Origin of the sequence: Rossellomorea sp. GAMAL-10_SWC (assembly GCF_049568075.1) — a bacterium.
Lineage (GTDB): Bacteria > Bacillota > Bacilli > Bacillales > Bacillaceae_G > Gottfriedia.
On record NZ_CP144911.1, the window covers coordinates 2421226 to 2536568 of the forward strand.

The 115343-nt window shown below is 32.8% G+C and carries 130 protein-coding genes, 1 pseudogene, 2 riboswitches and 1 other annotated feature (2 of these 134 only partly in view); of the genes and pseudogenes, 33 read left to right on the forward strand and 98 right to left on the reverse strand.

The window, feature by feature from the left end; all coding sequences use genetic code 11:
• Both V5E38_RS11905 and V5E38_RS11910 read right to left on the reverse strand, forming a co-directional pair.
• Positions 1-1325: the 5' portion of a RecQ family ATP-dependent DNA helicase gene (locus V5E38_RS11905; RefSeq protein WP_499213435.1), read on the reverse strand. It extends 193 nt beyond the left edge of the window; 1325 of the gene's 1518 nt are visible here — the first part of the coding sequence; its start codon is at positions 1323-1325; its stop codon lies off the left edge, out of view.
• A complete protein-coding gene (locus V5E38_RS11910) occupies positions 1312-2385 on the reverse strand; it encodes a YpbB family protein (protein WP_499213436.1) in 1074 nt (357 codons plus the stop codon). The genes V5E38_RS11905 and V5E38_RS11910 overlap by 14 nt, the downstream gene beginning before the upstream one ends.
• Before the next feature lie 320 nt (positions 2386-2705).
• Between V5E38_RS11910 and V5E38_RS11915 the strand changes: the two genes are divergently transcribed.
• Positions 2706-2954, forward strand: coding sequence for a ferredoxin (locus V5E38_RS11915; RefSeq protein ID WP_025672247.1), 249 nt, complete (start codon positions 2706-2708; stop codon positions 2952-2954).
• A 463-nt stretch (positions 2955-3417) separates the two neighbouring features.
• Positions 3418-3957: a YpiB family protein gene (locus V5E38_RS11920; protein WP_499213437.1), complete on the forward strand. Its 540-nt coding sequence runs from the start codon at positions 3418-3420 to the stop codon at positions 3955-3957.
• 120 nt (positions 3958-4077) lie between these two features.
• Here V5E38_RS11920 and V5E38_RS11925 read toward each other — a convergent pair whose 3' ends face one another.
• The 13 genes from V5E38_RS11925 to rluB all read right to left on the reverse strand — a co-directional run bounded on the left by V5E38_RS11925 (position 4078) and on the right by rluB (position 17418).
• The gene (locus tag V5E38_RS11925) at positions 4078-4647 is read right to left on the reverse strand and encodes an ECF transporter S component (RefSeq protein ID WP_025672334.1); all 570 of its coding nucleotides are present in this window, start codon (positions 4645-4647) and stop codon (positions 4078-4080) included.
• Positions 4648-4864: 217 nt separating this feature from the next.
• Positions 4865-5001: riboswitch (FMN riboswitch) on the reverse strand.
• 63 nt (positions 5002-5064) lie between these two features.
• Positions 5065-5973 carry a protein kinase family protein gene (locus V5E38_RS11930; protein WP_499213438.1) on the reverse strand — a complete coding sequence of 303 codons (909 nt, stop codon included), beginning with the start codon at positions 5971-5973 and terminating at the stop codon, positions 5065-5067.
• 105 nt (positions 5974-6078) lie between these two features.
• Entirely contained in the window at positions 6079-6225 is a 147-nt protein-coding gene (locus tag V5E38_RS11935) for a hypothetical protein (RefSeq protein ID WP_176522614.1), read from the reverse strand.
• Between the two features lie 286 nt (positions 6226-6511).
• Complete coding sequence (locus V5E38_RS11940) at positions 6512-7081, reverse strand: cob(I)yrinic acid a,c-diamide adenosyltransferase (RefSeq protein ID WP_097977985.1); 570 nt, start codon at positions 7079-7081, stop codon at positions 6512-6514.
• A gap of 29 nt (positions 7082-7110) precedes the next feature.
• Entirely contained in the window at positions 7111-7896 is a 786-nt protein-coding gene (locus V5E38_RS11945) for an ABC transporter ATP-binding protein (protein ID WP_499213439.1), read from the reverse strand.
• Entirely contained in the window at positions 7893-8945 is a 1053-nt protein-coding gene (locus tag V5E38_RS11950) for a FecCD family ABC transporter permease (protein ID WP_499213440.1), read from the reverse strand. Before V5E38_RS11950 ends, V5E38_RS11945 begins: the two co-directional genes overlap by 4 nt.
• Positions 8911-9870 (reverse strand): ABC transporter substrate-binding protein, encoded by a 960-nt coding sequence (locus V5E38_RS11955; protein ID WP_335447934.1) that lies wholly within the window; start codon positions 9868-9870, stop codon positions 8911-8913. The genes V5E38_RS11950 and V5E38_RS11955 overlap by 35 nt, the downstream gene beginning before the upstream one ends.
• 122 nt (positions 9871-9992) lie before the next feature.
• Positions 9993-10165: riboswitch (cobalamin riboswitch) on the reverse strand.
• Positions 10166-10310: 145 nt separating this feature from the next.
• Positions 10311-12095 (reverse strand): ATP-binding protein, encoded by a 1785-nt coding sequence (locus tag V5E38_RS11960; protein ID WP_499213441.1) that lies wholly within the window; start codon positions 12093-12095, stop codon positions 10311-10313.
• On the reverse strand, positions 12095-12814 hold the full coding sequence (locus tag V5E38_RS11965) for a response regulator transcription factor (RefSeq protein ID WP_025672290.1): 720 nt from the start codon (positions 12812-12814) through the stop codon (positions 12095-12097). Before V5E38_RS11965 ends, V5E38_RS11960 begins: the two co-directional genes overlap by 1 nt.
• Positions 12815-13049: 235 nt before the next feature.
• Positions 13050-14216, reverse strand: coding sequence for a cytochrome C assembly family protein (gene ccsB, locus V5E38_RS11970; protein ID WP_499213442.1), 1167 nt, complete (start codon positions 14214-14216; stop codon positions 13050-13052).
• A gap of 20 nt (positions 14217-14236) precedes the next feature.
• The gene (gene resB, locus V5E38_RS11975; RefSeq protein ID WP_335447938.1) at positions 14237-15853 is read right to left on the reverse strand and encodes a cytochrome c biogenesis protein ResB; all 1617 of its coding nucleotides are present in this window, start codon (positions 15851-15853) and stop codon (positions 14237-14239) included.
• Positions 15854-15881: 28 nt separating this feature from the next.
• On the reverse strand, positions 15882-16409 hold the full coding sequence (gene resA / locus V5E38_RS11980; RefSeq protein WP_499213443.1) for a thioredoxin domain-containing protein: 528 nt from the start codon (positions 16407-16409) through the stop codon (positions 15882-15884).
• Positions 16410-16689: 280 nt separating this feature from the next.
• Positions 16690-17418, reverse strand: coding sequence for a pseudouridine synthase (gene rluB, locus V5E38_RS11985; RefSeq protein WP_499213444.1), 729 nt, complete (start codon positions 17416-17418; stop codon positions 16690-16692).
• Positions 17419-17660: 242 nt separating this feature from the next.
• On the opposite strand from rluB, the gene V5E38_RS11990 reads away from it, so the two are divergent.
• Positions 17661-17939: a hypothetical protein gene (locus tag V5E38_RS11990; RefSeq protein WP_097977997.1), complete on the forward strand. Its 279-nt coding sequence runs from the start codon at positions 17661-17663 to the stop codon at positions 17937-17939.
• A 67-nt stretch (positions 17940-18006) separates the two neighbouring features.
• Entirely contained in the window at positions 18007-18279 is a 273-nt protein-coding gene (locus V5E38_RS11995; protein ID WP_088010721.1) for a hypothetical protein, read from the forward strand.
• Positions 18280-18681: 402 nt separating this feature from the next.
• Here the strand turns inward: V5E38_RS11995 and V5E38_RS12000 are convergent, their stop codons facing one another.
• The 13 genes from V5E38_RS12000 to V5E38_RS12060 all read right to left on the reverse strand — a co-directional run bounded on the left by V5E38_RS12000 (position 18682) and on the right by V5E38_RS12060 (position 29324).
• Positions 18682-19155, reverse strand: coding sequence for an S-ribosylhomocysteine lyase (locus V5E38_RS12000; protein ID WP_056466815.1), 474 nt, complete (start codon positions 19153-19155; stop codon positions 18682-18684).
• Positions 19156-19183: 28 nt separating this feature from the next.
• Positions 19184-19825 (reverse strand): class I SAM-dependent DNA methyltransferase, encoded by a 642-nt coding sequence (locus tag V5E38_RS12005; RefSeq protein WP_499213445.1) that lies wholly within the window; start codon positions 19823-19825, stop codon positions 19184-19186.
• The gene (locus V5E38_RS12010; protein WP_499213446.1) at positions 19826-20980 is read right to left on the reverse strand and encodes a PLP-dependent aminotransferase family protein; all 1155 of its coding nucleotides are present in this window, start codon (positions 20978-20980) and stop codon (positions 19826-19828) included.
• A 3-nt stretch (positions 20981-20983) separates the two neighbouring features.
• Entirely contained in the window at positions 20984-21904 is a 921-nt protein-coding gene (locus V5E38_RS12015) for a PLP-dependent cysteine synthase family protein (RefSeq protein ID WP_499213447.1), read from the reverse strand.
• A 453-nt stretch (positions 21905-22357) separates the two neighbouring features.
• A complete protein-coding gene (locus tag V5E38_RS12020; protein ID WP_056466828.1) occupies positions 22358-22888 on the reverse strand; it encodes a spore maturation protein in 531 nt (176 codons plus the stop codon).
• On the reverse strand, positions 22889-23482 hold the full coding sequence (locus tag V5E38_RS12025; protein ID WP_069031825.1) for a nucleoside recognition domain-containing protein: 594 nt from the start codon (positions 23480-23482) through the stop codon (positions 22889-22891).
• Positions 23475-24620: a D-alanyl-D-alanine carboxypeptidase family protein gene (locus V5E38_RS12030; RefSeq protein ID WP_420488136.1), complete on the reverse strand. Its 1146-nt coding sequence runs from the start codon at positions 24618-24620 to the stop codon at positions 23475-23477. The genes V5E38_RS12025 and V5E38_RS12030 overlap by 8 nt, the downstream gene beginning before the upstream one ends.
• 145 nt (positions 24621-24765) lie before the next feature.
• Entirely contained in the window at positions 24766-25689 is a 924-nt protein-coding gene (locus tag V5E38_RS12035; RefSeq protein WP_499213448.1) for a superoxide dismutase, read from the reverse strand.
• A 149-nt stretch (positions 25690-25838) separates the two neighbouring features.
• Positions 25839-26825 (reverse strand): aromatic acid exporter family protein, encoded by a 987-nt coding sequence (locus V5E38_RS12040; protein WP_499213449.1) that lies wholly within the window; start codon positions 26823-26825, stop codon positions 25839-25841.
• A gap of 166 nt (positions 26826-26991) precedes the next feature.
• Entirely contained in the window at positions 26992-27486 is a 495-nt protein-coding gene (locus V5E38_RS12045) for a DUF3907 family protein (RefSeq protein WP_097978004.1), read from the reverse strand.
• Between the two features lie 18 nt (positions 27487-27504).
• On the reverse strand, positions 27505-27900 hold the full coding sequence (locus V5E38_RS12050) for a hypothetical protein (protein WP_499213450.1): 396 nt from the start codon (positions 27898-27900) through the stop codon (positions 27505-27507).
• 72 nt (positions 27901-27972) lie between these two features.
• Positions 27973-28554, reverse strand: coding sequence for an SMC-Scp complex subunit ScpB (gene scpB / locus V5E38_RS12055; protein WP_499213451.1), 582 nt, complete (start codon positions 28552-28554; stop codon positions 27973-27975).
• Entirely contained in the window at positions 28554-29324 is a 771-nt protein-coding gene (locus V5E38_RS12060; protein WP_499213452.1) for a segregation/condensation protein A, read from the reverse strand. Before V5E38_RS12060 ends, scpB begins: the two co-directional genes overlap by 1 nt.
• A gap of 208 nt (positions 29325-29532) precedes the next feature.
• Here V5E38_RS12060 and V5E38_RS12065 point away from each other — a divergent pair, with 208 nt between their 5' ends.
• Both V5E38_RS12065 and V5E38_RS12070 read left to right on the forward strand, forming a co-directional pair.
• Complete coding sequence (locus V5E38_RS12065; RefSeq protein WP_084006686.1) at positions 29533-29649, forward strand: YjcZ family sporulation protein; 117 nt, start codon at positions 29533-29535, stop codon at positions 29647-29649.
• 110 nt (positions 29650-29759) lie between these two features.
• Positions 29760-30263: a DUF309 domain-containing protein gene (locus V5E38_RS12070; RefSeq protein ID WP_499213453.1), complete on the forward strand. Its 504-nt coding sequence runs from the start codon at positions 29760-29762 to the stop codon at positions 30261-30263.
• A 462-nt stretch (positions 30264-30725) separates the two neighbouring features.
• On the opposite strand, the gene V5E38_RS12075 is transcribed toward V5E38_RS12070, so the two are convergent.
• Complete coding sequence (locus tag V5E38_RS12075) at positions 30726-31085, reverse strand: GNAT family N-acetyltransferase (RefSeq protein ID WP_025672354.1); 360 nt, start codon at positions 31083-31085, stop codon at positions 30726-30728.
• A gap of 329 nt (positions 31086-31414) precedes the next feature.
• Here V5E38_RS12075 and V5E38_RS12080 point away from each other — a divergent pair, with 329 nt between their 5' ends.
• A complete protein-coding gene (locus tag V5E38_RS12080) occupies positions 31415-32041 on the forward strand; it encodes a cupin domain-containing protein (RefSeq protein WP_387327716.1) in 627 nt (208 codons plus the stop codon).
• A 413-nt stretch (positions 32042-32454) separates the two neighbouring features.
• Here V5E38_RS12080 and V5E38_RS12085 read toward each other — a convergent pair whose 3' ends face one another.
• A complete protein-coding gene (locus tag V5E38_RS12085) occupies positions 32455-32892 on the reverse strand; it encodes a peptidylprolyl isomerase (protein ID WP_069031815.1) in 438 nt (145 codons plus the stop codon).
• Positions 32893-33115: 223 nt separating this feature from the next.
• On the opposite strand from V5E38_RS12085, the gene V5E38_RS12090 reads away from it, so the two are divergent.
• Entirely contained in the window at positions 33116-33949 is an 834-nt protein-coding gene (locus tag V5E38_RS12090) for a DUF1002 domain-containing protein (protein ID WP_499213569.1), read from the forward strand.
• Positions 33950-34430: 481 nt separating this feature from the next.
• On the opposite strand, the gene V5E38_RS12095 is transcribed toward V5E38_RS12090, so the two are convergent.
• From V5E38_RS12095 to V5E38_RS12145, 11 genes are all read right to left on the reverse strand, one after another.
• On the reverse strand, positions 34431-35891 hold the full coding sequence (locus V5E38_RS12095; RefSeq protein WP_499213454.1) for a spore germination protein: 1461 nt from the start codon (positions 35889-35891) through the stop codon (positions 34431-34433).
• On the reverse strand, positions 35888-36451 hold the full coding sequence (spoVAEA, locus tag V5E38_RS12100) for a stage V sporulation protein SpoVABEA (RefSeq protein WP_499213455.1): 564 nt from the start codon (positions 36449-36451) through the stop codon (positions 35888-35890). Before spoVAEA ends, V5E38_RS12095 begins: the two co-directional genes overlap by 4 nt.
• Positions 36452-36454: 3 nt before the next feature.
• On the reverse strand, positions 36455-36805 hold the full coding sequence (gene spoVAE, locus V5E38_RS12105) for a stage V sporulation protein AE (protein ID WP_097979052.1): 351 nt from the start codon (positions 36803-36805) through the stop codon (positions 36455-36457).
• A gap of 11 nt (positions 36806-36816) precedes the next feature.
• Positions 36817-37824, reverse strand: a complete 1008-nt coding sequence (spoVAD, locus tag V5E38_RS12110) for a stage V sporulation protein AD (RefSeq protein WP_097979051.1) — start codon at positions 37822-37824, stop codon at positions 36817-36819.
• A gap of 13 nt (positions 37825-37837) precedes the next feature.
• The gene (gene spoVAC / locus V5E38_RS12115; RefSeq protein WP_499213456.1) at positions 37838-38290 is read right to left on the reverse strand and encodes a stage V sporulation protein AC; all 453 of its coding nucleotides are present in this window, start codon (positions 38288-38290) and stop codon (positions 37838-37840) included.
• 12 nt (positions 38291-38302) lie between these two features.
• Positions 38303-38719, reverse strand: a complete 417-nt coding sequence (locus tag V5E38_RS12120) for a stage V sporulation protein AB (protein WP_097979049.1) — start codon at positions 38717-38719, stop codon at positions 38303-38305.
• Entirely contained in the window at positions 38712-39335 is a 624-nt protein-coding gene (locus V5E38_RS12125) for a stage V sporulation protein AA (RefSeq protein WP_499213457.1), read from the reverse strand. The genes V5E38_RS12120 and V5E38_RS12125 overlap by 8 nt, the downstream gene beginning before the upstream one ends.
• Before the next feature lie 287 nt (positions 39336-39622).
• A complete protein-coding gene (gene sigF, locus V5E38_RS12130) occupies positions 39623-40378 on the reverse strand; it encodes an RNA polymerase sporulation sigma factor SigF (protein ID WP_056466881.1) in 756 nt (251 codons plus the stop codon).
• 12 nt (positions 40379-40390) lie between these two features.
• Positions 40391-40831: an anti-sigma F factor gene (gene spoIIAB / locus V5E38_RS12135; protein WP_097979047.1), complete on the reverse strand. Its 441-nt coding sequence runs from the start codon at positions 40829-40831 to the stop codon at positions 40391-40393.
• Positions 40831-41181, reverse strand: coding sequence for an anti-sigma F factor antagonist (spoIIAA, locus tag V5E38_RS12140; protein WP_069031806.1), 351 nt, complete (start codon positions 41179-41181; stop codon positions 40831-40833). Before spoIIAA ends, spoIIAB begins: the two co-directional genes overlap by 1 nt.
• 129 nt (positions 41182-41310) lie before the next feature.
• Positions 41311-42474 carry a D-alanyl-D-alanine carboxypeptidase family protein gene (locus V5E38_RS12145; RefSeq protein ID WP_097979046.1) on the reverse strand — a complete coding sequence of 388 codons (1164 nt, stop codon included), beginning with the start codon at positions 42472-42474 and terminating at the stop codon, positions 41311-41313.
• Between the two features lie 192 nt (positions 42475-42666).
• On the opposite strand from V5E38_RS12145, the gene V5E38_RS12150 reads away from it, so the two are divergent.
• From V5E38_RS12150 to V5E38_RS12160, 3 genes are read left to right on the forward strand one after another with little or no spacing between them, the layout of a single operon-like run.
• The gene (locus V5E38_RS12150; RefSeq protein WP_499213458.1) at positions 42667-43050 is read left to right on the forward strand and encodes a GntR family transcriptional regulator; all 384 of its coding nucleotides are present in this window, start codon (positions 42667-42669) and stop codon (positions 43048-43050) included.
• Position 43051: 1 nt separating this feature from the next.
• Entirely contained in the window at positions 43052-43930 is an 879-nt protein-coding gene (locus tag V5E38_RS12155; RefSeq protein ID WP_499213459.1) for an ABC transporter ATP-binding protein, read from the forward strand.
• Positions 43923-44924, forward strand: coding sequence for an ABC-2 transporter permease (locus tag V5E38_RS12160; RefSeq protein WP_499213460.1), 1002 nt, complete (start codon positions 43923-43925; stop codon positions 44922-44924). Before V5E38_RS12155 ends, V5E38_RS12160 begins: the two co-directional genes overlap by 8 nt.
• Before the next feature lie 78 nt (positions 44925-45002).
• Here V5E38_RS12160 and V5E38_RS12165 read toward each other — a convergent pair whose 3' ends face one another.
• Positions 45003-46301: an NCS2 family permease gene (locus tag V5E38_RS12165; protein ID WP_499213461.1), complete on the reverse strand. Its 1299-nt coding sequence runs from the start codon at positions 46299-46301 to the stop codon at positions 45003-45005.
• Positions 46302-46593: 292 nt separating this feature from the next.
• On the reverse strand, positions 46594-46881 hold the full coding sequence (locus V5E38_RS12170; RefSeq protein WP_499213462.1) for a YjcN family protein: 288 nt from the start codon (positions 46879-46881) through the stop codon (positions 46594-46596).
• A 291-nt stretch (positions 46882-47172) separates the two neighbouring features.
• On the opposite strand from V5E38_RS12170, the gene V5E38_RS12175 reads away from it, so the two are divergent.
• Positions 47173-47646: a hypothetical protein gene (locus V5E38_RS12175; RefSeq protein WP_499213463.1), complete on the forward strand. Its 474-nt coding sequence runs from the start codon at positions 47173-47175 to the stop codon at positions 47644-47646.
• Between the two features lie 125 nt (positions 47647-47771).
• Here the strand turns inward: V5E38_RS12175 and V5E38_RS12180 are convergent, their stop codons facing one another.
• The 13 genes from V5E38_RS12180 to V5E38_RS12240 form a co-directional block, all read right to left on the reverse strand.
• Complete coding sequence (locus V5E38_RS12180; protein ID WP_499213464.1) at positions 47772-48716, reverse strand: nucleoside hydrolase; 945 nt, start codon at positions 48714-48716, stop codon at positions 47772-47774.
• 190 nt (positions 48717-48906) lie between these two features.
• Entirely contained in the window at positions 48907-50214 is a 1308-nt protein-coding gene (locus V5E38_RS12185; protein ID WP_097979038.1) for a pyrimidine-nucleoside phosphorylase, read from the reverse strand.
• A 96-nt stretch (positions 50215-50310) separates the two neighbouring features.
• Entirely contained in the window at positions 50311-51129 is an 819-nt protein-coding gene (locus V5E38_RS12190; protein ID WP_387327682.1) for a purine-nucleoside phosphorylase, read from the reverse strand.
• A gap of 13 nt (positions 51130-51142) precedes the next feature.
• Positions 51143-52324: a phosphopentomutase gene (gene deoB, locus V5E38_RS12195; RefSeq protein ID WP_499213465.1), complete on the reverse strand. Its 1182-nt coding sequence runs from the start codon at positions 52322-52324 to the stop codon at positions 51143-51145.
• 284 nt (positions 52325-52608) lie between these two features.
• Positions 52609-53310 (reverse strand): TerC family protein, encoded by a 702-nt coding sequence (locus tag V5E38_RS12200; RefSeq protein ID WP_097979035.1) that lies wholly within the window; start codon positions 53308-53310, stop codon positions 52609-52611.
• Between the two features lie 324 nt (positions 53311-53634).
• Complete coding sequence (gene map, locus V5E38_RS12205) at positions 53635-54381, reverse strand: type I methionyl aminopeptidase (protein ID WP_499213466.1); 747 nt, start codon at positions 54379-54381, stop codon at positions 53635-53637.
• 280 nt (positions 54382-54661) lie between these two features.
• Positions 54662-55588, reverse strand: coding sequence for a site-specific tyrosine recombinase XerD (gene xerD, locus V5E38_RS12210; RefSeq protein ID WP_098565937.1), 927 nt, complete (start codon positions 55586-55588; stop codon positions 54662-54664).
• Positions 55589-55594: 6 nt separating this feature from the next.
• On the reverse strand, positions 55595-55813 hold the full coding sequence (locus tag V5E38_RS12215; protein ID WP_056466929.1) for a YqzK family protein: 219 nt from the start codon (positions 55811-55813) through the stop codon (positions 55595-55597).
• 202 nt (positions 55814-56015) lie between these two features.
• Positions 56016-56465: a ferric iron uptake transcriptional regulator gene (gene fur / locus V5E38_RS12220; RefSeq protein WP_056466931.1), complete on the reverse strand. Its 450-nt coding sequence runs from the start codon at positions 56463-56465 to the stop codon at positions 56016-56018.
• Between the two features lie 67 nt (positions 56466-56532).
• Positions 56533-57183 (reverse strand): stage II sporulation protein M, encoded by a 651-nt coding sequence (spoIIM, locus tag V5E38_RS12225; protein WP_069031790.1) that lies wholly within the window; start codon positions 57181-57183, stop codon positions 56533-56535.
• Positions 57184-57391: 208 nt separating this feature from the next.
• Positions 57392-58258, reverse strand: a complete 867-nt coding sequence (locus V5E38_RS12230; RefSeq protein ID WP_499213467.1) for an alpha/beta fold hydrolase — start codon at positions 58256-58258, stop codon at positions 57392-57394.
• Between the two features lie 174 nt (positions 58259-58432).
• Positions 58433-59122, reverse strand: a complete 690-nt coding sequence (locus V5E38_RS12235; RefSeq protein WP_499213468.1) for a DUF975 family protein — start codon at positions 59120-59122, stop codon at positions 58433-58435.
• A 78-nt stretch (positions 59123-59200) separates the two neighbouring features.
• Positions 59201-59746: an NUDIX hydrolase gene (locus tag V5E38_RS12240; protein WP_499213469.1), complete on the reverse strand. Its 546-nt coding sequence runs from the start codon at positions 59744-59746 to the stop codon at positions 59201-59203.
• Positions 59747-59848: 102 nt separating this feature from the next.
• Here V5E38_RS12240 and mciZ point away from each other — a divergent pair, with 102 nt between their 5' ends.
• Both mciZ and V5E38_RS12250 read left to right on the forward strand, forming a co-directional pair.
• Complete coding sequence (gene mciZ / locus V5E38_RS12245; RefSeq protein WP_368072856.1) at positions 59849-59986, forward strand: Z-ring formation inhibitor MciZ; 138 nt, start codon at positions 59849-59851, stop codon at positions 59984-59986.
• Between the two features lie 37 nt (positions 59987-60023).
• Positions 60024-60935, forward strand: a complete 912-nt coding sequence (locus tag V5E38_RS12250; protein ID WP_499213470.1) for an aldo/keto reductase — start codon at positions 60024-60026, stop codon at positions 60933-60935.
• A 28-nt stretch (positions 60936-60963) separates the two neighbouring features.
• Here V5E38_RS12250 and V5E38_RS12255 read toward each other — a convergent pair whose 3' ends face one another.
• Complete coding sequence (locus tag V5E38_RS12255; protein WP_499213471.1) at positions 60964-61461, reverse strand: GrpB family protein; 498 nt, start codon at positions 61459-61461, stop codon at positions 60964-60966.
• A gap of 365 nt (positions 61462-61826) precedes the next feature.
• Between V5E38_RS12255 and V5E38_RS12260 the strand changes: the two genes are divergently transcribed.
• From V5E38_RS12260 to hcp, 4 genes are all read left to right on the forward strand, one after another.
• Complete coding sequence (locus V5E38_RS12260; RefSeq protein WP_097974721.1) at positions 61827-62303, forward strand: MarR family winged helix-turn-helix transcriptional regulator; 477 nt, start codon at positions 61827-61829, stop codon at positions 62301-62303.
• A complete protein-coding gene (locus V5E38_RS12265) occupies positions 62303-63820 on the forward strand; it encodes an MDR family MFS transporter (RefSeq protein WP_097974719.1) in 1518 nt (505 codons plus the stop codon). The genes V5E38_RS12260 and V5E38_RS12265 overlap by 1 nt, the downstream gene beginning before the upstream one ends.
• A 217-nt stretch (positions 63821-64037) precedes the next feature.
• Positions 64038-65075, forward strand: a complete 1038-nt coding sequence (locus V5E38_RS12270; protein WP_499213472.1) for a glycerophosphodiester phosphodiesterase — start codon at positions 64038-64040, stop codon at positions 65073-65075.
• A gap of 289 nt (positions 65076-65364) precedes the next feature.
• Complete coding sequence (gene hcp / locus V5E38_RS12275) at positions 65365-66654, forward strand: hydroxylamine reductase (RefSeq protein WP_499213473.1); 1290 nt, start codon at positions 65365-65367, stop codon at positions 66652-66654.
• Between the two features lie 219 nt (positions 66655-66873).
• Here the strand turns inward: hcp and moaA are convergent, their stop codons facing one another.
• Positions 66874-67881, reverse strand: coding sequence for a GTP 3',8-cyclase MoaA (gene moaA / locus V5E38_RS12280; protein WP_499213474.1), 1008 nt, complete (start codon positions 67879-67881; stop codon positions 66874-66876).
• 309 nt (positions 67882-68190) lie between these two features.
• Between moaA and V5E38_RS12285 the strand changes: the two genes are divergently transcribed.
• The 4 genes from V5E38_RS12285 to V5E38_RS12300 all read left to right on the forward strand — a co-directional run bounded on the left by V5E38_RS12285 (position 68191) and on the right by V5E38_RS12300 (position 72052).
• Positions 68191-68907, forward strand: a complete 717-nt coding sequence (locus V5E38_RS12285; RefSeq protein WP_499213475.1) for a Crp/Fnr family transcriptional regulator — start codon at positions 68191-68193, stop codon at positions 68905-68907.
• Positions 68908-69191: 284 nt separating this feature from the next.
• Positions 69192-69635 carry a cyclic nucleotide-binding domain-containing protein gene (locus V5E38_RS12290; protein ID WP_499213476.1) on the forward strand — a complete coding sequence of 148 codons (444 nt, stop codon included), beginning with the start codon at positions 69192-69194 and terminating at the stop codon, positions 69633-69635.
• A gap of 129 nt (positions 69636-69764) precedes the next feature.
• The gene (locus tag V5E38_RS12295; RefSeq protein WP_499213477.1) at positions 69765-71273 is read left to right on the forward strand and encodes a nitrate/nitrite transporter; all 1509 of its coding nucleotides are present in this window, start codon (positions 69765-69767) and stop codon (positions 71271-71273) included.
• 242 nt (positions 71274-71515) lie between these two features.
• A complete protein-coding gene (locus V5E38_RS12300) occupies positions 71516-72052 on the forward strand; it encodes a hypothetical protein (protein WP_499213478.1) in 537 nt (178 codons plus the stop codon).
• A gap of 335 nt (positions 72053-72387) precedes the next feature.
• On the opposite strand, the gene V5E38_RS12305 is transcribed toward V5E38_RS12300, so the two are convergent.
• The 4 genes from V5E38_RS12305 to V5E38_RS12320 are packed head-to-tail and all read right to left on the reverse strand — an operon-like array spanning position 72388 to position 76815.
• The gene (locus tag V5E38_RS12305) at positions 72388-72921 is read right to left on the reverse strand and encodes a QcrA and Rieske domain-containing protein (RefSeq protein ID WP_499213479.1); all 534 of its coding nucleotides are present in this window, start codon (positions 72919-72921) and stop codon (positions 72388-72390) included.
• A 27-nt stretch (positions 72922-72948) separates the two neighbouring features.
• Positions 72949-73491 carry a 4Fe-4S dicluster domain-containing protein gene (locus V5E38_RS12310; RefSeq protein WP_098809554.1) on the reverse strand — a complete coding sequence of 181 codons (543 nt, stop codon included), beginning with the start codon at positions 73489-73491 and terminating at the stop codon, positions 72949-72951.
• A gap of 22 nt (positions 73492-73513) precedes the next feature.
• Entirely contained in the window at positions 73514-75640 is a 2127-nt protein-coding gene (gene fdhF / locus V5E38_RS12315; protein ID WP_499213480.1) for a molybdopterin oxidoreductase family protein, read from the reverse strand.
• The gene (locus tag V5E38_RS12320) at positions 75637-76815 is read right to left on the reverse strand and encodes an MFS transporter (protein WP_499213481.1); all 1179 of its coding nucleotides are present in this window, start codon (positions 76813-76815) and stop codon (positions 75637-75639) included. The genes fdhF and V5E38_RS12320 overlap by 4 nt, the downstream gene beginning before the upstream one ends.
• Positions 76816-76986: 171 nt before the next feature.
• Here V5E38_RS12320 and V5E38_RS12325 point away from each other — a divergent pair, with 171 nt between their 5' ends.
• Positions 76987-77727: an Mrp/NBP35 family ATP-binding protein gene (locus tag V5E38_RS12325; protein ID WP_499210245.1), complete on the forward strand. Its 741-nt coding sequence runs from the start codon at positions 76987-76989 to the stop codon at positions 77725-77727.
• Positions 77728-77940: 213 nt separating this feature from the next.
• Here V5E38_RS12325 and V5E38_RS12330 read toward each other — a convergent pair.
• The 14 genes and pseudogenes from V5E38_RS12330 to asnS all read right to left on the reverse strand — a co-directional run bounded on the left by V5E38_RS12330 (position 77941) and on the right by asnS (position 90437).
• A pseudogene (locus V5E38_RS12330) lies at positions 77941-78486 on the reverse strand (YwiC-like family protein).
• Positions 78487-78728: 242 nt separating this feature from the next.
• A complete protein-coding gene (locus V5E38_RS12335) occupies positions 78729-78911 on the reverse strand; it encodes a tautomerase family protein (protein WP_499210246.1) in 183 nt (60 codons plus the stop codon).
• Between the two features lie 6 nt (positions 78912-78917).
• The gene (locus tag V5E38_RS12340) at positions 78918-79688 is read right to left on the reverse strand and encodes a 2-keto-4-pentenoate hydratase (RefSeq protein WP_499210247.1); all 771 of its coding nucleotides are present in this window, start codon (positions 79686-79688) and stop codon (positions 78918-78920) included.
• Between the two features lie 16 nt (positions 79689-79704).
• Positions 79705-80724, reverse strand: a complete 1020-nt coding sequence (gene dmpG / locus V5E38_RS12345) for a 4-hydroxy-2-oxovalerate aldolase (protein WP_499210248.1) — start codon at positions 80722-80724, stop codon at positions 79705-79707.
• 30 nt (positions 80725-80754) lie between these two features.
• Positions 80755-81636: an acetylating acetaldehyde dehydrogenase gene (locus tag V5E38_RS12350; protein WP_499210249.1), complete on the reverse strand. Its 882-nt coding sequence runs from the start codon at positions 81634-81636 to the stop codon at positions 80755-80757.
• Positions 81637-81650: 14 nt separating this feature from the next.
• Positions 81651-82427: a 2-keto-4-pentenoate hydratase gene (locus tag V5E38_RS12355; protein WP_499213570.1), complete on the reverse strand. Its 777-nt coding sequence runs from the start codon at positions 82425-82427 to the stop codon at positions 81651-81653.
• 30 nt (positions 82428-82457) lie between these two features.
• The gene (locus tag V5E38_RS12360) at positions 82458-83930 is read right to left on the reverse strand and encodes an aldehyde dehydrogenase (RefSeq protein WP_499210250.1); all 1473 of its coding nucleotides are present in this window, start codon (positions 83928-83930) and stop codon (positions 82458-82460) included.
• 56 nt (positions 83931-83986) lie between these two features.
• A complete protein-coding gene (locus tag V5E38_RS12365) occupies positions 83987-84448 on the reverse strand; it encodes a RidA family protein (RefSeq protein WP_097974701.1) in 462 nt (153 codons plus the stop codon).
• On the reverse strand, positions 84417-85454 hold the full coding sequence (locus tag V5E38_RS12370) for an amidohydrolase family protein (protein WP_499210251.1): 1038 nt from the start codon (positions 85452-85454) through the stop codon (positions 84417-84419). Before V5E38_RS12370 ends, V5E38_RS12365 begins: the two co-directional genes overlap by 32 nt.
• Positions 85439-85978, reverse strand: a complete 540-nt coding sequence (locus V5E38_RS12375; RefSeq protein ID WP_499210252.1) for a cupin domain-containing protein — start codon at positions 85976-85978, stop codon at positions 85439-85441. Before V5E38_RS12375 ends, V5E38_RS12370 begins: the two co-directional genes overlap by 16 nt.
• 53 nt (positions 85979-86031) lie before the next feature.
• Positions 86032-86778 carry an IclR family transcriptional regulator gene (locus tag V5E38_RS12380; protein ID WP_387327626.1) on the reverse strand — a complete coding sequence of 249 codons (747 nt, stop codon included), beginning with the start codon at positions 86776-86778 and terminating at the stop codon, positions 86032-86034.
• Between the two features lie 59 nt (positions 86779-86837).
• Entirely contained in the window at positions 86838-88337 is a 1500-nt protein-coding gene (locus V5E38_RS12385; protein ID WP_499210253.1) for a 4-hydroxyphenylacetate 3-hydroxylase family protein, read from the reverse strand.
• Positions 88338-88607: 270 nt separating this feature from the next.
• Complete coding sequence (locus tag V5E38_RS12390) at positions 88608-88862, reverse strand: YqkE family protein (protein WP_056475570.1); 255 nt, start codon at positions 88860-88862, stop codon at positions 88608-88610.
• 183 nt (positions 88863-89045) lie between these two features.
• Complete coding sequence (gene asnS, locus V5E38_RS12395) at positions 89046-90437, reverse strand: asparagine--tRNA ligase (protein ID WP_097974696.1); 1392 nt, start codon at positions 90435-90437, stop codon at positions 89046-89048.
• Positions 90438-90488: 51 nt separating this feature from the next.
• Positions 90489-90727 (reverse strand) — a binding site (T-box leader).
• Between the two features lie 373 nt (positions 90728-91100).
• Between asnS and V5E38_RS12400 the strand changes: the two genes are divergently transcribed.
• Both V5E38_RS12400 and V5E38_RS12405 read left to right on the forward strand, forming a co-directional pair.
• A complete protein-coding gene (locus tag V5E38_RS12400; protein WP_335491992.1) occupies positions 91101-91346 on the forward strand; it encodes a zinc ribbon domain-containing protein in 246 nt (81 codons plus the stop codon).
• Positions 91347-91369: 23 nt separating this feature from the next.
• The gene (locus tag V5E38_RS12405) at positions 91370-92284 is read left to right on the forward strand and encodes an alpha/beta hydrolase (RefSeq protein ID WP_499213571.1); all 915 of its coding nucleotides are present in this window, start codon (positions 91370-91372) and stop codon (positions 92282-92284) included.
• A gap of 35 nt (positions 92285-92319) precedes the next feature.
• Here V5E38_RS12405 and V5E38_RS12410 read toward each other — a convergent pair whose 3' ends face one another.
• A complete protein-coding gene (locus V5E38_RS12410) occupies positions 92320-93483 on the reverse strand; it encodes an iron-containing alcohol dehydrogenase (protein ID WP_499210254.1) in 1164 nt (387 codons plus the stop codon).
• A gap of 58 nt (positions 93484-93541) precedes the next feature.
• Entirely contained in the window at positions 93542-94129 is a 588-nt protein-coding gene (locus V5E38_RS12415; protein WP_499210255.1) for a GNAT family N-acetyltransferase, read from the reverse strand.
• Positions 94130-94318: 189 nt separating this feature from the next.
• Between V5E38_RS12415 and V5E38_RS12420 the strand changes: the two genes are divergently transcribed.
• The 3 genes from V5E38_RS12420 (at position 94319) to srtD (ending at position 96348) form a co-directional block, all read left to right on the forward strand.
• The gene (locus V5E38_RS12420) at positions 94319-94528 is read left to right on the forward strand and encodes a CDGSH iron-sulfur domain-containing protein (protein WP_069033382.1); all 210 of its coding nucleotides are present in this window, start codon (positions 94319-94321) and stop codon (positions 94526-94528) included.
• Between the two features lie 137 nt (positions 94529-94665).
• On the forward strand, positions 94666-95724 hold the full coding sequence (locus tag V5E38_RS12425; RefSeq protein WP_499210256.1) for a processed acidic surface protein: 1059 nt from the start codon (positions 94666-94668) through the stop codon (positions 95722-95724).
• Positions 95725-95727: 3 nt separating this feature from the next.
• Positions 95728-96348, forward strand: a complete 621-nt coding sequence (gene srtD / locus V5E38_RS12430; RefSeq protein ID WP_499210257.1) for a class D sortase — start codon at positions 95728-95730, stop codon at positions 96346-96348.
• Positions 96349-96409: 61 nt separating this feature from the next.
• On the opposite strand, the gene V5E38_RS12435 is transcribed toward srtD, so the two are convergent.
• The 9 genes from V5E38_RS12435 to V5E38_RS12475 form a co-directional block, all read right to left on the reverse strand.
• On the reverse strand, positions 96410-97309 hold the full coding sequence (locus V5E38_RS12435) for a phosphotransferase (protein ID WP_499210258.1): 900 nt from the start codon (positions 97307-97309) through the stop codon (positions 96410-96412).
• A 166-nt stretch (positions 97310-97475) separates the two neighbouring features.
• Positions 97476-97970 carry a DinB family protein gene (locus V5E38_RS12440; protein WP_499210259.1) on the reverse strand — a complete coding sequence of 165 codons (495 nt, stop codon included), beginning with the start codon at positions 97968-97970 and terminating at the stop codon, positions 97476-97478.
• 178 nt (positions 97971-98148) lie between these two features.
• The gene (locus tag V5E38_RS12445; RefSeq protein ID WP_387327591.1) at positions 98149-98595 is read right to left on the reverse strand and encodes a BclA C-terminal domain-containing protein; all 447 of its coding nucleotides are present in this window, start codon (positions 98593-98595) and stop codon (positions 98149-98151) included.
• Positions 98596-98812: 217 nt separating this feature from the next.
• A complete protein-coding gene (locus tag V5E38_RS12450) occupies positions 98813-98989 on the reverse strand; it encodes a hypothetical protein (protein WP_176522473.1) in 177 nt (58 codons plus the stop codon).
• Positions 98990-99170: 181 nt separating this feature from the next.
• Positions 99171-100010, reverse strand: coding sequence for a Cof-type HAD-IIB family hydrolase (locus V5E38_RS12455; RefSeq protein ID WP_499210260.1), 840 nt, complete (start codon positions 100008-100010; stop codon positions 99171-99173).
• Between the two features lie 474 nt (positions 100011-100484).
• Entirely contained in the window at positions 100485-100700 is a 216-nt protein-coding gene (locus V5E38_RS12460; RefSeq protein WP_335491322.1) for a DUF2922 domain-containing protein, read from the reverse strand.
• Between the two features lie 17 nt (positions 100701-100717).
• Positions 100718-100942, reverse strand: coding sequence for a DUF1659 domain-containing protein (locus tag V5E38_RS12465; RefSeq protein ID WP_098234305.1), 225 nt, complete (start codon positions 100940-100942; stop codon positions 100718-100720).
• Between the two features lie 78 nt (positions 100943-101020).
• Complete coding sequence (locus V5E38_RS12470; protein WP_499210261.1) at positions 101021-101353, reverse strand: YolD-like family protein; 333 nt, start codon at positions 101351-101353, stop codon at positions 101021-101023.
• 420 nt (positions 101354-101773) lie between these two features.
• Positions 101774-103036, reverse strand: a complete 1263-nt coding sequence (locus V5E38_RS12475) for a Y-family DNA polymerase (RefSeq protein WP_499210262.1) — start codon at positions 103034-103036, stop codon at positions 101774-101776.
• Between the two features lie 164 nt (positions 103037-103200).
• On the opposite strand from V5E38_RS12475, the gene V5E38_RS12480 reads away from it, so the two are divergent.
• Positions 103201-103395 (forward strand): YqzH family protein, encoded by a 195-nt coding sequence (locus V5E38_RS12480; RefSeq protein WP_499210263.1) that lies wholly within the window; start codon positions 103201-103203, stop codon positions 103393-103395.
• A 46-nt stretch (positions 103396-103441) separates the two neighbouring features.
• On the opposite strand, the gene V5E38_RS12485 is transcribed toward V5E38_RS12480, so the two are convergent.
• The 3 genes from V5E38_RS12485 to V5E38_RS12495 all read right to left on the reverse strand — a co-directional run bounded on the left by V5E38_RS12485 (position 103442) and on the right by V5E38_RS12495 (position 104872).
• Positions 103442-103741: a DUF2653 family protein gene (locus V5E38_RS12485; RefSeq protein WP_499210264.1), complete on the reverse strand. Its 300-nt coding sequence runs from the start codon at positions 103739-103741 to the stop codon at positions 103442-103444.
• A gap of 22 nt (positions 103742-103763) precedes the next feature.
• Positions 103764-104192 carry a hypothetical protein gene (locus tag V5E38_RS12490; protein ID WP_499210265.1) on the reverse strand — a complete coding sequence of 143 codons (429 nt, stop codon included), beginning with the start codon at positions 104190-104192 and terminating at the stop codon, positions 103764-103766.
• A gap of 77 nt (positions 104193-104269) precedes the next feature.
• Positions 104270-104872, reverse strand: coding sequence for a metal-dependent hydrolase (locus tag V5E38_RS12495; RefSeq protein ID WP_387327573.1), 603 nt, complete (start codon positions 104870-104872; stop codon positions 104270-104272).
• A 336-nt stretch (positions 104873-105208) separates the two neighbouring features.
• Here V5E38_RS12495 and tatC point away from each other — a divergent pair, with 336 nt between their 5' ends.
• Positions 105209-105937 carry a twin-arginine translocase subunit TatC gene (tatC, locus tag V5E38_RS12500; protein WP_069033400.1) on the forward strand — a complete coding sequence of 243 codons (729 nt, stop codon included), beginning with the start codon at positions 105209-105211 and terminating at the stop codon, positions 105935-105937.
• Positions 105938-105992: 55 nt separating this feature from the next.
• On the opposite strand, the gene V5E38_RS12505 is transcribed toward tatC, so the two are convergent.
• Together V5E38_RS12505 and V5E38_RS12510 are read right to left on the reverse strand one after the other, a co-directional pair.
• Complete coding sequence (locus V5E38_RS12505; RefSeq protein WP_056475504.1) at positions 105993-106310, reverse strand: hypothetical protein; 318 nt, start codon at positions 106308-106310, stop codon at positions 105993-105995.
• A 291-nt stretch (positions 106311-106601) separates the two neighbouring features.
• Positions 106602-106991, reverse strand: coding sequence for an FtsB family cell division protein (locus V5E38_RS12510; RefSeq protein ID WP_499210266.1), 390 nt, complete (start codon positions 106989-106991; stop codon positions 106602-106604).
• Between the two features lie 425 nt (positions 106992-107416).
• On the opposite strand from V5E38_RS12510, the gene V5E38_RS12515 reads away from it, so the two are divergent.
• The 3 genes from V5E38_RS12515 to V5E38_RS12525 all read left to right on the forward strand — a co-directional run bounded on the left by V5E38_RS12515 (position 107417) and on the right by V5E38_RS12525 (position 108918).
• The gene (locus V5E38_RS12515) at positions 107417-107761 is read left to right on the forward strand and encodes a YojF family protein (protein WP_056475499.1); all 345 of its coding nucleotides are present in this window, start codon (positions 107417-107419) and stop codon (positions 107759-107761) included.
• 16 nt (positions 107762-107777) lie between these two features.
• Positions 107778-108458 (forward strand): bacillithiol biosynthesis deacetylase BshB2, encoded by a 681-nt coding sequence (gene bshB2, locus V5E38_RS12520; RefSeq protein WP_097974658.1) that lies wholly within the window; start codon positions 107778-107780, stop codon positions 108456-108458.
• A 79-nt stretch (positions 108459-108537) separates the two neighbouring features.
• On the forward strand, positions 108538-108918 hold the full coding sequence (locus V5E38_RS12525; RefSeq protein WP_499210267.1) for a VOC family protein: 381 nt from the start codon (positions 108538-108540) through the stop codon (positions 108916-108918).
• Positions 108919-108971: 53 nt separating this feature from the next.
• Here the strand turns inward: V5E38_RS12525 and V5E38_RS12530 are convergent, their stop codons facing one another.
• The 6 genes from V5E38_RS12530 to V5E38_RS12555 all read right to left on the reverse strand — a co-directional run.
• Positions 108972-110117: an ABC transporter permease gene (locus V5E38_RS12530; protein WP_499210268.1), complete on the reverse strand. Its 1146-nt coding sequence runs from the start codon at positions 110115-110117 to the stop codon at positions 108972-108974.
• A gap of 1 nt (position 110118) precedes the next feature.
• Positions 110119-111243 (reverse strand): ABC transporter permease, encoded by a 1125-nt coding sequence (locus V5E38_RS12535; protein ID WP_499210269.1) that lies wholly within the window; start codon positions 111241-111243, stop codon positions 110119-110121.
• A 36-nt stretch (positions 111244-111279) separates the two neighbouring features.
• Positions 111280-112215: an ABC transporter ATP-binding protein gene (locus V5E38_RS12540; RefSeq protein WP_097974651.1), complete on the reverse strand. Its 936-nt coding sequence runs from the start codon at positions 112213-112215 to the stop codon at positions 111280-111282.
• Between the two features lie 156 nt (positions 112216-112371).
• Entirely contained in the window at positions 112372-113475 is a 1104-nt protein-coding gene (locus V5E38_RS12545) for a sensor histidine kinase (protein WP_499210270.1), read from the reverse strand.
• Positions 113476-113491: 16 nt separating this feature from the next.
• Positions 113492-114133 (reverse strand): response regulator, encoded by a 642-nt coding sequence (locus V5E38_RS12550; protein WP_499213572.1) that lies wholly within the window; start codon positions 114131-114133, stop codon positions 113492-113494.
• Between the two features lie 1017 nt (positions 114134-115150).
• A protein-coding gene (locus V5E38_RS12555) for a zinc-dependent alcohol dehydrogenase family protein (protein WP_499210271.1) crosses the window boundary here: on the reverse strand, positions 115151-115343 show its final stretch. The gene runs 794 nt beyond the window's last position; 193 of the gene's 987 nt are visible here — the last part of the coding sequence; the start codon falls outside the window, past its right edge; it ends in the stop codon at positions 115151-115153.

Consider the following 115343-nt stretch of genomic DNA (forward strand, 5'->3'; position numbering starts at 1 on the left):
AAATCCATCATCGCTTTAAGTTTTAAATATTTTACTTTTTTTCGCTCCGAAATTAACTCTTTAATCGATTCTAATAAGTCATTATTTATTTTTTCTAAATGCAAGTTTTCATCTACGATTACATTAAATTTAACCATTTCAGAATGAAGCGTTGTCCACTGTATTTCACTAAATTGAAAAACTGCTTTCCAATTAGATACGACCGTTTCAGTCAATTTGATCGGATTTTCTTCTAATCTATTTAAATACGCTAGAAAAGACTCAACTTGATTTACAGAAAGGATTTCGTCATCAATAAGCCTTAGTGGTAATTCATGATCTTCTTCACAAACAATTAGTATCGCAATACTTGGCTCACCATCTCGGCCGGCTCGTCCAATTTCTTGAAGATAATTCTCGATGTTTGAAGGATACTGATAATGAATAACAAACCTTACATTTGGCTTATTAATCCCCATACCAAAAGCACTTGTACAAACTATGATATCTATTTGATTTTGAATAAATTGTTGTTGAATTAAAATTCTTTGTTCATGTTCCATTCCACCATGATAATAAGCGACTTTGCAATTTAAATTTTCTCTTATGGTATGTGAAATTTTCTCGCAAGTAGCTCTTGTACCACAATAGACGATACCTGGACCAGTTAATTTAGAAAGATGATCAGTTAAAGACGTCAGCTTTTCCATTTCCGAATCTACTTTTTCAACTTGAATTGCTATGTTCTCCCTGTTAACTGAATTGATATATTTTTGAACATGTTTTAACTGTAAAGTTTCGATTATTTCTTCCCGTACATTTTTGCTAGCTGTAGCGGTTAAAGCTAAAACCGTCGGATTATTTAATTTCCGCTTTATTTCCCCTAAAGTTTTATATTCTGGTCTAAAATCATGCCCCCATTGTGAGATACAATGTGCCTCATCAACAACAAATAACGAGATTCTAGACGCAGAAAGCTTTTGTATTAAAAATTGATTTTGTAACATTTCAGGCGAAACAAAAATAAACTTATAGCTGCTTATATTATTAAATAAATATTTTTTTTGCTCAAAGCTTCTAAAGCTATTTAGCGCAATAACTCGTTTATCCCCAAATGCTTTAATCTGCTCTACTTGATCCTCCATAAGGGAAAGTAATGGTGAAACGATTACTACAACGCCTGGCAAAAGTAGCCCTGTTAATTGATATAATAATGATTTACCCCCACCTGTAGGGAGCATTGCTAAAACATCCTTCGAGTTTAACAAATCATTAATAATTTCTTTTTGGTTAATTCGAAAACTTGAATAACCGAATTTTTCGTATAGAAGTTTATTTAGGTCCATGTAGATCACCCATTCTTGCAAGAGTAATACGAATTTGAAAATATGTTACCTCATTTAATAAAGCTTCTTTAATAATTTTTAATTTCCTTGTATTTAGTTCAATAATTTTATTTTTTATTAAAGTAAATTGCTTTGTTGTAATAAATTGATTAATTGGCAATAACTTATCACCTAAAACACACTCAACTATATGATCCTCTATTGTACTAATCTTTAACTTGCGAATCTCAGCTATTTCTTGAATTGTTTTACCATCAGTAAATAATCGCTTCGTTTCAATAGAGGTATTCGTAATATTAGTACTCTTATCTCCATTTACAAATTTACTTAACAAAGGATAATTATTGCTTGGTACAACCAAAATAGTGATCATATGATGTAAAGTATTAATCGAATTGAGATAAATTTTTTCAACACTGACTTTGTGTTCTGATGCAATTTGCTCAAAAGTCATGCCATAAGCATTTGCTCCAGACAATCGTTTCACAAATAGTAATGCGTCTTCGTTACTTATATTTTCTAAAATTGTATGCAATTCTTTGTAAAATTGATTAACTAATTCGTTTTTATTCCCAGTATAATTAAGAATCTCATTTTTTACCCAATCTTGTATATCTTGATCTTGAATAACTGCCCTAAAATATTTTAAATTCATATTCAGATTGGAGACCGTTTGAAAAAATAATGAAAATCTTTTCCAAAATATCTTTTGAATACTAGAAAACCTTAGTCCGTTTATATATGTAAATTCCATAAACTGTATTTTTTGATTTGCTAGATAAGCTTGACCATTTTTATTTAACAAATAGATATTCTTATTTTCAGACTGACCTATATACCCCTTAACCTCTAACCCATTTATAATTTCTTGCATATTCTGATGTGTAAGGAAATGAAAAAGTCCGAAAAATGATGTCACTTGATAAAAATGAGAATCTTGAATAATTTGAGCACTTTGTTTACCTTTTAATAAATACATTATACCTTGGATCGTTCGTTCACCATTATATCGATGAAGTAAAAAAAGGATGATTTCCTCCAATATTGATAGCTTAAACATCATAAACCTCTCAATTAAAATTATTCCATTAATATATTTAAATATTTTTCCGAATAATAATTAGTAGTACTAAAATATTTGTGCATTTTTTCTAAATAGTTTTTATTTCTTCTAGCTTATCATATGTATCAATAACCAAACCATTTTAAACATATAAAAATCATTATTTATTTTATTTGAGATTTCATCATTTCTCGTTTTTTTCAAAACCTTGTACAATTATATTGAAAAGTTTTGGAAACCGTTTTAAAATGTTTACAGGTACATTACAAAAATAGTATCTGTAACAAAAACAGGGAATAATTTGGGAGGTCAATACAATGGCAAAATATACAATCGTTGATAAAGACACTTGTATCGCATGTGGCGCTTGTGGCGCAGCTGCACCTGATATCTATGACTATGATGATGAAGGGATCGCATACGTTACTCTAGATGATAACCAAGGAATCGTTGAAATTCCAGACGTTTTAGTTGATGACATGATGGATGCATTTGAAGGATGCCCAACAGACTCAATCAAAGTTGCTGACGAAGCATTCGATGGCGACGCTTTAAAATTCGAATAGTAAAAACTGCGGCGAAGTTATTTCGTCGCTTTTTTTATTTTTTCAAATGAAAACACGAGCTCAACATACCAGCTCGTGTTCTATAACGTTCAAAGATTATCCACTTATAAGCATTAGGTTTCTCCTTTTTGATACCAGCGTATAATTCATTGTGAATGAACCAGCTACTTGATTATCTTTATCTAATAAGTCAATCCTAGTTGATGATAAACCTTCTTTAACTTCGACTAACTTAAATCTCCTATTCTTCGCTTCTTGTATATTTCTGAATCACTTCTCGTATAAAATTCTGGACCTAATTCTTTTAATAAAATCGCCTTGAATTCGAACTTATAAAACCTTTTCCTAAAAAATGAAGACAGTGCACCCAAAGTCTTGATACAAATTATTTCCTTATTTTACATATTCAGAATTATCTAATAACTGGCTATAATAAATAAAACATCATGAGAGGATGAACAGCATGGAACAGATGACAATTACCGAGAAAAAGACGTTTTTAAACAAGTTATTAGAGAAAAAACAAGTAAAAAAAGACATCGAATTGATTTTACAATATCTCCTTGCTGTTGATGAAGTACTAGCAAACATCTCGTTTATCGAAGATGCAAAAAGTACACCAAATGGCATTGTCTTTAATTTTCGAAATGATAACTACTCATATCCTCAGTTTTCTTATTATGAAAAGAATAAAAAGGTCGATTTGTCATCAGAAACGATTTACCATAAACTTCGATTACATGGGAAGGAAACAAAGTTTTATATTGAGTTGTTATTTGATGTGATGCCGATCGAGTACGCTTTGATCTTAGATATTAATCCGTTTTCGACGACTACCTTTGAACCCAACGAGGAACTACAAACAGAAATCGATGAGTTTCTTTCATCTCTTATAGCTCAAACTATACACACACTTCTTCTTCATCAAATTGATAAAGCACTAGATGAGAGAGACGAACAACAATTTCTTTTGTTATCTTCTCAGCTAATAAACTTAAACTAACAAATAAACCATCTATCATTTGATAGATGGTTCTCTTTTTTTAGAAATTGATATCTCTCATCCAAGGTACTCAAAAAACAAAAAAGTGTCTACCAAAATTTAGTAGACACTTTCATTTATTTATACGTTATGGACATTCATTCTTTGAGTTAACCAAACCTTTAATTTTGGGTAGATAACTAAGAATAAGATCATGATTAATAAACCTTTAATTGCATTAAATGGCATAATTGATGCAACAATTACTTCATTTGGTAGCTTAAAATTCATGAAATGTGCATATGCAGGTAATAACACGAAATAATTTAAAAGACTTAATATCCCAGTCATCACAACTGTACCAACGATTAATCCAAGAGTTAGCCCTTTTACTGAACGGTATTTTCTAAAAAAATACGACGCAGGTAAAATGTATAATACTCCCGCACTAAAATTAGCAAATTCTCCAATTGGTACACCAGTCATACTACCATTAATCACATAATGTAGAATGTTTTTTATTAACTCTATTCCTATTCCTGCTACTGGACCAAAAACAATTGCTCCTATTAATGCAGGTACGTCACTAAAATCAATTGTAAGCCATACTGGAAATGCAGGAAGTGGAAAGTACAGCATCATGAGTACATAAGAAATACTGCTAAGCATTGCCACTATCACCATTTTATTTACTTTGTTGCGTTGTTGCATATTACCTCTCTCCTTTTTCCCGATCATATCAAGAAAAATGAAAGGTTCGCTTAAGTTGCGTTATTATTTGCACATATTATAATAAGTCCGAAATAAAAATGAAAAATAGTATAAAATTATGCAAAAAAATAAAATCCCCTATTTTTTCGAAATAGGGGAGAATTTTCAGCACGCCAAATAAGCGTTCAAAAAGAAATAATTTTTTGAACTTGCGAACCTCCATCTTCTCCCATCCAGACTATACTGTCGGCTCTAGAATCGCACTAGATCCTGCCCAAAAAATCAGGCTCGCGGGCTTATAAGCAATGCTTAATTACCGCCGGTGGGGAATTTCACCCCGCCCCGAAGATAGATCGTTTATTAAATTACAGTTTAATGTTACTAAATTAAATACAGTTTGTAAATAAAAATCTCTGGCTAATCATTTAAAGCATTACTTAGGTTTTCTTGACAAAAACTTACCAACGAATCATCCTTTTGATCATCCGCATATAACAACAGCATAACTGTTGTAAAGACGGCTCTAAACTGTGCTAGTTTCTTTGACACTTCCGATACATTACCATAAGTCTCAAAAAACTTCCCTCTCATATCGTTCGGAATTAGACTATAAATAATTGATAAATCTAATTCACGATGTCCGATATGAGCATCACCCCAATCAATAATTCCTTTAAGTTGGTTTTGTTCATTGACGATCATATTCTTAAAATGTAAATCACCATGAACAAGTACTAATGGTGTCTCACTTTTTATTTCGACTAAGCTTTCAATATAATGATTAATTTTCTGTTTATCTTCAATTAGTTTCTTCTGTATTGCCTGTTGTATATATTTTTTAGCCTGAGGTTTACGGAAGTTTATATCTAATCTCTTCAACTCATCATACGGTAAATTAATATCCTTTAATTCATCGAAATTTATTGAATGTAAATTTTTCAAGAAATTCGCGATTGGTTCAATCATTAAAATTCTCTCAGTCCTATTTAAATTAGTTGGAGGCTTTCCTGCTATGAAATTATATCCTAAAAATGGCCAAGGAAATAATTCAGATGGTTTTCCATCGAGTATTGGTACTGTAGTCTTCAATTCAAAATGATTAAATATAATTGGGAGTAATTTTCTTTCAACGTTTAAAATTGCTACAGCTATTTCTCTTCGCGGAAATCTTAGTAAAATTTCATCATTTAAACAAAAAACAGTATTATCAAATCCTTCGCCAATTTTTTTTATTACGTTTATTTTTATTTTAGGAAATTGTATCTTTACTATTTCTTTCGCTAATTCCTCTTCCATTACAATTGCTGGATCCCATATATTAGTCATTTTTTTCTCCTTAAATCAAAAATAGAACTTCACATATAAATGTACTTTACCAAATTTATTAGTAAATTACATTTAAAATAGAAGTTCTAAGAACAAATACTATTATTAAGGATTTGAAACTATTTTTAATTCATGAAAATTTTTATCTGATATAATATCCTTTAATTTTTCTCGATTTCCTCCGATAAATAAAAGGCCAATCGTTAAAACAAACACCACAATCAACAAACATCTCCTAAGAAAATCAAACATTATTTACCTCCCACCTGAAAATGTAAAAAGTGTCTAATCTGCCCAATAACTCGTGGACTATCAACTGGTAATTCAAAAAAAAATTGGACAAAGCTACTTACTCATTTCAAACCTTTAACTCTTATGTATATTACTTAAGATGTATTGAGCAAATCGAAAATGTAAACGACAAGAAGTACTTTTACTAAACATACACTCAATCATTCTATGATGGAAAAATCTTATTTATACAAAAAAATAGCGATTGATTAGAAAAATTTAACTATTCAATCACTATTTTTCTTATTTATTTTTTATCAGTTCGAAATACGATTGCTCCTCGCTCGTATTCTACATCCTTAATATTTAAACGTGTGTTGATTAACCTTGCAAGTGCAAAGAAATAATCAGATAATCGATTCAAATATAAAAATACTGGAAGATGAATATTTTCTTGCTTCATTAATGTTACGACCGTTCTTTCGGCACGTCTTGTTACCGCTCTTGCTTGATGAATGATTGCAGCAGGCTTTGACCCACCTGGTAAAATAAAACGTTGTAATGGGGGAGTTGCTTCCATATATTCATCGATTAATGTTTCAAGCTCTTCAACCATTTTCTCTGTCGTTTTAAAAGGGATGCTATCCTTTACTACTGCCAAATCTCCACCACAGTCAAATAGTTCATGTTGGATCTTTTGAAGTGAATTGTAAATATCTCTCGTATCTTCATGATCTAAATATGTCATTGCGTAACCAACGATTGTATTTACTTCGTCAATTGTCCCGTATGACTCTACCCTTAAATCATCTTTGTCAACTCGTTTGCCTACTAAGCTAGTCTGACCTTTATCCCCAGTTTTTGTATAAATTTTCATGAAAAATCTCTCCTTTTTTCAATTTTAATTTACAATACATTACTTTTATAAATAATGACTTTTTTATTTGTTTCGGGATTATCTAAAATTTGAAAAGATGTGTCATATAAACCTTTTAATAAATCTTCACTTAAAACTGAGTCTGTTTTTCCTTCGATATAAATTTTTCCGTCCTTTAATCCTACTAATCGATCACAGTAAAGACTTGCTAAATTTAAGTCATGAAAAACAGTTACGATCGTTTTATTCTCATGTTTTTGTAATTCCTTTAAAACATCTAAAATTTTAATTGTATGCATTAAATCTAAATGGTTACTTGGTTCGTCTAAAAAAATATATGGTGTTTCCTGAGCAAAGCATTGAGCAAGAAATACTCTTTGACGCTCACCACCACTAATTTCATTTATGAGGCTTTTTTCCATCTTCTTAGTACCAGTCATCATCATTGCGTTATTGACTGCAGTTTCATCGATTGTGGACCAGCTAGGAAAAAAGGAAGACGAATGAGCAAGACGTCCAAGTTTAACTGTTTCTTTTACCTCATAAGAATATGTATAGGAATTTTGTTGTGATAAAACAGCAATTTTTTTTGCTATTTGTTTATTAGACATACTAGATACAAATTCTCCATCTAACATGACATTTCCTTTAGACGGTTTAAAAAGTCCACTAAGAATATTTAAAAACGTTGACTTTCCACTCCCATTTGGACCAATAATTCCTAGCCATTCTCCTTGATTAATAGAATAAGACAGTTCATCCAAATCAGTATGAATTCCATCATATGAATATGAGATATCTTGACATTTAATCATACTTTTCCCCTATTTCTTTTCAAAGATAGTAATATTAATGCAAATATTGGAGCACCAATTAATGAAGTAATTACCCCGATTGGTAACTCTCTTGGGGCTAATACAACTCTTGATAATATGTCCGACCCGATTAAAAATATTGCGCCATTGATCATTGATAATGGAAGTAATTTTTTATGTAATGGCCCTACCAAAGTTCTAGTAAAATGCGGAACAACTAATCCTACAAATCCAATTGTTCCAGAAACAGCTACTGCTGCACCAGACAAAATACTACCAGTTAACAAAATTAAATAAGTGGATTTTTTTACATCAATTCCAATATGTTTTGCATTTGTGCTACCAAATGTCATCGCATCTAGCTGCCTATTTTGACTAAATAAAATTAAGAAAGAAATGATTAAAAACGGTAATAAACTAAGAGAGTACTGAATGCCCCTCCCACCGATATTACCCATTAACCAGCCAATTACTGTACGTAATTCATTATTTGAAAAAGTTATAAATAATGATAATAATGCAGAACAAAACGAACTTATTATAATGCCACCTAGTATGATTGTCTCTACATTAAGAGATGGATCTAGTTTTCGAACAAATAGTAATAATAAGATGAGTGTTCCAAATCCAAATAATATACTAACAACTGGCAAAGTAAAATAAGTTACAAAAGGTAAGCTTATTTGAAAAAATAAAACAACCACTGCTCCTACAGAGGCACCTGAAGAGACACCTAATGTAAAAGGATCAGCTAATGGATTTTTAAGTATTCCTTGAAATGCAACACCTGCCAACGAAAGGCTAGCACCGACTAATCCAGCTAACATTACCCTTGGCACTCGTATATTCATGACAATTGTTTGAATATCAGCTGGAACATAATCAGTTTTAAATAGAGCATCTGAAAAGCTAGAAATAATAGAAGAAAAGGGAATCGATGTAGACCCAATCGAAACCCCTAAAATAAATAAAAAAATTAATAAGATAAATGGAATTAAAAAGATTAAATATGTATTATTTATAAAGCTCTGGGTAAACCGCCTTTGCAATTGCTTCGACTCCCTCTGCAAGTCTTGGACCAGGTCTAGATGTTGTATCTGAATTAACATCATATACACGGTGATTTTTAATTGCGTTTACTGTTTGCCAGTTTTTCCTAGCCATTACAGTTTTTTCTAAATTTGGAACATAATATCCATAAGTAGTTAAAATCACATCAGGATTCGCTTTAATAGCTGATTCCTCACTATACTTAACCCAACCTTTTTCACTTTCAGCTACGTTTTTAGCATGAACAATCGAAAGCATTTCATCTAAGAACGTACCTTTACCTGCTGTATATATTTCAGGTGGTCCTGATATTTCAAGCCAAACCTTTGGATTTGTATTTGCTTTAGCTGTTTTTTTGCTAATTTCATCTAATTTTGTTTTCATACCAGTTACTACTTTTTTCGATTGCTCAGTTTTTCCCGTTATTTCTCCAACTTGTTGAATTGTATCATACACGTCATTAATAGTTGCAGCATTTTTTACAACAAAAACATTAATCCCCGCTTGTTTGATCTGTTCTAAACCGTCAGCAGAAATTCCTAAACTTGATTCATGCGCTAAAACTAAATCAGGTTTTAATGAAATAATTTTTTCAACATTATAAGTCATATCGGCATTATTTCCGCCAACTTTATCAATTGATTTTACTTCTTTTGGATAATTGTCAAAATCTGTTACCCCTACTACATCCTTGCCATCACCAATAGAAAACAAGATTTCAGTATTACTTGGAATAAGTGATACGATTCTTTTAGGTGCCTCTTTAAAGCTAACTTCTTTGTTCGTTGCATCTTTTACAGTCATTGGAAAAGTTGCTTGTTCACTCTTACTTACATTCGATTTTTTTTGTGTGGTATCATTATTACAACCAAATAATCCTAAACACAATAACATAATGATAAAACTTGATAAAAACTTCTTCATTTAAATCCTCCTATTATTTTGGAAAGCATAAAAAAACCCATTCATTTTGAATGGGGCTGAAACAACATATAAATACAAGAATTCTTGCAACTGCTGCTTCAAATTCTTACTCCCCGAAGAATTGAACAAGGATGAATTTAGCAGGTCTACTGACTTTGTTTCAACCTACTCCGACCTTCCCATTCTTAAAGAACAGTGGCTATTCGTTTCGTTCACATTACAGTTGCGGGGACAGTTCTGGATTATACCAGATTCCCTTTTAAGCAATACTTGCACTAAACTCATCAATATTTCATTAATTCAATCGTAAGATAAATTTGGTAAGAATTCAATTATTTTCTTTATATGTTTATTATTTTACTAATTTTTTTTGTTTTTTGTTTGTTTTGCAGTGATATCGTCTCTAAACTTAAAGGTAATATGTTTTATATGAAACAAGATTACTCTACATCTTTTTCGTTCATTCGTAAATTATGCGGTATTTTAACTTTAAATGTCGTTCCCTGTCCTTCTTCACTATAGACCTGAATCGATCCACCATGTGCTGTTACAATATTTTTAACGATTGATAAACCTAAACCCGTGCCACTTCTACCTCTTGTACGAGCTTTATCCGCTTTATAAAAACGTTCAAATACAAATGGTAAATCTTCTTTTGAAATCCCTGCACCTGAATCAATAAAATTAAATGTAGTTGATCTTTCATTTTGATTTACTGAAACAATAATTCTTCCATTTTCATTTGTATGTCTTATTGCATTATCAATTAAATTTGTAAAAACCTGTTCCATCCGATCCTCATCTATGTAGATATTTAAATGCGGAATGTTGTCGATTTCTCCAAATAACTTAATATTTTTTTCCTTTGCTAAACCTTTAAACTTGCGTAAAATCCGATCAACAAATTGTACTAGAGGAACGAAGTCTCTATTTAATTCAGTAAATCCGTTCTCCATTCTTGCTAAATCTAACAAATCATTTACTAATCGACCCATTCTAAGTGACTCATCATAAATGATTTGTGACAATTCTTGCATCTCTTCCTTGGATTCTGCTACACCATCAACAATCGCTTCGCTATAACCTTGTAATAAGGAAATAGGCGTTCGTAGTTCATGAGAAACATGCGCTATAAAATCTTTTCTCATCTTTTCTAACCGTCTTTGTTCTGTAACATCACGAATCACCGCTACAACGCCTCTTATATTTGTTTGATTATAAAGAGGCGACATTAAAACTTGCCAATTGCCTTGATCGAAATTTAATTCTATAAATTGCTTTTTCTCACTTTCGACGACTAATACAAATAAATCTAATAGTTCCTTCGTTAAAACAAGTGAAGAAGGTTCTTCAAATTGATCATCATTAAGCATTTTCAAAAAGCGTTCAGCTGGTGGATTCGATGTCACGATTTGACCTTCTTTATCAATCGAAATTACACCATCTACCATACTTGTAATAATATTAGAAACCTTCTCCTTCTCTTGTTTTAATGCATTCATATTAAAATTTAATTGTTTACTCATCTTGTTAAATGAATACGCAAGTTCTCCAATTTCATCACTTGAATGGATTGGTACTTTCACATTAAAATTCCCTGAAGTCATACTACTTACAACTTCTTTCATCTTTCTAAGAGGAGCTGTAATTTTAGAAGAAAGAAAGAATGAGAAAAATGTTGTTAACACGATCCCAATCGATGCCGCGAGCAAGACAAAATTAGTCGTTTGGTGAATCATCACTTTTACAGGTTGTAATGTTTGGTATATAAATACAGCTCCATTTTTTGAGTTTGTATGTAATGGAACACCTACTACTAATTTTTCTCTCTCACTATTTTCACCATAAACAAGTCTTTTACTGACCTCTTTATGATCAGTTAACGTTTTATTTAAGATTTCATCATTTTTAATTTCTTTAAATGGTAGCTCCTGTATTCCATATGTATTATTTGAATACCATGGCTCTTGACCGTCAATAGAAATGATTACTCTTGAATATCTACTAACAATATTATTTGATAAATACTCAATATCGGAGAGTGGTTGACCATTTTCTATTAATTGTGCAATTTTTGTGGCATCATCCTTCATATTTTGTACTTGAAGGTCAATATAAAATTTTTCAAAAAATCCTATTAAGACAAAGGTCAAGAATGATAATACAAGAGAGACTAGTAAGATAATTGTCAGCCAAAGCTTTCCAACTAAACTTCTTACGATCATTACTCCTGACCTACTTCAAATTTATAACCGACACCCCAAACAGTGACGATCATTTTCGCAGCATCCTCAGAGCTTTTACTCAGTTTTTCTCGCAGACGTTTTACATGTGTGTCTACTGTACGTAAATCTCCGAAAAAATCATATTGCCAAACTGATTTTAATAATGTTTCACGATCAAATACTTTGTCAGGTGCCTTAGCTAAAAACAACAGTAGTTCGTATTCTTTTGGCGTTAAACTGATCTCTTCCCCTTCAACAATTACTTTATGCGCGTCATTATCAATCGTTAGATGCGGAAACACTACGATATCCTTCGCTGAAGAATTGTCGGAAGTAAATACTGGTACAGGGGAAGAACGTCTTAATAGAGCTTTAACTCGAAGAACGACTTCACGCGGACTAAATGGTTTAACGATATAATCATCTGTCCCTACTTCAAAACCTTGAACACGGTTTGTTTCTTCTCCTTTTGCCGTTAACATGATCACAGGAGTTGTTTTTGTTTTTCGTAATTCCCTACAAACTTCAATTCCATCAATTTTAGGCATCATCAAATCTAATACAATTAAGGAATATTCATTCTTCAATGCTAAATTTAAAGCATCCTCGCCGTTTTCAGCCTCATCAATACTATAACCATCACGTTCCAAATACATTTTTAATAATCGTCTAATACGATCTTCATCATCTGCTATTAATATTTTTATATTTTGATCCATAATTTCGACCCCCTCTTCATAATTCTACATAATAAAAATTGTATATTCTAGTATAATTTGTGAACATTTTTACATAATTCTTAGAATTTATTATTTCCATAAAATAGTGAAAAAAAACTAGGAAGTAAGTGTACCATTTCGAGGGAACCAAATTTTAATTCATGTAGATCGAAAATATAAATTAGAAAAAAAGCCCTGTAAAGGAAAGTTTATCCTTTACAGGGCTTTTTATTAATTACGCATAAGAGTGTAAGCCTGCAATGATTAAGTTAACAGCAATTAAGTTAAACATAATAATCGCAAATCCTAGTACGGCTAACCAAGCAGACTTTTCACCTTGCCAATTTCGTTTGAAACGCAGATGTAAGAATACTGCATAGAATAACCATGTTATTAATGCCCAATCTTCTTTTGGGTCCCAGCTCCAAAACTTTGTCCAAGCAATTTGAGCCCAAATCATAGCAAAGATTAGTCCACCAAGTGTAAATACCGGAAAGCCAATTGCTACAGCACGGTATCCGATTTCATCTAATAATTCACTATCTACTTTTTGTACAAAAGGCTGTAAAAATGCACCAATTCGTTTTCTTAAAATTAAACGGATGATTGTATATAATGCTGCTCCGGCAAATACTGACCAAATTACAGTGTTCAATTTTTTAGCATTAACCATAGCTGGCATTTCAGCAAGGGCTTCAAATCGATCTTTTGTAGTCAATTCACCTTTATGTGGACCAACAAGTGATGGAAGATTAAAGACCATTTCTTCTTGTACTTTATCTTTATTAATCCAATTATATTTTGCTTCGTATCCAGATGCAGTAAATGCTGTTGAAATAACAACAAAACCAACAACAGTTACTAAGAAATATAAAACTGCTTCTAGCCAAAATGTTTTCTTTGTTGATACTTTTTGATCAATATTTTTAATTAAATAAATTAGTCCTGTTATAAAACTAATTGCTAAAATAGCTTCCCCTAAAGCTGCTGTCGTTACATGGATATGTAACCAATAGCTTTTTAAAGATGGAACTAATGGTTTGATTTCATGTGGAAATACTGATGCATAAGCAATGATGATTATTGACAATGGTAATGCAAATAATCCAATTATATTTAAACGATACATAAAATAAATCATGATAAACGCAAAAATTAACATCATGCCAAAGAATGTAATAAATTCAAATAGATTACTTACAGGTGCATGTCCAGCTGCAATCCATCTTAAAATAAAATAAGTAATTTGAGATAAGAATCCAATTAATGTAACCGTAATTCCAATTGTACCCCATCTATTTGGACCATTATCATTTGTTTTCAAAGAGCCGCCAAAAAAGAAAGTAGCTACAATATAACAAATAAACGCGATAAATAAAAAATTACTACTTAGCTCGTACATATTTTCCCCCTAGTTAAACACTATTCATTAGCTTGTTGATCAATCGGCAATTCTATTTTTGTGTCTTTAAACACTTTCTTTAATTCCATCTTTAAACCATAATAGTTTTTATTTGTAAATGCCGCAACCCAAACTTCCCCATCTTGATTTTGGATCCAAACACGTCGGTGATACCAATACATTCCTTGAATTACACCGATCATAAAGATTGCTCCTCCAAGTCCTAGTAACCAAAGAGTTAAATCTTTACGTACTGTTAATCCTGTTGAATCTTTTGTTTCAATACCTGCAAATGACATTTTATATTTGTTTTCACCATTAGGTTCAATATTTTGTTTGATCGCAACGAATGCTACTTCACCTTTTGGTGTTTTTGGAGTAGTCATTTTAAATACAAACGCTGGATTGTTCGGTTTTCTCGTTTTTGTATCAGGTTGACCATCAGAGTTAAAATAGAAATCTGGAAAATAATTTTTAAGTTCTACTTTATATCCATTTTTCAAGTCATATACTTCTTTAGGATTTTGTAAATCTACTGTTATTGGCCCTAATTTTTCACCTGTTTGTTTATTTTGTAATGTAAATAAAAATGCACTAAATTCACCAATTCGATAATCTACTTGATATAGAGCGAAGTTTTGGAACTTTAGAGGTTCATTAACTTTAATACTATAATCTTTTACTTTTTTAAGTTTTGGATCTTCTCCTGGTATTAAATTTCCTTCGCGTTTATACAACGTCACATCAGCTTGATAGTTTTTAGGAATTTTATCATTTCCAAAGCGCTCAATCGCTTTTTTATAAACTTTACCCTCTTTATCTTTATCATACGTTTCCATATGGAAATCATTTAATTTAATATAATAGTTTTGGTTTGTACCTACAACAGGTTTTAATTCGCCTTCTTGAACCCAAAGAGCTTTATCCATATACATACCTGGTACATATCTCATCATTACCCCAATAAGGAAGATAATTAACCCTATATGGTTTACATATGGACCCCAACGTGAGAAACGACCTTTTTCAGCTAAGATATTGCCGTTTTCTTCACGAATTTTATAACCTCTTTTACGCAAGTTAACTTTAGCTTTTTCTATTTCGTCTGGAATCTGTTCAACTCTACTAATTCCAAACATTTTTTGTCTTTTTAAAAAGTTTGGATGTCTAGTAACAGTTTGTTTGTTTAGAGCTTTATAGAGTGGTAAAATTCGATCTAAACTACAGATTACTAGTGATATCCCAATCGATGCAACAAGTAACATGAACCACCAAGAGTTAAACGTATTATCCAAACCAATTGCATCGTATATTTTACCAAAGATTCCATATTCATCTTGATAATACGTTGCAGGATTCGCAGTAGGCGGTAGTAAATCTCTTTGCGGAAAAATAGTACCTAATGCTGCTGCTACTAGCGTAATTAGAATGATTACAACAGCTACTTTTACAGATGAAAAAAACGTCCATATTTTATCTATATAAGTTTGATTATTAACGATTGATCTTCTAGCAGTCCCTTCATAGCGCATATCAAGTAATTCGGTTGCTTTTTCATCTTGAGGTTTACCACATGACTCACATATTACAGTACCTACATGATTAAGATGACCACATTCACATTTAAAAGTCTCCATTTTATTTCCCCTTACTAATGTACACTCATCATTTTGGTAATATTTCTTTAATATAACTTTCAAAAGAATTCGGTGTCATTTGACCAGTTACGATTCTCTTTATTGTCCCATCCGGACTTACAAAAAACGTAGTTGGTAAAGGGTTAACACCATATATATTTAAAACCTCTTGATCTTTATCTATTCCGACTGGAAAATTAAGTTTATAATCGCTTACAAATCTTTGTACTGAAAATTTCGATTCATCTGCGTTCATTGCAAGTAACTCGATCCCTTTTCCTTTATATTTCGAATAGATTTCATTCATAAAAGGCATTTCTCGCTTACATGGCTCACACCAAGTACCCCAAAAATTAACAATTACGCCTTTTCCTTTTTCACCTGAAAGAGTATAGCTTTTACCAGTATTCAGCTCCATCATAGCAAAGTTTGGTGCTTTACTTCCTTTAGTAATAACTTCATCTTTCTTAAAGAAATTTATGTAAAAAGTATAACCAATTGCACAAACCAAAACTAATAAGATAATTGTTCGAATTAACGTTCTATTTTTCATCATATATACAGTTCCTCCCATATGATAGAATATCATTATTTCCTATTCTTGAATAGAAATTTGATACGTTTCAAAAAAGACTAAATTTTCAATCTTTTATCCAAAATTATTAAATGTTTCAAGCAAAGAAAAAACTCGGTATTTACCGAGTCGTAGTGGAAATAATAGGGTATCAGATTGAATTAAACACAGTTTCTATAAATGTTAACCGGATTATAAATAAGTACGATTAATAGGTGGGGTAACTAAATAAGAAAACAGTGATCAATAGTCTGACTTATCATTAGCGTGGCTTTGCTGTAGCCATTGCTCTTAGTTTTTTCACTTCATGAGGTGAAAGTTCTCTTGCATCACCAGGAGTTAATCCAGTCAAATCTAAAAACGCATATCGTTCACGTTTTAACTTCATAACAGGTGTACCAATCGCCTCGAGCATTCTCTTAACTTGACGGTTTCTACCTTCATGAATGATCAGTCTTATAATTGAAGTATTTTTGCCTTTATCAAGTGAAATCATTTTAACTTGAGCTGGGGCAGTTTTCCCATCCTCAAGTACAATTCCTCTTTCTAATTTACGTAACTGCTCTTTAGTTGGAATCCCTTTTACTTTTGCAATATATTCTTTATCTATTTCATATTTTGGATGTTGAAGTAGATTTGAAAATTCTCCATCATTTGTTAATAGAATGATACCTGATGTATCAAAATCCAATCTACCAATTGGATAAATACGTTGTTTAATCATTGGAAAAAAGTCTGTTACAACTTTTCTACCTTTATCATCTGAAACACTTGAAATTACACCTGATGGTTTATATAAAAGGAAGTAAACTGGTTCTTCTTTATCAATCGGAATCTCTTCCACTTCAACACGATCGTTACCACTTACTTTTACACCTAACTCAGTAACAACCTGACCATTTACCTTCACTTTTCCTTCTTTAATTAACTCTTCTGCTTTACGACGAGAAGCAATTCCCGCTCTAGCAATAACTTTCTGTAATCTTTCCATTCGATCATTTCACCTCTTCAACCATCATACAGATTTATACAATTGAAAACAAGTGGCAGCTACAAGGTTTTTTGTGAATAAAGTACTTAAAACACCAAATCTAAACCATAATTTCAATTTTCAAGTCGTGCCCCATCATCATTCTTCCCCTTAATCCATTGTTCCTAATTCATTCTCTCAATATCATATTTTCAAAAATCTATCATATAATTTACTAGATTTGCAGAAATGAGGTAATAGATATGAATTTAACTTTAAAACACTCCTCAGCCTTTGACCGTTCTAAAATTATTACGCCAGGTAGTGTGCTTATTACTAAAAAGAATGAAACAATCTATATGCTTGTTTATGAAGAAAATGAAGACGATTTTCCATATGTACTTGTCTCATTATCCGATGCAAGACTAGTCCAAAATTATGACATTATGCCAACCCTAGGAGATATTGAAGATTGGATTGGTGAAGTCACAATGGTAACTCAAAAAAACAAACTATCTATTACAATTCAAGCAAATTACTAGTTTGCTGTTTAATCTATTAAAAACCCGTCAATAATATAATAAGTAAAATGAAAAAGGAGCTTACTATATGAATTATTCTTTTAATCCAGCAGTAAAATATAATTCAGTTGGTTCGTTTAAATTAGGCGATGTATTTTTTACTTCCGATAAACCTTCAAAAGCATACAAGTTAATCTATGACTCTACAGAAACAAACTTCCCTTATATTTTATTATGCTTAGATGATGCCATTTCGATTCAAAGCTTTGATGATATTCCAACAATTGAAGATATTGAAGAGAATATTGGAGAAATTAAATTTACCGTTCCAAAAGAGAAATTACTTCTTGTGATCAATTAAAAATAAACGTCATAAATCAGTTAATCAAAAACGCCATCAAAATTAGGATGACGTTTTTTCATTTTTTGAAAAAACTCTCCTGCATGAGTTTTATTACTACGGGATGCACAATTTCCTTTGGGCGAGATACCTGTTTATCTTTTTTAATTGATATTATTTTGATTTGTTCATTTCACAATTCAATTTACTATTAACCATCGAGATTCTTGCTGGTTTCACTCAAATTTATTAATGATTCGTGATCTTATTTGCAGTTCGCGTTATTTTAATTGCAGTTTTGACTTTTTTATTTGCTGATCCGCCATTTTTAATAGCAGGATGAGCTTTTTTATTTGCACTCTACAATTTTCTTTATTCCAACAATATAAAAAACGTCATCTATTAAGATGACGTTTTTCACGATTAAGCAAATACGCTTTCCAACGTTTCGTCTGTTTGTTCGCTCCAATATTTTAACCATTTTTTTGCGCCTTCAAGGTCATGGAGTTTTGCTTGGCCGCATTGAAGCTCATTTGCAGCAGGTACTTCTTCAACTTGTTGTCCTAGTTCAGCTGTTTTACGTAATAATGTAATTACTTCTGAAATTGAAGGTGTACCAGCAATGATTAAATAAAATCCTGTTTGGCATCCCATTGGTGATAAATCAATGATTTTAAAAGGGTCACCCGCAGGTACTGCTTCACGAACGTTTAAAGCTAGTAAATGTTCTAAAGTGTGAATTGTATCTGGCTTCATTGCTTGCTTATTTGGTTGGCAGAAACGAATATCATATTTTGTAACGACTCCATCTGTACCAACTGCATGAGTACCACAGTGTCTAACGTAAGGAGCAACAACTTTTGTGTGATCTAATTCAAAACTTTCAACTGATGGCATATTTTATTTCCTCCTAAATTACATCTCTCTATTTTTTTGTAGCTTCAACGATCCATACAAAATCATTATATTGTTCGAATTTTACATCAAATCCATTTTTTTCAAAATGTGAACGAACAACTGGAATTAATGGATAATATTCTCTAATTAAATCATCTCTTAGATTGATATAATTTGCATTTTCTGCTTTTGTAATTTCATTCTTATAATCGTTTTCTGTTAGAAACATTGTATCCGCAAATACGATTTTCCCATTTGAGTTCAATAATGAGCTATATATTTTAATAGCTTCATATTTTTCTTGATCAGTTAAATGATGAAAAACGTATGAACTTACAATTGTATCGATCCCGGCCTGTGGTTTAGGAAAATCAATTAAATCTCCATCGTGAATCGAAATATTCTCGCCTAATTTCTTTGAGGCAATAATTCTCATCTCAGGAGATGGTTCGATAGGAAATACAGTTTTTCCTTTATCAAGAAGTAACTTTGTTAAATTCCCTGTACCAATACCAAATTCAAGGACGCTGTTTCCACTTCTATTAACAATTTCATTCAGTATTTCATCATAACGTCGAAATGCTTCTTTATATTCTGGGTCATGGCCTTGAACAAAAGAATCGTAACTTTCTGCCCAACCTGTAAAAACATCTAAAAACTCTCTACCCATTTATCTCACCTTTGATGTTTGAAATATTAATGCTTGTTCTAGGTCTTCAATTAAATCTTCTAGATCTTCTAGACCAACTGATAATCGAATTAATTCATCAGAAATTCCTGATGCAATTCGTTTTTCCCTTGGTATTGAAGCATGCGTCATTTTTGAAGGGATACCTACAAGACTTTCAACAGCGCCTAAACTTTCAGCTAATGTAAACCACTTTAATTTACCTACAAATTCTTCCGGATCTAATCCTTCTTTTAATTCAAAAGATAACATGCCACCAAATCCACTGCTTTGTTGTTTTGCTAATTCATGATTTGGATGTGTGGGTAATCCAGGATAGAATACTTTATTTACATTTGGATGGTTCGATAAGAACGTTACAATTTCATGCGTATTTCTTTCATGCTCTTCCATTCTTATTCCAAGTGTTTTAATACCACGTTGTAATAACCAACTATCGTTTGGTCCTAAAACTCCACCAATCGAGTTTTGATAAAACGCTAATTCTTCAGCTAACTCTTCTTTATTCGTTACAACAATTCCTGCTACTACGTCACTATGTCCTCCAAGGTACTTAGTTCCACTATGAACAACAATATCAGCACCTAGTGTAAGTGGTTGTTGCCAGTATGGAGTAGCAAAAGTATTATCTACAACCGTTAATAAGTCATATTCATTTGCAAGTTTTGCAATTGCTTTAATATCAGTAATTTTTAATAATGGATTACTAGGTGACTCAATAAAAATTGCTTTTGTATTTGGTGAAATAACATTTTCAACTAATGTAATATTACTTGTATCAACAAATGTAGCTGTTATACCTAAATTTGATAATACTCTTGTAAGTAATCGGTAAGTACCACCATAAACATCATCGCCGACTACGATATGGTCACCAGTCTTGAATAAACTAAACACAGTATGAATAGCTGCCATTCCAGACGCAAATGCAAACCCTGCAACACCGTGTTCAATATCTTTCATTAACTCTTCAAGAGCATGTCGTGTCGGATTGCCTGTTCTGGAATATTCAAATCCCCTATGTTTGCCAACAGCATCTTGTTTATACGTACTAGTTTGATAAATCGGAACACTAACCGCACCAGTTGCTTCATCTCTACTAATTCCCCCGTGTATTAACGCCGTCTTTTTCTTCATATTTTATCCCTCACTATATATGTTTTTACTTAAGTATCTTTCACTACTATCTGGGAAAATCGTTACGATTGTACTCCCTGGGTTTGCTTTTTTTGCTTCTAATAAACTTGCATATAACGCAGCTCCCGAGGAACTGCCAACTAAAAGTCCTTCTTTCGTTGCTAGTTCTTTTACTAAACGAAATGCATCTGAATCAAGTACTGTGTGAATATCATCAAATAAGTTTGTATCTACAAAGGCAGGAATGAATTCCATTCCAATTCCTTCTGTATCATGTGAACCTGGCTTTCCACCATTTAAAATTGATCCTTCTGGTTCAACAATAACTGTTTTTACATTTTGTAATTTATCTTTTAAATACTGAGCTGTTCCAGTAAAAGTTCCTCCACTACCAGCTCCAGCAACAAATACATCTATTTTTCCATCGAGTTGGTCAACTAACTCTGGACCTAATGTTTTGTAATAAGTTCTTGGATTTGCCTCATTACTAAATTGTGAAGGCACAAATGAATTCTGTATTTCTTTTGATAGTTCATTTGCTTTTTTAATTGCACCTGTCATTCCATCTTCTGTAGGTGTGTTCACAATTTTTGCTCCAAGTGCTTTCATTAACGTTTGTTTCTCAATACTGAATTTTTCAGGAACAACAAATATCACATTTACGTCATATTTTATAGCTGCTAGCGCTAAACCAATTCCTGTATTTCCGGCGGTTGGTTCAATTACTGTACCACCTTTTTCTAATTTACCTTCATTAAGTGCACTTTCTAATAATTCCATTCCAAGTCGATCTTTTACACTTCCACCTGGGTTACAGAATTCTAGTTTTGCAAATAGTCTTGTTCCTTTTGGTAAAGGGAATGTTGTAATTTCAAGCAATGGTGTTGATCCGATCAGCTCGTGTACTGATTTTACAACTTTCATAATTTCAAGCTCCTTTATGTCACAAAAAGGTTAGTTTCTTCCAATCCATTATATGCAACATGGGTAAAATTGAATGTTGTCTTAATACCAACTATTCTTATTGGTATTATAAGATATTAATTTTAAATGCGCAATAAAAAAGTACTTTTATCCTAAAATAAAAGTACTTTTACACCTTGTTGAAAAACAACCTAATTTAATATCCTTTACTTAGAGTACATATTAGCTTTTTAATCTGTTTAGGAGGACAATTAAGATCTAATATCAACGTATTATAATAATCATTTGACCTTTTTTCTAAAAATTAGCCCTTAAATATCTTTAATTCCAAAGAATAAACAATTACCCGGTGTTTGTTGATAATATAAAACTGATTGAAATATTAACATATAAAATCATTATTAAATCATCAAAAAATAATTATATTATCTATTAGATTCACTTAAGGTTTGGTTAAGAAAAGAACATCGTCACAAAAATGATTGAAAAAATAATACTGATTGCATCTGCGATTAACCCTACTTTTAATGCATCACCCATTTTACGAATACCTACCGCTCCAAAATACACCGTTAGAACATATAGCGTTGTATCTGTACTACCTTGCATAGTTGAAGCTAGTCTTCCGATAAATGAATCTGGTCCATATGTTTTAATTAAATCCGACGTAATACCTAAAGCAGCCGAACCGGAAATAGGTCGAATAATTGCCAGCGGAAAAACTTCTGCAGGAATACCAAGTGAACTTAATAATGGGCGCATGAGTTCTACACAAAACTCTAGAGCACCTGAAGCTCTAAAGATCGAGATGGATACTAGCATACCTACTAAAAATGGGATTAATTGCACAGCAATTGTTACACCTTCTTTTCCACCTTCTACAAAAGATTCATACGTCGGCACCTTTTTCCAAGTTCCATGTATTAAAATGACAGCGATAATAAATGGAATGATATAAAGTGAGATTGTATTCATATATCCCATTTATTTTCTCCCCTTTCGATTTCGCCTACTTGCAAAAAAACTATTTACCGCGAGTCCCCCAATAAATGAAACGACCTGTGCAAGTATAGTAACACCTACTATTTCAGTCGGATTTGAAGAATGATAAGACATTCTAACTCCTATGACAGTTGTAGGAATTAACGTGATTGCACTTGTATTTAACGTTAAAAATGTAATCATGTCATCACTTGCTTCATTACTATTTCTATTTAAAACTTTTAGTTGTTCCATCGCTTTTATACCTAATGGAGTTGCAGCATTTCCTAAACCGAATAAATTGGCTACCATATTTGACATAATATAACCAAGTGCAGGATGGTCTTTAGGAATTCTCGGAAATAAGAATGCTAGAAATGGTTGAAATAATTTCGAAAGAATTTTTAATAATCCTGATTCTTCTGCAATTCGCATTAAACCTAACCAAAAAACAAGAACACTAACAAGTCCAATAATAATGGTAATTGCTTGCTTTCCTCCGTCAAATACTGCTTTATTTACTTCGTCCATCGTGCCATTAATCATCGCAAAAATAAAACCAATTATTGTAAGAGCAACCCAAATTATATTAACCATCTGAGTGCTCTCCCATTAAGTTTAATAAAACTTGTTTTCCATTTTGGATTATTTCTTTCGTAAATACTTTGACTTTACTATCACTATAAAAAATATTTCTAAATCCAATTTGTTCACCTTCTAATTCGATAATCGCTTTACCAACAATTGCATCATTAGCGATTTTTTTCTTAGTCGGTTTTTGCATTTCAATTGTGATTCTTACTTGATCTCGTTCTTTTTTATCTAATGGATAAGAGAAGTCATTTTTCATATAAACATGCCCTTTATATTTTTTATTTGTGACTTCCTTTATTCCACCTTTACTTAATACTTTCGTTAAAGGATAGTTACTGAAACCATATTCGAATAGTGACATATGATCTTGCCAATCTTGGCCATCATTTAGTGTTACAACAATTAAATCCATTCCATTTTTTGAAGCAGTTGAAACAAGCGTTCTTCTTGCTTTTTTAGTAAATCCAGTTTTTCCTCCAGTACTATACTTGTACATAAAAGTTAGCAACTTGTTTTTATTCTTCCAAACATAATCCCAAGATTCTGCCGTATTTGGGGCACGGTGTACTTTTGTACCTGCAATTTTTGCATATTTAGGATTTTCCATAGCGTATCTCGTTAATAACGCCATATCATAAGCAGATGAGTAATGCTCTTTTCCTTGTTGATCAAGTCCTGATGGATTGCTAAAATATGTATTACTCATTCCGATTTCTTTTGCTTTCTCGTTCATCATATAAACAAATCCTTCGATGCTACCTCCTACAGCCTCGGCAATTGCATTAGCCGCATCATTCCCAGACCTAAGCATTAAACCATAAACTAAATCTTCCAGCTTAATTTTTTGTCCAGGTTTTAAATAAATGGATGATCCTTCTGTTTGAACTGCTCTTGAACTAATTGTTATGGTGTTTTGCATTTTACCGGACTCTACAGCAAGTATTGCAGTCATTATTTTTGTTATGCTGGCGATTCTTTCAGAGTCATGCATTGCTTTACCATATAAGATTCGTCCAGTTTTTTGATCCATCAAAACAGCATTTCTAGCACTAACTCCTCCAAATGCTTTAACATTATTCGTCGGAATCATAATCCCGATTAAAAATAAGCCAATGATTCCTACTACTAGCCATTTTTTCATCTTTCGCATCAACTCCACAGTTAGTCCTAATTAGTACAAGTTTACGAATTACATTATAAAAAAATGACTTTTTTTAAGAAAAAAAGTGCTGAATTTGTTCAGATATACAACCTGAGCAATTCCAGCACCTACTATTTTTCGCAAATTAATAAAAGGGTTGCCATTTTAATTGACTAGCATAATCGTATCGATAATTTACATCTGGCCAATTAACGATGTTCCAAAAATTTGTAATATATGCGTCTTTATCAAATTTATACTGTAAATAATAAGCGTGCTCCCAAACATCCAAAACTAGCAATGGTATTGTATCCCATTGAGTAAAGAATTGATGTTTTTCTGTTTGAAGGATCTCCAACCGATTCGCTCTTGGAACCCAAACTAAAATCGCCCAACCGACACCTTCCACTTTTTTAGCCGCTTGTGTAAAATGCTCTTTAAAATCTTCATAACTTCCGAAGTCATCCTCAATTTGTTTTAAAAGAGCTCCATGAGGTTGCCCTCCACCTGATTTACTTAAATTATTCCAAAATATAGTATGCAAATAATGACCCGACCCATGAAATGCAAGCTCTCTTTCCCAATGCTTTAATAAATCGTATTTCTTGTTTTTTCTTGCCTTTTCTAATTCAATTTCAGCTTTATTTAAACCATCTACATAACTTTTATGGTGCTTATCATGATGAAGCATCATGATTTCTTTTGATATATATGGCTCGAGTGCATTATATGGATAGGGTAGTGGTGGAAGCTCATGTTTACCAATTCCTACTCTCTCTTCGAATTCGATTACCCGATACGCATAGCTATCATCATATTCCTCTTCATTTAAAATTGAAATTAATCGTTCTTGAATATCATCCACATCCGTACTAATTTCATCTAAAAAAGAATTTTGATCTACATAATGACCTTTTGTCCCCATTCTGTTTAACAATAGTTTTACTTTATATTCTAATAGTTCTTTTTCTTGAATATGGTCAAATCTTTCAGACAGCAACTGTAATACATTCGCACACCAGATTTCTACCTCCTGAAAGTAAGTGACGAGTTCAGATTGATTTAACATCATACACCTCCATCAGAGAAAATAAATTTCTCTTCTACTTTCCATTGTATGATATTAAATTTCTAGCTATTACCGGTATTCTCGTGTTTCACGCGATAAATGGAATTCGTATAATTAAGATATTAATCACATGTTCTTAAAAAGAATGATTAGTTTAACTTCTCTAAAACAGTCTGGTTTTCTGAGTAAAACTCCATTTTTAATGAAATTACTTTTTCCAATTCATAAACAATCATCATTAAACTAGCTCTAGTCTCAAACTCATCTCTTGATTCAGGTAATGGCATCTTTCTAAAGTCATTCATCATATGGCTGAATTCCCCTAATAATTCAATCCCTGTAGATTTTTCTTTTAAGTAAACACCTGTATCCTCAAAAAATTCAGCGACAATTTTTGAATGCGGATAATTTAACGTAACCTTTTTTAATAATGGAATGATCTGATTCGATATGATTTCAAATTGACGTTCTCTCATTTCAAAATAATTAATATAATATAAGTTCGATTTTATAAAACTATTTTCAACTTGCCTATAAGCTAACGTTTTCGCCGTTTGTAAAAGCATTTTAGTTTCATCAATTAAATCATTTTGTGAATCTTCATCCTTACCCTTCATTTTTAAAGCAATACCTAGCAGTAACATTTTAAAATTTTGCTCGATTTTCTTTTGAGATTCAATCATCTTCTTCTCAATACTCGGCATATATGTATTCATTATTAATGCAATTAAAATTCCAACTGCTAAAATTTCAACTTGATTAAATAAGAAAGATATTGATTTATTGTTACTCACATAGATTTGCAAAACAATCACAGAACTTGGAATAATTCCTTCTTGTAATCTTAATGTGACTAACAAGGGGATAGTTAAAAGAAAATAAATGACAACTGTTAATGGTGTATAGCTTAAAAATTCAAACATCATCCATCCTATTAACATGGCAATAACTGATGCAACAAATCTTTGTATAGCAACAATAAATGATCTACGTTTTGTATTTTGAATACTTAATAGTGTAACGACAGCTGCAGTACTATAATTTTGTAAATGTAAAGCTTCTGCAATTAATAGGGAAATACCACTTCCGATTGCTGTTTTGATAGTCCTTTGTCCAATCGAATACATTTGTTTCATTTTTAATCCTCTTCTCTTACAAAGAAATTTCTATAGTATTGTAACGCATCTTAGATAAAAATTACTAGATATATCCATTTTTTTGTGTTTTGTACAAAATGAAAAGACTAGAAAGTTTCTAGTCTTTTTCTCTTAACATTACTATTTACATTTAACTATTTTCTAATTACTGTTTGTATTGTTGCATAAGTTTTGTTGAATAATCTGTTTCATAATACTCAAGTTCTTCACGCATTTGTTGAAAAACTTTTTCTAATGAAGAGAATAGGTCTTGGACTGAACCTGGCACAGCTTTATAGAATGTAATTGCTTGATTACCAGTGTATGCTGCACGACTATTTTCATACCATGCATCGTTTTTAGGAGAGAAGAATTCTGCGATACATCTGTGATAAATTTTATGTAAAGTATCTTCAGCTGTTGCTTTATGGAACTGTCCACTTAAAATTTTCTCACAAACTTCTTTAGCATCCTCACAATATACTGTAATTCTACGTAATGAAGAAAGTATTTTTTCTAAGTAGTTAAGATCCACTGCTTGGTTTTCATGTTGAAATGACGGTAAAGAATTCTTATTTAAAAACAAATTACACTCTAGACCAACAATCCCTAATTGATTACCAACAATCTTTAATTGATGCTCTACCATCTTATTCGACATTTTTTTCCCTCCGTTAAATTAGATCGAAATTTCAATTTTATTTGAATTTTGTTTAATACTTCTCACATAGCCTACCAATTTATCAAGATCAGCACCTTGTAGCTCTTTTACAAATTGATTTAATTCATTAATATATATTCGCTTTCTTCCACGATAATCAGGATTTTTAATAATTAGCGCAAGAGCCACTATATCACGGAAATCTACAGATTGATCGCCATTTTCATATAATCTAGTTGTTTTTAAATCACTTACTTCAGAAAGTTGTTCTTCAAAAAAGCGAACATATAAAACAGAAGTTACAATTTTTTGGCCATTATATTCATATTCAACTTCAGAACGATTAAAAAAATCTTCAGAAGTATTTGGTTGAGCCTTTACTAATTCATACCCATGACAATTATAAATTAACAATTTTTTCACCCTCCAAGATTTCCATAGTATTAGTTTAACATAGGATACATACAGATTTGCAGAATTTTTTAACTAATCTTGTTTTTCAAATTTGCTAAAAAATAAATCTGCTTCTTCTTCAACCTCTTCCATTTTTAAATCTTGAGGTAGTGGAGGTAATTCTTTAATGTTTTTTAGACCAAAATAATCTAAAAACTCAGAAGTAGTTCCATATAAAATTGCACGTCCAGTACCTTCAGCCCGTCCAACTTCTTTAATTAAATATTTCGAGACAAGAGTTTGAATTGGTTTTTCAGTCTTAACTCCACGAATATCTTCAATTTCTGTCCTCGTAATTGGTTGTTGATAAGCAACAATCGCTAATGTTTCTAATGCTGCTTGTGACAACGAAGAGTTCGATGGACTTTCAACTAATTTTTTGAAAAACTCACCATGTTCCCTCTTTGAAGTAAGTTTATATCTGTTCGCTAAAATTCTAATTTGTAATCCTCTGTTAGGATTTTCATATTCTTTTTTTAGACTCTCAATTAATTCTAGAGCATATGTCTGACTTAATTCTAAAGTTTCCGATAGCTCGACAATCGATATTCCTTCATCTCCAGCTACAAATAAAAGTCCTTCTAGAACTCCTACTAAATTTTTTTCCTGTTCCATTACAAGTACACCTCAGCTTGCTTATCTTCAAAAACCTCCCGTGATGTTAGAAAAATTTCTGAAAAGTTTTGTTCCTGTTCTACTACAATGTCTTTTGTTTTCATTAACTCCAAAATCGCTAAAAAAGTAACTACAATACTTTCTTTATCATTATATGGAAATAAATTGATGAAATTAGTTCTCTTTTTTATACTTTTTAAATAAGTAATAATCTCATCCATTCTTTTTTCGATTGATATTTCTTCACGAACAATTTTAGTTTGAAGCGGTTCTTGTAGCTTTTTACGTTTAAAAAGCTTTTGAAGTGCACCAAACATATCGTAAATCGTAACATCAGTCGGCATGACTATATCTTCAGGTCTAGGTCCATATTCGGACAAATCAACTGGATTTCGGGTAAAAATCATCGAACGTTCGGATTCTTTTTCCTGAAATACGATCGCCGCTTCTTTAAATTGCTTATATATAATTAATCGATTCATTAATTCTTCTCTAGGGTCTTCTTCAAGTACAGCATCCCAATCAGCTTGTTCTTCATGATTAGGTAAAATACTTTTACTTTTCATTGCAAGTAATTCAGCCGCCATCACTAAATATTCACTTGCAATATCCAATTCTAATTCTTTCATTGTATGAATATATGAAACGTATTGATCTGTTATTTCAGATACAGGTATATCATAAATATCAATTTCAAATCGTTGAATTAAATGAAGTAATAAATCTAATGGCCCCTCAAATGCATCAATTTTAACTTCATATTGCTTCACAAACTACTCACCAACTTACTCTAAAATAAAAATATACTCTATAACAGTATAAAGTATTATTTCATAAAACTATATAACAGAAAAGGTTTTTTCATCGATGAAGTTACTTTGTTCCTAAATTTTTAGTTTTGCGCCTATACCATTTTCTTAAAATTTTCATAAGATATCAGTGCAAGAAGAATTATTTTTTTGGTAAGGAGGTTATTTCATGAGTAAAGGTGCTGTTTCTCCAGAGTTCGGCGGTTTTGGCCACGGCAGAGGCTTTGCTTTAATCGTAGTATTATTTATTTTATTAATCATCGTTGGATGTGCTTTCGTCTGTTAATTTAACCCCGTGAATAAACAAAACGTGAAAGTCTAGACATTGCTCTAGGCTTTCTTCTTTTTAAATAATTCCATTTCTGATAAAATTTTAGTAATAAAGAGGTGAAAAACTTGGTCCATTATAATAAAAACGAGCGATACATAAAATATCTATGCCATTTCCATTTTGATCAAGATTTTTTTGAATGTCATGAAATCCTTGAGGAACAGTGGAAACTTGATTTAAATCATCAATATAAAAAGGTCTGGTTAGGTTTAATTAGACTATCAGTAGTGTTATATCATTATAGAAGAAGAAACTTTACTGGTGCTAAAAAATTATTTCGACACGTCATTACTTTTTCAAATGATTCTAATTTATTGGAAATGGCTGGTATCGATCCATTACGATTTCAACAAATCATATCTGATTTACAGCTAAACCTTCAAAACGAAACGGAATTTCACCCTTTCGATCTCCCAATAAATGATCAAAAATTGATTGAAAGATATCAAAATCAAAAAGAAAATTATTCGTCTTTTACTGCAGATTTAATTAATAAACATTCTACAAGAGATCGAACAGATGTCATTTCGGAAAGATTAAAGCAATTAGAACTACGAAGAAATATTTAGCGTTATAGGAAAAGGTGCTCAAAATTTTGGGCACCTTTTTCAGTGTGGTCGGAATAGAAGTTCGTACAAGCTCATGACTGGTTTATGAGGTAGCATAATACCTTTTTGTTGCTTCGTACTTCCTCATAACTGGTTCATGAGGAACCATAATAGCTATTTATTGCTTCGTACTTCATCATGACTGGTTCATGAGGAACCATAATAGCTATTTATTGCTTCGTACTTCCTCATAACTGGTTCATGAGGTAGCATAATACCTTTTTGTTGCTTCGTACTTCCTCATAACTGGTTCATGAGGAACCATAATAGCTTTTTGTTGCATTTGTTGCTTCGTACTTACTTTTAACCGGTTAATCAGCGTATGAAAAAATAGCAGTAAGTTGAAAAATACTTACTCATGACTTCTTCATAAATAAGCAATTTTTCCTACAAAAAAATGCTCAAAAAAATTGAGCACCATTTCTATAATACTTTCAAACTAACATGACAATGTTCAATAAATGAAGCTACTTCCTGCGTTGTTACGATTGTATAGTCTGTATACTGAGATCGAATAGCATCGTAAAGTGAAGTTGCAATACCTTGATTTCGGAATGAAGGGTTTACACTTAAATGTTTAATCATAATAACCTTATCTGGTAGTAGTTGTATTCCAATAATCCCAACAATATCGTCTAATTTCCAAAGGAACAAATGATTATCATCTTTAGTTTCATAATCTTTAATTGTATTTACTAAGCTCTTCACATTCTTTTCATTCGGCATAAACGAAAGCAGGCCCATTGCAATTTTCTCATATGTTTTCTTATACCTAATTAACATGTTAACCCCTCTTAAAAATTATTAAAACTCTAATTTGCTTCTAAACCAATACATAATATATGATTGATTATCCCTCTATAGTACGGTGTTTATAAAAATTCGTTCCAAATATATCAATATTTCAAATATATAATTCTCACATTTTTCTGTCAAGTCAGAAAACCAGAGAGAAGGAAAAACGGGATAAATGGTATAGGAGTAATTTAAAATGATTTAGAGTGCTAGCCAAGTATTCTTCCTGCCAATCCAAACTTATAGGCTTTTGTCACCAATTAGATAAATTTGAATAAAGTAAATTTTAGTTAAAGTTATATAAAAGGGTGATCATTATGAGGTTGGATTTAGATTATACATCGCCAAGTATTCAATTTACTTATGATATAAATAAAAACCAAGCCTTTGTGAAGGATAGTCAAAACTTTATCAATCAATTAAGTGTTAATAACTTGAATACTTTGGATAATTTGTCTTTATTGGATATCTATTTAAGTGTAAATAATGTTGTAGAACCACATTATCATCAAAATTCATCAGAATTAGTATATTGTATTTCTGGAGCCGCAGTTGTATCGATTTTGAATCCTTATACAAAGCAACTATTAAATTTTCCAATTACGCCTGGTCAAGTTGCAAACGTACCTCAAGGATGGTGGCATTATGAAATTGCAACTGTTGACAATACTCATCTATTAGCAATCTTTAATGCACCTTCCCCTGATGTAATTTTATTCTCTGATTTATTGAAATTTACACCTTCAAATATTGTCTCACATACTTACTGTCTTGATGAAAACCAATGGAAAAATGCAACAGCAAATTTACAACCTTCTATATTTATAGGACCACCAAAAAACTGTAATCGCCAAGTTCAAAACCAGCATGAATTTGCTAATCAACAAAACCAAAATTATTATCAAAATTCCTATTACAACCAGCATTATTATCAACAGCCTTGAAGATCAAGGTGGGACCAGTTAGTGCTATTAAATTTAAGTGAACTGCAATTAAATCGGAGTATGTACAATAAAAAAAGCCAAAACAGCAATTAAATTTAGGGAATCTTCAATTAAAAAAATCATATCTGCAATTAAAAATATGAAAACTGCAAATATGGCGATGAACCATGTGGAATTTGCTTATAAGAATCAAGAATAGTGAAGAAATAACATAAAAATAGAATGAGAAACAATAAAAACTAAACATCTTTAAAAAAAACTCAAATAAATCTTCTAATTTAGAATAGCGAAATGCTATAAAATATTTCACCGTTAAACCAAACATGAACATGTTAAAAACCACAAGGAAAAATTTTTTCCCTTGTGGTTTTCTTCTTTTGAAGTCTTTTTAAAATGACCTCACATTGGTTTGACTATTCTTCGTCCCAAACCTTAACTTCTTGCATAACATCGCCGTTACGCATTCTTAAAACTGTATCCATACCTTCGATTACTTGACCGAATACTGTATGTACGCCATCTAAATGTGGTTGTGGCTCGTGTACGATAAAGAATTGGCTACCGCCAGTATCTTTTCCAGCATGTGCCATTGATAAAGCTCCAGCTTTATGTTTTAATGGGTTACCAACAGTTTCACATTTAATTTTGTATCCTGGGCCACCTGTTCCATTACCGTTTGGATCTCCACCTTGCGATACAAATCCAGGAATTACACGGTGGAAAGTTAATCCATTGTAGAAACCTTCACGGATTAATTTTTCAAAGTTTTCAACTGTACCTGGTGCATGCTCTGGGAATAATTCGATTAAGATTTGTTCACCATTTTCAAACGTAATACTTGCTTTTTTCATAATAAAAATCCTCCTTATGTATGTACAACTTTATAAGACTTAATTGTCCTATATTTTTTCATTACTGAATAAATTAGTAACGCTGATATTATCATACAAAAAACAAAAAGTAATGACAAGTTTTCGAAAAGTACTATAATAGGGTTGTAAGATGTAAAATTTGGATTATTGTAAAGGGAGTGTCTCTTTGTTAAAACGAAAGTTATTAGCGTTCACCATCTCAATGGGATTAATAGCTATGCCTTTATCGGTATTTGCTGATTCTGTTCCTGGTGATACGATTGTTACTCTTGGACAAAATTTATCTGAAACGCAAAAGAAATCATTATTAGCTGAAATGGGTGCACCATCTGATGCTAGAATTGTGACTGTTTCAAATCAAGAGGAGCATAAATATTTAGATGGTACTGTACCTAGTGCTCAAATCGGTACTCGAGCTCTTTCATCTGCTATGATTACAATCGGTGAAAAAAATACAGGCATCGTCGTTCAATCAAATAATATTTCATGGGTTACTAACTCAATGTATACAAATGCCTTAATCACAGCTGGATTAAAGGATGCAAATATTGTAATTACTGCACCATTTCAAGTTTCTGGTACAGCTGCTTTAACTGGGATTATGAAGGCTTATGAGCTAAGTTCAGGTCAAGTTATACCTGATGATGTTAAAAAAGTAGCAAATGAAGAAATGGTTAAAACTGCCCAACTTGGTGATTCCGTAGGTAATGAAAAAGCTGTACAACTTGTCACTAAAGTGAAAGAAGAGCTTGCTAAAAATCCAAACATGTCAACCGATGAATTAAAATCATTAATTGATCGATTAGCAAAGGATCTTGGTATTACATTAACTGCTGATCAAAAGGCTAGCTTGATGTCTTTATTTGAAAAAATGAAAGATTTAAATATTAATTGGGATCAAGTAGGAAACCAATTAACAAAAGCTAAAAATAAAATTTCAGATTACCTAAATTCTAAAGAAGGTCAATCTTTTATTCAAAAACTTAAAGATTTCTTCTCCGCATTATTTGATGCGATTCTTTCATTCTTTAAATAATAATGAAACAAACCCGGTTATTTAATATAACCGGGTTTGTTGTGTTAAAAACGTGCTGAACCGCTCATAGCATCGAGCTACAAAGAAAGGGTGCGATTGTACAAATAAATCGTGGGGTGCAAATAAAATCTGAAAATCGCAATTAAAATTAGTGAAACTGCAATTAAATTTAACAAAACTGCAATTAAATTCCAAATTCCATAGAATCGCAATTAAAGATAATAGTTACCCATACTAGTTTAGGTAATACAATTTAAAGATCATACAATATCAGCTTATTTTAATTGAATAGCACTAATTCTTTCCTATTTCCAATAAAACCTGATAAAAAATTTAGCTAATTCTATAAAAAAGATCGAATTTATCGACTACAAATGAAAAGCGCTGTAGAAATACCTCCCCAGCGCTAATTTTGAGGCCGTCCTATTTGTCAGTTAATCTGACTCTTAGGACAGCCCCCCTATTTTATTTTATACGGATATTAAATGGTAGCATCACCAATTGTTTTTCCACCTTTTTGATGTTGACTTTCACTAGCTTTTGTACGGACAACTAAATGCCAGAAGGCTCTGCCATCAAATGGGATAAATGGCCAAAAATAAGGTGTATTTAAAGTATTGAGACTTGCTAAAAACAGTATAAATAATGTTGAACCAATCATAAAGCCTTTAACACCTAATATTGCAGTTAAAATTAATATAAAAAATTTGGCCAATTTATTTGCAAGTGCTAGCTCATAACTTGGCGTCGCATATGATCCAATCATTGACACAGCTGTATATAGTACTACTTCCGGTTGGAAAAGGCCAACATCAATTGCAACTTGCCCAATTAATACTGCTGCAATAATCCCCATTGAAGTGGAAACTGCATTTGGTGTATGTATACTTGCCATTCTCAGGAATTCAATCCCCATATCGGCAATTATTAATTGTAAATAAATTGGAATATTACTTGTTTCTTTTGGACCAATATAACTTAATGATTTTGGTAATACCTCTGGGTAATTACATAATAGTAACCAAAACGGTAATAAAAAGACTGACATAAAAATTCCTATATAACGGCACCATCGAAGGAATGTTCCGACTGTAGGAGTTTGTCTGAATTCTTCAGCATGTTGCATATGGTGGTAATACGTTGCAGGCGTAATAATTACGCTCGGAGATGTATCCACGATAATACATACATGCCCTTCAAGAATGTGGTTTGCTACAACGTCAGGTCTTTCTGAATATCTAACTAAAGGAAATGGATTATATCCTTGCTTTAAAATAAATTCTTCTAATTTCTTATCTGTCATTGTAAGACCATCAACGTGAATACCTGTAATTCGATCCCGAACTTCTTTTACAAGTTCCGCGTGCGCTAAACCTTCTATATACGATAAACATACATCTGTCTTTGAACTTTCACCTACTTGAAGAATTTCATTTCTTAAATTCTCATCGCGAATACGTCTTCTTATTAGGCCAGTATTATTAATAATGTTTTCAGTAAAACCATCTCGTGATCCACGCACTACTCGCTCGGTATCTGGTTCTGTTGGACCACGTCCAGGATAACTCCTAACATCGACTGCAAGTCCTTTATCTTCTCCATCAACTAATACTACAATTAAACCAGATAATACTTTCTTTATTACATCTTCAAATGTTAAAACGATCTCTACTGATTGATGGACAATTGTATCCTCAATATTTTTAAACATTGATTTATTTTTCTCGACTTTTTCTAACCCAATTAAGTCATCTAAAAATCTTTGAATAAAGCTTGTATCCGTTAATCCATTAACATAATATAGATTAACTTCAACTTTATTTACAAAAATCACACGTTTACCGACATCAAAACTTACTCCATAACCTATACGATCACTTATTGTATGAGCATTTGTAACTAGTTTATTTGTCAGTTTTGTCGGCTCTTTTTTCGTAGTCATTGGAGTTCACTCCTCTCGAGGATATATTCAATTGCTTTTCTTGTAATGGGTGAACCGTGTTCAATATCATCTCTTCCACCCATTTTTCCAATATCGCCGATTCCTAAAATGAAGGGAATATTTAGTTGATCTAAATTGTAAACGGTGTCTCCATTTATTCTTCCGATTTCAATATCAGGCACTCCATACTTATCGACACCGTATTCAGTTAAATTCCCTTCGTTATCAATGCTTACATCCACTTTTGTCCATTCTTGATGATGTGTATTTGATGCTACTGCTAGTGCAGCAATAACTTCAATATGTTTATCACTCGCCACATATTTTAAAGCTTTTTCTCCAGGACCTTCTCCCATAAAGCCACTGTCATCAAACAATACAAATACTGGTTCTTTTTGTGCTTGCATTATGATTTCAACCATTCTCTTTCCAGAGAACTTAGTGGGATTACCTTGCGATTGTGATATTGTGCATCCGCCAAATTGTTTTGCCAAATACTCAATACTCCGATGTGCATAAACATCTCCGTCGGTTACGATAATGATCCTTTTCTTTTTCATAAGTTAACCTTTTGGCTTAAAAATAAGTGCAATTATAAATGAGAATAAAATTGCTGCTGAAATTCCAGATGAAGTAAGTGAAAAGATCCCCATTCCAATACCAATAAATCCGTGATCACTTGCTTCTGCCATCGCTCCATGTAATAAGGAATGCCCAAAACTAGTAATTGGAACGGTTGCACCTGCACCAGCAAATTTTATTAACTTATCGTAAATTCCAAATCCATCTAAAATTGACCCAATTACTACAAATATGCACATCACATGCCCTGGTGTTAATTTTGTAAAATCAAAAAATAATTGGCCAATTACACAAATTAGACCTCCTACTATAAAAGCATTAACAAAATCCATCTGAACACCTCCTAACAGCTTTCGAAAACGACAGCATGTGAAATAGTTGGAATTGATTCTTTCTGTTGAATCATTGTTGGGCTTAAAAGAGCGCCAGTTGCCGCCACTAAGATTCGTTTATAAGTACCTTTATTTAACTCTTGAAATAAATGACCATATGTTACAACTGCTGAACAAGCACATCCACTTCCCCCAGCAAAAACTTCCTGATTTTCTCGATCATAGATTAGCAATCCACAATCATTATATTTCCCTGCCATATCATAACCTTCTTCTCTAACAAGTTGTTCGCAAATTGGTGCGCCTACTGCTGAAAGATCCCCAGTTACGATAAAATCATAATCATCAGGTGTCGTATTTGTGTCCTTAAAGTGTTGTACGATTGTATAGGCTGCTGCTGGTGCCATCGCTGAACCCATGTCGAATGGATCTGTCAAACCTAAATCCTGAACTGTACCAATTGTGGCGCATTTTACTTTTATTTTGCTTTTTTTATTCGAAAGGAGAACACTTCCTGCTCCAGTTACTGTAAAAGTTGCTGAATCTGGTTTTTGTCCACCATATTCTGTCGGATATCTATATTGCCTTTCAGCTGTAGCATTATGGCTACTTGTTGCTGCCAATGCCATTTTTGCATAGCCACTATCGATTAACTGTGCGCCAAGTGCAGCCGTTTCCATTGATGTTGAGCAGGCACCAAACATACATAAAAAAGGAAGTTGCAATTCCCTTGCCATAAAGTTCGCAGTAACATTTTGATTTAGTAAATCTCCTGCTAAAAATACATCAATATCTTCTACGGTTTTGTTTGCCTTTTTTAGAGCAACCGAAATTGCATTTCTCATTAATGCTCTTTCTGCTAATTCCCAATTATCTTCATTACAATGAAGATCTTCATATGCATAATCAAATTTGCCACCTAACAGTCCCAAGTTTTCTCTTGGTCCTACAGCAGTTCCAGATGCTTGGACATAAACACCATTTTGAAACTCCCAAGTTTGTTTACCGACTAAAGCCATATGTACTCACCTCCTAAAAGAATACTTTAAATGCGTATCGTATCATTCCAACGACGTATGCCGAAACAACTCCATAAACAATTACACAACCAGCTAGTTTAAACATATTTGTTGCAACCCCTAAAACGAGACCTTCACTTCTATGTTCCATAGCAGCACTCGTCATAGAGTTGGCAAAGCCTGTTACAGGAACAGCAGATCCTGCGCCTGCAAATTGTCCAATTTTGTCATATATACCTAACCCTGTAAGTATGCTAGAAATTAAAACAAGTGTAGCTACTGTTGGATCACCAACATTTTTTTCAGTAAAGTTAAAATAGTTAATATAGATTTTCGTAATACACTCACCTAAAAGACAGATAAATCCTCCAACTAAAAACGCTTTAATACAATTTTTTAATACCGGTTTTTTCGGTTGGTATGGTTTTATATTCTCTTTATAATTAGCTTTTAATTTCCCACTCATTTCATCCATCCTTTACTCTATAAAATAAATCCAATGAAATAACGACCCAAAAACTTTACCTAGTGCAATTGCCATTAATAAGTACACAATTTTTTTTTGAATGCCAATTCGTTTCGCTAAGATTGGAAAAACGTTTAATACTTCGGTTAACGCTGCAGCTAACATTCCAATAAAAATACCTGCTAACAGCCCAATAAAAACTGAAAAGATATTCGGCAAATTAAAAACGGTATTTCGTAAACTAATCCAGCAACCAAAAATTGCCCCCAAAATAACTGCAAACTCATAAGCTCGAATTTTTTTAATCGTTTTTGTTAACTGCGTTAGTCTTGGAATAATACCAATAACCGATAAAAATGCTACAAAGCCAGTACCAACGGCAATACCTCCTGAAAAACCTACAAACACTGTAAACAAATCTCTAATCATCGGTATTCACACTTTTGTTTGGCTTTTTATTTTCGTTTACTAACACATATTCATCCATTGAGCGTTGATACTGAAACATTTCTACTTCAAGAGGACTCGGTTCTTCGTTTAATCTAGTCTTAAACCATTGATTAAAAAATAAAATCATCCCAATTCCTAGTCCAAAAGAATATGGTACTTGAAGTAATAAAGGCTTATGATTATGTTCTCCTGTAATCATATAGTAAATTCGTTGTTGAACCTGTTGCATGCTAACATCTTCGTGGAAATAAATAATTGCTAATGAAGAACCTGTAAATAACAAGATCCAAACGAAACAAAACAGAAAAAAACGGTCCTTTGAAACTTCATTTTTAAGTTCTATTATGCACATTGTCACTCCAACGATCTCGAACGAAATATCAGGTTCAATTTCAAGAATCAATGGTAAAAGCTCTAGAATATCAATAACTGTATGTGTACCATCCTCCTTTTTTGATTCATGTACAATGATGTTTTGAATTTTGGTTAAATCAACATTAATCCCTTGTAATCGTGCAATCTCTCCTAGATGTACACTTTTACCTACTTGTACAACGATTCGATTGAGTAATTTAATATATAAAACCTTATTCATACTTTCCCCTCAGTTTCAAAGCTTTATGAATTCAATTACAACTAGTATGTGAAAACTTCCCAAAAATATAAGTCCAGTAAGATTGATCTGAGTAGTTCGGTAAGTAAAAATAGGAAAAGTTAGTCGTCAGCCCTTTTGAAAAAAATCATCTGAAAGGGGAACTTGAAGATATTCATTATTATTTGAAACAAGAGTTACAGTAAAAACACAAAAATAAAGACAAAATAAAAAAGCTGAAAAATCGTATTATATTTCCTACGATTCTTCAGCTTTTTTAGCTCAAGATTTTATTTAATTTTATCTTTCATCTGTTGGAGAATCTTTTTCTCTAGTCTTGAAACTTGGACTTGAGAAATTCCTAATCGTTCAGCAACTTCTGATTGAGTTTGATCTTTATAATATCTTAAATAGACAATTAATCTCTCTCGATCATCTAGTTGTTTTATCGCTTCTTTTAATGCAAATTTTTCAAACCAATTAGTTTCATGGTTATCAGCAATTTGATCTAACAATGTAATAGGATCACCATCATTTTCATACACCGTTTCATGTATTGATGAAGGAGCTCTACTAGCCTCTTGTGCAAGTACAACATCCTCTGGTGTAATTTCCATATGAGTAGCAATCTCGTTAATTGTAGGCATTCTTCCAAGCGTTTTACTTAATTCTTCTTTTGCTTTTCGAATCTTATTATTCGTTTCTTTTAATGAACGACTCACTTTAACCGTTCCGTCGTCTCGAATAAATCGTTGGATTTCTCCGATAATCATCGGAACAGCATATGTAGAAAATCGCACATCATATGATAGATCAAATTTATCTACCGATTTCAATAATCCAATACAACCAATCTGAAATAAATCATCTGGTTCATATCCACGGTTAATAAAGCGCTGAACAACTGACCATACAAGTCTCATGTTGTGCCCGACGATGCTGTCTCTAGCCAATTGATCTCCAGCCTGACTACGCTTAATTAACTCTTTTAATTCATGATCCTTTAACTGCGCACGGGGTTGATCTTGCTTGACTTCTACGTCCATAGGCGATTCTCCTTAATTACTTAAAACATTGCTATTTGATAAGTACTTTTTAACCGTAATCGTTGTACCAACATTGATAGTGGACACAACTTCACATTTATCCATGAAATTCTCCATAATCGTAAATCCCATGCCGGATCTTTCTAAATCTGGTTTTGAAGTGTATAAAGGTTGCATTGCTTCATCTAAATCAGCAATACCTATCCCTTCATCTCGAATTGTTAAAGTTACTGTTTGATCTTCTAGAAGAACTGAAATGAATACGATACCTTCAGGATTATTTTCATAACCATGAATAATCGCATTTGTAACAGCCTCAGATACTACAGTTTTAATCTCAGTTAATTCATCTAATGTAGGATCTAGCTGGGTAATAAATGCAGCTACAGTTACACGAGCAAATGATTCATTTTGACTTAATGCGGAAAATTGAAGGTTCATTTCATTTCGCATTATGCCACCCCCAATACATTAAGTCCATTTGACTCATCATCAGCTAAATGAACAATCTTAAATAAACCAGACATATCAAACAACCGCTTAATTGATGGAGAAATTGAACATACAACCATTTCTCCACCTTTATTTCGAATAACTTTATATCTACCTAAAATGACACCTAAACCAGAACTATCCATGAACGTTAAATGTTCAAGATTTAATAAAATATGTTTGATAGTCTGTGACTCTAATACCTCATTTACTTGTAAACGTAAATCCTCAGCAGTGTGATGATCTAGTTCCCCTGCAAGTCTTACACAAAGGATTGCATTTTTCACTTCAAGTTCAATATTAAGACTCACTACAATAACCTCCTTATTTGACGGTTATTCTAGAGTTTCGTTAAAACTAAACTGAATTCCTTCACGTGTGACAAAACTAGTGGCAAAACGCCAAATCTTTTAGTAATACTCGAAATTAGTCGGAAAAAATCAGTTGAAACCTCCAACAGTACGCTTAAATAAATCGTACCAATTAGCTTTATTTACTGATTTATTAGCTACCAAGTCTGTTTTAGATAAAACTTTACTACCTTGTTTTAATATTAAAACTCCGACAACTTGCCCTTTTTTAATTGGAGCTTGAATATTTTTGTTCAGCTGAATATCTTTCGTAATTTTATTCATCGCTTCACCCTTCTTCAATACAACTGAAACTGGGCTTTTAGTGATAACATTTACACCTTTAGACTTACCTTTGCTTATACTAAGCCTTTCGATATTCTCACCTTGTTTAATTAATTGTTTTACTTGATATTGATTAAATGCATAATCAAGTAAATTTGTCATTTGTGCATTTCTTTCTTTAGAAGTTGGTGCACCCATAATTACGCTAACTACTCGCATGTTGTTCTTCTTAGCAGTTGCTGTTAAACAATATTTTGCTTCTGCAGTAAATCCAGTTTTCAAGCCATCCGCTCCTGGATAAAAACGAACTAATTTATTTGTATTAACTAGCCAAAATTGTTTTTCAGTATCTTTTCTCAAGTAATCTTCATAAGTACCAGTAAACTTTGTGATTAATGGATATTTTAAAAGCTCTCTTCCCATGATGGCCATATCATACGCAGATGAATAATGACCAGGTGCAGGTAGTCCAGTTGGATTTTCAAAATGTGTATTTTTTAATCCTAACTGTTTTACTTTTTTATTCATTAGAGCGACAAACGCCTCTTCAGTACCTGCAATTTTCTCTGCCATTGCGACCGATGCGTCATTTCCTGATGCAATTGCAATCCCTTTTAACATTTCTTTTACTGTCATCTCTTCGCCAGGTTCTAAAAAGATTTGTGATCCACCCATTGACGCAGCATGTTCACTTGTCATTACTTTATCATCTAATCTAAGTTTTCCTTTATTGATTTCTTCCATAATAATAAGCATTGTCATAATCTTAGTCATACTTGCTGGTGGAAGCTCTTTTCTAGCGTCTTTTTCATATAAGATTTTCCCAGTATCTTGTTCAATAATTACGGAAGATAATGCACTTTTTGCTAAACTTACATCATTATTTTGTGTCTCTCTTGCATCTACTTTAGGTAGTGATAAAGAAAAGATCATAACACTACTTAAAAGAGTTAGTAATACCCTTTTCATCTATAACCCTCCATTCTTTTCATACATATTTTTTCCAAATATAAGTAGTTTAATCAACCTGTGAAGAAAATATTAGAAAGAATGGAACTATTTACATACATGAGAACATATGATATAAGTAAAGTGTATTAATTACACTCATACACTTAATACACTCCATACACTTAAGAAAACATTTGAGGTGATGATCTCTTGATTATTATTTTAGACCCAAGAAGCCATTTACCCCTTTGGGAGCAGATTGTTCTACAAACAAAAGAACAAATGTTAAGAAAGATTTTAGTAAATGGCGATAAACTTCCTTCCGTACGTGAATTAGCAACTACATTGGTGATCAACCCAAATACTGTTAGTAGAGCCTATCAAGAACTAGAGCGCACTGGAGTCATCGAAACGATAAGGGGTAAAGGAACATTTGTCATTGGTTTAACAAAAGAGACGATTTCAACAGATTCCCTTTTAAAATATAAAAATAAACTTTCCAATTTATTAATTGATTGTTTAACAGATGGCGTAAAAGAGGAAGAAATAATGAAATGGGTAAAAGAGTTTTATTCTAATAAAGGAGCTGAATAGTTTGTTGAAAATCCATCATTTAAGTAAAAAACTCGATGAACATGAAGTGTTAAAAAATCTAAACTTTCAAATAGAAAAAGGTAAAATCACAGGCTTAATCGGTAGAAATGGAGCTGGTAAAACGACTCTTTTAAGGACAATCGTTGGCATTTTATCACCAGATGAAGGCTCAATAAGTATTGACGATAAAGAGATTAACGAATCACCTAATACTAGAAGACAAATTGCATATATGAGTGATTCTACAAATTTCATTAATCAATACAGTGTGAAAGAGCTTATTACGATCTATGAAAATTCATATCCAAACTTCAATAAACACAAATTTCAAGAAGCATTAAATAAATATAAATTACCAAATACATCTCTGCGTAAATACTCAAAGGGAATGAAAACACTTATCTATTTATTATTAACCTTTTCAACAGATGCAAAATATGTCATTTTAGACGAACCAACTAATGGTTTAGATCCAGTCGTTAAACGGACTGTTTTGCAATTAATCATTGAATATGCAAGCACAAACTCAGTCGGAGTGATTATTTCTTCACATCATCTTGCTGAGCTAGAAAAAATAATTGATCAATATTTATTTATTAAGGATGGAAGAATTAATTCAATCTCTACAATGGAAGAAAGTACGAGTCAATTTTATAAATTACAAGTAGCATTTGAAGATGGTTTACCTAAAATATTTGAAGATGACCCGTCTATTACTGTATTCTCAAAAACTGGCAAAGTAGCAATCATCATTATTAATGGAAATAAGAACGAATATATAAAACGCATGGAAAATGAAAATCCACTTCTTCTAGAAGAACTTCCATTGACATTAGAGGATTTATTTTTCATAAATGATGGAGGGGACTTATATGTTTAGTAAAGCATTGTGGCTAATAAATTCCAAACAATCTAGACTTGCACTTATTTTATTATATCTTGTCTATCTGATTATTCTTCCATTTAGCTATTACAATAACACTGATGAATTAAATCGAGCATTACTAACTAATCCTAGTGATCCGTACCTTTATATATCTGACTTTAGTATGCTAGCATTTATTTCACCGATCATTGTATTAATATTAAGTATTTTATTAATAGGAATTGGACGAAATACAGGAGGAATTGATTTTCAATTTTCACTTCCTTACTCACCAAGACAACTTTATTTATCAAAATGGGTGTTTGGAATTGCTCATATTTTTATGGCGACTGTTGGATTAATAATTTTAACTCTATTAATCCATTACAATACGAATCTACACAATTATATTGATGCTTCATCATTTGTAACCATTTTTACTGTCATATTCCTATTTACGATTGCTTTTTTTACAATAGGTCTATCAATTGGAACACTTACAGGTCATTATTTTTCTCAAACACTTTTCACTATTTTTACGATTTTCTCACCAAGTATTATCTATTTTAGTATTTATTCAAACTTAAATGGGATCTTTAACTATAAATTACCTGACATTAGCTTTGAAAAAACGATTACTAGTTGGTCTATTCCATATCAAACAGGTCCACTATCAATTTCAAAAGATTTTAATGAACAAATTGTTCATTATCCAACTATAGATTACGGAAATTTATCGATCATTATCCTCTATATCGTTGCATTTCTAATAATCGGTTTATTATGTTATAACAGATCTGCGAATGTCAATAATGGCAAATTATTCGTTTATAAAAAATTCGGTTTATTCGTAAACGTCTTATTTGTATATCTTTCAGCGACATTAATCGCTTTATTAACATCTACAATTGCCAATGGAAATAACACGATTATTTACGTAATTGGATTAATAATTGGTACCGTTGTTGGCTATTTCTTCTATAAACGATTAAATAAATTTTTTGATTAATGTTTTTCAAAATCTAAATTTCAAAAAAACAACAAATTAAAAAGCGCTGGTTCTTAGTAGAAGAATCAGCGCTTTTTTTTATGCAATAAAGTTTAATGCAAATCGTACAAAGAATAATGCTGAAATTACCACCATATATGGTGTGATTTCAGTTTTCTTACCTGCTGCCATTTTTACTAATGGATAAGCAATAAAACCGAATGCAATTCCGTCAATAATACTATATGTTAAAGGGATGAATGCTAAAATTAAGAAGGCTGGTATTGCCTCAGTAGGATCATCCAATTGAATATCTGTAATATGTTTAACCATTAATGAACCGATTATGATTAAGATTGGTGCAATCGCAGATGTTGGAATATATGCTATTAATGGCATAAAGAGTAAACATCCTAAAAATAAAAATCCAGTTACAACAGAAGTAAGACCTGTTCGACCACCAGAACTAATACCTGCACTACCTTCAACAGCAATAACTGTTGGGCTAGTTCCAAGTAAACCGGATAAAATAATACCAAACGCAGTTCCTTGAACAACCTTTTGTTGCTTATGCTCTTGGTTCATCATGCTTAATTGACCATGAATAATACCGATTGATTCGAATAATACAACCATCGTTAACGAAAATACTGCAATCCAAAATGGAAAACTCAACACATGAGTAAAGGTCAGTTGTCCGACAACTGCACTAGCAGATTTCATTGTGATCTTAGTTGTATCGTGTGCTTTTTCAATTCCACCATGCAAAATGAATGAAATGATTGTACCTAAAATAACCGTAATTAAAAAGTTTGCAGGTACATTTTTAATAAAAAGGTAAATCGCAATACCTAGTGTAATAACTGTTGCTAAAACATCCACGTTTGTAAAATTTGCAATCGATACGAACGTACTTTCATTTTTTACAACAATCCCACCAGCTTGAAGACCGATAAACGTTAAGAAAAATCCTATTCCAACTGTAATTGCACTTTTTAGTGATAATGGAATCGCAGTTGTTAATTTCTTAATTAATTTTGTGAATGATAAAATTGATAATAAGATTCCACTTACAAATACAACAGCAAGTGCTTCCTTCCAATTCATTCCCATTTCTCCAACCATTGTATAAGTAAACAATGCGTTGATGCCCATTCCCGGAACTAATACTAAAGGTGAATTACTCCATAATCCCATCATAACGCTTCCAAAGAAAGCTGACAAAATTGTGGCAATCATTGCACCTTGGAACGGTATACCTGCATCATGCAAAATTGTACTATTAACGGATAAAATATAGACAAGTGTTAGAAATGAAACTGCACCTGCAATCAACTCCGTTTTAATGGTCGTACCGCTACCTTCAAGATTAAACTGTTTGTTCAATAAATTTTTCAAAGAAATTCCTCTCTTTTAGTGTCTCCCTCTCCCACCCATGCAACAAGGCACGATTACAATTATACTAAATTTAAGCAAATAATTAAACAAGAAAATAATTTTCTTTAGTTTTAAGTGTTTCGTTTATGACAATTTTTTTGATGAGCAAGTTGATTGGAAATAAAAAGTACTGGATTCATATAAGAAATACACGGGCTTGAGATCTCAAGCTGTTAGGCAATAGCTTTGGTCCCTATTGCCCGGAGAATGCGAGCATCTTTTGGAGTAATCTCCGGACTTGAAACAATAAATATTAAGCATTTCCGTAATAATCAGCTACATAGATAAAACCTTTTTTTCGAAGGATATAATTTTCTTCATTTAAAGAATAACATTTTGCGTGTTCATTTTTTAGGAATTCCTTATCACCCTGATTATGTTCTTGGTCATTTGCAATTTCAGACTTTAAGGCTAAAATAGGATGACCATCAAAAAATACATAAGTCCTCAATGCAATTGATGGTGAAGAATGTAACACAAAAAATAAAATGATGGGTATTAATATTACCGGACTAACTATCAGCATTATTTCTTTCCACATCGTTTGCCTCAACTTTACACCTCTTATTAGAATAACTATTTATTATTCTTTTTGTTAAATTTTTTTTCATTATGTGAGAATTCGCTAAAAACTTTATAACTCCTTTTTCCGACAATCACCTTCTATTTGAAATAAAAAGGCCGATTATAGATTAGTACTTATGTAACTTAAATATGCATTAGTTGTATACCGTTTATGTTAAAACAATATAAGAATTTACTAATTTCTCCTATATTTTTCTAGTTTCTTCTCGTAAGATAGAACTAGAGAATAAAATAGGAGTGTTTTTTTTTGAAGGAATTATTTAAGAAAGTGTCAGCAACAATTGGTTTTACTTTGCTAGTTACAAGTCCCATTTTCTTCCCAATGTTGTTATTTATATTTGGGATGTCAACTGACGCCGATGGTACTGGGGCTGGTGGGGAATTATCAGGATCCTTTTACTTTACGATGTACTTGTTAATCTATTTTATTGCCATCATACTGATAACTGCTATTATTACTAAATTGATAATCAATAAAAGTATTGTATTTAAGCTAATTAGTTGCACTGTTTTGTTGTTTTTACCCTTTATTTTACAGAAATTTTCATTCACTGAAATGTATGGCTTCCTATTCATTCCAATAGGAGTTATTTTATTAATCACTTTTGCAATCTATAATAGACTTGATACGTGGAAAAAGCCTTTTGTATGGTTTTTAATCCTCTTTCCATATATCATTTTTTTACTTATGTTATTAGGGTCCTTAAGCTTAAGTATTTAGAAAAATAAAGGTTTAAAAATAAGCAAAAACAAACCCTTGCGTAATATGGCAAGGGTTTGTCAAAAGTAGCAATAAAGCTAAAGTTCGAATCAATTAACTTGAGAATTTCTCTATTCATTTTTAATCTAGAATTTCTCCCCGGTCATAATTGACATAAAATCCTTATAAAACCCTTCATAATCGAGGCCTACTGCGATATGTTGTTTCGGTCTTCCATCAAATTTCTCAGGAGTATCCGTTACTCGAAAATCTGCAATACTTTGCCCCCTAGCTACATCGGTTGAATCAATTACAACAGCCGAAGTATAGAATTTAAATAAATCGCTACGTATGACTGCCATGAGCGTTACAGCATCATGAACTGGGCTCCCTTTTATGCCGGGTACCTTCTTTTGATAGAAGTTGAAATAATAATAATCTAATAATGGTTTTACAAGATCAGTCTTCCCTTTAGAATGAATATAATTTGCCATAGAAGGAGTTACGATGGCATTTTGCGTTACATTTAATGGGAAAATATATGCACCACTTACATATTTCATAACGATATTAGCTGCTATCGGATCACCATGAAAATTCGCTTCTGCTACTGGTGTAACATTTCCAGGATAAAGAAAAGCCCCGCCCATAATATAGTAAGAATTCACACTTTTCATCAAATCTTCGTATAAGATAAATAGGGTCGCTAGCGAGGTTAACCTCCCAGTATTTACGATTATTAGTTCATCCTTATATTGTTCAATCAAATTGATCACTTCACAAAAGTTCTCTAAGTTCTCTAACTTTAACCCTGGATCAATTGGACCTAAACCAAACGGTCCATGTATATCAAGATAATAGGTCGGGATTTCTCCCGTCATTGGTTTCTCAGCACCCCCATAAACTTTAATATATTCTTTTCCTGACCTTTTAAGTAAAAACCGAACATTCCTTGTCGTTTCTTTTTTAGATACATTCCCATAATCCGCTACAATCCCAATTATATCAATATCTTCTTTTAATCGTGCATAAACCAAAGCGATCGCATCATCAATTCCTACATCACCAAAAAATAACACTTTCTTTCCCATTAGCCTAGCTCCTTTTAAATCAAAACTTTGGAACATTTTTTTATTATTAATTCCTTTGATATAAAGGTATGTTGCTATCTTTTTGAAAAGTATATAAAAAAGATCGTATATGATTAACTTGAAAAGTAACCTGCCATTAAGAAAAACAAAAAAAGCTATTCTCATCACTGAGAATAGCTTTTAAATATTTTTAAGCTTCCATAATTAAATCATAAACTAATGTAGGTTCTTCTACTTTTTCAGTAGAAATTTTAATGTTTTCTAATAAGTCTTTTTCAACTTCACTAATATCTTCTGTGCTTGAATATACAGTAACTAATGAATCTCCTTTTTTAACTGCTTCGCCTACTTTTTTGTTTAGCATTAATCCAACAGCTAAGTCGATAACTGATTCTTTTGTTGCACGTCCTGCGCCTAATTTCATAGCTGCTGTTCCAACTGCATCAGCAACGATTTGTGAAACATACCCGTCTTGCTTTGCTACTACTTCTTGTACATATTTAGCTTGTGGTAGTTTTGAAGGATCATCTACTACTGAACCGTCTCCACCTTGAGCTACTAAAAATGCTTTAAATACTTCTAAAGCTTTTCCGTTTTTCATATTTTCTAGAAGTTTAGCTCTTGCTTCTTCTAATGTTTCAGCTTTTTTAGCTAGTACAACCATTTGGCTACCTAATACTAAGCATAATTCTTCTAAATCTTTTGGACCTTCACCTTTAAGTGTGTCAATTGCTTCTTTCACTTCTAATGCATTTCCAATCGCAAAACCTAATGGTTGGCTCATATCAGAAATAACTGCAACTGTTTGTCTTCCAACGTTGTTCCCAATCTTAACCATCGCTTTAGCTAAATCGCGTGCATCATCAATATCTTTCATAAATGCACCTGCACCAGTTTTAACATCTAAAACTATAGCGTCTGCACCAGCAGCGATTTTTTTACTCATAATTGAACTTGAAATTAATGGGATTGAGTTAACAGTTGCTGTTACATCACGTAGTGCATATAACTTTTTGTCAGCAGGTGTTAAATCTCCTGTTTGTCCGATAACGGCTAATTTAATATCATTTACTTGTTTCATAAATTCTTCTTCTGTTAATTCAACATGGAAGCCTTCTACAGCTTCTAATTTATCGATTGTACCACCAGTATGACCTAAACCACGTCCGCTCATTTTGGCAACTGGAATATCTAAAGAAGCTACTAATGGACCTAATACAAGTGTAGTTGTATCACCTACTCCACCAGTTGAATGCTTATCAACTTTGATTCCTTCAATGTTAGAAAGGTCAATTGTATCACCAGAATGTACCATAGCCATTGTTAAATCACTATATTCTTTTTCAGTCATACCTTTTAAGAAAACTGCCATTGCAAAAGCACTCATTTGGTAATCAGGTACACTACCATCAGTGAAACCTTTGATTACAAAATTAACTTCTTCTGTTGTTAATGTTTTTCCGTCACGTTTTTTTTCGATTAAATCTACCATTCTCATTTTCGAAACGCCTCTTTCTAATTTGTATATATTACTTCTAATGAAAAGTGACTTCCACATAATGTAGAAGTCCTTTTATATTCGTTGACTTTTGAATTAACCGATTTTACGAACAATCTCTTTTACTAATGATAAAAATGAAGCTCTTACTCTTTGTGTTGTTTCAATAACTTCTTCATGGTTTAGCGGTTGATCTAAAATGCCCGCTGCCATGTTTGAAATACATGAAATACCAAGTACTCTTAATTCAGCATGACGTGCCACAATTACTTCAGATACAGTTGACATCCCAACAGCATCAGCACCTAATGTTCTAAACATGCGAATTTCAGCTGGAGTTTCATAAGATGGTCCTGTCAGTGCAGCGTAAACTCCTTCTTGAAGTTTTACATCTACTTCACTAGCAGCATTTTTTGCAAGCTCTCTTAATTCACGGTCATATGGATAAGACATATCTACAAAACGAACGCCTAGCTCTGGGTTATTTGGTCCAATTAGTGGACTAGTACCAGTAAAATTAATATGGTCTGTAATTAACATTAAATCTCCAGGTTCGTATGAAGTATTAACTCCACCTGCAGCATTCGTTACGATTAATTTTTCTACACCTAATTCTTTCATGATACGTACAGGGAATGTAACTTTTTCCATGCTATATCCTTCGTAGTAGTGAACTCGTCCTTGCATTGCTACTACTTCAATACCGTGTATCGTTCCAAAAACTAGTTGTCCTTCATGTCCTTCAACTGTTGATGTTGGATATTCAGGAATTGTATGATACGGGATTTTTTCTTGATTTTCAATTTCATCAACAAGAACTCCTAAACCTGATCCTAAAATTAATCCAATTTTAGGCTGTCTGTCAACTTTACTTTTAATAAAATCAGCGGCTTTATCGATATTTTCTTTATTCATATGTAACTCCACCTTATCTCAATTTTTCAAAAAAACTTGATCCATGTGATGGCATTGTAACTTTAAAGTTTTCTGCAATGGTAGCTCCAATATCTGCAAAAGTTTTTGGTATTTCTAATTCTTTACCTTCTGAAAACTGTTTACTATAAACTAGTAATGGAACATATTCTCTTGTATGGTCTGTACCAGTATATGTCGGATCATTTCCATGATCGGCAGTAATCATTAATAAATCATCTTCTTTTAATAAATCAAATACTTCAGGTAATCTTGCATCGTATTCTTCTAATGCTTTACCGTAACCTAGTGGATCTCTTCTATGACCGTATACTGCATCAAAATCAACTAAATTTAGGAAGCTTAAACCAGTGAAATCCATTTTTAATGTTTCAACTAATTTATCCATACCGTCCATATTTGAAACAGTACGTAATGCTTTCGTAATTCCTTCACCATCGAAGATATCAGCAATTTTACCGATTGAAATTACATCAAAATTCGCATCTTTTAATTCATTCATAACAGTACGACCAAATGGTTTTAATGCATAATCATGGCGATTTGGTGTACGTTTGAAGTTTCCAGGCTCACCTACAAATGGTCTCGCGATTACACGACCAATCATGTATGGATCATCTAATGTTAATTTACGTGCAATTTCGCAATAACGATATAAATCTTCTAAAGGAACAACTTCTTCATGAGCTGCAATTTGTAAAACAGAATCAGCAGACGTATAAACGATTAAATCGCCTGTTTTCATATGCTCTTCACCAAGTTCAACTAATATCTCAGTTCCAGAAGCAGGTTTATTTCCGATTATTTTACGATCAAAATGAGTTTCCAATTCGCTTATTAATTCTTTAGGGAATCCATCAGCAAAAACTTTAAATGGCTTATCAATATGAAGACCCATGATTTCCCAATGTCCAGTCATTGTATCTTTTCCAACTGATGACTCTTCCATTTTTGTGTAATAAGCAAGTGGCTTATCGGCCTTTGGAACCCCTTTCAATTCTCTAATATTACTTAATCCTAGTTTTGCCATGTTCGGCATATGTAAACCATTCATTTCTTCAGCAATATGGCCTAGTGTATCTGAACCAACATCATTAAATTTTTCTGCATCGGGAGCTTCTCCGATCCCTACAGAATCCATAACAACGAGGAACACTCTATTAAATTTTCTATTCATTTGTTTTCCTCCTAACTCATCGAAACAAACTGAAACATAAATGATAGCGTCAGATGTCTGACAACTAAAGTATACTTATTGTCCTAATTCTTTTCAAGAATTATATTTTCCAATTTGTGTCTATTGATACTATATTTCCCCAGAATACTGTTATTTTGACATAAATATTTCATAATTTTATTCTTTTTTAGCCACTAATAAAAATGATATGCTAAAAATTCCTCTTACATACTGTATTGAAAAAATAAAAAGCCCAAGCTTTATAAGCTGGGCCTTTTAGCGTATTATGCTGTTTGATTTTCTGAACTTGCAACTTGATGCTTTTGTGCTTTTCTTTTAGCAACTATTGTACCAGCTGCAATTACGATTGCAGTCATGACAATTTTGAACGCTATAATAATTGTTTTACTTTCAAAAACATCATGAATCATTTTTTCATGAGTAATCATACCGGCTGCAGTCCAAGCTAAGATACCTGAACCAATTGTTGTAATAATTGGGTATTTGTTCATAATTTTCATTAATAATGAGCTTCCACCAACAATAATTGGAATTGAAATTAAAATACCAATTACGATTGCAACTAAGCTACCATGTGATACACCAGCTAAAGCTAAAACATTATCAAGACTCATTAACGCATCAGCAATGATGATTGTTCGAACTGCTCCCCATAATGTAGCACCACTTTTAACTTCGCCGTGTCCAGAGTCATCGACTAATAATTTAAAAGCAATCCATAATAACATTAAACCACCGATTGCATAAATAAACGGAATTTTTAATAAATACACGATTACTGCTGCAAATACTATACGTAGTCCAATTGCACCTAATGTACCAAATAATACTGCTTTTTTCTTTTGGTCTGCTGGTAAGTTTTTCGCTGCTAATGCGATAAGAATAGCATTGTCACCACTTAATAACAGGTCGATAAAAATTACATTCAATAGTACGCCAATACTTAATCCACCTAATAAATCCATGACTCTTCCCCCTTATGAAACTACTATTTTTAATTAAACAACCTGTACCCGTGACTACAAAATAAAAAGACCTTTGCCAATAGTTGTAGTTCTACGGCAAAGGTCTTGCTGAGCATACATATGTATGCCAACAAAGCCGATGAGAATTTCTTCTCATGTAATGACGACTTTGTTTCAGGATCTCTCCTGACGCTACTCCCCTTTGGAGTATTCGATTGTTTATTAATAATATAATAGTATTCTAGCTAGTCCATTATGTCAATAGATTTTTAATTGGTTTTTAATTATCGTTTTTATGCTTTCATTTCAATGTAGATAATTAACTTATTGTTTTGTCAATATTTTTGGTCCATTACTTGTAATCGCTAAAGTATGTTCATATTGTGCTGAATTTTTTCCATCTCTTGTTCTAGCTGTCCAGCCATTTGAATCCATTGTTAATTGCCATGATCCTAAATTAATCATCGGTTCAATCGTAATGACCATCCCCTCACGCAGTCTTAAACCTTTACCAGCCATACCAAAATGAGGAACATATGGCTCTTCATGAAGAGTTGGTCCTATGCCATGTCCAGTAAAATCACGTACAACAGAATAACCTAATGACTCAGCATAAGATTGAATCGCAAAACCAATATCACCAATACGGTTTCCTACTACAGCTTGCTCTATACCTTTATATAGGCATTCTTGCGTAACTTTTAATAAGTCTTTGTTTTCTTTAGCTATATTTCCTACACCATATGTCCAAGCCGAATCAGCAAGCGCACCATTTAAATTTACAACCATATCAATCGTTACAATATCTCCATCTTTTAATGGTTTTTTACGAGGGAATCCGTGGCAAATCTCATCATTAATTGAAGCACAAGTTGCATATTTATATCCTCGGTAACCTTTTTGCTCCGGTTTCGCACCATTTTCAGCTAAAAACTTTTCTACAAATTGATCGATTTCCCAAGTCGTAATCCCAGGTTTAATCATTTTTGCAATTTCCTTATGCGTAGCAGCTAATAAAGTACCTGCTTCATCCATTAAGTTAATTTCACGTTCAGTCTTAATCGTAATCATTTATTTCATCCTTTCAAGTCACCTAAGTTTTGAGTTCATATATGATTAATTTAATATATTATGCTTTTCACATTATAACAATCATTTTACAAGAAAAAAGAGCTTAATTTAAGCTCTTAATGTGTAAACAAAATTTTTTAAATTTGAGTTTCAGACTGATTGCAAGCGCTTGTCTTTCGAGGCGCGAAGCCTGATGAGGAGCGGAGTTACCCTAGACGGTAATGAGCACCGCAGACAGGCGAAGCAACGAAGAAAGCGAGCGTTTTCGGGCAGTCTGAAATCAGGCTCTTGGATGAAACTCTTTATAAACATCCTTAAGCCTATTTTTCGTTACATGTGTATAAATTTGTGTTGTCGATATATCTGCATGTCCTAGCATTTCTTGAACTGATCTTAAATCAGCGCCATTTTCTAATAAATGTGTTGCAAATGAATGACGTAAAGTATGCGGTGTTAATTCATGTTGAATATTTGCTTTTTCAGCTTGTTTTTTTAAGTTTTTCCAAAATCCTTGTCTAGACATTCTATTACCATGATGATTTAAGAAAAATGCATCATTATTTTTTTTACCCTTTAATTCATTTCTTGACAATTTTAAATAATTTTCAATTGATTCAATCGCAAGCTTACCTAAAGGAATAATTCGTTCTTTACTTCCTTTACCTAAGCATCGCACAAATCCCATAGTTAAATTAATGTCAGATAGATTTAATGATAATAACTCTGACACTCGCATGCCAGTAGCATATAACAATTCTAACATTGCCTTATCTCTTAAACCAAATGTAGAGTGGTCAGGTACTTCTAATAAAGCCTCTACTTCCTGTAGTGATAAAACCTTTGGAAGTACTTTTGGCGCTTTTGGAATTTCTATTAATAGTGAAGGATCGTCTTTCATACCATCAACCTCACGAATTAAAAATTGATGAAATGAGCGAATTGTTGCTAATTGACGAGCCATTGTTCGAGCTGTTAAATCTCTTTCTTTTAAATATTTTAAATAACTAATAATATGTAACCTAGTTATATTTGAGAGACCATTTATATTTTCAACAACGTCTAAATATTTTCCGTAGCTTTCTAAATCCTTACTATATGATAGAATTGTATTTTTAGATAAACCTTTTTCAACTTGGATAAAATGGATAAAATCCTCCGTTGCAAAATCAAATTCTTTTTTAAAAGGTGTTTTATCAGTCGTTGTCACATTTCATTACTCCCCGTTTTGATAAAACCGTACCAATTGGTTAAAAGCACCATCCTTTTTATGAATGTCCACCTTTAACATAGAGCCTTCTGGTCGGTCATATCGATGCATATTTTCATATTCAGAATGAATCCATTGAATAGCAAAATAAAATAAAATTGTACATGTAATAAATAAAATAGTAACTTTTATTACATTAAAAACAATGCTTGCTCTTTTTTTCATATGACCACCACCTTTTGCTAGAAGTAAAGACATCATTACTACATGCTATGCAAAAATAGGACAAATCATACTTCAAAAAATCAACATTAATCATTCAGTGTCATTTTTTAGAACATGAAAAAGAGCAGACTCTTTTTATTGAACTGCTCCGTCTTTTAAGAATCAAAAATAAAATGATTTTAATTAAATTAAAATCATTTTACTACTCTTCGTTTTGATCATGGCAACGATGACATACACCATGAAATGATAATCGATGATCTTTAATTTTAAAATTCCAACGTTCTTCAACTGTCTTTTCAACTTCACTTAATAGATTTTCATGAATTTCATCTACTGCTCCGCAAACCGTGCAAATTAAATGATGGTGAAAATGTTGTGCACCTTCATGTCTTAAGTCGTATCTTGAAACGCCATCACCAAAATTTATTTTATCAACAATTGTTAACTCAGTTAGTAATTCTAACGTACGATAAACAGTAGCAAGTCCAATTTCTGGCGATTTTTCTTTCACTAGGAGGTAAACATCTTCTGCACTTAGGTGATCTTCTTCGTTTTCTAATAAAACACGAACAGTGGATTCCCGTTGTGGTGTTAATTTGTATCCTGCTAAATGTAGTTGTTTCTTTATTCGTTCAACTCGTTCTTCCATTCTTTTCACTCCCTCGCCACTTGATAATAATTATAACAAAGAAAGAGAAAGTGTCAAAAATTATTTGTTAATTTTTTGAAACAATTATTTCTGAAATGGCTTTTAAAAAATAAGTTGAACCATATGCCTCAATAATACTTGCAATACTTAAGCAAACAGCAACAACTCCAAAGACAATAGAATACGAGACTAACTGTTTCATAATTGGTTCATTATCATTTTTAATAAATTGTTTTCTAATCATTCGAATGGATAGCTGAACTGCTAAAACTGTTAATAGTATATATAATGGTAAAACGATAACATTTTGTGGAAAAACAGAAGAAAATGCTAATAAAATACCATGCCAACCTAATTGATTGACTAAAAATCCAACTGTAAATCCAACTACCAATCCTTTCATAAATAATAGAATAAGAATGATTGGTAATCCGATGATTGAGATCCCTAACACCCAAATCAGTGCTAAAAACTTCAAATGAGAAGAATAGCTTGAAAGGAACACTTCATTTCCGCTAATATAATCACCATTATTAACTTGTCCAAAAAAATGTGTAATAAAGGATAGAATATCCTGCTTTTGACTCACATTCATACTATTTACGATGACTGCTCCAAATACTACACCAAAAAGTAAGATCACACTAACAAAAATATAGAGTGACAAATAATCTTTAACATGTTTTTTCATCGTTGATTTGACTGAGCTTCTTGTCATGATATCATCTCCTGGACTATATTCTCTCTTCATTTTATGAATGGACAAGTAATTTATTCTATTAATTTATAAAAGTTGAAAAATTAATAATAAAGAAAAAGTGGTTCTTGTTCCTATATTATGGAAAGGAATGATCATTTCAGTTCGAATTATTTCAACAAATAGAAAAAAGCTGTTAAAGTCAGGCAACGACTAAAACAGCTTTGTTTTAATTTAATAATTCAATTTGTTTTTTTATGATATGACCGATTGATTTTGCATTTTCTTCATTATTTCCATAAATAGTTGAATGTGTGTGGCCTTCTAATGTTTGACGGCTACCTTGATTCGTTGTTTCACAATATTCATTATGATATTTTTCAACTTTATGTAGTAATTCCTTTTTTTTCTTCAGATTAAGCTGTAAACCACTTTGATTGGAAGCTGTTAATACTAGTAAAGGAATATTCATTTTAATTTTCAATGCGTCCTTTATACGTAAGTTACTATAATGTAGGTTTTTCCACTCACTAACAACAGTCTTCCAATGCTTATAGCTCTTAATTGCGCTAATCATTTCGAACTGATTATCTGGGGTAGTTTTCATTATTTTATTAATTAGCTTATTTGGTATTGCCTTAGTAAGATTAAATTGGTTTGCATTTTTCATCATTAACGCAAATTGATATAGTAACTTATCATATAATTTCTGTTCATGTTCCTCTAGAGTCGGATGTGTTGGATCGAGTAAAATCATAGATTGGATAGCATTTGGAAAAAGGCGAGACAATTGGAATACAATATATGCTCCTAGAGAATGTCCTACAGCAATTAATGGACTTTTAATATTTAATGCTAATAAAATATCATAGCATTCAAAAGCTTGTTGTTCTGTTGATCGATCTGTAGTCCATATTCCACTTTTCCCATAACCTAAGCGATCGTATGTTATAACTCTGGCATATTTACTCAACTCTTCTTGTAAATACTTCCATTGATGAAGAGTATGCATCATTCCACATTCTAAAAGAACTGTGACTTTGCCATCCCCTTTTACTCGAACGTGATATGTGCCAAGCTCACCATTAACAAACAATATTCTCACCTTCATCGTATTTGATTAGTTGTCTTATTGTATTCATTTTTCCTGTTTTCTATTTTATCCTTAATTCTTTAATTTTTGCTTAATAAAAATGTTTTTTTTCGAGATAAGCATTAGAAACGTTAAAAAAAGACGTTAAAAAAATTAACGTCTTTTGTCTTAAAGTTTTTAAATTGTTTCTTTTTTTCCTTCGTAAGCTTCTTTTACTTCTTCGTAAAATTGAGCTTGAGTTGCAGAAAAATATGGTGCTACATAAAATAAAGCTAGCCCAAAAGTAATGATGATTAATAGAAGCCAACCGATGAATGAAAGCCATAATAAAAATAATTTCCATTTATATCCATCCATCATTCTTCTACTTAGTGTAATTGCATCTAATGCACCCATTTCAGGATGATCTTTTAAAATATATCCAACTTGTGAATAAGCGATTGATTTAATTATACCAGGTACTATTAGTAAAATAAGCCATAGAATTGTAAATAAAGTTACTAAAAATCCAACGAATATTCCTCTTATAAATTGATGTCCACTTTTAAAATAGAAAAATAAGTCCGATAAATTTTTTTCCTCATCACGAATAAGGTTTAAAAAGTAAACAATTAATCCATAACCTAGTAATGTGTTTACGACCCAAGTGATAATATCAATGACTGTTTGCACTCCTGCGGGAATTATCACTTTATCATCCATTGGATCCAAAAATAAATTCCCACTGTAATGGTAATTGACCGGTCCATTAAGTAACATATGAATAAATCCTTGTACTACCCAAAAAACCACAAGTGTTAAAATCGCTTTACCCCAATTACCAGATAGACGACTTTTAGCTGTTTTTTTAATTGATGAAATTCTCATCTACTCATCCTCTCAAAAAATGTCACTTTATTTTACCATGTTTATTTCCATATTTTGAGAATTATTTTTAATTTTATTTTAATTTTTTTGTAATAATTGTAAATATTGGACTGCAAAACATGTTTTTGCATCATGGATTGAACCTTTTTTTAGTTCCTCTAGACACTCGTCTAATGTTAGCTCAAAAATTTCAACAAATTCATCTTCGTCTAAAGCAGCACTATTTTCTAGTTTCTTTAAACCTTTTGCTACATATATATGTATGTACTCGTCTGCAAACCCCGGTGAAGTATAAAAAGATTGTATATGCTCCCAATTTGCTGCTTCATATCCAGTCTCTTCTTCTAGCTCTCGTTTAGCCGTTACAAGTGGCTCTTCGCCTTTTTCTAGTTTTCCTGCTGGAATTTCTAGAAGACTTCTTTCTAGCGCTTTTCTGTACTGCTCAACAAAAATAATTTTTCCTTCATTTGTAATTGGAATAACAGCCACTGCGCCGGGATGCTTTACGATTTCACGCGTACTTGTATTTCCATTCGGTAATTCTACCTTTTGATGATAAAGAGAGATAACTCTTCCTGTGAATATTTTTTCTTCCACTAGTGTTTTTTCTTCAAATTTTTTCATTTTTTTCATCACCTTGTTCTAATTTATATGGTTGTCACATACATTTTATCATTTATTTCATTAAAATACTTTCTGAAATGAGGTAGTCTGATGAAAATGTGTATGACGGAAAATTCTGTTGTCCTTGTGGGCTCCAAAACAGAAATTTTAAAAACCCTCGAAGTTATTAGTATGCAATATAAAACTGTTCAAGAATGGATTCAAAACTCAAATGGCAAGCTTCTATATGTTGTAAAATAATACTCTTTTCCCTACAATTATATTTGGAGGGATTTATATGAAAAAACGTAAGCTTGGTTCTACTTTATTAGAAATAACCGAAATTGGTTTAGGTTGTATGTCTCTTGGGACAGAAGAAAATGAGGCGATTTCAACAATTCATGCCGCAATCGATGCTGGAATCAATTACTTCGATACAGCTGATTTATATGATTTTGGTAAAAATGAAGAAATCGTTGGAAAAGCTTTAAAAGGTCGTAGAGATCAAGTGGTTATTGCAACGAAAGTCGGAAACCGCTGGAATAATTCAATTGATAATAAATGGTATTGGGATCCATCTAGAGCATATATTAAAGATGCTGTTAAGGACAGTTTACGTAGATTAAATACAGATTATATCGATTATTATCAGCTTCACGGTGGAACAATCGAGGATCAATATGAAGAAACTATTTTTACTTTTGATGAACTAGTAAAAGAAGGCTTAGTACGCCATTATGGAATCTCTTCAATTCGTCCAAATGTTATTAATCGATTTGTAAATCATTCATCTATACAAGGTGTTATGATGCAATATAATGTGCTAGAGCGTAGACCTGAAGAATTTTTTCCGCTTTTCGAAAAACATCATATTTCTGTCATTGCACGCGGTTCCGTAGCAAAAGGTCTATTAACAAGTAAATGGGTAAAGAAACTATCTAACAAGGGCTATATGTCCTATACAGAACAAGAATGTAATGAAACAATCCAAAGCCTTCTCCAACTTCTAGATGAGGAACAATCCTTACATAGCTTAGCTTTACAATATGTTCTTTCTCATAAAGCAGTTTCATCGTTAGCTGTTGGAGCTCGAAATAAAGAACAATTACTAGATAATCTTAACGCATATATAGCAAAACCATTAAATTCACAACAAATCGCCAAAATAAAAGAAATTTCACTTCTTACGAAATACGAGGAACATCGTTAAGCCACTCCTTCCTTCCAAGGAAGGAGTGTTATTTCTTCCATTTACTTGCTTTTCGATCGATTTCATCTAAAAATTCTTTTCGTCCCCTTTTATATTCTGTTTTGTTTTTAGCAAGTTCTTTTTTTAATTTTATATATTCCATTGTTTGATCAGTATGCGCAATCATATATTCCCTAAATGCAATATTTCGTTCAACAGCAGCATTTCCTTCTGGGTATACTTGAATATGAAAACTACAATTATCATCACATTTGATAAAAAATCTTCTGTCTTGATTAGATTGATTCCCCAATTGTTCGTAACCTAACGTTTTTAGAACATCACTATACTCATCAAACTTTTTTAAGCATTTAACTACGATCATTAAGTCAATGATTGGCATCGCAAACATATTCGGAATTGAAGTACTCCCTATATGATAAATTGCTGCTTTCTCCGGTAATAATAGATCAATTGCCTCTTTTTCTGACTGAAAATCTTCTTCCCAGGAAGTACGATAAGGTACAATTTCAATATTCTTTTTCATAGTGAACACCTACACTTTTTTCATTAACCTTCCTTTAATAGCATTCGTTAAAGGTCACTTAATTATTGAAAAAATTAATTGGGTGAAATAAGTGTATAAAAATAGATTCTAAATCATCATGACTTTTCACCTACCTCCAAATACCTAGAATGAAACTTTTTCTATTTATATAAACTAATCCCTTTAACCTAAAAATCATTTAATAAATGTTTTAAAAATCATCATTTAATACTAAATTAAATTTTGGTTAAAATACTCACAATTTCTACTTTTATTGGTTTCTTTGCATTATAATTATTTTAGTTACTAAGATATTTAGTTACGTTAACTTTTTATAGTACTTCCTATTTTAAGGAGAGAATGAAATGTCAGAAAACCCAATCATTCGAAGTGAATTTATTCCGTCTCTAATAATGGAATTTAGAAAATTTAGCACTTCAATCGTTCTTTTTAATGAAGGGCTTGCCTCGAACCTGCATTTAAATGCGACTGATTTACGATGTCGAGAGTTACTTTGTCATACTGGTCCAATTTCAGCTGGAAAGTTATCTCAATTAACACATCTAACTACTGGTGCTATAACAGGAGTTATTGACCGACTTGAAAAAGTCAATTTTGTTGAACGTATTCAAGATCCGAATGACCGTAGACGAGTAATAATTCAACCTGTGTATGAACGTGATGATGAATTAGCAGAGCTTTTTAAACCATTATCTGACTCTCTTTCTAATATTTTTAACCAGTATGATGACAAAGAGTTAACGTTATTATTTAAATTTTGGAATGATATTAATGATTTGATTCCAAAAGAGACTAAAGAATTAAATAAGGGGGAAACTTAATGGTTTCAAAAGACAGTAAGGTTGGCTTTGTCGTAGCAGGTCTATTATTAGGAATGCTCATGGCGGCTATGGATAACACAATTGTTTCTGCTTCGATGCCGACAATTGTTGGAGAACTAGGTGGTTTAGACCAATTTATTTGGGTAACCTCTGCATATTTGGTTGCTACTATGGCAAGTATGCCGATTTTTGGTAAGTTATCGGATATGTATGGACGTAAACGATTTTATTTATTAGGGCTTTTAATTTTCTTAATTGGTTCAGCATTATGTGGAACAGCAAATAGTATTGTTCAATTAAGTGTTTATCGTGCGATCCAAGGAATTGGCGGAGGTTCATTAATGCCAATAGCCTTTACAATTATTTTCGATATTTTCCCTCCTGAAAAGCGAGGAAAAATGACTGGTTTATTTGGTGCAGTTTTTGGTCTTTCTAGTGTATTCGGACCACTATTAGGAGCATATATTACTGATCAAATTGATTGGCGTTGGATTTTCTATATCAACTTACCTTTAGGTATTATTTCTTTATATTTAATTTCTCAGTTTTATAAAGAAAATCTGCACCTTAGAAAACTTAAAATCGACTGGTTTGGTGCAATTACACTTGTTGGTTCAGTTGTCAGTTTAATGTTTGCACTTGAATTAGGTGGAAATGAATACGATTGGAATTCTGGTCCAATTATTTCCTTATTTGCCATCTTTGCAGTATTGTTTATTGCATTTATTCTAATTGAAAGAAAAGTTGAAGAGCCAATTATTTCATTTAGCTTATTTAAAAAGCAGCTATTTGCGGCAACTCAAGGTGTTGCATTTTTCTACGGTTCTGCTTTTATTATTACGACTGTATTAATTCCACTTTTTGTTCAATCAGTTTATGGTGGTACAGCTACAAATTCTGGTATCATTCTTATTCCGATGATGCTTGGTTCAGTTGTAGGTAGCCAGGTAGCGGGACAATCGGTACGTAAATTTAGTTATAGAAGCATCATGTTAGTTTCAGTTGTTTTATTCTTTATTGGAATGTATTTATTAAGTACATTAGATACTAATACAGCTCGATCAACAGTAACGTTTTATATGATTATCGCTGGTCTTGGAATGGGTTGTTCATTCTCATTATTAAGTATGGCAACTCAACACAAAATCGAACCTCAAAAACGAGGCATCGCTACATCAACAAATACTTTCTTTAGAACATTAGGTATGACAATTGGTGTTACTATTTTTGGAACAATTCAAAACCACGTATTTAAAAATAAATTAAGTGATTTACTTGGTAATTTAGGTGCATTCGGCGGAAAAGTTGACTCACGTGCATTATTATCTGCTGATGCAAGAGCTAAAATTCCACCAGAAGTACTGCATAAAATCTCAGAAGCAATGGCCCATTCTGTTGCGACCACTTTTAAATGGACACTTATTCCAATTACTTTAGGTTTTATCGCGATTATCTTAATGGGTAAAGAAAAGTTAACTTTTGAAGTAAAAGAAAATAGAGCGAAAAAAGCTCAATAAAAATAAAGCCAAATCCTATTTAAAATGGATTTGGCTTATTTTTTTCTATAAAAAACTAATTATTTTTACATTTTTCAACATTTATTTACTTTTATTTATTATTTTAATCATTTCAACTTTAAATTCGTCAACTATTCTTAAAGAGTAATAGATTGATATGAGGAGATGATTAAAACTGAATAGGAAAAAGTTAATTTTAGCAGCAATGACATCACTAATGGTATATTCAGGAGTTAGCCAAGTTTCAGCACAAACAATATCTGTGCACCAGAATACGTTTAAGTCATTTGGACCAAAAGGATTTGACCTTCAAGCACACCGTGGAGGACTGGGGCTTACAGTTGAATCAACTATAGCTTCATTCTCACATGCACTTGAACTCGGCGTAAGCACCCTTGAGCTTGACGTACAAATAACTGAGGATCATCAAGCTGTTATTACGCACGATCGTAAGATTTCTAGTACAAAATGTTCTGACACAAAGCCAGCATTCGTTGGCGATTCAGAGTACCCCTACGTTGGTAAATACATAAAAGATTTAACGCTAGCTCAAGTAAGAACGCTCGATTGTGGTTCAAAAGGTCTACCCCAATTCCCTGGCCAGCAACTAAGTCCTGGTGCTCGTATGCCACTGTTAACCGAGGTATTTGATCTTGTAAAGAAATACAAAGCTAAAAAAGTGTGGATGAATATCGAAACGAAAGTTGAAGCTGGAGCACCAGAACAAACAGCTCCTCGAGAAGAATTTGTTCAAATCGTTGCCAAACAAGTACGTGAAGCTGGGATGTTGAACCAAGTATCAATTCAAAGCTTTGACTGGGGTTCGCTCAAGCTTATGAATGAAGTTGAACCTCGATTGCCTCTTGTTGCGCTAACGAACGGACCAGAATTTCTACAACCTGGCAAACCTGGTAAATCACCTTGGTTAGGTGGAATCGATATAGATGATTTTGATGGAAATCTCGTTGCTGCGGCTCATTCATTAGGTGTAGATGCAATTTCTCCAGTCCATGGATTCCCACAGGATGGCAAAATTACTGATTCGAACTACACGCCTTATATTACTAAAAGTATGGTTCAAGAAGCTCACCAGTACGGTATGAAGGTCATTCCATGGACAGTTGACGACCAGCCAACTATGCAAAAGCTTATTGATGATGGTGTCGATGGAATCATAACGGATTATCCTGACCGACTACGTGATGTGATGAATCAGTATCATTTTAAGTTACCTAAAAGCTACTCTGCAAAGTAATTCATATATTTAAATTTAGTTTATTATTCTCTCATTATATAAAAATCAGTGCTTTGTATAATCTTAATGTTGATTTTGAAAAAAAGGGTGTCTATTAAGGCACCTTTTTTATTAGAAGATAAATTTTTCTCGCTCTCTATTTGTTTTCTATGGATCTTATTTGATTTTATAACTTTTTTATTTAAAATAATTTATTTTTTAATTTATCGATTTCATGTGATTTAAGTCACAAACAATGATTATATCCCGCCATATAATAAGTTTATTCAAATTGTTAGGGGGATGAATGATGTTTTGTAACCAATGTGAACAAACTCCGGTTGGTGGTTGTAAAATTGTAGGTGTATGTGGAAAAGATGAAACAATTGCAAGTTTACAAGATACGATGGTTTATGGATTAAAGGGAATTGCAGCTTATCGAACACATGCAGCTCAATTAGGGTATACTGATCCATTTGTTGACCAAGTAACACATGAAGCTCTATATATGACTTTAACAAATTCTAATTTTAACTTACAAGAACACATAGATATGGCTATGAAAGTAGGTCAAGCCGCAATTCGTGTAATGGAGCTTTTAGATGAAGCTCATATTAAACATTTTGGAATTCCTGAACCTGTACAAGTTTCTTCTAATAGAATTGAAGGAAAATGCATTGTTGTTACTGGTCACAATTTATTTGCATTAGAAGAATTGTTAAAACAAACAGAGGGTAAAGGTATACATATTTACACTCACTCTGAAATGCTACCGGCTCACGGTTATCCAGCATTGAAAAAATATCCACATTTAAAGGGGAACATCGGAAAAGCTTGGTTTGATCAACGTCGTTTATTTGAAAAATTCCCAGGAGCGATTTTAGCAACCACAAACTGTGTGATGCCAATAAAAGGTAGTTATGCAGATCGCTTCTTCTCATATGAAGTCGCGGGATTAGAAGGAGTAACTAAGATTATAGAGGAAGATTTTTCACCACTAATTCAACGTGCATTAGAACTACCAGCAGCAAATATCGAATCAGAAGAAGTAATGACTACTGGTTATCATCACGAAACAGTTTTGTCTATTGCGCCTGAAATTGTAGAAGCTGTAAAAAATGGAAAGATTCAACGCTTCTTTGTTGTAGCAGGTTGTGACGCCCCAGGTAAAGGTGGAGAATATTATCGTGAGCTTGTAACTTCTTTACCAAATGATACAGTAGTTTTAACAACATCTTGCGGTAAATTTCGATTTAATGATGTAGACTACGGTACTGTAACTGGTACAAATATTCCTAGATTTATAGATTTAGGGCAATGTAATAATTCAATTTCAACAATTAAAATTGCGGCTGCATTAGCAAAAAGCTTTAATTGTAGTGTCAATGAATTACCAGTGAGCATTATACTTTCTTGGTTTGAGCAAAAAGCTGTAGCCATTTTATTAGGTTTATTTAGTCTAGGAATCCAAGACATTCGAATCGGACCAAAAGCACCTGACTTCATTAATGAAGGCGTATTAAATGTATTAGTTGATGCATTTGGCTTAAAATTAATTACAAATGCACAAGACGATTTAAAAGCTATATTACAAGGCTAATAGCCTAATTGAACAAGGAACTTCTCTTACATGAGAAGTTCTTTTTGCTATTGAAAAAAAGTTGTCATTTAAATAAGGATTGTCTTGGTGATTTCCACTACAGAATGCTCGCTTTCCATGAGTCATGGGCTAAAGCCTTCCCGATTCTTTGGGGTCTCACCCTTCCTGCATCTCCTAAAGAGGACTATAAAAAAACAACTATACAAAAATAGTTGTTTTTTATCCGCCAATATAAGACATTTCAATTTTACGATTTTTATGACTTTCTTCAGTACGGATCTCAGAGTATCTGTCGTCTCTTTTTTCCCATATTGATTGAATTGTTGCTGAAATGGATTTATCTGTAACGCCAGTACGCAACATTTTTCTTAAGTCATACCCTTCTGAAGCGAATAAACAGGTGTATAGCTTTCCATCTGTAGATAGGCGGGCTCTTGTACATGAACCGCAGAAGGTTTCGGTAACTGATGAGATAAATCCTACTTCGGTATTCGTTCCTTTATATCGATATCGTTTTGCTACCTCGCCAAAGAAATCCTGCTCTATTGGCTCCAACTCAAATTGTTCTTGGATCATATCGAATAATTGCTTCTTTGAGATAACGTCTTTAAAATTCCATCCATTTGTACACCCTACATCCATATACTCTATAAATCGTATTGTAATATTTTTCTCTTTAAAAAAACGCACCATTGGTAATACTTCTGTATCATTTAGACCTTTCTTTACTACCATATTTACTTTGACTTCTAGCCCTTCTTCCCTAGCTACAAAAATTCCATTTAAAACTGTGGAGACGCTCATATTCATATTATTTATCTTCATGAAAACTTTATCTTCCAGAGAGTCTAAGCTTACATTTACGCTGCAAATTCCGGCTTCTTTAAGTGCTTTGGCGTTTTTTGCCAAAAATACACCATTTGTTGTTAACGTCACATATTTAATTCCTTCAATTTTTGAAAGACGTTTAACCAGTATTGGTAGATCTTTTCTTAAAAGAGGTTCCCCCCCTGTTAACCGAATCTTTTCCACACCTATTTTTGCAAATAATTTTGCTAATCGAACAATCTCCTCAAAGGATAGGATTTCATCTTTACTCATAAAGGGATAGTCAACTCCAAATATCTTTTTAGGCATACAGTAGCTGCATCTAAAGTTACAACGGTCTGTGACAGATATTCTTAAATCTCGTAATGGTCGATTGCGGGTATCGAGAATATTCTTCATTTTTTTCCACCCCTTATTTTTTGTACGACTATATTAGCATACAAAATTCTTTCACTGTATGATGTATGTCACAACCTTGTATTTAAACTATTTAGTATTTATGTTCTAGAATATCTTGTTGGACGATTAATTTATCATTTTGCCAAATGTAGTTTCAGAGCTTTAACGGCAATATTTTCATATTCTATCTCCTTAGAGTTCTATGCTATTCAATCGCATGGTATTATAATATTAAATGTAATACATAAAATACTTGTTTAAATACATAAAAACATTTATGTTCAACTATAACGAAGCGGAGATACTTTGATGGAAAAAAATAATAATAGAAAAAGTGACCTTTCAATCGTTTCTAAAGATTTGGCTTCCTTATTACAGTCAATCGGATCAACTCGTGCAGTAAAAAAAAGCACCTTCTTATTTCAAGAAGGAGAAGATGCTAAAGAATTGTATCTTATTAAATCAGGAATGATCCAAATAAGTAAACTGACTCAAAATGGTGATGAATTAAATCTTCGCATTTGTCAAAAAGATGACTTAGTTGGAGAATTGACTCTCTTTTCAGAGAATGCGACTTATATGCTTAGCGCTTACGCATTAGAAGCAGCAGAAGTGCAGGTCATTCCTAAAGATATTTTGGAGAAAAAACTAATTAACCATGCTCCATTGACATTTGAATTTATGAAATGGATCTCTACTCACCTTAGAAAAAATCAATCTAAGATTCGAGACTTAGTATTAAACGGTAAAAAAGGCGCACTTTACTCCACACTCATCCGTATATCGAACTCTTATGGAGAATTAATAGAAAACGGAATTCTTCTTAATATTCATCTTACTAATCAAGAATTAGCTAAGTTTTGTGCTGCTACTAGAGAAAGTGTTAATCGGATGTTAAGTGATTTAAAGAAAAAAAATGTTATTGGTTATTCTCCCGATGGAAAAATTATTATCAAAGACTTACAATTTCTTAAAAATGAAATTGGCTGTGATAACTGCCCAAAAGATATATGTAACATAGATTAGTTCTCTTTAAGACAATTAAAGTATTAAGCTGTTTAAGCTTACCTTTACGGAATATTATTAATTATATGTAACCTTAACTTAGACTCTAAATAGTTAAGGTTATTTATTTTTTATTACTTTAATTTTCTATAAAATACTCAAAAATCCCCGTTCTTTTAACTGATTTCAAATCATCCTATCGCTATTATTAGAGCTAGTTGTGTGAAAAGAGTCACAGTTTTACTCAAATCGTTTTTATATAATGATGAAAAAATATGGTCTTGTAATATAGGGAGAGAAAAAAATTGTATAAACCTGATTATTTACTTAATTTGAAAAGTCTCTGTTTGTTTCATGATATCAATCATAACCTTTTAAAAAAAATAGTTGCTGCATCCAATCTATACTTTAGAGAAACTAATGAAAATATAACTATTCACAATGAACAAAATATGATTATCATTTTAACCGGAAAAGTAAAAGTTCATATGAAAGAATCGAGTGGTCTTCAATATAAAATTGGCTGCTTAAAATCAAGTGATGTATGCTTTCCAAGTCTCTTTCTGGATACTCATGTTAACAATTCCATTCTTCTTGAAGTTACCCAATCTACGACATTTCTAGAAGTCCCATTTTTATTTATAAAAAAATTGGCTTGTAAAGATCCTGTTTTAAAACGTAATATTTTGCGCTCTTTTCATAAAAACCTTCTAAGTACTTATGAAGAAATTTTCAATTTGATGAGTTAACGAATAGTTAAAAATAAGTTATTCATCCTTCCTACTTTGTGTGATATAGTTCACAACATTACTTTCGATTGATTGGTAATATTTAGTTAATAAGTTTTATTATTGATCCATTGAAAGGGGCATCATTATATGAAAAGTTCTAAAATCCAATTACCTCTTCAAACATCAAGTCTCATCGTAGGGTTCATGGTATGGGTACTCATTTCTTCACTCATGCCAAATATTCGCCAAGATATTGAATTAACAAATGGTCAAGTCTCCTTAGTCACTGCCATCCCTGTTATTTTAGGAAGCATCCTACGTATTCCAATCGGGTATTACACAAATCGATTTGGAGCAAGACCTATTTTCACCATCTGTTTTCTTGCACTTTTATTTCCTGTATTTTTCATTAGTCATGCTGATTCACTTTTAGATTTAGTTATTGGAGGATTGTTTGTTGGTATAGGTGGCGCAGTCTTTTCAATCGGAGTAACTTCACTACCAAAGTATTACTCTTCAAATAAACATGGTTTTGTGAATGGAATCTATGGATCTGGTAATATCGGTACAGCAATAACTGCATTTTCCGCACCTGTTTTAGCGAAATCAGTTGGTTGGGAAACAACAGTCAGATTTTATTTAGTATTACTAATTGCGTTTGCGTTATTAAATTTTCTGTTTGGTGATAAAAATGAGAAGAAAGTAAATGTTCCGATTGTAAAACAAGTAAAAGAGGTTTATCGTAATTCAACTTTATGGTCACTAAATTTATTCTATTTCATTACATTCGGATCATTTGTTGCTTTTACAATCTATTTACCCAATTTCTTAGTTAATAATTTTAATTTAAGTCCAGTTGACGCTGGTATACGAACGGCTGGATTCATTGCTCTAGCAACACTCTTCCGACCAATCGGTGGCTTTCTTTCAGATAAATTCAATCCTTTCAACATATTATTGTTTGTCTTTGGTGGATTAACTTTCTCTGGCGTTCTATTATCTTTTTCTCCTACTATTAAACTGTATACTGTAGGGGTTTTATTAGTAGCAGTTTGTGCAGGGATCGGAAACGGTACGATCTTTAAATTAGTACCTCTTTACTTTACAAAACAAGCCGGAATTGTAAATGGGTTGGTTGCTGCTATGGGAGGTTTAGGAGGCTTCTTCCCTCCATTAATTTTAACATCTGTTTTTAGCTTGACAGGACATTATGCGATCGGATTTATGGCTTTATCTGAATTTGCGCTTCTCAGTTTTGTTATTGTAGTATGGATGACTTTCCGTGAAAAATTGAAAACGGAATATAAAATATTAGAAAATACGGCCCAAGCAATGATGGTAACAAATGATCAAGGAGTAATTCAAAAAATAAATCCTTACTTCACTAAAGTAACTGGCTACAATAAAGAAGAAGTCATTGGGAAAAAGCCAAGCATCCTTCAATCAGGACATCACAACAAAGCATTCTATGTACAACTTTGGAAACAACTCAAAGATCAAGGTAATTGGCAAGGTGAAATTTGGAACAAGCGAAAAAATGGTGAAGTTTATTTAGAATGGCTGACGATTACTCAAGTGTGTAACGATAATGGCAAAGTGATTTATTATATCGGTCAGTTTTGTGATTTATCGACTAGTAAGAGTAAAATAAACTAGTTAAAAATGAAGTTTATTCTATATCATACTTGTAAAAAACCTCACTGAAGAAGATAAAAGATCTGATGCTTTACATAATGTGGTCCATTTAATAGGGACCACTTTCTTTTTCTGTGATGACCTATGTTTACAATACTCCCCCACCTACCTGTAATAAATGTCACAGGCTTTTTCTTCGTTATCTTCTATAATTAGGAATGAATCAATTATCAGCGATAAAGTCACAGGAGGAGATATTCATCATGTTAACTGTTGAATTACACACTATTAGCCCTGATCTATCAATAGAAGATGTTCTTCATTTGAGAGGATTTGGAATTCAAGAAGAAACGTATTTTTACACAAAGGGTAACATTAAATTAGAAGTTGTCATAGATTCTGATAAAAGATCTTTAAAAATCAATATTCCCCCACAATTAAATCTAAAACAATATACAATCGTACACCATATGATTAAGAATCTTATTCTAGTTCTTAATGCTGAATATAATGATTCTCAAAGTTTATTAGGCTACTTAACAAATGGAGAAGGAGCATACCTCATTTCAAATTGGGAATATTGGGTTGCCTTTCTTCAAAAAGCGAAACTACGTAGTTTAGAAGGAAAAAAGGTACAAGTATTCGATGAAACAAATAAAGAAATTGCCTCTGGTATGTTTATTAGCTACACGATGTTTGATCAGTCTTCAAATATTACAGAATGTACATTGATTACACACTTTGGTGAGAGGTCCTTTAAAGGAAGCAATTTATTAATTGAAGCAACAAACGAATGGTAACTGAATATACTTAACATATTTTAAAGCGCAAACTCTATTATTGATCTGTTTTTTGTATATAGTAAAATCCACAAAAATAATCCCCCAGTTATTTTTAACCGGGGGATTTTTATTATTACTTTCCTGCATACACTCTATCTGTTAACCTTGATTATTTTCGATATTCTTTCTTTCTCCATTTTAAGTAAGTAAGAAAGCAAACTATAGCAGAAAGAACTCCTATAACAGAAAATAACCTAACATGTTCATAATTTTCACCATAAAAAGACTCAATCGTCAATTGAAGCATTACTACGTTAACAATTAAAGTTATAAATATGATTATCCAATATTTTTTATGAACCATGACGGACTTTCCTTCCAACTGCGTAAACAACTCCATTTTTTACTTCTAATTCAATCAGTGGTAATTCACGCTGAGGTGGACCAGCTAGAGGCTGACCATTGTCCACGCTAAAGAATCCTCGGTGACAAGGGCACAATAGCTTTGATTCTTCCTTATCATAAAAAACAGGGCATTGTAAATGAGTGCATTTATTATTATAGGCCTTTAGATTACCATCTTTTGTGTGTACTAGTATCGCAGGTTCATCTGCTGTTGGATAATTAAAGTTTATTGAACTATCTTTTGGTAAGTCTCTCAAACTGATAATCTTTTGTCTGTTTAAATCTTCTTTCTTGTTATTAAGGGCAATAGCTGAAAATGGAACAGTTGCTAAACCAAGAGTAACAGAAGCACCTACAACGGATTTCAGAAAGGATCTTCTGTTTAATTTTAAATCTTCATTTCTGTTTAAGTTATCGATTAAGTTAATCATATCATCATTTGTTTCTTTTACATTTCGTTTACCTTTATTTTCTTGAGGCATAGGTACGTCTCCTTTCGCCTTATGTTGTTATTCTGTATATACTCCAAAGAATTCTGGAACATATTCCCACTTATTTCCTTCTTGTGGTTTTTTACCTTCAACGAGATTCATCTGAGATCTTTTTCTACGTAGCTGCTGCATTTCATCGAAGTCAATAAAACGAATCGCATCACTAGGACATACAGAAGCACACATTGGTGCAATATCGTATTTTGAGCGATCGTAGCACATGTCACATTTGTACATTTTATTTTCTTCAAAATCGAACTTTGGAATACCGAACGGACATCCAAAAGTACAATTTCTACATCCAATACATTTCTCTTCCATAGCTGAAAGAACTACACCTTCTTCTGTTATTTGAATGGCATTTGCAGGACAAACACGGGCACAGGCTGGATCTTTACATTGCATACAAAGCATCGGATAGGTTTGACGACTTTCCATGAAATCAACATATTCTACATAGTTTCTTTCTTTTGCGTCATGATCTCCGCATTCTCGGCAAGCTGCTTGACAAGAACGACATCCAATACATCGCTCAAATTCTAAATACATGATTTTATTCATCTATCCCGACTCCATTCAAAAGTTATTTATATTTCTCAATCTTCAGTGAGCATACTTTAAATTCTGGCATTCTCGAAATCGGATCTAAACATGGATTGGTTAATTGATTGACCGCTAATTCTTTTCCCCAATGATAAGGAACAAATACCGTATCTCTTCTCGTAGCTTTTGTTAATTTCGTTTTTACAAGCATTTGAGAGCGAGGTGTGATCAACTTTACAAGGTCGCCATTCTCCAGTCCATATTGGCTTGCAAGTGCCGGATGCATCTCAGCAAATGGCTCTGGACATTGTTCCATAAGAAATTTGACTCTTCTTGTTTGAGCACCAGATAAATAGTGAAACACTACCCTTCCTGTCGTTAAGAACAAAGGATACTCCTTCGTTGGAGTTTCACCTGCTTCTTTCCACTCAACGCAAGGGAGATTAGCTTTTCCGTCTGGCGTTCCAAACTGGTCTATAAACATCGTTGGAGTTCCTGGATGGTCTTCGGAAGGACAAGGCCAAAACACTCCGTCTTCTTTATCAATTCGATCCCATGTTATTCCGTAATAATCTGCTTTCCCACCTTTAGTGGCTAAGCGAAATTCTTCAAAAACTTCTTCAGCATTTTTATATGGAAAATATTTACTTTTGCCCATTCGTTCGGCAATTAAGCTAACAATCTCCCAATCTGGCTTTGATTCGCCTAAAGGTTCACGTACTTTACGGATTCGAATCACTCGCCCTTCTAGATTGGTTGTTGTTCCTTCATCCTCTGCCCAAGTAGTGGCTGGTAATACTACGTCTGCAAACTCTGCTGTTTCAGATAAGAAGAAATCACTGACAACTAAGAAATCAAGCTTCCTAAACCCGTTCCAAATATGTTCTAGATTCGGCGCAGAAACTGCGGGGTTACTACAAATAACATGCATCCCACGAATGTTGCCTTTTTGAATTTCATCAAACATTTCATAAGCAGAAACACCAGGCTTTGGCATTTCGTTTGGATCGATTCCCCATACTTTTGATACATACTTCACCGCTTCTGGATCGGTTAGCTTCCTATATCCTGGTAAAAGATCAGCTTTTTGCCCGTGTTCTCTTCCTCCTTGACCATTTCCTTGACCAGTAAAAGTAGCAACCCCCGAAGCAAATCTACCTATTTGTCCCCTAAGCAATGCCATCGATGTATAAAGTGAAACATTATCTACACCTTTTGACTGTTGCTCAACACCTCTTGCAAACATAACAACTGATTTTTGAGATAGTCCATATATATGAGCGGCTTTTACGATTTTCCCAACCGACACGCCTGTTATCTTTGAAGTATATTCGGGTGTAAACTTTTCAACTGATTTCTTTAGTTCTTCAAAATTATTACATCTTTCATTTACATAGTCATAATCTACATAGCCATTTTTAATGAGTAGATGAAGCATTCCGTTCGCCAATGCAGAGTCTGTACCTGGCTTTAAATTTAAATGTACATCTGCAACACGTGCTGTTGGAGTCTCTCGTGGATCTGCTACAATCAGTTTAGCTCCCTTGTCCTTTGCTCTCCACAACCATTGAATGCTCGTAGGATGACACTCGGCTGTATTTGAACCAGCGATAAAGAAACAATCCGTATGTTCTAATTCAGGCCATGGAAGGGTTGAACCTCTGTCAGTTCCGAGTGTTTTGAGGAATCCACCTGCAGCAGAGCTCATACAGAATCGACCATTGTAATCAATAAACCTTGTACCAAGACCAACTCTCGCATATTTACCGACTAAATAACATTTTTCATTCGTCATAGATACCCCACCAAAAACAGATAAAGCGTCTCTCCCACTTTCTTTTTGGATCCGTTTAAAGTTTTCTTCTATAAGGTCTAGCGCTTCTTTCCAAGTAGCTTTAATAAATTCACCGTTTTTCTTAATAAGTGGTGTAAGGATTCGTTCATCGTGCTCAACAGTTTGGTATGCTGTTACTCCTTTTGGACACATTTTCCCTCTTGTAACTGGCCAATCATATCTTGGCTCTACCCCAACTACCTTTCCTGTTTTCTCATTCACCCGTATATGCATTCCACACTGCATACCACAATAACAACAATGGGTAGTAATTAGTTTTTCACCTGGTTTTTGAAGGTTTTTAACACCTTCTTTGACGATGTATTGACTCATTCTTCACGATCCCCTTTTTTATATAGATTAATATCTTTTTGTACTTCCTCTGGAAAGCAATAATAGTCATCTGATCTTTTTTTACTAAAACCAGACATTTGAATTCCATTTAATGTAGATATTGGATCACTGTTTTTAAGATGTGGCTCTGAATTTAGTTGTTTCATAACTCTGATTCTTCTTCGACATGGTAAACAATAGTCTGAGAGATAACTTCTATCTTCAAGTTGCAAATCAAAGCTTTGGGCAGCTAATATATCTTTTACATCGCTAATTTGATCATCAGAACTATAGAGTGTCCCACATCTTTTACATGGCCTTGTATCAACCTTAAGTTCTTGTTGATAGTTCATTGGAACTGCTGTTGCTAATGGACGGATTGGTAAATGAAATAACTTTCCGAATGGAAAATAGATAAGTAAAATAACGACTGAGACTTGGTGAATAAGTGTTAAGTAATGATGCATCCAACCATCTAAAAGTACATATGAAACAGTTAATAGAAGCCCCGTCACTGTTACAGCTAGTAGTAAATATAAAGGTAATAAATCAAATTCAGCTCGTTGTGTCACCTTCACATCTTGGCTCCTAATTCTTCTAACGATTGCCATGATTACACCAATAAGAACCATACTAGCTGTAATGTTTAGCCCGTTGTAAACCATTTCAGCGAATATACCGTGTGCCGCCATTGTAATGGTATCTACACCCATAACGACAATCGTATATGTATTTGAATCAACGAGCTCAAAGTGCATCCAACCAAATGTCAATCCAAAGGTGATTGCAAAGGAACCAATGCACCCCCAAGAAATTAGAAAATGCTGTACACCCCTGTATATACCCCTTTTAAAAATAAATTTCTGTAAGAAAATATTTTCAAACGCTGTTTTGGTGATCGATACTAGATTACGTTTTTTCCTTGTATTTTCTTTTAAATTTTTTAAACTTCGCTTTATAACCTGATGTGTTGCCGGCCTAATCAGCCACGCTGACATCCTAATCGTTAAGCCTACTGCAAAAATGAGCGAAGAAATAAAATAACCCATTAATGCCATATCGAAGTGTAAAAACCGATCCGTTCCAACCCATGTTGTAAAGAGTAGAAGTAAAATAATAAAAAATGAATACATACTGATTTTTGAGTAAAATGAGCGCTCGAGGGATTTTCTCATCTCATGTTCAACCTCCATGTGACTTTTTTAACATCGAAGTGCCTGATTAATTGATAAAATTGGGTACATGATGAAGTCTTCTTCTTTGTCATAATTGTACAGAAAGACTAATTCCAAGACTGTGAAGTACATCACACAATAGACCCTTAAAATTTAAAAAGAGGTGTGAACATGTTATCAGGTAATGTAATCGCTATAACAAGTGGAAAAGGTGGGGTAGGTAAGTCAACCGTAGCGACAAATCTTGCAGTTTCCCTTGCAATTCAGGGCAAAAAAGTTGCTTTAATTGACCTAGATATTTATGGATTTAGCATTCCTAAAATGATGAATATTGTCATCAGTCCAAAAATTTTTAACGGAAAAATCATCCCTGTGGAGTCACACGGAGTAAAAATTATTTCTATGGGTTTTTTCATCAAAAACAATGATCCAGTTGTTTGGAGAGGCCCTATGTTAGGAAAAATGGTTGAGCATTTCAGTAAAGATGTCATTTGGGGAGAATTAGACTTTTGCATTCTAGACATGCCTCCAGGGACTGGTGATATTGCACTCGATATGCATCACATTATTCCTCATAGTAAAGAAATTATTGTCACTACCCCTCATCAAACAGCATCAATTGTCGCCGAGAGAGCAGGTACGATGGCCCAAAAAGCAAATCATGAAATTCTTGGAGTAGTTGAAAATATGTCTTATTTCCAACCTATAGATCATTCCGAAAAGTACTACATATTCGGAAAAGGAGGTGGCGATTTATTAGCCGACCGATTAGGAACTGAAGTACTTGCCAAACTTCCGATCGAGGAAGTTATCGAGAATTCTCCTACTCCGTCCATATACGATGAGAATACTAGATTATTTCTTCATTATAAAGAGTTAGCTACAACTATTAATCTGAAATTTAACGCTTAAAATGATGTTATAAGGGATTGAACTATACTAAAATAGCGACTTCAATTAGCAGAAGTCGCTTTTATATGTTGAACCTTTGAATTATAAATGAACTAAATCTACAACAACAGCAAGCTAGTTACCACTAAGAATATGATAGAATTGATAATCTCAATGACCCCTAATTGTATAATAGTAAGTTTTTTATTGTGCAGGGAAATTGCTCTTATCAAACTAGGAGCAAAAGGGAGAATCCAAAGCCAAGATTCTTTTAAAGTAAAAATAAATAATAGAACGATAAAAATGGTATCCCCACGAATACCAACGAAATCTCTTATTCTTTTTTTCTCGAATCATTGATTTTACAAAAAATGTGCTTCCTAAAAAGAATAAAAATACGAAGAGTGCTACACTCCAGCCTTCGCTTGTAAGTGCCCCCTTTCCTATATAAAAACTAGCCAATCCACCTATACAAAAAACACCAATTACAATCATATCATTCGTAAAGGCTCGTTCGTTTTTTCTCTTAACGAAGTATATGTTTAATAAAAAGAATGGAATCATCGCTAAACCGAAGTATATCAATCTCCACTCAACAAACATCACGAGTCCTAAAAATACGAATGAAATGAAAAAATATCCTACCGCTCAATTAAAATAAAATGACACTTGTTTCCCTTTGGTCACCATAATCAAAGGATAGGTTGTAAGGTATAAAAAAAACCAACCTATAAATAAAGGGATATGAATTAAACGAAATGAACTTGCGACAAACTCCAAGTATATAAGGAATTAAAAGCATTGCCCAAGCACCGTGTTAGTTTGGAACTACTAATTTCACAATTTAGCACCCACTTTCCTTATTATTCCTACATCATACTGAAACAATAATGGGTTATCTGTGATTTAGTTCACTATTTTTTTATGTTTAAGAATTTCATAAAGATCTATTTACTTTAATGGACCCTAAACTATAGAGCGATTCCCAACAAGCAAAAAGCCCCTTAAAAAAGGGACTTTTTTTATTCATCCTTTGCAACTCCACCAACGGACCAATTTTCTTTTTCGAATTCATTTATTAAAATTCTTACTTGTGCTGGCTGAACAACCAATGTACGACAAACAACTTCATTTATTTCTCTCATTAATTGTTTTTTTAATGCTGTACTTCTACCTTCAATCAATTGAATTTGAATGATTGGCATAGTTTATTAGCTCGTTACTTGTAGTTTCATTGTCTCGATTCCATCAAAGTGCGCTTCTACAACATCGCCCTCTTCAACGTGGATCGCTTCTGTAATACCACCTGTTAAGATAATCATCCCTGGTTCAATTTGTTCGCCGTTTTTACTTAGCATCTGCACTAACTTTACGACGGATTCTACAGGATGATCTAGTACATCAGAACTTACTCCACTTTGTACTTTAACCCCATTTTTATATAATTCAACATTAATTTCATCCCAAGAAGTATATGTAGGTGAATAGTGTTGTTTACCAATGATAAATTTTGATGAAGATGCATTATCTGCTACGACATCTGTCAGTGTAAATGAGAAGTTTTTATATCGACTATCGATTACTTCTAATGCAGGTACAATATACTCAGTTGCTTCCCATACATCTTTTGCTGTTACATCATGTCCAAATAATGGCTTGTTAATCATAAAAGCGATTTCTGGCTCAACCCTCGGATGAATTGAACCTTCCATCTTTAATTTATTTTCTTCTAATTCCATCGATTTTGTTAAGCGTCCATAAATCGGCTCATCAACATTAACAGATTTTTGTTTAGCAATACTTGTTAATCCCATTTTCCAACCAATTAATGGATCACCATTTTTAATCGCATGATCAATACTTAATTTTTGAATTTCGTAAGCATTATTCACGTTTAATTCTGGATGTTCAATCGTAATTTTATCCATCTCTAGACCGTTTTTTTGGTGCATATATATTTTATTCGCGATTTCAGTAATCATTTTTCTTCGTCTCCTCTCAAAAAACAGACAATTTTTTATTTGCTAACATACAAGCAACTTCTTGAATCATATCCTCTTGCCCACCGACTACTTTTTGTTTTCCTAATTCAATTAAGATATCTCTTGCATCAACATTCCATTTTTTAGCTGCTCGATTGGCATGTAATAGAAAACTAGAATACACTCCTGCATAGCCTAAAATTAGACTACCTTTAGTAATCTCTTGTGGTGTTTGGAGAATTGGTGCAACAATCTCCTCTGCTAAGTCCATCATCTTATAGAAATCAATTCCTGTCTTGATTCCTAATCGCTCTAATACACCAATTAACACTTCAGTTTGTGTATTTCCCGCACCTGCACCTAAGCAGCGTACACTTCCATCAATTCTAGTAGCTCCTTCTTCAATCGCTACTAGTGTATTAGCCATCGCTAAAGAAAGATTATTATGTGCATGGAATCCAACTTCAATATCAAGAGACCCTCGTAAAGCAGCAATACGTCCTTTTACTTCATGTGGAAGAAACGCTCCTGCAGAGTCAACCATATAGACGACATCCGCACCATAACTTTCCATCAATTTGGCTTGTTCAACTAATTTTTCAACTGGTGCCATATGGGACATCATTAAAAATCCAACAGTTTCTAATCCAAGCTCTTTTGACATAGAAATATGTTGTTTCGAAACATCAGCTTCAGTAACATGGGTAGCTATACGAGCCATTTTTGCTCCAATTTTTGCTGCCGTTTTTAATTCCTTTACTGTTCCAATACCAGGTAATAGTAAGACAGCAATCTTTGAATGATTACATGAATTGACCGCTGCTTCGATCAATTTAAATTCATTCGTTGTTGATAAACCATATTGTAATGAAGAACCACCTAAACCATCTCCATGTGATACTTCAATAAAAGGCATTTTTGCATCATCAAGAGCCTTCGTAATTCGAACGACTTGATCTACTGTATACGAATGAGCAATTGCATGACTTCCATCTCGAAGTGCTACTTCAGTTATAATGACTTCTCTTCCAAACATTGCACTCCCTCACTTTCTTTAGGCACTTTTTTAAACCGTTTTTACCACTTCATATTGTGCAATCTCTTCTGCTACTTTTACTGCTGATGCAGTCATAATATCTAAGTTTCCTGCATAGCTAGGTAAGTAGTCCCCTGATCCTTGAACTTCTAAATAAACAGTTACAGTTGAACCATCTATAATTGGGTCCATTCTTAAACGGTATCCTGGTACATAAGCTTGAACCTTTTTCACCATTTGCTTAACGGAATGAATCATCCTTTCTTGGTTAAAATCTTCATTCGTAACTTTGCAATAAACTGTATCTCTCATCATAATTGGTGGTTCTGCCGGATTTAAAATAATGATCGCTTTTCCTTTTTTAGCTCCACCAATTTCTTCAAGTCCTCGAGCCGTTGTTACAGTAAACTCATCGATATTTGCTCGTGTACCAGGTCCGGCACTTCTTGAGCTAATTGTAGCAACGATTTCTGCGTACTCAACCTCTGCGATTTGACCTACCGCATGAACGATTGGGATCGTTGCTTGCCCACCACATGTTATTAAATTGACATTGCTTTCGACTATATGTGAACCTAAATTTACAGGTGGTACGACAAATGGTCCAATTGCGGCTGGCGTTAAATCAATCACGCGCTTCTTTAATTCACCAAGTACTTTTGCATGATGAAAATGAGCTTTAGCGGAAGTTGCATCAAACAATAAATCAGCCAGTTCTTTTCGTTCAATGAATCCTTGAATTCCATTATCGATTACTTCAATTCCTAATTCTTTTGCACGATTTAACCCGTCAGATTCTGGATCAATTCCGATCATCGTTGTTAATTCTAGAAATGGATTATTCTGTAATTTCATCATTAAATCTGTTCCAATATTCCCCGAACCAATGATTCCAACTTTTAACTTATTCATAATTACCACCTCATTTATTTAAATGAAATCGAGACGTCACCTAATAATGGAAACTTCGCAGTAAATAAGTCCCCAGCATTTACATTAATTGCAGCTGATAAAGCTCCTGATAAAATAATTTCTCCTGCATTTAGAGCGATTCCAAATTCACTTAATTTATTGGCTAACCATGCTACACAATGGATTGGGTTTCCTAATACTGCCTCTCCCTTACCTGAATTCATCAATTCTTCGTTACGATATAATTCCATCGTAACATTCGGTAAGTCAACTTCCTTTACATCGAAACGCTCATTGCCAAGAACAAATAAGCATGATGATGCGTTATCGGCAACTGTATCCTCTAATCGAATTTTCCAATTTTCGATTCTACTATCAACTACCTCTATTGCAGGCACAATATAATCTGTTGCATTCACTACATCCTCAAATTTAATATTTGGACCGATTAAATCTTTTTTTAAGACAAATGCAATTTCAGCTTCTACTTTTGGTAAAATCATATTTGCAACTTGTACTTCACCGAAATTAGGAATATTCATATCTGTTAGTAAGTGACCGTAATCTGGTTCATCTACCCCTAATAACTCCTGCATAGCAATCGAAGTTAATCCAATTTTTTTACCGATAATTTTCTGCCCTTTTTTCAATTTGTCATCGATATTTGTTAATTGAATTTGATAGGCTTCCCTTTCAGTTAATCCAGGGTAAATCTCAGTTAAAGCTTTTATACTAACTCCACTCTCTTCTGCTTCTTGCAGCAGAATTGTTAGCTCGTCTACACTAGTAATCTTCACTTTCTTTGGCCCCCTTTTTTATTCTTATAATTTAATCGTGATATTCGATAATTCACTATAAAACTCAAAGCTATGAATTCCACCTTCACGACCTAAACCGCTTTGCTTCATACCTCCAAATGGTGTACGTAAATCTCTTAAATACCAAGTGTTTACCCAAATAATTCCAGCCTCAATTTGATGAGCAACACGGTGAGCTCTGCGTAAATCATTTGTCCAAATTGTAGCTCCTAAACCATAATGAGTATCATTTGCCCATTCAATCACTTCTTCTTCCGAATCAAAAGGCATAACTGTTACGACTGGTCCAAATATTTCTTCTCTTACACATCTAGAATCACGGTTTAATCCTGTAATGATTGTCGGTGAGATAAAGCATCCTTTTTCAATTGATGCTGGTCTACTGCCACCCGTTAAAATAGTTCCGCCTTCTTCTTTTGCAATTTCGATATAAGATAATACTTTTTCGTAATGTTCTTTACTAATGACCGCACCAACTTTTGTGCCTTCTTCAAACGGATCGCCAATTTTTAATTCCTTTGTTTTTGCGACAAATTTATCAATAAATTCATCAAAGATTGATCTCTGAACATAAATTCTAGATCCACATAAACAAACTTCTCCCTGATTCATAAAAGATGATTTTAAAGTTGTTTCAATCACTTCGTCTAAATCAGAATCAGCAAAGATAATGTTTGGATTTTTTCCACCAAGCTCAAACGATAATTTTTTTAACGTTGGAGCTGCCGCCTTCATAATTGCTGAACCTGTTTTTGTTTCACCAGTAAATGTGATGGCATCAACATCTCTGTGCTCTGTTAAAGCTGAACCTGCCGCATTTGCTCCAAATCCGTGAACAACATTCACAACTCCGTCTGGTACACCTGCATGTTTACAAATTTCAGCTAAAACTGTAGCTGTCATTGGTGTCCATTCTGCTGGCTTCATAACTGTTGTATTGCCAGCCGCTAAACAAGGTGCAAGCTTCCATGTTAATAGTAATAAAGGGAGATTCCATGGGTTAATCATTCCGACTACACCTACAGGCCTACGATATGTATAATGTAAGGCAGTTTGATCTTGCATATGAGACTCAGAGCTTAACGTTGTAATATAATCAGCAAAAAAATAAAAATTGTGAGCCGATCTAGTAATATCAACTTCTAAAGCAAGATCATATGGCTTTCCAGTATCCATTGCCTCTAACGCCGCTAATTCTTCTTTTCGAGCTAATATTCCATCGCCGATTTTTCTTAATACTGCCGCTCTTTGATTGCTAGTAAATTGTTTCCACTCACCTTTTAACGCTCGTTTTGCTGCTTTTACTGCTTGATCAATTTCTAACTCGCCACCTTCAGAAACAGAGCCTAATACTTCTTCAGTCGCAGGATTAATATTTAAAAATGTTTTTTGATTAAAAGAAGGAATATATTGTCCATCAATAAAATGCTTACAATCAATCGGTAATGTTTTATTTTTCTTCTCTGTAACTTGCATAATAGGCACCTACCATTCTAATAGAATAAAAGGTGACACGAGTGTCACCAAATTTTTCAATCCTCTATTTCTACAACCATTTCAATTTCGATCGCTGTATTATGTGGAAGCTGTGCCATCCCAACAGCTGATCTAGCATGTTTTCCTCTTTCACCAAACACTTCTACTAAAAGGTCAGAAGCTCCGTTCATCACTTTCGGATGATCATAGAAATCTTCTGTACTATTTACAAAGCCTAAGATTTTGACAATTCGTTTTACTTTCGAAAGTTCACCTAATTCGTACTTTAATACACTAATTAAATTTAGCATTGACTCTCTAGAAGCAGCATATCCTTCCTCTAGCGTCAACTCTCGTCCAACTTTACCATGGTATTCATCTACACCTTGCCCAGATGTAAATAGTAAATTACCTGTACGAACAGACTTTACATAATTACCTGAAGCCGGTCTTATTGGTTTAAGTGTATAACCTAAACTTATTAATCTATCTTCTGGAGTCAATACTTTGTTTTCCATGAACTAAATCTGCCTCCTTAATATTTAAAAACTTCAGGGCATTTTTCCCTAAAATCGCTTCTTTCATTTCTTTATTAATATCCATTTGATTAATCACTCTTCCAGGTGGCGTTTCTCTTAATAAGAAAGGATAATCCGAGCCCATTACAATTTTGTCATAGCCAAATCGGTTAATTAAAAATTGAATATTAATAGGATCATAGTGAAGTGAATCAAAATAGAAATTACTTACATAATGACTTGGTGGATAGGCAGTTTTGCGCAAATGAGGCCATACCTTCCATCCTTGATCTAATCTAGGTAGAATAAATGGGAATGAACCTCCGCCATGTGCAAAACAAATCTTTAATTTCGGATATTTTTCAATCACTCCACCAAATGTTAAGCTAGCAGCAGCTAAAGCTGTTTCACTCGGCATTCCAACCGTGTACATAAAGTTATGATCGGGTGTACGATCCTTCGCTAATGTTTCCCACGGATGAATAAACAATGGTACATTCCATTTTTCAGCCATTTCAAAAAATGGACTAAACTCGTCACTGTCTAAATTTGTTCCATTTACATTTGTTCCAATTTCCAGTCCACTTAATCCAAGTGTATGAATACAGCGATCCATTTCCCTAATAGCTATTTCAGCGTTCTGCATTGGTACTGTCCCTAATCCAATAAACTTTGAAGGATTCTTTTTAATTGTATCTGCAATGAAATCATTTTGAATTTGAGCCATTTCCAATGCTGCTGGAGCTGGTGCCCAATACGAAAAGGTAACTGGAATTGGCGACAGCACTTGCATTGTTACATCTTCATTATTCATGTCCTCAATTCTTTTTTCAGGACTCCAAACTTGATCAGTTACTTCTCTAAATACTTTTCCAGCAACCATAATATTGGCACCACATGAACATGTCGGTTGTAAAATTGGCCATCTTTCATGACCGCATTTTTCAAAAAAATTCGGTAAATCCTCAGGAATGATGTGTGTATGAAAGTCTATACGCATACCCATTCATCCGCTTCCTCTTTCATGATATGACCACAGTTTTTACATGTTCTTAATTCAAGGCTAGCATTAAATTGCTCAATCGCTTCTTTTACTTGCGTACCAATATCCGTTAATTGAACAGTCGTTTTATGCATTTCTTCATTACACTCATCACAGAACCAAACAAAGCTTTCTAATTCACCTTCTGCTCTTTTTCGTTCAAGCACAATCCCATATGAATCTTTTACTCTATGAGGTGAATGTGGAACAAAAGAAGGAAGCATAAAAATTTCACCTTCTCCAACTGTTACAACTTCACGCTTACCATCCGGTGTAATACACTCAACATAGCAATTGCCTTTAATTTGATAGAAAAATTCATCTGCAGGATCGATATGGAAGTCTCTACGTTTATTTGGTCCTCCAATAATCATTGCAGCATACTCTGAATCTTCCCAAATAACTTTATTATTAACTGGTGGTTTTAATAGCTCTTTATTATCCTCAATCAATTTGAAAATATTAAAAACTCGACTTTTAAGATTCATCTCTAATCCTCCAATTAATTCATTTTTATTTGAACTTTAAGTAAGCGCTATCATTATGCATTAATATAACCAAGCTGATTTGAGACTGTTTTAGCAGTTTTCACAACATCTTGAATCATTCGACCAATGTCTTGACTCATCATATACGAAACTGGTCCAACCATATTTAATGCTGCAAAAGTTTGACCTGTATATGTTTGAATTGGAGCTGCAATTCCGAATAATCCTAAATCATTTTCATTGTTGCTTATGCTATAGCCATTCTCTTTAATCGCAGTCATTTCTTTTTTTAATGCATCAATAGTCGTAATTGTATTTGTTGTATAAGCTTTAAAGCCTTTTTCAATCGTTGTTTTTAAGTATGCTGGATTATATGATAGTAGAATTTTACCGGTACTCGTACAATATGCCGGGCGTTTAGCACCTATAAACGTTGGGACAGGTATTGAATGTTTAGAGGAAACTTTTAAGACAAATCTTACGTCCCCTTTATCAAACATTCCGATATGAACGGTACTATCATAATTTTTTAATAGATTTTCTAATAACGGAATAGCTTCACTATATATGTCTTGTTGATACATAACGTGATTACTCCATTCAAGCAACTTCCAACCAAGTCGATACTTTTTCTTATTATCCTGAATTAAAATCCCTTCAGCACAAAGAGTTCGAACTAAATGATGGACCGAGCTTGCATTCATATTTAACTTTTCAGCTATTTCTAAATTTCCTAGGACTGGTTCTTCTTCTGTAAAGCAATCTAATATTCTAGAAATCTTTTGAACTGAAGAGATCATTAGATCGCCTCCTCTTTGATGCTAAAAAATTTCATAAAATCCCTGCTTTCTAAAATTAATCAGTTAACTTTAGAATTCGCTAGATTAGTCGATACTCCTTTTAAGTTTTTTGCTCCGTTTAATGCATCGTCCACCATACTAAACGTTTTCTTACGTTTCATTTGGTTATAGTAAATTGCTCTTTTTCGAATTGGATCACCAGTATAATATCTTTCATATTGAAGTGCTCTTTGTCCAAAAGCTTCCCCACATAAATCCCATGCAAGTTTGAATAATTGAACTCGGTCTAAAGAGGATACACCTTCACGTCCAACATAGTATTTATCCATAGCTTCTCTTAGCTCAGGATGTTCAAAGTCTGCTTCTGTTGGTGACATTAATAAGCCACCTGCACCAATTGTTTGAATCACTTCAATTGCTCTTGGGTACATAGTTGGAAGCAAGCCACGAATCGTCTCAAGTGGTTCCCATGCAGGTCTTACTTCGCCTGAAGGTAATGTCTCATACTCTATTTCGGAAACTCGAAGTAAAGCACGAATTGTTTCAACTGATTGTAGTAGTTCACCTAAGTCATTTTGGACATTTAAATAAACATCTACTCCAATTGAATCAGCTAACCTGCATGCTACCTCTACTGCAAAAGCTAATTTTACGTAGCCTCTTACGCCAGACTGGTGAGCAGGCTGTTGTGCAATACCTGTTTTTGGATATAGATTATTTGCAGCTTCAACATTATTATGAATAAATACACGATTCCAAGGAACTAACACATCCTCAAATACTAGAACAGCATCCATTTCTTCGAATCTAGATGCTAATGGATGATCAAAAAATGATCTTTTACCATCTTGCATTTGCTCTCTACATAAAATTTTTAATCCTGGCGTGTCAATCGGAAGTGCAAATGCTAAAGCATATCGCTCATCACCTTCATGGAATCCAGGGAATGAATAAATAATGACTTCATCTGTAATCGGTGCTAATGTTGCAAGCATTTTAGCCCCTCTAACGACTAATCCATCAACCGTTTCTTCAACAGCACCTAAATGAGTAAATAAGTCTTTTTGTTCATAAGATGGCTTGCTGCGATCATTTTGTGGGTTAATAATTGCATGTGTTAAGAAGATGTCGTTATCACGAACAAATTTGAAATAATTTTGGACATTTTTTGACCACTCTGGATTATATTTATCTAAAAACCATGAATTACTTGCCATTGAAGTTAAAACAATGTTCAAGAAATCTGGTGTTCTTCCCATTAAACCAAATGTTGACTTAGCATATGCTTCGAACAAATCTCCACGTTTTTTAATATCTTCAGATGACTTAGGCACTAAAAATGCATTAGAAATTCGCTCACCAGTTTCTTCACTAATATGTGTGATTTTGTCTTGATAGGCTGGATCGAACTGCATATCATATAATTTTGCAATCTCTAGAATCGGTTGTTTGAAAACTGGATGGTTTACGATATCCTCTACCTTTTCTCCACCTAGCCACACCTCTGGCTTTCTAGATCTTAGTCCATCAATATATTGCGCTCCTGTACGAATCCCCATTTAATAATTCCTCCACTCCGATATGTAATTTTTTTAACATTTGTTTTTTAAATCGAATTCGGAAATTTTTTAAAGCGCTTTCAAAAAGATCAATTTCACTATCTTAAATTATTTACACCACCTACTACCTTTTGTTTAACTTAATTTCACTATAAAAAATTATAAAATTTTGAACAATCAAAAAATTTCACAATGTGAAATTTTTTATAAAAAAAATGATTAAATTAATTTTTTACACGTGCAAAAAAAATAAGACGCTCATTTAGCGTCTTATTTAAAGTCCTTCCAAGAGATATTACTCTCGTTAAGTAACTCTTCGAATGATTTATTTTTCTCACGTAATCTCTTTTCTTCACGAATACGTGCTTCTTCTTCCTCTTTTAGCTTTGTTTCATTTTCTTGCAATTGTTTTTTTGTATTTTTTAATTTTTGAAGAATTTCTTCATTCATTAATGATCCTAATGATATTTTTTCTTTCTGTTCGTACGCCGGTTTTACAGGCTGCTGTGGTTTTCTTTTTTTCATTTCATATCACCTTCCATTTCCATTATTTTATCATTAATTTATAGTAGGAAGAGAAGTATTTCATCTTTGCTTATTATATTATAAAACTACTATTTCTCTTTTTACAAATACTAAAACTCAGTTTCTTTTGGCTCTTCATAAAAACAATAGGATGCCGCAGCATCCTATTGTTCATTTTTCTATTTAAAAATCTGCATTTCCTGGTGTACGTGGGAATGGTATTACATCACGGATGTTTTTCATTCCTGTTAAATACATAACAAGTCGTTCAAATCCAATTCCATAACCAGAATGTTTTGTACCGCCGTATTTTCTAAGCTCCAAATACCACCAGTAATCTTCTTCATTCATACCAAGTTCTTTGATTCGCTCTACAAGGACGTCTTCTCTTTCCTCACGTTGACTTCCTCCGATTAATTCGCCAATACCAGGAACTAATAAGTCTGTCGCAGCAACTGTCTTGCCATCCTCATTCGCTCTCATATAAAATGCTTTAATTTCTTTCGGATAGTCAGTTACGTATACAGGACGCTTATAAATTTCCTCACTTAAGTAACGTTCATGTTCAGTTTGCAAATCTGTTCCCCATTCAACTGGGTAGTCAAACTTTTTACCAGAGTTCTGTAATAATTCAACAGCTTCAGTATAAGTAACTCTACCAAAATCAGATTCTAATGCATTTTTTAATCTTTCAATAAGTGTTTTATCAATAAAGCTATTAAAGAATTCCATTTCTTCAGGTGCCTGTTCAAATACGTAATTAATTACAAACTTAACCATGTCTTCACCAAGATCCATGATATCTGGTAGTTCTGCAAAAGCAACTTCCGGCTCAATCATCCAGAATTCTGCGGCATGTCGTGCAGTATTTGAATTTTCCGCTCTAAATGTCGGACCAAATGTATACACATTACGGAAAGCAAGGGCATAAGCTTCACCATTTAATTGGCCACTTACAGTTAAGTTAGTTTCTTTACCGAAGAAATCCGCGCCTTCATCGACTTTTCCGCCTTCAGCTTTTGGAAGTTGGTTCAGATCCATTGTTGTCACACGGAACATCTCTCCTGCGCCTTCTGTGTCACTTCCAGTAATAATCGGTGTATGTACATATACATATCCTTTTTCTTGGAAGAATTTATGAATGGCATATGATGCAAGTGATCTTACTCTGAAAACCGCTGAGTATGCATTCGTTCTTGGACGTAAATGTGCAATTGTTCTTAAATATTCAAGAGAATGTCTCTTTTTTTGTAATGGATAATCTGTATCTGATAATCCTTCAATCACAATTTTTGTCGCTTTAATTTCAAAAGGTTGTTTCATTTCCGGAGTTGGAATAAATTCACCTTCTATTAAAACAGTAGAGCTAATCGGTAACTTCGTAATTTCTTTGAAATTATCAAGATTATCCTCAAATACTATTTGTACACTCTTAAAGAATGTACCGTCGTTTAACTCCATAAAACCAATTGTTTTAGAATCACGAAGAGTACGAATCCATCCTGAAATTTGAACGGTTTTGTCTTTAAAATTTTCTTGATTTCTGTATAAATCTTTTACTACAGTCTTTATCATAATTAGCCTCCTTATGTTAATTTTCCAATAAAAAAAGCCTTCTATCCCTATAAAAGGGACGAAAGACTAACTTCCGCGGTACCACCCAAATTGTCATAATATGACCAACTTTAAAGCTAACACTGCTTATCCCAGTTAATAACGTGCTGGTAACGTCTAAGCCTACTTAAGAGATCCTGTTCGGTTAGAACTCAAAGGTGTTCTTCATTCATGCTTCATCACTAGGCTTCCACCGTCCCTAGCTCGCTATCGAATATAGCAAAAACTACTTTCCTTTTCATCGATTTAAAATATGTAGTTTTTAAAGGAATTTTTCTTGTATAATTTATCATAAATCATAATCTCTTGTCTAGTTGTCCACCAAAATATATTCATTGATGATGAACCAAACTCCATCTTCTTCCACTTTTACTTCCTCATGAACACCTTATGAGTAAGCATACTCCACCTTATTCCCTTTTTACTTACCCATAGACACCTTATCTTATAGCTAATTAAACTCTATTACTCATGAATCTTCTTATATCATAATAGGAGTATTTATGAACATTAAGCGACAATGTTCAATTTTCAAACTTGTATTTCTTAATTTTATTGTCAAAATCCCTTTATTAAATTTTCTTTTTCCTATGATACACTTTACTAAAAAGGAGGGTTTTATTTATGGCTAGAGCAGAAGAATTGATAAAGGATAAATTTGTTTGTTCGAAATGTAAGCATACACACGCTAAAACGAAAGAAGTTTCAATGTCTGGTTCAGGTTTAAGTAAGTTACTAGATATTGATTATAATCATTTTTTATTTGTCTCTTGCTTAAATTGTGGCTTTGTTGAGGTTTATAATCCTTCAATTTTAGAAGGTAAAACCCGCGGTGAGTTAACTACAATTCTTGATATTCTTTTTGGATAGAGAGTGATGGTTCTATTATGATGATCTCGCTTGTTGTGGCTGTTCTTTTTCTCATTTATTTTATTGGAGTTGGTTACTATTTTACGCAGCAAGTTTTGTTTATGAAAACAAATTCACTTGAGTTTATTTATCAACGCGAGTTGGAAAATTTCCGATTTGATGAAGGATTGTATCGATCTGTTCAAAAACAGCCCTTTTCTATTCAATCTCGTTATGGGTATGAATTAAAGGGATACTTGTTTGAGGCCTTTGATACAAATAATTGGGTCATTATTACACATGGTGTAACGGTTAATAAGAATAACTCTATTAAATATGCTGAGCTATTTTTAAAGCTTGGTTTTAATGTACTTACTTATGATCATAGGCGACATGGGGAGTCAGGTGGACATACAACTAGCTATGGTTATTATGAGAAATACGACTTACAAACTGTTGTTCAATATTTAAAGGATTTAAAAGGTGAGATTGTCCTTGGCATTCATGGAGAGTCGATGGGGGCTTGCACAATGTTACAATATGCTGGTTTTATTGAGGATTCTGCAGCTTTCTATATTTCAGACTGCGCGTTCTCTACATTTGAGGAACAGCTTACATATCGTTTGAAAATGGATTATAAACTTCCTAAATGGGCAATCCTTCCCGTTTCTAGCATTTGGTTAAAGCTTCGGAATGGATTTTTCATTAAGGATATTTCCCCTTTACTGGCTACACATAATATTAAAAATCCCGTGTTATTTGTTCATAGTAAACCAGACCCTTATATTCCATTTACACATACACTTAAATTATTTGAAGCGAAAAATCAAAATAAGAGAGAACTGTTCATTGCTGAAAATGGTGCACACGCTATGAGTTTAAATGAAAATAAAGATGATTACTATTCAATTGTTTCAACTTTTTTAAATAATATTGGCGTTAACCATCATTCAATATAAAAACTGGACAGAGTTATTTCTCTGTCCAGTTTTTCTTAAAGAGCTGCCTCTAAAATTTTCAATGCATCTTCTTGATCTAATTTTTTGAAGTTACCAAATGGACCATATTTAACCGTTTTAGTAGCCATTTCAGGTAGTTGCTCTTTTGTAATACCGTACTCACTTAAACGACTTGGCGCACCTATTTGGTTCCAGAATGTGCGTAAAGATTTAATACCAGCTAAAGCCCATTCTTCTTTTGACATTGATTCTTGCCTGATATCAAATACTCTATCTGCAAATTGGCAGAAACGATCAACATTTTCGTTCATTACATATTCCATCCAATGAGGGAAAATAATTGCTAATCCTCCGCCGTGTGGAATATCTGTTACTGCAGAAACAGCATGCTCGATATTATGTGTAGCCCAATCACCTTGGACACCCATACTTAAGATTCCATTTAATGCCATCGTTCCACTATATAATAATGTTTCACGAGCTTCATAATCATCCAATTTCTCTACTGCGATCGGAGCAGTTTCAATAACTGTTTTTAAAATACCCTCACAGAAACGATCTTGAATTTTTGTATTCGTTCCATGGTGGAAATATGACTCAATAACATGTGACATTATATCCACTGATCCATAAACTGTTTGATCACGAGGAACTGTAAATGTATTTTGAGGATCTAGTATTGAAAACGTTGGGTAACTAAATTTACTTCCCCAACCTAATTTTTCATTTGTTTCCCAATTTGTAATAACTGACCCAGCGTTCATTTCTGAACCAGTTGCTGCAAGCGTTAATACTGTTCCAAATTTTACTGCATCTGTTGGGAATGCTTTACGTGTAATAACATCCCAAATCTCACCATCAAATTTTGCACCAACTGCAATAGCTTTTGTACAGTCGATTACAGAACCACCACCAACAGCTAAAACAAAGTCAATATTTTCTTCTTTACAAATTTGTATCCCTTTATGAACTGTTGATAATTTCGGATTTGGTTCAACTCCGCTTAGTTCATAAACCGTTTTATCAGCTTCTTTAAGAATACCTACTATTTGATCGTATAGGCCATTTCTCTTAATACTTCCACCACCGTATACAACTAAAACATTCTTTCCAAAGATAGCAGCCTTCTCTTTTAACTTTTGTACACTATCTTTACCAAATATCAATTCTGTTGGATTTGCAAATGTAAAAAAATTCATATGTATCCCTCCTATTGTTCAAACTTAATTTTAACTTAAACAATCGAAAGGATTCATCTTAAACGACTTTTGTTTCGAATATTTTTTCATTTATTGGGAACACTAAATAATCGTATGAATGATTCATAATAAATCTAACTTTTTCATATTTAAATCCCACTTTTTCATATAATCGGCGAGCAGATGGTTTGTCTTGATCTACATTTAATGAAACTCGTGAAATTCCTTTGTTTTTGGCAAAAGAAAGTAATCCTTCTAATAATTCAGTTCCAATTCCTTTGCCTTGATAATCTGGATGCACTGACAATGTATCAATATAAAAATCTTCATCATCTGCTTCCTTATCAACTTTAACATTTTGGATATTTAAATTACGACTTATTATTTCAAGCATTTCACGATCAAGTACTGATAGTTCCATGGAATGGTAGGCTATAATCACTCCTACAACTTTTCCTTCAATTTCTTTCACTAAACAATTATGGTAACTTAGTCGATTTTGTTCAGATTGGACATAATATTCTAAAATTGGTGTTGCTTGTTCGTATGATGATGTCCCTGTTAACATAAATACAATATCTTCAATCGCTTGTAGAATTAGAGGGACAATTTGTTTGGCATCTTCTTTTTTTGCTATTCGAATCATGAATTGTCACTCCTTAATTTTTTCTTAGTTTACCTTTATCATTTTTTAGGATAAAAAAAACAACCTTTTCATTTTATACTAAATCCATGTTAATTTCATGTTAAAAATTAATACTTTATTAAAATCACCCATTTATTTTAACTTAAATGTAATATATAATAATTCTAAGATGTGTAGGAGGAAATTAATATGTCTGATGTTCAAATTAAGGTTTTAGATAATGGTCCTTTACGTGTAACTGGTACTGTTGAGTTAGTTGATGCTGAAGGGAATACATATCCGCAAAAAGCAGCTTTCTCATTATGTCGATGCGGCATGTCAAGTAAATTACCATATTGTGACGGTACTCATAAAGGGAAGTTCGAATCTGTCGTTCGAGCTCCTAAAGAATCAGAATAATTTTATTTTTCTGGCGCCGATTATTGAGCAACTCTAAATAATCGGCTTTCTTATGCCCTCATACCTTTTCTATATTTGAATCATTCATAAAACTGATCTAATCACATTTAGGGAATGAACTATTAGGGGGAACAAATATGAAAAAGGCAATAGCTTCAGTCGTTTTATCTGCAGCATTAGTAGTACCAGGCGTAACTGCTTATGCAGCGCCAAATGCAAATGAATTAAAAACTTATTTAGTTAGTATCGACCTAACTCAAAAGCAATTAGAGGATTATTTAAATTCTTACTACGGTGAGTCAATCTCTGATTTCGATTCAGTTGATGAGTTAAAAGATACTTTAGGTGAAAGACTTACACAAAAAACTTTAGACGCTCTTCTAGATGAGTACGGTTACACTGAAGATGAAATTATCGATCTAGCAGTCCAATATGATGATATGGACAAAAATGCATCCTTACTAGATACGTATTATTTTACTTCAGATATCGAAAACTTAATTTATTTAGATGAAGATGAGTCAGGGTCAGGTAGTGTAGAAGATCAATTCCCTTCTATGGACGATCTTTCTAGTGCTCTTTCAGAGTTTGGAATTACTCAAACAGAAATTAATAATCTATCTGCATACCTAGAAAAAGTTGTGAATGATGATCCTGCTGTTGAAGCAAAATTAGAAGCATTAGGAGAACGTGCATCTGCTTTAGAAGAAAATTATCCTGAATTTTTCTCAATGGATACGGAGGCTACTCCAAAAGAATTACCAGCTGAATTAAAAGTTGAATTAATGAATATCGTTAAAGAGCTTCAATCTACTTTAAAAATTGATATTAAAGTTGCAATTGAACAAAATGGCGTTAAAACTCCTTTAACTTTTGCTAAATTACTTACTATGGATGATTCTATGGATTCTATGGAAAATATAAAAGTATATTTAGAGATTTATGACAACGCTGGTAATCTATTATTAGACGCTGTATTTTCACCAGAGGAACTTATTGGTGATGACCAAATTGTAGATATCGTTAAAGATACTCAAAAAGCAATTAAAAACCCAAAACCAACTGTTACAGTAAGAACGGAAAATGGCGGTAAACTTCCAACTACTGCAACTCATACAACTGAATGGACAATGGTTGGTATGTTAATGATGTTAACTGCTGTTGTTTTACGTAAAAAGGTAATTGTTAAACGATAAGCTATGAATCGTAAACGAAAAGTCATACTTATTTTTTCAGCACTCCTTTTTATTGTAGGATTATTTTTTGCTACAACAAATGCTTATTCTTTAATTAAAACCTATGTGCTGTATAAACAGTCTAAGGATGATTTCAAAAAAGAAATCAAAACAGAAACAGCAACTAAATTGAAGCAAATTAAAAGAGACGAACCGCTTTACAAGACTTATCCTAATTTTGGCGATGAAATGGGGTCATTAACAATTCCTCGAATTTCTGCAACTCTACCAATCTTCCACGGGACAGATGAGGATGAGCTTGCAAAAGGAATCGGTCATTATGCTAAATCTGTGATGCCAGGTGAAAGAGATAATAGTGTTCTTGCTGGACATCGAGATACTGTATTCCGTGAGCTTGGCAAAGTAAAAGTGGGCGATCCGTTAATTGTTAAAACTTCGGCTGGTACATTTACTTACAAAGTACATAAGATTCGCATCGTTGATAAAGATGATCGCACTGTCATTATCCCAAAACCAAGACCAACTTTAACGGTAAGTACTTGTTATCCGTTTAATTTTATTGGACATGCACCACAGCGTTATATACTTGTAGCCGGTTTAGTTAAATCAGAAGTAAATAAATAAACAAAAAAATGCTTACTATTTAATAGTGAGCATTTTTTTATTAGTAGTTTCATATTTTTCATTAATTTTCTAGTACAGCCCAAAACTTTTCGTTATTTAAATTACGAACACTCCATTGATAGTGTCCATCACTGCAAGTTTCTGAAAAGAAATTTGCCGAATAGATACTATAAAATAGAACGTACAAATGGATTGTACTTCTAACTTCTTCCCCTAATTGATTAACTACTTTATTTAAATATTTTTCTAGCTTTATTTCACCCAATTCATCATATAAATCAAATAAAATCCAGCTTAGTGCAACATCAAATAATGGGTCTCCATATAACGTCATTAATCCGAAATCAATTACACCATTAATTCGTCCATCTGAATTTACTAATAGATTTGATGGATAATAATCACCATGTACTAATGCATATTCCCCTTCATATCCAACTGAAAATGCATCCATTAATCGTTTTAATTTCACTTCGTAATCTAATACATCTCTTTTCAAATATCGATCTACTTCTGTATTTTTTCTTAGTAACGATTGTTTTAAAAAATCGTTCCAGTCCTTTGTATAAATTTCATCATAATCACTTAATAATTTAATGCCTTTAAATTGCTCTTCCAATTCAATCTTTTGAATACTTACTATTGTAGATAGATAGTTTTCAAAGAAAGAATCTAATACTTGCTCATCATAATTTGATAAATCCTTTTGAATATTTTTGCCTTCAATTCGTTTTTCAATTGTTAAAACAACATCCTTCTCTTTTATTATCTTGTGAATTTTTGGTAATTCAAAATTTGCATCACTTGAATTCATTGATTCATAAAATTGCTTTAATATTTCTAACTTTGAATATGCGGTTGGTTTATATAATTTTAAGACTCTCGTTTGATCATAAGAGTAAACTTCTGCTTCTTGCCCTTTTCCTAAAAAATCCACTTCGCTTATATTGTACTTATTCAAAATGTAACCCCTAACATTTTGTGTAATCATCTTTAGTTCCCCATTTTCCTTTATTTATCTTTTTTCAATTCTATTTCCATCCATTACCACTTCTTCCAAAATAGCCTACTATTTCTTATACGACAATATAAATTATTTAATGATGTTTATTATCCGTATTAGCTTCCTATTCTTCTTTTGATACCCATGAACCTAGTGCTTTTCGTATGTAGAGGATTTGCCCAATATGATAAGCATTATGAGTACATAGATTAGATAACGCTCTCCACCAGATTCCATCTACTGGAAAATTTGGAATTTGTTCATAAAGCTTTGATTCATCTGCTTCTTTTATAGCTTGCTGCCAATTCGCTAAATTCTCATCTAACCGTTTAACAAGCGACTGCCAATCATTTTTTGTTAAATTTTCCATTTCCCGAAAAGTTGAAGCATTACTTTCAATCACTTCAGTTGGTATTTCTCCATTAAATCTTCTCAACCATCGTTCATTATAGAAATACAGATGGTATACGATTTCACCGATCGTATGAGTAAAATCATTTTGTCTCCAACTTATATCATCTAAACTTAAATTCTCCAATGCTACACTTAAAGGTTGAATCCAACTTTCAACATTTCTACAGACTTCTAATTGATCTAATAGAAACTCTTTTTTACTCATAGATCATTCTCCCTTGTTAATTTTATACTTTACGATATGTACTTTCGTGGTTATTACTAGATTCACCTTTATTACTTTATGATTTATGCCTATTAAAAAATGCACTACTTTTTAAAAAGCAGTGCATTCTTGTAACGCAAATAGGGAATCTTTTGAGGAGTAACGATTAAAACTTGTACTAATGAACTCTGAATAGATTAATTGTAGCTCCAGCGCCTTGTAACAACTTAACATCTCCAACAAAGTCAAACAATTGAAGTGAAATTGTATCTCCAGCGTCTAATGGTAAGATCATTTGGCTACCGTAAATGGATCTATTCACTTCATTTACGATTGCTGATGCATTTATAGGTCTACCATTTACTAATATTCTTGTAGATACGTCTAATAGTGCATTTAAATTCACTGTGTAAGTAATAAAGTAATTACCTGGTACTTCAACTGTTAGTCGATCATTTGCTCGATCAATTGTAACTCCTTCACCTAAATACTGAAATGATGGAAAAGTTACAATTGTACCTTCTTTTATAACAGAAACTGTTCCACCGCTATTAGTAACAAATGCAAAACTTTCGCCAGGAGGTATTGGTGGAAAATGATGTCTTGGCGGTCTTGGGTATCTCATACTATCACCTTTTCTTATTATTTAGACATAAATCCTCTTAGGAGTAACATATTAAAGGCTTGTCTATATTTGTTGATATAGTTTATTAATATGAAAGTTTTTTCTTTTCGTTACAGCATGTCCACTAGTTTTTTTATTTTTTTTTAATTTTAATAGATTTTAAAAAACTTAGTCATCATCGGACTAAGTTCTTTTTAAGCATATATATTGCGAAAGTCTAAGACCTCTCTAGTACATTTACAATCCGATTTAATAGTTCATTGTGCTTCTTTAATTCCTCGTTTCGGATTTTAAATAATTTATAGAAGTAGGAGATTACTACTATAAGACCTACAGGAATTGCAATGTAAAAAAGCATAATAATGATTGGAAATACACCTAAGGCTGCATCCATTTTAACACTCCACATCCTTTATAGTTTATATTTAGATTATGTTAGCCTATACAATCTTTATGTCTTTAATATGGAACTATATCAAATTTTAGAAAATCAGCAATATTTCCCATAAAAAAAAGAGAGTCTCAAAAGTACTTTGACTTTTGATTCCTCTCTTTTGCCAGTCTATAAATTGAATTTAACTTTGCTTTAATTTTTGTTTTTGATCTAAAAAATGATAAATTGCATGGGCTACGCCTGCTTCTTCATTTGTTTTTGTAACAAATGCACAGTGTCCTTTTAGCTCTTCTTTCGCATTTCCCATAGCTACTGGAAAGCCTACTCGATTAAACATAGAGACATCATTAAAACTATCTCCAATTGCCATGCTCTCATTTAAATCTACTCCAAGGATTGGTGCAAGCTTTAATAATGCCGCTCCTTTACTTACATTTGCTGCATTAATTTCAACGTTATTTGAGCCTGACGAAGTAATCAGTAGACCCTCTTCTTGCATTAGTTCTAGACGAATGCGACTAATAACCTCTTCTTTATTGGAAAGAAATAATATTTTATATACATCAAGATTATTAAAATCCTCAATAGAAGAATAAGTTCGAACCTTTCTTAAAGTAGCTGTCACTTTGTGTGTCTTACCAGTTTGCTTATCAGTGAAAAATTCATCATATAGTGTATCTCGACACTTTGTAAATGATCCTTCACTAGTACTAATAATAAATGTTTTATTTTCCGCTTCACATATGCTTAAGGCTTTCGCAAAAATTTCTTTATCCATTGAATCGTTGTGTAAAATTCCCGCCTCATAGTCATATATTTGGGAGCCATTTAAACAAACAATTGGACAAGTTAGTCCAGCTTCATCTAATACTTCCTTCGCACTTTCATACATTCTACCTGTAGAAATGACAACATGGATTCCTTCCTTTTGTGCCGCCCGGATGCTTTCAATGTTTTCCATTGGTATTCCATTCTTACCATTTACCAGTGTACCATCCATATCAATTGCAATTAGTGCCATGTCGTTCTCTCCTTTTCTACTATTCTCTTATAATCTGAATGCTAACTATTCCCCAATTCTACTAAAGCATTCTTATTACAATTTAACTATCTTCTATTTTATGTTTTCATTCTTTATTATTATAACGCAAAAAAAGACCTTCTGCATTTCAGAAGGTCTCAGACTGTTGACAAACTCGCTTTCTTCGTTGCTTCGCCTGTCTGCGGTGCTCATTACCGTCAAAGGTAACTCCGCTCCTCACCAGGCTTCGCGCCTCGAAAGACAAGCGCTTGCAATCAGTCTGAAACTCAAGTTTTTGTAATTTGTCAATTAATTTCCAAATTTTTGTAAAGGAGTAGTGATGTTGTTTTCCACTACGGGGTGCTCGTTTTCACAACTTCCGGTATTGACTCATTTATATTTCACACCTCTGAAAAGACCTTCTGCATTTCAGAAGGTATTAAACTACCTACAAAACTCTTTTCTTAATAATACTTATAACTCGATCTCAATAATCTCCTTACCAACCAAGCGTGCGCCTTGTTTGGCTACGACAATTCCACTTGTAGAGGTGAATACGTTGTTTGCTACAATTTTATCCATTACTTGATTGATTAGTGTTGGATTAACTGGAATTGTTGGATTGTCTACTGTTAGCGTAACAATCTTTTCGTTTTCATTTAAAAATTTGAGTTCTAATGTTTGAATCATATCGCTTTCCTCCTTTTTTATAGACTGTTTAAAAGTAGTCCATTGCTTAATACTTCTAGCTCTACTAATGGTAGATCTTGCAATGATGCCAAGGCATTACCGATTTCACTTAGCTTCACTAAATCAACATCAACTCGGACATTTTTATATGCCTTCCTCTTGATAATGATTTTTCCTTGTGCATCTTTTCCTGCATGTAAATTTACATACAATGTTAGTTGTTGAGTAGCAATTTGTGCCATTTTCAACTCCCCCTTTCGATGTATATGTACTTAAAAAAGGGGGGATTTTCGTTAATGGTTAATTATTTTTTGGACTGTTCAAGATCCAATCTTCACATCTACAATATCACTTAATAACAGCTCCATATATCCAGCTTGTTCTTCATAAATAGATAACCTATTTTGGTGTAAATTAATTTTCCCTATTCTTCCTTTTACATTATGGTGATAGTGGTCTTTATAATAAGTAATTTGTACACTTTCATCTTCGTGAATTGCCTGTTGAAGATGACGGTTCATTTCCTCTAATAGTTGTTCATCTACATCTTTTTGTTGTTCATAATTTTGTGATACTTTCCAATCACGAAGCATTTTTACATGTTCTGGTAACATCATTGACGTCCATTTAATCGTGCCACGGTCACGAATCATCGGCATTCTTCTCCTTTTTCTTCTCTTTTTACCTTAGGTAGAACTAGTGGATTTCACTTGCAGGGCGGAAAAGGCCACAAGGAAATTTTTTAACATAATCAGGCAAGAAGTCTCCTTCCTCAAGCGTGTGAAGGACTTTAGTCCAACGGTAGGTGGGATATGGTTATATGCTATGGTTTTCTTATGAATTGTTCTTTGATAAGTAGTTATATAAGGTTGAGTGGACAAATAAGACATAGTGCGAAAACCAAGCCCGTCACCCTTCCACTCGTAAAATAACTAAGGTAACGAAAGAACCTCCATTCGTTGGACATCTACCGCAGGAACTGTGGAAAGTAACGCTCGTGGAGATGAAAGGTTGCTTTCGTCATGGAATCGAGAAGCCCCCGCTTCAAGCGTTAGCTATGTGGTGGGAGTGGTTCACCCTTTATGTCCACCTACCAGCTTGCTTCTGGCAAGTGCTGTTCCTCCTTCCGCATAAGAAACAGCCCAAAGGAGCGAAGATGATCCGTATTTTTTTCGGACTGCGTCCATCACATATCCTAAATTGCGCTTTTGAGGTTTTTTCTGATCAAACAAATTTAACTGCATGATTTCATCACTTACAATATTCGAAAGAGAAATGAGAATTTGCCGAACTGTCTTCCCTTCATAATATCGATCAAATAGTTTTGTACAGATTTCATACAAATCTGAAGTAATATTTGTAGGTTCATCCATTGTAAACGCATGGGAAAATCCTCCACCGAATTCTTCCCGACTATATCCAATTCCTAATGTAATCGTACGTCCTGCCTTCCTAGCATTACGAGTTCGGCGTGCAACCTCTTCACACATTTCACGAATAACAAATTTAATTTCTTCGACTTTCGTATAATCTCTCATTAATATTTGGCTTTTACCGAAACTAATTTGTCCGTTCATTATTGGAGCACCTAGCTCAGACAGGTCTACTCCCCACGCATGATGATATAGTTGATTTCCCATCACTCCGAATTTCTTCTCCAGCAAATGAAGAGGATATTTCGCTAACTGTCCTACGGTAAAAATACCCATTGTATTTAAAGTTCGTTCGGTTCTTTTACCGATACCCCACATTTCACTAAGAGGACTCACCTGCCATAGTTTCTTTTCAACATCTTCATAAGTCCACTCCGCTATCCCATCTTTTTTTCCTTCTAAATCTAAGCAGAGTTTCGACAAAAGCATGTTCGGTCCAATCCCAATCGAACAAGGTAATTGAAATCTTGCCATAATCTCATTACGAATTTTTTCGGCAATCTCCCATGCATCCCCCCATAATCTCTTCACTCCATCGACCTTTAAAAAACATTCATCAACACTGTATACATGTAAATCCTCTAAAGGTGCAAATTCATTTAATAACTTTACTATGTTCGTTGAGATTTCTAGATATTTTGACATTGAAGGATTTACAATTTTGATTCGCGGATCTTTTGGTATTTCAAAAACCCTTGATCCTGTTTTAATCCCAAATTCCTTTTTTAATCGCGGGGAAGCTGCAAGTACGATACTTCCTTCCCTCTCCACATCTCCAACAACTGCTAAATAACATTCTAATGGATCTAATTTGAGCATGACCGCAGAACAACTTGCATAAAAGCTCTTCATATCGATGCATAATATCCGATGATGTGGTAACTCTTCATAACAAATGCTCATACATATCACTCCGATTTTCCAAAAAATAGCAGAACTAATGTTCTTATTTTTATTATAAACATATATTAAACGAATATACGTTCGATTTCAATAAAATTTTTTCGCTAGGAACAATACAAAATTTTAGCTATACTAAAATTAGATTAAGGGAGGAAAGACTAAAAGTGGATGGACAGTTTGTAAAGAAGATGATTAAACGAGCGTTAATGCAATATAGAGGAGAACACGAACAGTGGATTACAGCTGATATGCTAGATAAACTGTACGAACAAATCGTTACCGAACAATTAAATGATGACCGTGAATTACACGAATTAGTACAAGATATTGTTTACGAATACGTAACCAATTATGCCTAAGCAATCGAAAAAAACCGAGAAAGAACGTCCAGTTCTCTCTCGGGTTTTATGAATAGACAAATGATATTTCACTCGTAATTCCATCTTCTTCATCAAAATCAATAATGATTTCCATTGCATAGGATGAAAAACGATGAATCTCTTCCAAGTAAAAACCAATTGCGTCAGATATTTGTTGCTCATAATACAATACGTTCCGATAATTGGCCGAAACTTGGCAGCTTACCCCGTCATCCTCATCAAATTGAAACTCAATTTGCACACTTTCTGGGCGAATTCCTTCTAAATCTGCCACATATAAACAAATTGCATTGGCTACATCTTGTTCATCAAAATAGATTTTCACAAGTCACCTCAAAAGGGGAAAGTTAATATCGGTTTCTACGAAAGATTTTCTTAATAAACCAAATAATCACTATTATTACGAGAAAATCTAATAGTAATCCAAAAAATGAAAAACCAAACTGCTGACCACCATAGTAGCCACCAAATGGGTTTAGCATTGAACCAAAAAGAGAGCCTAACCCAAATGCACCTGCATACCCTAAAAAATTCCTTCCAGGACTTCTATACGATCGATAGCTCGACCTAGGTGCTGTTGGTCGATAACTTCTATTAGAACGATACGATCTCCTAATTGCAAGATGCGTTGATGTTTGTTTGCTAGAAACAAAAGAATTAGTATTCACTTTAATACGTTGATGGTTATACGTATTACTACTGGCATCAACCGGGATTGACAAAGCAAGCATAAAAAACAAAATCCACATGGATATTAGAGAATTTATTTTTTTCAATATTGACCCTTCTTTCATCTTCACATCTTTCTTAGTATGGATCTTTTTTAATAAAAAAATGTGACAATTAAAGAGGTCTATAACCACTTAATACTTTGTTTTGTAAACAACTGATCCGCTAATAGGTGAGAAAAATAACCGACTGTACCAGCTAACCATAACCCATTTATCATTAAGTCTTTTTGCAGCAAATAACAAATTCCACTCCAAACGGCTAAAAAATAAAGAGAATGAGTTGGTCCACGATGCTTTAATCTCGAAGAAACAGCAATAAATAATCCAAGCGCAAAAATTGACCAATAACCATAAAAGAAAAACCAACCAATAACTGCAATTAATATGCCTGTTAACATTAATATTGTTTTTAAGTTCCGTAACCAGCTAACACAAATAATAAATAATATGAGAATACCCACTGCATAAATCCATGATCCAGAATAAATTAACTTCCCTGTCTTCACAACAATAAATAATGTAACTGCTAAAAATAATAAGCTGAATAGAACTTTTAGCGGCATTGAAACTTTCTTTGTTAGTGAACCATTATGATGATCTAAATCAGGAGCCAAACTACTGATTGCACCAACTATAAGTGGGACGGTCATAGAATCATTTTTTGTTGCATACATTGTGACACCAGTTGCAAATAATCCTACAATTACATGACTTTTTCCATCCAAAAATTCATACCTTCCTTATCTTACATATTCATACTTTTATTATAGTCGGATAAGGTTAGTTTTCATATGAATAAATTAACAAATGATGGTATTTTAAGAATAATTAATGTCTTTATATTCATTGACGATTGTTCTTTTTTCTGACAAAATATAGGAAGCTTAGGTATTATAGAAAACTAGTCGATTGGCGAGCCTATTAGGCGAAGACTAAAGACGTAGTTGCACTTACACTTTATTGCTAGAATTGGCAAACTACATCGAGTAATCAACATCGCCAGCCAATTTATACTATAAAAGTGTAATAAAATACTTTCACAGTTTGCTTTGGGGGAAATTATGCAAGAAAAAGAAATGAGTGTCATTGACCATTTAGATGAGCTTCGAAATCGAATAATAAAAGTTATTGTTGCATTCGTTATTTTTTTAGGAATTGGATTATATTATACGAAAGCTATATTCAATTTCCTTGTACAAGATTTGCATGGAAAGCTTCTAGCACTTGGTCCAAGTGATGTCCTTTGGATTTATCTAATGATTGGTGGAGTGTTCGCGATCGCGTGTAGTATCCCTGTCATAGCTTACCAAATATGGGCGTTTGTAAAGCCGGCCTTGCATGTAAAAGAACGAAAAAGCACAATGCTTTACATACCAGCTTTATTCTTATTGTTCGTTTGTGGATTAGCATTTGGCTATTACTTCATCTTTCCAAACGTTTTAAAATTTTTACAGGACATCGGAGAAGACTTAGTAACAGTTACATTCACAGCTGAACGCTACTTTAGCTTCTTATTTAACTTAGTTGTTCCTTTTGCGTTTTTCTTTGATTTACCAGTCATTATACTATTTTTAACAAGTATCGGAATCGTATCACCAGCATTTTTAAGAAAATCTCGACGATTTGCATATTTTATCCTTATTATTATCGGAACAGCAATTTCACCGCCTGATTTTGTATCTGATATGATGACAAGCTTACCATTGTTAGTTATATACGAATTAAGTATTCTTGTTTCATCAATTGCATATAGAAGACGTATTAAACGCCTACAACATGAATCAGAATAAAAAACAAAAGAATGGACAGCAATTAGTATGCTTGTCCATTTTTTTTGACTATTCCTTATAATAAAATATGTGATGTATACAAAGTAACAACTAAACCTGAAAAGCTATAAATTAACGATGCTTTAATAGCAATTTTTCTTTGAAAATCTTTATGTAAGTCATTAAATTCTAATCCAGCAGCACGCAACCATTGATATCGCTGCAGAGGAGTATAACTTACTTTTTTAGCTGTTTTCCAATAAAGGAAGACCGTCGTAACGAATCCTACCATAATAGCAATATTACTAGCCGATGAATCCGAGAGAACACTAACAAGGAACGTCAAAATTACTTGTACAATTAAAATAGCAAAAACGTAAATGAACTTTTTCATGTTAATCCTCCTTATTTAAGCTTATTTAAATTATAACAAAGATGTATTTTTCAGAATAGTAAAAATTTTGTAGAAATCATGGGTAATTAGAACTAAAAAGACAACAAAGTGATAAGAGAAAGAGTCTGTTTATAAGACAAAAATGTAAAAGATATGAAATAATTCTATTCCCTACTTCCTATTTAAGTTCGTACGTTCAACTTTAAATTTGCATAAAACGAACGTTAGTTCTATAATAAATATAGAAAAAAGATTCCCACCTATATGAGAATCTTTAAGTTTAATTAATTATTAGTTTGATCTGATCTCATCTTTCGATTTCGGCACGATGATGATTGTTTCTCCTTTTTTAGAGAACATGTATTGATCACGAGCATAGTTTGCTATGAAATCCGGATCATTTAATAGTCTAATCTGTCTGTTTAAATCTTTTTCAGTTTTAGCTACTTTTTTTTGTTCGACATGTAATGTTGAAAGTTCATGTTGCTTTACCGAAGCGATCTTGTTTTGACTATACATATATATTCCAGACGCGACAATTAAAGACAAAAATAATGTTGTCAAAATGATTCGATGGATTCGTATTGTTTTTCTTTTTTTAGTCTGCGGAAATTGATTACGAGAAGGCTTGTTTAATTCTTCTCTTTGTGGATTATATAGTTTTCGCGCTTCTGCCTTCACGTTAAAAACCTCCCTTTAAAAATATTATTCTACTCTAGTTTAACAATTAATATCTTTTTAGAAAAGGAAAAAAAGGTAAAACAAGTAAAAATTTGACTATTTTACACAAAAACTCGTCTTTTTTGTCGAGTTTTAGTCACGTATTATCAATAAAAAGATACCATTAATTACCTTAGTTTCTTATTTTTTGAATATTTTAAATTTTTTTAATAAAAGTGGTTGACGAATATTTCCCCATCATGTATATTAAATATAAATTAACTGAATATTTAAACAGTTAAATTTTAGTAATCATGTTATACACATCCCCCCAATCCCTATCACCCAATTAGATAGGGATCTTTTTATGTTCAAAATCACAAGCCAACAAATTACCAATTTAGGGAAAGTTGGATTATAATACTTTTTAAAGGAGGTACGAGAAAATGCAAAAATTAGAAATTGGTGCTGCCCAAGATGCACTTCAAAATTATATAAATCAAACAGTCTATTTACATTTAGAAACTACAAATGGTGCATATGCTAATCACTTTAATGAAAAAGTAATGACGGTAAATGCCTTTATCAGAAATACGAAAGTAATCATTAGCCGTGCTACAATCACAGGCAAATACCCATACCGTGTCGGATTAAAGCTTGAAGAAGGCTGGGTTGTTGCAGAAGGATTAACTGATTTTGAAGTTGATGACCAAGGTCGCCTCCTACTAGCAGGTCATAATGAGGATGGCAAGCTTGCAATCGCAATACATTTAAGCTATACGCCATTTTAAGAGAGGAGCACTAAAAATGAGTCAAAAACAAGAAAAAGTATTACTTGTGTTCCCTCACCCTGATGATGAAGCTTTTGGGGCTGCTGGAACAATTTCGAAGTTTACAAATAAAGGAATTCCGGTTACATACGCTTGTTTAACTTTAGGAGAAATGGGACGAAATATGGGAAATCCATTTTTCGCAACAAGAGAATCACTTCCTACAATACGTAAAAACGAATTAATCGACGCTTGTAGAGAAATGGGAATCCAAGATTTAAGAATGCTAGGATTCCATGATAAAACAATTGAATTTGAAGACCCTGAGGATGTAATTAATCCAATAAAGGAAATCATCGACGAGATTCAGCCAACTTTATTAATTACTTTTTATCCAGAACATGGTGTCCACCCAGACCACGATGCAACTGCAAGAGCTGCTGTTGAAGCAGTTCGACGAATGGATAAGGAAGATCGTCCAACAGTATGGTGTATCGCGATTACAAAAGAACGCTTTGAAGTTTTAGGAAAACCAGATATCGTGAATGATGTAATGGATGTTGCAACCCAGAAACTAAGAACGATGAAAGCACACCGTTCTCAGACAGAGGCGATGCTAAAAGATGTCGTTAAAATCGAAAAATTTGAGGATATACCCGATGATCGATTAAAATCATTTTTTGCGAAAGAATCATTCTATACCTATCAGTTTGAATAAGCACTAACCAATGTAAGAAGGTAAATACCTTATATATGTAGAAAGAAAAGGAGATGAAACTATTCTGGAGGTTAATGAAATGTTGAAAATGAGGTATTTAATTTTATATGTTTCAAATCTAGAGAAGTCTCTTACTTTCTATACTGAGTCTTTAGGCCTTCCTATTCGTGGAAATCACGGTACGTATGTCGAATTAGATACTGGTGATACCGTACTTGCTATGATTGAACGTGGCAATGTTCAAGAGCTTACTGGATTAAGTTATAAAAGTACTGAAGCATCCTCTCAAACCTTTGAAATCGGATTTGTAACAGATGATGTGCATTCTACAATAGAAGATTTACGAACCAAAGGTGTAAACATCATCAAAGAACCAATTACAAAACCATGGGGTCAAACAGTAGCATATGTAGCAGATCCAGACGGTCATTTTATTGAAATTTGTAGTTTAATGGACTAATAAAATAGCTAAAAAATCCATCTCTGAAATAAAGAGATGGATTTTTTTGGTATCTACACAAAATTTCTTGTAGAACTATTACGACTAAACTTATAAATAGCAATTAAGAAAAATGCAGCTGCAAAAACTAAAAGGATTAAAATGTTTAAATATAAGCTTCCTAAATTACTTCCTTGTTGCAACTTAGTCAATGTCTCTAACGTCCATCTTTGTGGAAGAAAATCCGCAATTCTTTGTACTGATGATGGCATAATCTCGATTGGCCAGAAACAACCGGAGATCATAACAGTTGGAACAACGATTAAGTTCTGCAATGCTCCAGATGATTTTGAACTATTAGAGAACGCTACAATCATTAATGAGATCCCGACTGAGACCAAAGCAAAAAGCATCATAACAACTGCTGCTTCCCAAAATGGAATATGAATATCGATATGAAACACTTTCGTCATAAAGAGAAGCGTAATAATTACTTGGACAGTCATTACAATCATATTTACTACAACATTTGAGAAAATATATTTTCTAGCATTAATAGGTGCTGACAAAAGTCTGTAGTAAATTCGATTTTCTTTTTCCTTTAAAATAATTTCAGAAAGATTCCCTGCAGACATTAACATAATCATAATCAAAAAGCCTAAACTATATATAGTCATATTTTCAGATTGAGATGAATCTGATAATGTTTTTGTTGCTACCTTGAAGCTTGCGTTTTGGTAGTTGGAATACATTTGATTAAATTTAGTTTGGTCTGTTTTAGCCACTCTACTAATAGCTGAAACATTGTCGATATAGTTGTATAAATAAGATTTTACAAAGCTCGTAATTTGAGCACCTTTTATTGAAGATATTTGAATATGATTTGGATTACCAGAACGTACACTATCTGTAAAACCATCATGGAACGAAATAACACAATCAAGTGATCCTGAAGCGATCTTATCATTGGCATCTGAATTGTTTATTATTTCAATACGAACGTTATCTAAGTGTTCTAAAAACTTAATCGTATCATTTGCAATATATTGATGATCCTCATTGACAATCCCAACATGAACGATCGTTTTATTGGAACCACCATAAGCTAGAAAGGAAATAAAAATACCAATTAGAGGCACTAAAATATACATAATAATATTTTTCTTATTTTTAAAAGTAGCTCTTAAAGTATTCGAAATTAACCAAAAAACTGTCTGCATCCTACAGCCCCTCCCTTCTTTGTAGAGAAATAGATGCAAGAAATAGGAATAATAAAGAAAAACCTATATTAAAAACAAGCGCCGGGATAGCAGCTGACAAGTCGTTTGCATAAATAATTTTTGTAATTGCAGTATTAACCCATGTAAGTGGTGAAAGCTGAGTAATGAATTTTAAAATCCCACTAGTATCGCCCAATTTAAAGTAAGCTCCACCAAAAAATGAAGATAGCTGCACAACAATCATAATGATTGCTCTAGATGATGCATTTGATTTCGTTATATAGCTTACAACCAAGCCTAAACTAATTGATAGAAGAACTTCCGTTAATAAAACAATAAAGACTAATAATAGATGGTTACCCCAGTTGGCTTTAAAAAAGAATTTACTGAAATAGACAACTACAATAATGCACAGAAAGTTAGCAACTAAACTTCCAAGTATTTTCCCTATAAAAATCTCAAATTTAGAAATAGGAGAAACGATTAATCGATCAGCCGTTTTTCTAACTCTTTCTCCTGTGATCAATTTACTTGCAGACATAGCTGCATAAAGAACAATCATAGTCGTCATTGCAATCGCGTAATAATCCATCGAACCTGGCTGTTTATTTGATGCAATCGATGTGTCCTTAATATAATCATCCTGAGAATTACCTAAAAAGACTTCTTTAACTTGAGTTGGATCGACTTTTGCAACTTCCACGCTAACATTATATTTATCTACAAAAGATGATAACATTCCTTGAATAACACTACCCTCAACACTGTTTCCTTCATTGATATAAAGCTTAATTTCGTTATTTTGAATAGAAATATAGCCATCATAATGATTACGTTTCACTTCATTCTCACCATTTGTATTACTCGCAGCTTTTTTAAAATGAATTCCAGACTTTTTCGTACTTTTAATTAATTCGTTAAAATACTGCGAAAACTCACCAGTTGTTGATTCATCTTTATATAAAACATGCACATCTTTAATCGGGACGGATGTTGAAAAAGCATTTGAAAGTGAAGTACCCAAGACAAGCATTAAAATGATTGGAAATGCTAACATAAAAAATAAGTTCCTTACATCTCGAAAGTCACGCTTAATTTCCATGAAAGCAATATTAAAAATATTCAAGCTAATTGCCTCCTTATTAAATAATTTTCCATAAAGTTAATCACGTAAATTTCGACCTGTTAATGTAAGGAAAACAGTTTCTAAGTTAGGCGCATTTTCCTGTAATGAACTGATTTCGATTTCATTATTAATAAAATGTTGAATAATTTTATTTAAATTATTCACACCATTATCTGAAGTAATCGTAATAACATTATCTAAAATATGAACGTTCTCAACACCATTAATCGCTTTAAGCTCCGTAACATCAATATTTTCAGTCGTTTTAACTTCAATTCGAATATCCTTTGTATTCGTAATAATCGATTTAAGCTGTTCCTTTGTTCCTTCAGCGATGATTTTTCCATGATCAATAATCGAAATACGAGAGCATATTTCTTCAACTTCTTCCATGTAATGGCTCGTATAAATGATTGTACAGCCCATTTCATTAAGCTTACGTACACTATTAAGAATATAGTTTCGTGAATGTGGATCAATTCCAACAGTTGGTTCATCCATAATAATCAGTTTAGGTCGGTGTGCAATCGCACACGCAATATTTAACCTTCTCTTCATTCCACCAGAGAAATTTTTTGGGTAGTCCTTAAATTTATCTTCTAACCCTACAAATTGTAATGCCTCTTCTACTCTTTCATTTAATTCCGAACCTCTTAAACCATATAGTCCAGCGAAAAATCTAACATTTTCATAGGCAGTTAAATCTTCATAAATAGCTAAGTCCTGAGGTACCATTCCAATATTCATTTTTGCGAATTTACTATTCTTCTTACTGTTTTTTCCTAGGATTTCTACAGTACCTTGATTACTTCGAAGTAGCCCTGAAATAATATTAATTGTCGTACTTTTTCCCGCTCCATTTGCTCCAAGAAATCCGAAAATTTCTCCTTCTTCAATTGATAAAGACATATTATCTACTGCTATAAAATCCCCGAACTTTTTAGTTAAATTTTTTATCTCTAAAACTTTCATCCTCTCACCTCTTAAGCTTTGTGTATGATGCTATTATAAGCAAAAGGGTGAACTAATATCAGTGTATTAGTTCACCCTTTTCACATGAGAATATTCATGTTTTTATTTAGGCAAAATCATGATGGACTTAATAGAAATTCATATCACATGTTGAAATTATTGGATTGGAAGCAAAGTTGTAACTGAAAAACCATCATGACCATCCACTATTATTTTCCCGTTTATAGCCGCAGTTCTCTCTTCCATCCCAATAATGCCTAAACCTTTTTTAATTTTAACTTTCCCTTTACCATTGTCTTTTACATTTGTTTTTATCATTTTATTCATGACATGTATTTCAATCGAAACCTCTGTAGCATTTGCATATTTCATCGTATTTGTTAAAGCCTCAACTACATTTTCTTGAATTACTTTCCATTGAATTGGCGTAATAAGGTCGAGATTTCCTTTATAGACAAACAATGTTTTTAAATCATGCTTAGCAGAAAATTCATCTATGAATAATTTCATATGATGAATTCCCATTTGTTCAGTTGGAGGCTTCATATTTTTTAAAGTAAGTCTTATGTTTTCAATTCCGTCCTTTGAAATATTAATCGCATTTTGAAGCAATTCTAATGCTTTTTCTTGATTAGTACTCATTAAATGTTTAGCTGCTTCCATTTGATATAGCGCACCTGTCATTGAATGCCCTATTTTATCATGTATTTCTTGAGAAATACGATTTCGTTCCTCCAATTTAAAGGTATATTCCGATTGCTCAATAAACTCATTATGGTTATTTATCTTTTTTGACAGCTTTTGAATCGTTCTCCTCATTTTGTCAATTTGATCTTCTTTAAACCGTAATCTAGTGTTATACAAATTAAAAAGCGAAAAAACGATAAAACTAAATAATGAAATTAATCCATAAATAGGCTGTAAAGAATTAGATAAGTAGAAAATTGGAAATAGTGCAAGAAAGCAACCAATCCATTTTTTCGAAGTAAAAAAAGAAACAAGCTCTAAGATCGACATTGGCAGTAGTAAAAGAAATAATGGCTGAATCTTTAAACTGGAATAGATAATTAAACAAATTGATAAGATTAGTAAAAATTTTATCAACAATCTATTTTTTATTAAGTAAAGACTAATATTTAAACAAAAATAAACAAGTAATGCAAATAGTAACCAAGAGAAATTAGAAATTTCTTTTTGAATACAAATTAGAGCTAAATACAAGATTACAACGAGTTTATTTAAAATAATCCAACGCTCCATATATAACTCCCTCGCGTTAGTCTACTTTCCCAGTAATATAGAAAATAGCAATTTGTGTTCGATGTTCTAGCCCAGTTTTTCCGAGAATTGAAGTAATATAGTTAGCAACTGTTCCTTCAGAAATATAAATTTGCTTAGAAATTTCCTTATTCGAAAACCCTTTTGCGATTAAAGCCATTACATCTAACTCTCTTTGGGTAAACAAACTCGTATCGATTTTCGTATCTGCAGTACTTGCATTGCTTGATAAATTCGTTCTAATTTTATCTAATACTAAATCTTGCATGACTGTATTTCCATGATAAACACTTTTGATTGCTTCTCGAATTCGTTCTGGTTCATTATTTTTTAATAAATAGCCCTTTGCACCATTTTTCACAGCATCAATAATGTACTCATCATCATCAAAAGTCGTTAAAATAAGTGGCTTTGTTTTAGTTTGCTCGGAAATATGCTTCGTAGCTTCTACGCCATTCATATTTGGCATTCGAACATCTAAAAGCGCAACATCTACCTCATTATTTTGACAATAATTTAAAGCTTCATTCCCATCATTTACTGTTTCTAATACTTCAAACTCTTCATAAGAGCTCAATATGATTTTAAGTCCTTCCCTAATAAACGAATTATCATCAGCAATAATTAATTTTATTTTCATTTGAATAGAGGGAGAAAATTTCCACCTCGTTTTCACATCCTTTATTCCACGAATTATATTTCCATTATATACCACTACTGACTAAATACCATGAGAAGAAAAAGATTAACTCATTGATTTCAAAAATAAATCCCTTCATTACACAAGTTTATTGTTTTAAAACGATCAGCTTTCCGTATTCATTAATAAAAAGGTAAAGTAAAACACATGAACTCTATTTTGTAATAAGTTTCACAATTCATTCAATTGTTGAAGTAAAATTTCTCAAAATATTTAGTAAAATTTAATTGAGCTCTCTGTTAAATTTTACTAAAAAATATTTACCCTTTAACTTATTTGTTGATACTTCTACTGTTTTCAAAAAAGTACAAATAAGTTAACACTTTAATTAACGCCGGCAAAATGAAAAAGTAACCTATTCCCTTATTAAGTTAGTAAATAGTAAACATTACAAATCTTATTACAGGAGAAAAATAAGTACATGAAAAAATTTAATACTAAAAAAATACTCATTACATTTATTTTGGTATATTTAACTAGTGGTTGTAATTCCCCAAATAAGACATTTTTATTGAGATATGTAATGAACTGCCTTTTGAATCAATCGTCTTTGATCCAGAAAATGATTATACATTTTATTATTATTACGAAGATTTACAAGGTAATGGAAAATTAGATAAAGGAACTTTTTTAAAAAAATCTGAATCCCAATATATAATAAAAAGTTCGATTTTTCAGGATATAGAAGTCACTTATAAAAATAGTGGATTCAAGATTATGCTAACTAATCTCCACAATAAAGATAAAAATATAGCTCTAAAAACTAGAATGCTCAGAAATCTGGGCTTTTTTTAATTGATTGGTGCGATTCTGTGTACAAAATCCAAAAATATCTAAATTGCTATTTGAGATTAGAACAAAATAACTTAAATACTTAGTCACATTACTAAGACTTGCAATCATTCAAAAAATTTTTCAAAAAAAATCCCCATGCATATGCAAAAGGGATTCAAAACATTACTTATTTTCAATTAATACTTTACCATATTGAACTTCATTATTTTCAAAGTAATCATGAGCGTCCTTCACTTGATCAAATGTAAAAGATTTAGGATTGATTAGTGGTTTTAGCTTACCTTCTTCAACTAAAGTAGCAATTTTATTCAAAATAGCGCTATGTTCTTTGCGCCCTTCCTCTGTTTTTTGAGTA

Excerpts from the sequence above, each read along its gene's own strand:
- V5E38_RS12075 (WP_025672354.1), bottom strand. The coding sequence starts at position 31,085 with ATGTTAATTAGGTATAAGAAAACATATGAGAAAATTGCAATGGGCCTG.
- V5E38_RS12340 (WP_499210247.1), bottom strand. The coding sequence starts at position 79,688 with ATGATTACTGAAATCGCGAATAAAATATATATGCACCAAAAAAACGGT.
- spoVAC (WP_499213456.1), bottom strand. The coding sequence starts at position 38,290 with ATGAGTGGGAAATTAAAAGCTAATTATAAAGAGAATATAAAACCATAC.
- spoVAD (WP_097979051.1), bottom strand. The coding sequence starts at position 37,824 with ATGGCTTTAGTCGGTAAACAAACTTGGGAGTTTCAAAATGGTGTTTAT.
- V5E38_RS12455 (WP_499210260.1), bottom strand. The coding sequence starts at position 100,010 with ATGGCACTAATTGCAATTGATATGGATGGTACACTGGTAAATGGTAAG.
- ccsB (WP_499213442.1), bottom strand. The coding sequence starts at position 14,216 with ATGTACGAGCTAAGTAGTAATTTTTTATTTATCGCGTTTATTTGTTAT.
- V5E38_RS12015 (WP_499213447.1), bottom strand. The coding sequence starts at position 21,904 with ATGAAAGTTGTAAAATCAGTACACGAGCTGATCGGATCAACACCATTG.
- V5E38_RS12445 (WP_387327591.1), bottom strand. The coding sequence starts at position 98,595 with ATGAGATACCCAAGACCGCCAAGACATCATTTTCCACCAATACCTCCT.
- V5E38_RS12040 (WP_499213449.1), bottom strand. The coding sequence starts at position 26,825 with ATGAAACAAATGTATTCGATTGGACAAAGGACTATCAAAACAGCAATC.
- resB (WP_335447938.1), bottom strand. The coding sequence starts at position 15,853 with ATGGAGACTTTTAAATGTGAATGTGGTCATCTTAATCATGTAGGTACT.
- V5E38_RS12420 (WP_069033382.1), top strand. The coding sequence starts at position 94,319 with ATGTCTGATGTTCAAATTAAGGTTTTAGATAATGGTCCTTTACGTGTA.
- V5E38_RS12310 (WP_098809554.1), bottom strand. The coding sequence starts at position 73,491 with ATGAATAAAATCATGTATTTAGAATTTGAGCGATGTATTGGATGTCGT.
- V5E38_RS12515 (WP_056475499.1), top strand. The coding sequence starts at position 107,417 with ATGCAAAAATTAGAAATTGGTGCTGCCCAAGATGCACTTCAAAATTAT.
- fdhF (WP_499213480.1), bottom strand. The coding sequence starts at position 75,640 with ATGAGTCAATACATCGTCAAAGAAGGTGTTAAAAACCTTCAAAAACCA.
- V5E38_RS12540 (WP_097974651.1), bottom strand. The coding sequence starts at position 112,215 with ATGAAAGTTTTAGAGATAAAAAATTTAACTAAAAAGTTCGGGGATTTT.
- V5E38_RS12390 (WP_056475570.1), bottom strand. The coding sequence starts at position 88,862 with ATGAAAAAAAGAAAACCACAGCAGCCTGTAAAACCGGCGTACGAACAG.
- V5E38_RS12065 (WP_084006686.1), top strand. The coding sequence starts at position 29,533 with ATGAGTAAAGGTGCTGTTTCTCCAGAGTTCGGCGGTTTTGGCCACGGC.
- sigF (WP_056466881.1), bottom strand. The coding sequence starts at position 40,378 with ATGGACGTAGAAGTCAAGCAAGATCAACCCCGTGCGCAGTTAAAGGAT.
- V5E38_RS12320 (WP_499213481.1), bottom strand. The coding sequence starts at position 76,815 with ATGAGAAAATCCCTCGAGCGCTCATTTTACTCAAAAATCAGTATGTAT.
- V5E38_RS12255 (WP_499213471.1), bottom strand. The coding sequence starts at position 61,461 with ATGAAAAAGAATATTGAAATTGTACCTTATCGTACTTCCTGGGAAGAA.
- V5E38_RS12410 (WP_499210254.1), bottom strand. The coding sequence starts at position 93,483 with ATGAATTTTTTTACATTTGCAAATCCAACAGAATTGATATTTGGTAAA.
- V5E38_RS12295 (WP_499213477.1), top strand. The coding sequence starts at position 69,765 with ATGAAAAGTTCTAAAATCCAATTACCTCTTCAAACATCAAGTCTCATC.
- srtD (WP_499210257.1), top strand. The coding sequence starts at position 95,728 with ATGAATCGTAAACGAAAAGTCATACTTATTTTTTCAGCACTCCTTTTT.
- V5E38_RS12505 (WP_056475504.1), bottom strand. The coding sequence starts at position 106,310 with ATGAAAAAGTTCATTTACGTTTTTGCTATTTTAATTGTACAAGTAATT.
- V5E38_RS12475 (WP_499210262.1), bottom strand. The coding sequence starts at position 103,036 with ATGAGCATTTGTTATGAAGAGTTACCACATCATCGGATATTATGCATC.
- V5E38_RS12260 (WP_097974721.1), top strand. The coding sequence starts at position 61,827 with ATGTCAGAAAACCCAATCATTCGAAGTGAATTTATTCCGTCTCTAATA.
- V5E38_RS12090 (WP_499213569.1), top strand. The coding sequence starts at position 33,116 with ATGGGATTAATAGCTATGCCTTTATCGGTATTTGCTGATTCTGTTCCT.
- tatC (WP_069033400.1), top strand. The coding sequence starts at position 105,209 with ATGCAAGAAAAAGAAATGAGTGTCATTGACCATTTAGATGAGCTTCGA.
- map (WP_499213466.1), bottom strand. The coding sequence starts at position 54,381 with ATGATTACGATTAAGACTGAACGTGAAATTAACTTAATGGATGAAGCA.
- V5E38_RS12370 (WP_499210251.1), bottom strand. The coding sequence starts at position 85,454 with ATGGGTATGCGTATAGACTTTCATACACACATCATTCCTGAGGATTTA.
- V5E38_RS12235 (WP_499213468.1), bottom strand. The coding sequence starts at position 59,122 with ATGAGAATTTCATCAATTAAAAAAACAGCTAAAAGTCGTCTATCTGGT.
- V5E38_RS11915 (WP_025672247.1), top strand. The coding sequence starts at position 2,706 with ATGGCAAAATATACAATCGTTGATAAAGACACTTGTATCGCATGTGGC.
- rluB (WP_499213444.1), bottom strand. The coding sequence starts at position 17,418 with ATGGAAAGATTACAGAAAGTTATTGCTAGAGCGGGAATTGCTTCTCGT.
- V5E38_RS12400 (WP_335491992.1), top strand. The coding sequence starts at position 91,101 with ATGGCTAGAGCAGAAGAATTGATAAAGGATAAATTTGTTTGTTCGAAA.
- V5E38_RS12525 (WP_499210267.1), top strand. The coding sequence starts at position 108,538 with ATGTTGAAAATGAGGTATTTAATTTTATATGTTTCAAATCTAGAGAAG.
- V5E38_RS12325 (WP_499210245.1), top strand. The coding sequence starts at position 76,987 with ATGTTATCAGGTAATGTAATCGCTATAACAAGTGGAAAAGGTGGGGTA.
- V5E38_RS12180 (WP_499213464.1), bottom strand. The coding sequence starts at position 48,716 with ATGGGAAAGAAAGTGTTATTTTTTGGTGATGTAGGAATTGATGATGCG.
- bshB2 (WP_097974658.1), top strand. The coding sequence starts at position 107,778 with ATGAGTCAAAAACAAGAAAAAGTATTACTTGTGTTCCCTCACCCTGAT.
- V5E38_RS12285 (WP_499213475.1), top strand. The coding sequence starts at position 68,191 with ATGGAAAAAAATAATAATAGAAAAAGTGACCTTTCAATCGTTTCTAAA.
- V5E38_RS12450 (WP_176522473.1), bottom strand. The coding sequence starts at position 98,989 with ATGGATGCAGCCTTAGGTGTATTTCCAATCATTATTATGCTTTTTTAC.
- spoVAE (WP_097979052.1), bottom strand. The coding sequence starts at position 36,805 with ATGGATTTTGTTAATGCTTTTATAGTAGGAGGTCTAATTTGTGTAATT.
- V5E38_RS11930 (WP_499213438.1), bottom strand. The coding sequence starts at position 5,973 with ATGACTAATATATGGGATCCAGCAATTGTAATGGAAGAGGAATTAGCG.
- V5E38_RS11910 (WP_499213436.1), bottom strand. The coding sequence starts at position 2,385 with ATGTTTAAGCTATCAATATTGGAGGAAATCATCCTTTTTTTACTTCAT.
- V5E38_RS11995 (WP_088010721.1), top strand. The coding sequence starts at position 18,007 with ATGAATTATTCTTTTAATCCAGCAGTAAAATATAATTCAGTTGGTTCG.
- asnS (WP_097974696.1), bottom strand. The coding sequence starts at position 90,437 with ATGATAAAGACTGTAGTAAAAGATTTATACAGAAATCAAGAAAATTTT.
- V5E38_RS12160 (WP_499213460.1), top strand. The coding sequence starts at position 43,923 with ATGTTTAGTAAAGCATTGTGGCTAATAAATTCCAAACAATCTAGACTT.
- V5E38_RS12025 (WP_069031825.1), bottom strand. The coding sequence starts at position 23,482 with ATGGTTAATATAATTTGGGTTGCTCTTACAATAATTGGTTTTATTTTT.
- V5E38_RS11960 (WP_499213441.1), bottom strand. The coding sequence starts at position 12,095 with ATGATCGTAAGAAGTTTAGTTGGAAAGCTTTGGCTGACAATTATCTTA.
- V5E38_RS12425 (WP_499210256.1), top strand. The coding sequence starts at position 94,666 with ATGAAAAAGGCAATAGCTTCAGTCGTTTTATCTGCAGCATTAGTAGTA.
- V5E38_RS12010 (WP_499213446.1), bottom strand. The coding sequence starts at position 20,980 with ATGAAGAAAAAGACGGCGTTAATACACGGGGGAATTAGTAGAGATGAA.
- V5E38_RS11955 (WP_335447934.1), bottom strand. The coding sequence starts at position 9,870 with ATGAAGAAGTTTTTATCAAGTTTTATCATTATGTTATTGTGTTTAGGA.
- V5E38_RS12080 (WP_387327716.1), top strand. The coding sequence starts at position 31,415 with ATGAGGTTGGATTTAGATTATACATCGCCAAGTATTCAATTTACTTAT.
- V5E38_RS12380 (WP_387327626.1), bottom strand. The coding sequence starts at position 86,778 with ATGATCTCTTCAGTTCAAAAGATTTCTAGAATATTAGATTGCTTTACA.
- spoIIM (WP_069031790.1), bottom strand. The coding sequence starts at position 57,183 with ATGACAAGAAGCTCAGTCAAATCAACGATGAAAAAACATGTTAAAGAT.
- V5E38_RS12460 (WP_335491322.1), bottom strand. The coding sequence starts at position 100,700 with ATGATTCAAACATTAGAACTCAAATTTTTAAATGAAAACGAAAAGATT.
- V5E38_RS12465 (WP_098234305.1), bottom strand. The coding sequence starts at position 100,942 with ATGGCACAAATTGCTACTCAACAACTAACATTGTATGTAAATTTACAT.
- V5E38_RS12335 (WP_499210246.1), bottom strand. The coding sequence starts at position 78,911 with ATGCCAATCATTCAAATTCAATTGATTGAAGGTAGAAGTACAGCATTA.
- V5E38_RS12020 (WP_056466828.1), bottom strand. The coding sequence starts at position 22,888 with ATGGGATATATGAATACAATCTCACTTTATATCATTCCATTTATTATC.
- V5E38_RS12350 (WP_499210249.1), bottom strand. The coding sequence starts at position 81,636 with ATGAATAAGTTAAAAGTTGGAATCATTGGTTCGGGGAATATTGGAACA.
- scpB (WP_499213451.1), bottom strand. The coding sequence starts at position 28,554 with ATGGAACAGGAAAAAAATTTAGTAGGAGTTCTAGAAGGACTTTTATTT.
- V5E38_RS12270 (WP_499213472.1), top strand. The coding sequence starts at position 64,038 with ATGGTATATTCAGGAGTTAGCCAAGTTTCAGCACAAACAATATCTGTG.
- V5E38_RS12375 (WP_499210252.1), bottom strand. The coding sequence starts at position 85,978 with ATGAATCTTAAAAGTCGAGTTTTTAATATTTTCAAATTGATTGAGGAT.
- V5E38_RS12170 (WP_499213462.1), bottom strand. The coding sequence starts at position 46,881 with ATGTGGAAAGAAATAATGCTGATAGTTAGTCCGGTAATATTAATACCC.
- spoVAEA (WP_499213455.1), bottom strand. The coding sequence starts at position 36,451 with ATGAAAAAGAAAAGGATCATTATCGTAACCGACGGAGATGTTTATGCA.
- V5E38_RS12145 (WP_097979046.1), bottom strand. The coding sequence starts at position 42,474 with ATGAAAAGGGTATTACTAACTCTTTTAAGTAGTGTTATGATCTTTTCT.
- V5E38_RS12360 (WP_499210250.1), bottom strand. The coding sequence starts at position 83,930 with ATGCAAGTTACAGAGAAGAAAAATAAAACATTACCGATTGATTGTAAG.
- resA (WP_499213443.1), bottom strand. The coding sequence starts at position 16,409 with ATGATGAAAAATAGAACGTTAATTCGAACAATTATCTTATTAGTTTTG.
- moaA (WP_499213474.1), bottom strand. The coding sequence starts at position 67,881 with ATGAAGAATATTCTCGATACCCGCAATCGACCATTACGAGATTTAAGA.
- V5E38_RS11945 (WP_499213439.1), bottom strand. The coding sequence starts at position 7,896 with ATGATTAAATGTCAAGATATCTCATATTCATATGATGGAATTCATACT.
- V5E38_RS12530 (WP_499210268.1), bottom strand. The coding sequence starts at position 110,117 with ATGCAGACAGTTTTTTGGTTAATTTCGAATACTTTAAGAGCTACTTTT.
- dmpG (WP_499210248.1), bottom strand. The coding sequence starts at position 80,724 with ATGTTTGGAAGAGAAGTCATTATAACTGAAGTAGCACTTCGAGATGGA.
- V5E38_RS12035 (WP_499213448.1), bottom strand. The coding sequence starts at position 25,689 with ATGTTAAATCAATCTGAACTCGTCACTTACTTTCAGGAGGTAGAAATC.
- V5E38_RS12415 (WP_499210255.1), bottom strand. The coding sequence starts at position 94,129 with ATGATTCGAATAGCAAAAAAAGAAGATGCCAAACAAATTGTCCCTCTA.
- V5E38_RS11965 (WP_025672290.1), bottom strand. The coding sequence starts at position 12,814 with ATGGATCAAAATATAAAAATATTAATAGCAGATGATGAAGATCGTATT.
- V5E38_RS11940 (WP_097977985.1), bottom strand. The coding sequence starts at position 7,081 with ATGAAAATTTATACAAAAACTGGGGATAAAGGTCAGACTAGCTTAGTA.
- V5E38_RS12305 (WP_499213479.1), bottom strand. The coding sequence starts at position 72,921 with ATGCCTCAAGAAAATAAAGGTAAACGAAATGTAAAAGAAACAAATGAT.
- V5E38_RS12385 (WP_499210253.1), bottom strand. The coding sequence starts at position 88,337 with ATGGGGATTCGTACAGGAGCGCAATATATTGATGGACTAAGATCTAGA.
- V5E38_RS12190 (WP_387327682.1), bottom strand. The coding sequence starts at position 51,129 with ATGAATAAAGAAAATATCGATAAAGCCGCTGATTTTATTAAAAGTAAA.
- V5E38_RS12120 (WP_097979049.1), bottom strand. The coding sequence starts at position 38,719 with ATGATTAGAGATTTGTTTACAGTGTTTGTAGGTTTTTCAGGAGGTATT.
- V5E38_RS12300 (WP_499213478.1), top strand. The coding sequence starts at position 71,516 with ATGTTAACTGTTGAATTACACACTATTAGCCCTGATCTATCAATAGAA.
- V5E38_RS12240 (WP_499213469.1), bottom strand. The coding sequence starts at position 59,746 with ATGAAAAAATTTGAAGAAAAAACACTAGTGGAAGAAAAAATATTCACA.
- fur (WP_056466931.1), bottom strand. The coding sequence starts at position 56,465 with ATGGAAGAACGAGTTGAACGAATAAAGAAACAACTACATTTAGCAGGA.
- V5E38_RS12550 (WP_499213572.1), bottom strand. The coding sequence starts at position 114,133 with ATGAAAATAAAATTAATTATTGCTGATGATAATTCGTTTATTAGGGAA.
- V5E38_RS12545 (WP_499210270.1), bottom strand. The coding sequence starts at position 113,475 with ATGGAGCGTTGGATTATTTTAAATAAACTCGTTGTAATCTTGTATTTA.
- V5E38_RS12250 (WP_499213470.1), top strand. The coding sequence starts at position 60,024 with ATGAAAAAACGTAAGCTTGGTTCTACTTTATTAGAAATAACCGAAATT.
- V5E38_RS12200 (WP_097979035.1), bottom strand. The coding sequence starts at position 53,310 with ATGGATTTATTAGGTGGATTAAGTATTGGCGTACTATTGAATGTAATT.
- V5E38_RS12005 (WP_499213445.1), bottom strand. The coding sequence starts at position 19,825 with ATGGGTAGAGAGTTTTTAGATGTTTTTACAGGTTGGGCAGAAAGTTAC.
- V5E38_RS12470 (WP_499210261.1), bottom strand. The coding sequence starts at position 101,353 with ATGATTCGTGACCGTGGCACGATTAAATGGACGTCAATGATGTTACCA.
- hcp (WP_499213473.1), top strand. The coding sequence starts at position 65,365 with ATGTTTTGTAACCAATGTGAACAAACTCCGGTTGGTGGTTGTAAAATT.
- V5E38_RS12440 (WP_499210259.1), bottom strand. The coding sequence starts at position 97,970 with ATGAGTAAAAAAGAGTTTCTATTAGATCAATTAGAAGTCTGTAGAAAT.
- spoIIAB (WP_097979047.1), bottom strand. The coding sequence starts at position 40,831 with ATGCGAAATGAAATGAACCTTCAATTTTCCGCATTAAGTCAAAATGAA.
- V5E38_RS12215 (WP_056466929.1), bottom strand. The coding sequence starts at position 55,813 with ATGAAAAAAAGAGCAAGCATTGTTTTTAATGTAATAAAAGTTACTATT.
- V5E38_RS12095 (WP_499213454.1), bottom strand. The coding sequence starts at position 35,891 with ATGACTACGAAAAAAGAGCCGACAAAACTGACAAATAAACTAGTTACA.
- V5E38_RS11925 (WP_025672334.1), bottom strand. The coding sequence starts at position 4,647 with ATGCAACAACGCAACAAAGTAAATAAAATGGTGATAGTGGCAATGCTT.
- V5E38_RS12045 (WP_097978004.1), bottom strand. The coding sequence starts at position 27,486 with ATGTCGAATAAGATGGTAGAGCATCAATTAAAGATTGTTGGTAATCAA.
- V5E38_RS12085 (WP_069031815.1), bottom strand. The coding sequence starts at position 32,892 with ATGAAAAAAGCAAGTATTACGTTTGAAAATGGTGAACAAATCTTAATC.
- mciZ (WP_368072856.1), top strand. The coding sequence starts at position 59,849 with ATGACGGAAAATTCTGTTGTCCTTGTGGGCTCCAAAACAGAAATTTTA.
- V5E38_RS11990 (WP_097977997.1), top strand. The coding sequence starts at position 17,661 with ATGAATTTAACTTTAAAACACTCCTCAGCCTTTGACCGTTCTAAAATT.
- deoB (WP_499213465.1), bottom strand. The coding sequence starts at position 52,324 with ATGAATAGAAAATTTAATAGAGTGTTCCTCGTTGTTATGGATTCTGTA.
- V5E38_RS12265 (WP_097974719.1), top strand. The coding sequence starts at position 62,303 with ATGGTTTCAAAAGACAGTAAGGTTGGCTTTGTCGTAGCAGGTCTATTA.
- V5E38_RS12000 (WP_056466815.1), bottom strand. The coding sequence starts at position 19,155 with ATGCCATCAGTTGAAAGTTTTGAATTAGATCACACAAAAGTTGTTGCT.
- V5E38_RS12030 (WP_420488136.1), bottom strand. The coding sequence starts at position 24,620 with ATGAAAAAATGGCTAGTAGTAGGAATCATTGGCTTATTTTTAATCGGG.
- V5E38_RS12125 (WP_499213457.1), bottom strand. The coding sequence starts at position 39,335 with ATGAATAAGGTTTTATATATTAAATTACTCAATCGAATCGTTGTACAA.
- V5E38_RS12365 (WP_097974701.1), bottom strand. The coding sequence starts at position 84,448 with ATGGAAAACAAAGTATTGACTCCAGAAGATAGATTAATAAGTTTAGGT.
- V5E38_RS12185 (WP_097979038.1), bottom strand. The coding sequence starts at position 50,214 with ATGAGAATGGTAGATTTAATCGAAAAAAAACGTGACGGAAAAACATTA.
- V5E38_RS11920 (WP_499213437.1), top strand. The coding sequence starts at position 3,418 with ATGGAACAGATGACAATTACCGAGAAAAAGACGTTTTTAAACAAGTTA.
- V5E38_RS11935 (WP_176522614.1), bottom strand. The coding sequence starts at position 6,225 with ATGTTTGATTTTCTTAGGAGATGTTTGTTGATTGTGGTGTTTGTTTTA.